The sequence below is a fragment of the Streptomyces sp. NPDC047081 genome (genome assembly GCF_040643775.1).
In the GTDB taxonomy this organism is placed as follows: domain Bacteria; phylum Actinomycetota; class Actinomycetes; order Streptomycetales; family Streptomycetaceae; genus Streptomyces.
Genome location: NZ_JBEYUY010000006.1, coordinates 339,478 through 445,945, shown reverse-complemented (window position 1 = coordinate 445,945; position 106,468 = coordinate 339,478). Strand labels below are relative to the sequence as shown.

At 71.0% G+C, this 106,468-nt stretch carries 109 protein-coding genes and 1 rRNA gene (1 of these 110 cut by a window edge); 62 read left to right on the top strand and 48 right to left on the bottom strand.

Annotation, left to right across the window (positions count from 1 at the left end):
- The 10 genes from rrf to ABZ848_RS14995 form a co-directional block, all read left to right on the top strand.
- Nucleotides 1-95 (top strand): 5S ribosomal RNA (gene rrf, locus ABZ848_RS15040); the annotation flags it as partial.
- Between the two features lie 62 nt (nucleotides 96-157).
- Nucleotides 158-814 (top strand): HAD family hydrolase, encoded by a 657-nt coding sequence (locus ABZ848_RS15035; RefSeq protein WP_360830926.1) that lies wholly within the window; start codon nucleotides 158-160, stop codon nucleotides 812-814.
- A 69-nt stretch (nucleotides 815-883) separates the two neighbouring features.
- Entirely contained in the window at nucleotides 884-1,675 is a 792-nt protein-coding gene (locus ABZ848_RS15030) for a VC0807 family protein (RefSeq protein ID WP_360830924.1), read from the top strand.
- Between the two features lie 38 nt (nucleotides 1,676-1,713).
- Nucleotides 1,714-2,931, top strand: a complete 1,218-nt coding sequence (locus tag ABZ848_RS15025; RefSeq protein WP_360830922.1) for an MFS transporter — start codon at nucleotides 1,714-1,716, stop codon at nucleotides 2,929-2,931.
- Entirely contained in the window at nucleotides 2,882-4,054 is a 1,173-nt protein-coding gene (locus ABZ848_RS15020; protein WP_360830919.1) for an acetoin utilization protein AcuC, read from the top strand. The genes ABZ848_RS15025 and ABZ848_RS15020 overlap by 50 nt, the downstream gene beginning before the upstream one ends.
- An 87-nt stretch (nucleotides 4,055-4,141) precedes the next feature.
- Nucleotides 4,142-4,957 (top strand): phosphatase, encoded by an 816-nt coding sequence (locus tag ABZ848_RS15015; protein WP_360830916.1) that lies wholly within the window; start codon nucleotides 4,142-4,144, stop codon nucleotides 4,955-4,957.
- A 140-nt stretch (nucleotides 4,958-5,097) separates the two neighbouring features.
- Nucleotides 5,098-5,307, top strand: coding sequence for a helix-turn-helix domain-containing protein (locus tag ABZ848_RS15010; RefSeq protein ID WP_016437488.1), 210 nt, complete (start codon nucleotides 5,098-5,100; stop codon nucleotides 5,305-5,307).
- Nucleotides 5,308-5,461: 154 nt separating this feature from the next.
- Nucleotides 5,462-5,560, top strand: coding sequence for an AURKAIP1/COX24 domain-containing protein (locus ABZ848_RS15005; RefSeq protein ID WP_003948845.1), 99 nt, complete (start codon nucleotides 5,462-5,464; stop codon nucleotides 5,558-5,560).
- Nucleotides 5,561-5,817: 257 nt separating this feature from the next.
- Nucleotides 5,818-6,879 carry an NAD-dependent epimerase/dehydratase family protein gene (locus ABZ848_RS15000; RefSeq protein ID WP_360830913.1) on the top strand — a complete coding sequence of 354 codons (1,062 nt, stop codon included), beginning with the start codon at nucleotides 5,818-5,820 and terminating at the stop codon, nucleotides 6,877-6,879.
- 14 nt (nucleotides 6,880-6,893) lie between these two features.
- Entirely contained in the window at nucleotides 6,894-7,946 is a 1,053-nt protein-coding gene (locus tag ABZ848_RS14995) for a lysophospholipid acyltransferase family protein (RefSeq protein WP_360830910.1), read from the top strand.
- A gap of 244 nt (nucleotides 7,947-8,190) precedes the next feature.
- Here the strand turns inward: ABZ848_RS14995 and ABZ848_RS14990 are convergent, their stop codons facing one another.
- The 3 genes from ABZ848_RS14990 to ABZ848_RS14980 all read right to left on the bottom strand — a co-directional run bounded on the left by ABZ848_RS14990 (nucleotide 8,191) and on the right by ABZ848_RS14980 (nucleotide 11,678).
- Entirely contained in the window at nucleotides 8,191-9,405 is a 1,215-nt protein-coding gene (locus ABZ848_RS14990; protein WP_360830907.1) for a DUF5667 domain-containing protein, read from the bottom strand.
- A 233-nt stretch (nucleotides 9,406-9,638) separates the two neighbouring features.
- Nucleotides 9,639-10,415: an ECF subfamily RNA polymerase sigma factor, BldN family gene (locus ABZ848_RS14985; protein WP_242778244.1), complete on the bottom strand. Its 777-nt coding sequence runs from the start codon at nucleotides 10,413-10,415 to the stop codon at nucleotides 9,639-9,641.
- 351 nt (nucleotides 10,416-10,766) lie between these two features.
- Nucleotides 10,767-11,678, bottom strand: a complete 912-nt coding sequence (locus ABZ848_RS14980; protein WP_360830902.1) for an HAD-IB family hydrolase — start codon at nucleotides 11,676-11,678, stop codon at nucleotides 10,767-10,769.
- A 95-nt stretch (nucleotides 11,679-11,773) separates the two neighbouring features.
- On the opposite strand from ABZ848_RS14980, the gene ABZ848_RS14975 reads away from it, so the two are divergent.
- The 5 genes from ABZ848_RS14975 to ABZ848_RS14955 all read left to right on the top strand — a co-directional run bounded on the left by ABZ848_RS14975 (nucleotide 11,774) and on the right by ABZ848_RS14955 (nucleotide 17,481).
- Nucleotides 11,774-12,055, top strand: coding sequence for a glutaredoxin family protein (locus ABZ848_RS14975; RefSeq protein WP_360830900.1), 282 nt, complete (start codon nucleotides 11,774-11,776; stop codon nucleotides 12,053-12,055).
- Between the two features lie 266 nt (nucleotides 12,056-12,321).
- Nucleotides 12,322-13,086, top strand: a complete 765-nt coding sequence (locus ABZ848_RS14970) for a redox-sensing transcriptional repressor Rex (RefSeq protein ID WP_360830897.1) — start codon at nucleotides 12,322-12,324, stop codon at nucleotides 13,084-13,086.
- A complete protein-coding gene (locus ABZ848_RS14965; RefSeq protein ID WP_360830894.1) occupies nucleotides 13,083-14,825 on the top strand; it encodes a glutamyl-tRNA reductase in 1,743 nt (580 codons plus the stop codon). The genes ABZ848_RS14970 and ABZ848_RS14965 overlap by 4 nt, the downstream gene beginning before the upstream one ends.
- On the top strand, nucleotides 14,822-15,781 hold the full coding sequence (gene hemC, locus ABZ848_RS14960; RefSeq protein WP_360830891.1) for a hydroxymethylbilane synthase: 960 nt from the start codon (nucleotides 14,822-14,824) through the stop codon (nucleotides 15,779-15,781). Before ABZ848_RS14965 ends, hemC begins: the two co-directional genes overlap by 4 nt.
- On the top strand, nucleotides 15,778-17,481 hold the full coding sequence (locus ABZ848_RS14955; protein ID WP_360830888.1) for a bifunctional uroporphyrinogen-III C-methyltransferase/uroporphyrinogen-III synthase: 1,704 nt from the start codon (nucleotides 15,778-15,780) through the stop codon (nucleotides 17,479-17,481). The genes hemC and ABZ848_RS14955 overlap by 4 nt, the downstream gene beginning before the upstream one ends.
- A 112-nt stretch (nucleotides 17,482-17,593) precedes the next feature.
- On the opposite strand, the gene ABZ848_RS14950 is transcribed toward ABZ848_RS14955, so the two are convergent.
- Nucleotides 17,594-19,000 carry an FAD-binding oxidoreductase gene (locus ABZ848_RS14950; protein WP_360830885.1) on the bottom strand — a complete coding sequence of 469 codons (1,407 nt, stop codon included), beginning with the start codon at nucleotides 18,998-19,000 and terminating at the stop codon, nucleotides 17,594-17,596.
- A 131-nt stretch (nucleotides 19,001-19,131) separates the two neighbouring features.
- Between ABZ848_RS14950 and hemB the strand changes: the two genes are divergently transcribed.
- The gene (hemB, locus tag ABZ848_RS14945) at nucleotides 19,132-20,124 is read left to right on the top strand and encodes a porphobilinogen synthase (protein ID WP_360830883.1); all 993 of its coding nucleotides are present in this window, start codon (nucleotides 19,132-19,134) and stop codon (nucleotides 20,122-20,124) included.
- Between the two features lie 289 nt (nucleotides 20,125-20,413).
- Nucleotides 20,414-20,785 (top strand): DUF805 domain-containing protein, encoded by a 372-nt coding sequence (locus ABZ848_RS14940; RefSeq protein WP_360830880.1) that lies wholly within the window; start codon nucleotides 20,414-20,416, stop codon nucleotides 20,783-20,785.
- 14 nt (nucleotides 20,786-20,799) lie between these two features.
- Here ABZ848_RS14940 and ABZ848_RS14935 read toward each other — a convergent pair whose 3' ends face one another.
- On the bottom strand, nucleotides 20,800-21,021 hold the full coding sequence (locus tag ABZ848_RS14935; RefSeq protein WP_360830877.1) for a hypothetical protein: 222 nt from the start codon (nucleotides 21,019-21,021) through the stop codon (nucleotides 20,800-20,802).
- A gap of 284 nt (nucleotides 21,022-21,305) precedes the next feature.
- Between ABZ848_RS14935 and ABZ848_RS14930 the strand changes: the two genes are divergently transcribed.
- From ABZ848_RS14930 to ABZ848_RS14920, 3 genes are all read left to right on the top strand, one after another.
- Nucleotides 21,306-22,208, top strand: a complete 903-nt coding sequence (locus ABZ848_RS14930; RefSeq protein ID WP_360830874.1) for an SAM-dependent methyltransferase — start codon at nucleotides 21,306-21,308, stop codon at nucleotides 22,206-22,208.
- 108 nt (nucleotides 22,209-22,316) lie between these two features.
- Nucleotides 22,317-23,525, top strand: coding sequence for a PLP-dependent aminotransferase family protein (locus tag ABZ848_RS14925; RefSeq protein ID WP_360830871.1), 1,209 nt, complete (start codon nucleotides 22,317-22,319; stop codon nucleotides 23,523-23,525).
- A gap of 48 nt (nucleotides 23,526-23,573) precedes the next feature.
- Nucleotides 23,574-25,394, top strand: coding sequence for a serine/threonine-protein kinase (locus ABZ848_RS14920; RefSeq protein WP_360830868.1), 1,821 nt, complete (start codon nucleotides 23,574-23,576; stop codon nucleotides 25,392-25,394).
- Between the two features lie 18 nt (nucleotides 25,395-25,412).
- Here the strand turns inward: ABZ848_RS14920 and ABZ848_RS14915 are convergent, their stop codons facing one another.
- A complete protein-coding gene (locus ABZ848_RS14915) occupies nucleotides 25,413-26,201 on the bottom strand; it encodes a DUF4253 domain-containing protein (protein WP_360830865.1) in 789 nt (262 codons plus the stop codon).
- A 320-nt stretch (nucleotides 26,202-26,521) separates the two neighbouring features.
- On the opposite strand from ABZ848_RS14915, the gene ABZ848_RS14910 reads away from it, so the two are divergent.
- Nucleotides 26,522-27,115, top strand: a complete 594-nt coding sequence (locus tag ABZ848_RS14910; RefSeq protein ID WP_360830862.1) for a sigma-70 family RNA polymerase sigma factor — start codon at nucleotides 26,522-26,524, stop codon at nucleotides 27,113-27,115.
- Entirely contained in the window at nucleotides 27,115-28,086 is a 972-nt protein-coding gene (locus tag ABZ848_RS14905) for a hypothetical protein (protein ID WP_360830859.1), read from the top strand. Before ABZ848_RS14910 ends, ABZ848_RS14905 begins: the two co-directional genes overlap by 1 nt.
- A gap of 4 nt (nucleotides 28,087-28,090) precedes the next feature.
- Here the strand turns inward: ABZ848_RS14905 and ABZ848_RS14900 are convergent, their stop codons facing one another.
- Nucleotides 28,091-28,672 (bottom strand): TetR/AcrR family transcriptional regulator, encoded by a 582-nt coding sequence (locus tag ABZ848_RS14900; protein WP_360830856.1) that lies wholly within the window; start codon nucleotides 28,670-28,672, stop codon nucleotides 28,091-28,093.
- A 56-nt stretch (nucleotides 28,673-28,728) separates the two neighbouring features.
- Between ABZ848_RS14900 and ABZ848_RS14895 the strand changes: the two genes are divergently transcribed.
- Nucleotides 28,729-29,580 (top strand): class I SAM-dependent methyltransferase, encoded by an 852-nt coding sequence (locus ABZ848_RS14895; RefSeq protein WP_360830853.1) that lies wholly within the window; start codon nucleotides 28,729-28,731, stop codon nucleotides 29,578-29,580.
- 8 nt (nucleotides 29,581-29,588) lie between these two features.
- On the opposite strand, the gene ABZ848_RS14890 is transcribed toward ABZ848_RS14895, so the two are convergent.
- Genes ABZ848_RS14890 through ABZ848_RS14880 form a run of 3 tightly spaced genes read right to left on the bottom strand, consistent with a single transcriptional unit; the run spans nucleotide 29,589 to nucleotide 32,043 of the window.
- Nucleotides 29,589-30,380 (bottom strand): ABC transporter permease, encoded by a 792-nt coding sequence (locus tag ABZ848_RS14890; protein WP_360830850.1) that lies wholly within the window; start codon nucleotides 30,378-30,380, stop codon nucleotides 29,589-29,591.
- Complete coding sequence (locus tag ABZ848_RS14885; protein ID WP_360830847.1) at nucleotides 30,377-31,339, bottom strand: ATP-binding cassette domain-containing protein; 963 nt, start codon at nucleotides 31,337-31,339, stop codon at nucleotides 30,377-30,379. Before ABZ848_RS14885 ends, ABZ848_RS14890 begins: the two co-directional genes overlap by 4 nt.
- A gap of 32 nt (nucleotides 31,340-31,371) precedes the next feature.
- Nucleotides 31,372-32,043 (bottom strand): DUF4097 family beta strand repeat-containing protein, encoded by a 672-nt coding sequence (locus ABZ848_RS14880; protein ID WP_360830844.1) that lies wholly within the window; start codon nucleotides 32,041-32,043, stop codon nucleotides 31,372-31,374.
- Nucleotides 32,044-32,275: 232 nt separating this feature from the next.
- On the opposite strand from ABZ848_RS14880, the gene ABZ848_RS14875 reads away from it, so the two are divergent.
- On the top strand, nucleotides 32,276-32,986 hold the full coding sequence (locus tag ABZ848_RS14875; RefSeq protein WP_360830841.1) for a helix-turn-helix domain-containing protein: 711 nt from the start codon (nucleotides 32,276-32,278) through the stop codon (nucleotides 32,984-32,986).
- Here ABZ848_RS14875 and ABZ848_RS14870 read toward each other — a convergent pair.
- Both ABZ848_RS14870 and ABZ848_RS14865 read right to left on the bottom strand, forming a co-directional pair.
- Entirely contained in the window at nucleotides 32,983-33,159 is a 177-nt protein-coding gene (locus ABZ848_RS14870; protein WP_360830839.1) for a DUF397 domain-containing protein, read from the bottom strand. The two genes, ABZ848_RS14875 and ABZ848_RS14870, sit on opposite strands and share 4 nt — an antisense overlap.
- Nucleotides 33,156-33,983, bottom strand: coding sequence for a helix-turn-helix transcriptional regulator (locus tag ABZ848_RS14865; protein ID WP_360830836.1), 828 nt, complete (start codon nucleotides 33,981-33,983; stop codon nucleotides 33,156-33,158). The genes ABZ848_RS14870 and ABZ848_RS14865 overlap by 4 nt, the downstream gene beginning before the upstream one ends.
- Before the next feature lie 113 nt (nucleotides 33,984-34,096).
- Here ABZ848_RS14865 and ABZ848_RS14860 point away from each other — a divergent pair, with 113 nt between their 5' ends.
- Nucleotides 34,097-34,606, top strand: coding sequence for an ATP-binding protein (locus ABZ848_RS14860; RefSeq protein ID WP_360830833.1), 510 nt, complete (start codon nucleotides 34,097-34,099; stop codon nucleotides 34,604-34,606).
- Here the strand turns inward: ABZ848_RS14860 and ABZ848_RS14855 are convergent.
- Complete coding sequence (locus ABZ848_RS14855; protein ID WP_360830830.1) at nucleotides 34,503-35,387, bottom strand: DUF2690 domain-containing protein; 885 nt, start codon at nucleotides 35,385-35,387, stop codon at nucleotides 34,503-34,505. The two genes, ABZ848_RS14860 and ABZ848_RS14855, sit on opposite strands and share 104 nt — an antisense overlap.
- Nucleotides 35,384-36,154 (bottom strand): peptidoglycan-binding protein, encoded by a 771-nt coding sequence (locus ABZ848_RS14850; protein WP_360830827.1) that lies wholly within the window; start codon nucleotides 36,152-36,154, stop codon nucleotides 35,384-35,386. The genes ABZ848_RS14855 and ABZ848_RS14850 overlap by 4 nt, the downstream gene beginning before the upstream one ends.
- Nucleotides 36,155-36,450: 296 nt before the next feature.
- Between ABZ848_RS14850 and ABZ848_RS14845 the strand changes: the two genes are divergently transcribed.
- Nucleotides 36,451-36,915: a peptidoglycan-binding protein gene (locus tag ABZ848_RS14845; RefSeq protein WP_360830824.1), complete on the top strand. Its 465-nt coding sequence runs from the start codon at nucleotides 36,451-36,453 to the stop codon at nucleotides 36,913-36,915.
- Nucleotides 36,916-36,935: 20 nt separating this feature from the next.
- On the opposite strand, the gene argS is transcribed toward ABZ848_RS14845, so the two are convergent.
- The gene (gene argS / locus ABZ848_RS14840; RefSeq protein WP_360830821.1) at nucleotides 36,936-38,702 is read right to left on the bottom strand and encodes an arginine--tRNA ligase; all 1,767 of its coding nucleotides are present in this window, start codon (nucleotides 38,700-38,702) and stop codon (nucleotides 36,936-36,938) included.
- A gap of 127 nt (nucleotides 38,703-38,829) precedes the next feature.
- On the opposite strand from argS, the gene lysS reads away from it, so the two are divergent.
- Nucleotides 38,830-40,575 carry a lysine--tRNA ligase gene (lysS, locus tag ABZ848_RS14835; protein ID WP_360830820.1) on the top strand — a complete coding sequence of 582 codons (1,746 nt, stop codon included), beginning with the start codon at nucleotides 38,830-38,832 and terminating at the stop codon, nucleotides 40,573-40,575.
- Nucleotides 40,576-40,626: 51 nt separating this feature from the next.
- Here the strand turns inward: lysS and ABZ848_RS14830 are convergent, their stop codons facing one another.
- The 3 genes from ABZ848_RS14830 to ABZ848_RS14820 all read right to left on the bottom strand — a co-directional run bounded on the left by ABZ848_RS14830 (nucleotide 40,627) and on the right by ABZ848_RS14820 (nucleotide 43,924).
- Entirely contained in the window at nucleotides 40,627-41,907 is a 1,281-nt protein-coding gene (locus ABZ848_RS14830) for a DUF2637 domain-containing protein (RefSeq protein ID WP_360830817.1), read from the bottom strand.
- A 156-nt stretch (nucleotides 41,908-42,063) separates the two neighbouring features.
- Complete coding sequence (locus ABZ848_RS14825; protein ID WP_360830814.1) at nucleotides 42,064-42,948, bottom strand: DUF3558 family protein; 885 nt, start codon at nucleotides 42,946-42,948, stop codon at nucleotides 42,064-42,066.
- Nucleotides 42,949-43,090: 142 nt separating this feature from the next.
- On the bottom strand, nucleotides 43,091-43,924 hold the full coding sequence (locus tag ABZ848_RS14820; protein WP_360830811.1) for a DUF3558 domain-containing protein: 834 nt from the start codon (nucleotides 43,922-43,924) through the stop codon (nucleotides 43,091-43,093).
- A gap of 206 nt (nucleotides 43,925-44,130) precedes the next feature.
- Here ABZ848_RS14820 and ABZ848_RS14815 point away from each other — a divergent pair, with 206 nt between their 5' ends.
- A complete protein-coding gene (locus ABZ848_RS14815) occupies nucleotides 44,131-45,324 on the top strand; it encodes an RtcB family protein (RefSeq protein WP_360830808.1) in 1,194 nt (397 codons plus the stop codon).
- A gap of 43 nt (nucleotides 45,325-45,367) precedes the next feature.
- On the opposite strand, the gene ABZ848_RS14810 is transcribed toward ABZ848_RS14815, so the two are convergent.
- The 6 genes from ABZ848_RS14810 to ABZ848_RS14785 form a co-directional block, all read right to left on the bottom strand.
- The gene (locus ABZ848_RS14810) at nucleotides 45,368-45,805 is read right to left on the bottom strand and encodes a hypothetical protein (RefSeq protein ID WP_360830805.1); all 438 of its coding nucleotides are present in this window, start codon (nucleotides 45,803-45,805) and stop codon (nucleotides 45,368-45,370) included.
- 42 nt (nucleotides 45,806-45,847) lie between these two features.
- Nucleotides 45,848-46,201, bottom strand: coding sequence for a hypothetical protein (locus tag ABZ848_RS14805; RefSeq protein WP_360830802.1), 354 nt, complete (start codon nucleotides 46,199-46,201; stop codon nucleotides 45,848-45,850).
- 144 nt (nucleotides 46,202-46,345) lie between these two features.
- Complete coding sequence (locus tag ABZ848_RS14800; protein ID WP_360830799.1) at nucleotides 46,346-47,611, bottom strand: tyrosine-protein phosphatase; 1,266 nt, start codon at nucleotides 47,609-47,611, stop codon at nucleotides 46,346-46,348.
- A gap of 27 nt (nucleotides 47,612-47,638) precedes the next feature.
- On the bottom strand, nucleotides 47,639-47,791 hold the full coding sequence (locus tag ABZ848_RS14795) for a hypothetical protein (RefSeq protein ID WP_360830796.1): 153 nt from the start codon (nucleotides 47,789-47,791) through the stop codon (nucleotides 47,639-47,641).
- On the bottom strand, nucleotides 47,791-48,549 hold the full coding sequence (locus ABZ848_RS14790) for an SDR family NAD(P)-dependent oxidoreductase (RefSeq protein WP_360830793.1): 759 nt from the start codon (nucleotides 48,547-48,549) through the stop codon (nucleotides 47,791-47,793). Before ABZ848_RS14790 ends, ABZ848_RS14795 begins: the two co-directional genes overlap by 1 nt.
- A 142-nt stretch (nucleotides 48,550-48,691) precedes the next feature.
- On the bottom strand, nucleotides 48,692-49,024 hold the full coding sequence (locus ABZ848_RS14785) for a YnfA family protein (protein ID WP_360830791.1): 333 nt from the start codon (nucleotides 49,022-49,024) through the stop codon (nucleotides 48,692-48,694).
- A gap of 99 nt (nucleotides 49,025-49,123) precedes the next feature.
- Between ABZ848_RS14785 and ABZ848_RS14780 the strand changes: the two genes are divergently transcribed.
- Entirely contained in the window at nucleotides 49,124-49,588 is a 465-nt protein-coding gene (locus ABZ848_RS14780) for a hypothetical protein (protein WP_360830788.1), read from the top strand.
- A gap of 84 nt (nucleotides 49,589-49,672) precedes the next feature.
- A complete protein-coding gene (locus ABZ848_RS14775) occupies nucleotides 49,673-50,152 on the top strand; it encodes a MarR family winged helix-turn-helix transcriptional regulator (protein WP_360830785.1) in 480 nt (159 codons plus the stop codon).
- Nucleotides 50,153-50,167: 15 nt separating this feature from the next.
- On the opposite strand, the gene ABZ848_RS14770 is transcribed toward ABZ848_RS14775, so the two are convergent.
- Nucleotides 50,168-50,581: a helix-turn-helix domain-containing protein gene (locus ABZ848_RS14770; protein WP_360830783.1), complete on the bottom strand. Its 414-nt coding sequence runs from the start codon at nucleotides 50,579-50,581 to the stop codon at nucleotides 50,168-50,170.
- A 129-nt stretch (nucleotides 50,582-50,710) separates the two neighbouring features.
- Between ABZ848_RS14770 and ABZ848_RS14765 the strand changes: the two genes are divergently transcribed.
- Nucleotides 50,711-51,601 (top strand): NADP-dependent oxidoreductase, encoded by an 891-nt coding sequence (locus ABZ848_RS14765; protein ID WP_360830780.1) that lies wholly within the window; start codon nucleotides 50,711-50,713, stop codon nucleotides 51,599-51,601.
- Nucleotides 51,602-51,671: 70 nt separating this feature from the next.
- Here ABZ848_RS14765 and ABZ848_RS14760 read toward each other — a convergent pair whose 3' ends face one another.
- Both ABZ848_RS14760 and ABZ848_RS14755 read right to left on the bottom strand, forming a co-directional pair.
- Nucleotides 51,672-53,087 (bottom strand): MFS transporter, encoded by a 1,416-nt coding sequence (locus tag ABZ848_RS14760; RefSeq protein WP_360830777.1) that lies wholly within the window; start codon nucleotides 53,085-53,087, stop codon nucleotides 51,672-51,674.
- A gap of 46 nt (nucleotides 53,088-53,133) precedes the next feature.
- Entirely contained in the window at nucleotides 53,134-53,949 is an 816-nt protein-coding gene (locus ABZ848_RS14755) for a helix-turn-helix domain-containing protein (protein WP_360830775.1), read from the bottom strand.
- A 104-nt stretch (nucleotides 53,950-54,053) separates the two neighbouring features.
- Here ABZ848_RS14755 and ABZ848_RS14750 point away from each other — a divergent pair, with 104 nt between their 5' ends.
- The 5 genes from ABZ848_RS14750 (at nucleotide 54,054) to ABZ848_RS14730 (ending at nucleotide 58,922) form a co-directional block, all read left to right on the top strand.
- Complete coding sequence (locus ABZ848_RS14750) at nucleotides 54,054-55,145, top strand: LLM class flavin-dependent oxidoreductase (protein WP_360830773.1); 1,092 nt, start codon at nucleotides 54,054-54,056, stop codon at nucleotides 55,143-55,145.
- Nucleotides 55,142-55,729: an FMN reductase gene (locus ABZ848_RS14745; protein WP_360830770.1), complete on the top strand. Its 588-nt coding sequence runs from the start codon at nucleotides 55,142-55,144 to the stop codon at nucleotides 55,727-55,729. The genes ABZ848_RS14750 and ABZ848_RS14745 overlap by 4 nt, the downstream gene beginning before the upstream one ends.
- Before the next feature lie 198 nt (nucleotides 55,730-55,927).
- A complete protein-coding gene (locus ABZ848_RS14740; protein ID WP_360830961.1) occupies nucleotides 55,928-56,635 on the top strand; it encodes a response regulator transcription factor in 708 nt (235 codons plus the stop codon).
- Nucleotides 56,636-58,075, top strand: coding sequence for a HAMP domain-containing sensor histidine kinase (locus ABZ848_RS14735; RefSeq protein ID WP_360830767.1), 1,440 nt, complete (start codon nucleotides 56,636-56,638; stop codon nucleotides 58,073-58,075).
- Complete coding sequence (locus ABZ848_RS14730) at nucleotides 58,062-58,922, top strand: GNAT family N-acetyltransferase (protein ID WP_360830764.1); 861 nt, start codon at nucleotides 58,062-58,064, stop codon at nucleotides 58,920-58,922. The genes ABZ848_RS14735 and ABZ848_RS14730 overlap by 14 nt, the downstream gene beginning before the upstream one ends.
- A 93-nt stretch (nucleotides 58,923-59,015) precedes the next feature.
- Here ABZ848_RS14730 and ABZ848_RS14725 read toward each other — a convergent pair whose 3' ends face one another.
- From ABZ848_RS14725 to ABZ848_RS14700, 6 genes are all read right to left on the bottom strand, one after another.
- Nucleotides 59,016-59,444, bottom strand: coding sequence for a hypothetical protein (locus ABZ848_RS14725; protein ID WP_360830762.1), 429 nt, complete (start codon nucleotides 59,442-59,444; stop codon nucleotides 59,016-59,018).
- A gap of 17 nt (nucleotides 59,445-59,461) precedes the next feature.
- Nucleotides 59,462-60,112 (bottom strand): hypothetical protein, encoded by a 651-nt coding sequence (locus ABZ848_RS14720; RefSeq protein ID WP_360830759.1) that lies wholly within the window; start codon nucleotides 60,110-60,112, stop codon nucleotides 59,462-59,464.
- Nucleotides 60,113-60,115: 3 nt separating this feature from the next.
- Nucleotides 60,116-60,412, bottom strand: a complete 297-nt coding sequence (locus tag ABZ848_RS14715) for a YdhR family protein (protein ID WP_360830756.1) — start codon at nucleotides 60,410-60,412, stop codon at nucleotides 60,116-60,118.
- Between the two features lie 114 nt (nucleotides 60,413-60,526).
- Nucleotides 60,527-63,655 carry an AAA family ATPase gene (locus ABZ848_RS14710; RefSeq protein WP_360830753.1) on the bottom strand — a complete coding sequence of 1,043 codons (3,129 nt, stop codon included), beginning with the start codon at nucleotides 63,653-63,655 and terminating at the stop codon, nucleotides 60,527-60,529.
- A gap of 96 nt (nucleotides 63,656-63,751) precedes the next feature.
- Complete coding sequence (locus tag ABZ848_RS14705) at nucleotides 63,752-64,615, bottom strand: PaaX family transcriptional regulator C-terminal domain-containing protein (protein ID WP_360830750.1); 864 nt, start codon at nucleotides 64,613-64,615, stop codon at nucleotides 63,752-63,754.
- A gap of 342 nt (nucleotides 64,616-64,957) precedes the next feature.
- Entirely contained in the window at nucleotides 64,958-66,322 is a 1,365-nt protein-coding gene (locus tag ABZ848_RS14700) for an alkaline phosphatase (protein WP_360830747.1), read from the bottom strand.
- A gap of 122 nt (nucleotides 66,323-66,444) precedes the next feature.
- On the opposite strand from ABZ848_RS14700, the gene ABZ848_RS14695 reads away from it, so the two are divergent.
- Nucleotides 66,445-67,326 (top strand): PhzF family phenazine biosynthesis protein, encoded by an 882-nt coding sequence (locus ABZ848_RS14695; RefSeq protein WP_360830744.1) that lies wholly within the window; start codon nucleotides 66,445-66,447, stop codon nucleotides 67,324-67,326.
- Between the two features lie 18 nt (nucleotides 67,327-67,344).
- On the opposite strand, the gene ABZ848_RS14690 is transcribed toward ABZ848_RS14695, so the two are convergent.
- On the bottom strand, nucleotides 67,345-67,983 hold the full coding sequence (locus tag ABZ848_RS14690) for a hypothetical protein (protein ID WP_360830741.1): 639 nt from the start codon (nucleotides 67,981-67,983) through the stop codon (nucleotides 67,345-67,347).
- Nucleotides 67,984-68,323: 340 nt separating this feature from the next.
- Between ABZ848_RS14690 and hemL the strand changes: the two genes are divergently transcribed.
- The 8 genes from hemL (at nucleotide 68,324) to ABZ848_RS14650 (ending at nucleotide 76,437) form a co-directional block, all read left to right on the top strand.
- Nucleotides 68,324-69,640, top strand: a complete 1,317-nt coding sequence (hemL, locus tag ABZ848_RS14685; protein WP_360830738.1) for a glutamate-1-semialdehyde 2,1-aminomutase — start codon at nucleotides 68,324-68,326, stop codon at nucleotides 69,638-69,640.
- A 38-nt stretch (nucleotides 69,641-69,678) separates the two neighbouring features.
- The gene (locus ABZ848_RS14680) at nucleotides 69,679-70,326 is read left to right on the top strand and encodes a histidine phosphatase family protein (protein WP_360830959.1); all 648 of its coding nucleotides are present in this window, start codon (nucleotides 69,679-69,681) and stop codon (nucleotides 70,324-70,326) included.
- Nucleotides 70,327-70,478: 152 nt separating this feature from the next.
- The gene (locus ABZ848_RS14675) at nucleotides 70,479-71,771 is read left to right on the top strand and encodes a hypothetical protein (RefSeq protein ID WP_360830735.1); all 1,293 of its coding nucleotides are present in this window, start codon (nucleotides 70,479-70,481) and stop codon (nucleotides 71,769-71,771) included.
- Between the two features lie 45 nt (nucleotides 71,772-71,816).
- The gene (locus ABZ848_RS14670; RefSeq protein WP_360830732.1) at nucleotides 71,817-72,434 is read left to right on the top strand and encodes a TlpA disulfide reductase family protein; all 618 of its coding nucleotides are present in this window, start codon (nucleotides 71,817-71,819) and stop codon (nucleotides 72,432-72,434) included.
- Nucleotide 72,435: 1 nt separating this feature from the next.
- Complete coding sequence (locus ABZ848_RS14665; protein ID WP_242778033.1) at nucleotides 72,436-73,206, top strand: cytochrome c biogenesis protein CcdA; 771 nt, start codon at nucleotides 72,436-72,438, stop codon at nucleotides 73,204-73,206.
- 3 nt (nucleotides 73,207-73,209) lie between these two features.
- Nucleotides 73,210-74,919, top strand: a complete 1,710-nt coding sequence (locus ABZ848_RS14660; RefSeq protein ID WP_360830729.1) for a cytochrome c biogenesis protein ResB — start codon at nucleotides 73,210-73,212, stop codon at nucleotides 74,917-74,919.
- The gene (gene ccsB / locus ABZ848_RS14655; RefSeq protein ID WP_360830726.1) at nucleotides 74,916-76,019 is read left to right on the top strand and encodes a c-type cytochrome biogenesis protein CcsB; all 1,104 of its coding nucleotides are present in this window, start codon (nucleotides 74,916-74,918) and stop codon (nucleotides 76,017-76,019) included. The genes ABZ848_RS14660 and ccsB overlap by 4 nt, the downstream gene beginning before the upstream one ends.
- Nucleotides 76,020-76,044: 25 nt before the next feature.
- The gene (locus ABZ848_RS14650) at nucleotides 76,045-76,437 is read left to right on the top strand and encodes an SRPBCC domain-containing protein (RefSeq protein ID WP_360830723.1); all 393 of its coding nucleotides are present in this window, start codon (nucleotides 76,045-76,047) and stop codon (nucleotides 76,435-76,437) included.
- Here the strand turns inward: ABZ848_RS14650 and ABZ848_RS14645 are convergent.
- A complete protein-coding gene (locus ABZ848_RS14645) occupies nucleotides 76,424-77,401 on the bottom strand; it encodes a 2-oxoglutarate and iron-dependent oxygenase domain-containing protein (protein ID WP_360830720.1) in 978 nt (325 codons plus the stop codon). The genes ABZ848_RS14650 and ABZ848_RS14645 overlap by 14 nt on opposite strands.
- On the bottom strand, nucleotides 77,382-77,831 hold the full coding sequence (locus tag ABZ848_RS14640) for a nucleoside deaminase (RefSeq protein ID WP_360830717.1): 450 nt from the start codon (nucleotides 77,829-77,831) through the stop codon (nucleotides 77,382-77,384). The genes ABZ848_RS14645 and ABZ848_RS14640 overlap by 20 nt, the downstream gene beginning before the upstream one ends.
- A 101-nt stretch (nucleotides 77,832-77,932) precedes the next feature.
- Here ABZ848_RS14640 and ABZ848_RS14635 point away from each other — a divergent pair, with 101 nt between their 5' ends.
- The gene (locus ABZ848_RS14635) at nucleotides 77,933-79,333 is read left to right on the top strand and encodes a PucR family transcriptional regulator (protein ID WP_360830714.1); all 1,401 of its coding nucleotides are present in this window, start codon (nucleotides 77,933-77,935) and stop codon (nucleotides 79,331-79,333) included.
- Here the strand turns inward: ABZ848_RS14635 and ABZ848_RS14630 are convergent.
- Nucleotides 79,320-80,219, bottom strand: a complete 900-nt coding sequence (locus ABZ848_RS14630; RefSeq protein WP_360830711.1) for a transglutaminase-like domain-containing protein — start codon at nucleotides 80,217-80,219, stop codon at nucleotides 79,320-79,322. The genes ABZ848_RS14635 and ABZ848_RS14630 overlap by 14 nt on opposite strands.
- A gap of 166 nt (nucleotides 80,220-80,385) precedes the next feature.
- Between ABZ848_RS14630 and ABZ848_RS14625 the strand changes: the two genes are divergently transcribed.
- Together ABZ848_RS14625 and ABZ848_RS14620 are read left to right on the top strand one after the other, a co-directional pair.
- Nucleotides 80,386-80,871: a sigma-70 family RNA polymerase sigma factor gene (locus ABZ848_RS14625; protein ID WP_360830709.1), complete on the top strand. Its 486-nt coding sequence runs from the start codon at nucleotides 80,386-80,388 to the stop codon at nucleotides 80,869-80,871.
- Entirely contained in the window at nucleotides 80,868-81,557 is a 690-nt protein-coding gene (locus ABZ848_RS14620; RefSeq protein WP_360830706.1) for a hypothetical protein, read from the top strand. Before ABZ848_RS14625 ends, ABZ848_RS14620 begins: the two co-directional genes overlap by 4 nt.
- 91 nt (nucleotides 81,558-81,648) lie before the next feature.
- Here the strand turns inward: ABZ848_RS14620 and ABZ848_RS14615 are convergent, their stop codons facing one another.
- Nucleotides 81,649-82,632, bottom strand: a complete 984-nt coding sequence (locus tag ABZ848_RS14615) for a zinc-binding dehydrogenase (RefSeq protein WP_360830703.1) — start codon at nucleotides 82,630-82,632, stop codon at nucleotides 81,649-81,651.
- Between the two features lie 118 nt (nucleotides 82,633-82,750).
- On the opposite strand from ABZ848_RS14615, the gene ABZ848_RS14610 reads away from it, so the two are divergent.
- Entirely contained in the window at nucleotides 82,751-83,095 is a 345-nt protein-coding gene (locus ABZ848_RS14610) for a transcriptional regulator (RefSeq protein ID WP_360830700.1), read from the top strand.
- Between the two features lie 52 nt (nucleotides 83,096-83,147).
- Nucleotides 83,148-83,777 carry a hypothetical protein gene (locus tag ABZ848_RS14605; RefSeq protein ID WP_360830697.1) on the top strand — a complete coding sequence of 210 codons (630 nt, stop codon included), beginning with the start codon at nucleotides 83,148-83,150 and terminating at the stop codon, nucleotides 83,775-83,777.
- 32 nt (nucleotides 83,778-83,809) lie between these two features.
- On the opposite strand, the gene ABZ848_RS14600 is transcribed toward ABZ848_RS14605, so the two are convergent.
- The 5 genes from ABZ848_RS14600 to ABZ848_RS14580 all read right to left on the bottom strand — a co-directional run bounded on the left by ABZ848_RS14600 (nucleotide 83,810) and on the right by ABZ848_RS14580 (nucleotide 87,755).
- Nucleotides 83,810-85,228, bottom strand: coding sequence for a cytosine permease (locus ABZ848_RS14600; protein WP_360830694.1), 1,419 nt, complete (start codon nucleotides 85,226-85,228; stop codon nucleotides 83,810-83,812).
- 339 nt (nucleotides 85,229-85,567) lie between these two features.
- Nucleotides 85,568-85,978, bottom strand: coding sequence for a PLD nuclease N-terminal domain-containing protein (locus ABZ848_RS14595; protein WP_360830691.1), 411 nt, complete (start codon nucleotides 85,976-85,978; stop codon nucleotides 85,568-85,570).
- Nucleotides 85,979-86,074: 96 nt separating this feature from the next.
- Nucleotides 86,075-86,203: a hypothetical protein gene (locus ABZ848_RS14590; protein WP_360830688.1), complete on the bottom strand. Its 129-nt coding sequence runs from the start codon at nucleotides 86,201-86,203 to the stop codon at nucleotides 86,075-86,077.
- Nucleotides 86,200-87,120: a pyridoxamine 5'-phosphate oxidase gene (locus ABZ848_RS14585; protein WP_360830685.1), complete on the bottom strand. Its 921-nt coding sequence runs from the start codon at nucleotides 87,118-87,120 to the stop codon at nucleotides 86,200-86,202. The genes ABZ848_RS14590 and ABZ848_RS14585 overlap by 4 nt, the downstream gene beginning before the upstream one ends.
- Nucleotides 87,117-87,755, bottom strand: coding sequence for a hemerythrin domain-containing protein (locus tag ABZ848_RS14580; protein WP_360830682.1), 639 nt, complete (start codon nucleotides 87,753-87,755; stop codon nucleotides 87,117-87,119). The genes ABZ848_RS14585 and ABZ848_RS14580 overlap by 4 nt, the downstream gene beginning before the upstream one ends.
- Nucleotides 87,756-87,967: 212 nt before the next feature.
- Here ABZ848_RS14580 and ABZ848_RS14575 point away from each other — a divergent pair, with 212 nt between their 5' ends.
- From ABZ848_RS14575 to ABZ848_RS14560, 4 genes are all read left to right on the top strand, one after another.
- A complete protein-coding gene (locus tag ABZ848_RS14575; RefSeq protein WP_360830679.1) occupies nucleotides 87,968-91,282 on the top strand; it encodes a BTAD domain-containing putative transcriptional regulator in 3,315 nt (1,104 codons plus the stop codon).
- 49 nt (nucleotides 91,283-91,331) lie between these two features.
- A complete protein-coding gene (locus ABZ848_RS14570) occupies nucleotides 91,332-92,786 on the top strand; it encodes a menaquinone biosynthesis decarboxylase (protein WP_360830676.1) in 1,455 nt (484 codons plus the stop codon).
- A complete protein-coding gene (gene mqnP, locus ABZ848_RS14565) occupies nucleotides 92,783-93,685 on the top strand; it encodes a menaquinone biosynthesis prenyltransferase MqnP (RefSeq protein ID WP_360830673.1) in 903 nt (300 codons plus the stop codon). The genes ABZ848_RS14570 and mqnP overlap by 4 nt, the downstream gene beginning before the upstream one ends.
- Nucleotides 93,686-93,799: 114 nt before the next feature.
- Nucleotides 93,800-96,166, top strand: a complete 2,367-nt coding sequence (locus tag ABZ848_RS14560; RefSeq protein ID WP_360830670.1) for an NACHT domain-containing protein — start codon at nucleotides 93,800-93,802, stop codon at nucleotides 96,164-96,166.
- A gap of 11 nt (nucleotides 96,167-96,177) precedes the next feature.
- On the opposite strand, the gene ABZ848_RS14555 is transcribed toward ABZ848_RS14560, so the two are convergent.
- Nucleotides 96,178-96,783: a rhomboid family intramembrane serine protease gene (locus ABZ848_RS14555; RefSeq protein WP_360830667.1), complete on the bottom strand. Its 606-nt coding sequence runs from the start codon at nucleotides 96,781-96,783 to the stop codon at nucleotides 96,178-96,180.
- Between the two features lie 92 nt (nucleotides 96,784-96,875).
- Here ABZ848_RS14555 and ABZ848_RS14550 point away from each other — a divergent pair, with 92 nt between their 5' ends.
- From ABZ848_RS14550 to ABZ848_RS14520, 7 genes are all read left to right on the top strand, one after another.
- Nucleotides 96,876-97,556, top strand: a complete 681-nt coding sequence (locus tag ABZ848_RS14550; RefSeq protein ID WP_360830665.1) for a UbiX family flavin prenyltransferase — start codon at nucleotides 96,876-96,878, stop codon at nucleotides 97,554-97,556.
- Nucleotides 97,557-97,618: 62 nt separating this feature from the next.
- Nucleotides 97,619-98,074: an Lrp/AsnC family transcriptional regulator gene (locus ABZ848_RS14545; RefSeq protein WP_242777970.1), complete on the top strand. Its 456-nt coding sequence runs from the start codon at nucleotides 97,619-97,621 to the stop codon at nucleotides 98,072-98,074.
- A 41-nt stretch (nucleotides 98,075-98,115) separates the two neighbouring features.
- Nucleotides 98,116-99,279 carry an aminofutalosine synthase MqnE gene (mqnE, locus tag ABZ848_RS14540; RefSeq protein WP_360830662.1) on the top strand — a complete coding sequence of 388 codons (1,164 nt, stop codon included), beginning with the start codon at nucleotides 98,116-98,118 and terminating at the stop codon, nucleotides 99,277-99,279.
- 21 nt (nucleotides 99,280-99,300) lie between these two features.
- Nucleotides 99,301-99,939 carry a UdgX family uracil-DNA binding protein gene (locus ABZ848_RS14535; protein ID WP_360830659.1) on the top strand — a complete coding sequence of 213 codons (639 nt, stop codon included), beginning with the start codon at nucleotides 99,301-99,303 and terminating at the stop codon, nucleotides 99,937-99,939.
- Between the two features lie 16 nt (nucleotides 99,940-99,955).
- The gene (locus ABZ848_RS14530) at nucleotides 99,956-100,480 is read left to right on the top strand and encodes a GNAT family N-acetyltransferase (protein ID WP_242777964.1); all 525 of its coding nucleotides are present in this window, start codon (nucleotides 99,956-99,958) and stop codon (nucleotides 100,478-100,480) included.
- Between the two features lie 89 nt (nucleotides 100,481-100,569).
- Nucleotides 100,570-100,878 (top strand): DUF4229 domain-containing protein, encoded by a 309-nt coding sequence (locus tag ABZ848_RS14525; RefSeq protein ID WP_360830656.1) that lies wholly within the window; start codon nucleotides 100,570-100,572, stop codon nucleotides 100,876-100,878.
- A 72-nt stretch (nucleotides 100,879-100,950) separates the two neighbouring features.
- A complete protein-coding gene (locus ABZ848_RS14520) occupies nucleotides 100,951-101,610 on the top strand; it encodes a TetR/AcrR family transcriptional regulator (RefSeq protein WP_360830653.1) in 660 nt (219 codons plus the stop codon).
- On the opposite strand, the gene ABZ848_RS14515 is transcribed toward ABZ848_RS14520, so the two are convergent.
- The 4 genes from ABZ848_RS14515 to ABZ848_RS14500 all read right to left on the bottom strand — a co-directional run bounded on the left by ABZ848_RS14515 (nucleotide 101,575) and on the right by ABZ848_RS14500 (nucleotide 105,947).
- Nucleotides 101,575-102,258, bottom strand: a complete 684-nt coding sequence (locus ABZ848_RS14515; RefSeq protein WP_360830650.1) for a hypothetical protein — start codon at nucleotides 102,256-102,258, stop codon at nucleotides 101,575-101,577. The genes ABZ848_RS14520 and ABZ848_RS14515 overlap by 36 nt on opposite strands.
- A gap of 50 nt (nucleotides 102,259-102,308) precedes the next feature.
- On the bottom strand, nucleotides 102,309-103,598 hold the full coding sequence (locus ABZ848_RS14510; RefSeq protein ID WP_360830647.1) for a DUF6716 putative glycosyltransferase: 1,290 nt from the start codon (nucleotides 103,596-103,598) through the stop codon (nucleotides 102,309-102,311).
- A 187-nt stretch (nucleotides 103,599-103,785) separates the two neighbouring features.
- Nucleotides 103,786-104,637, bottom strand: a complete 852-nt coding sequence (locus tag ABZ848_RS14505) for a MaoC/PaaZ C-terminal domain-containing protein (protein WP_360830956.1) — start codon at nucleotides 104,635-104,637, stop codon at nucleotides 103,786-103,788.
- Nucleotides 104,638-104,642: 5 nt separating this feature from the next.
- On the bottom strand, nucleotides 104,643-105,947 hold the full coding sequence (locus ABZ848_RS14500) for a 3-oxoacyl-ACP reductase (RefSeq protein ID WP_360830643.1): 1,305 nt from the start codon (nucleotides 105,945-105,947) through the stop codon (nucleotides 104,643-104,645).
- A gap of 269 nt (nucleotides 105,948-106,216) precedes the next feature.
- Between ABZ848_RS14500 and ABZ848_RS14495 the strand changes: the two genes are divergently transcribed.
- Nucleotides 106,217-106,468 carry the 5' portion of an AMP-binding protein gene (locus tag ABZ848_RS14495; RefSeq protein WP_360830641.1) on the top strand. Its footprint extends 1,683 nt past the window's final position, so 252 of the gene's 1,935 nt are visible here — the first part of the coding sequence; its start codon is at nucleotides 106,217-106,219; its stop codon lies off the right edge, out of view.

Sequence of the window (106,468 nt, the reverse complement as noted above, 5' to 3'; positions counted from 1 at the left end):
AAACGCCCGGTTACATTCCGAACCCGGAAGCTAAGCCTTACAGCGCCGATGGTACTGCAGGGGGGACCCTGTGGGAGAGTAGGACGCCGCCGAACAATCTTTGAGAAAACCCCCGTGCCAATCGGCACGGGGGTTTTCTGCGTTTAGGCTCGTGAGTATGCGCTATGACCTCGTCATCTTCGACAACGACGGTGTGCTCGTCGACAGCGAGCCCATTTCCAACAAACTCCTCGCCGCCTACCTCACCGAGCTGGGGCACCCCACCACCTACGAGGACTCCCTGCGCGACTACATGGGCTCCGCCATGCACCGCGTACACGACCTGGTGGAGGAGCGGACCGGGCAGCGGTTGCCGACCGACTTCGACGACGTCTTTCATGCGCGGGTGTTCGCCGCCTTCGAGCGGGAGTTGAAGCCCGTGGCCGGGGCCATCGACGTGCTGGAGAAGCTCGCGGCGGACGGGGTGTCGTACTGTGTCGCGTCCTCCGGGAGTCATGCGCGGATTCGGGTGGGGCATCGGACGACCGGGCTGGACCGGTGGTTCGGGGAGGAGCGGATCTTCAGTTCGGAGGATGTGGGGCGGGGGAAGCCGGCGCCCGATCTGTTCCTGTACGCCGCCGAGCGGATGGGGGTCGCGCCCGAGCGGTGTGTGGTCGTCGAGGACTCCCCGCTGGGCGTGCAGGCGGCTGTCGCGGCCGGGATGGATGTCTTCGGGTTCACGGCCATGACGCCTGCCGAGCGGCTCGTGGGGGCCACTCAACTGTTCTCCTCCATGGGGGAGTTGCCGGGGCTGTTGTCAGGGCTGCTGCACTGACATTTGTCATGCCGAGCTCCGGACGATCGTTTCTACTGGCGACCGGGTGCCGGACGCGAAGCTAAGGGCATGACGACGAACACGGTGTCCCAGAGCCAGAGCAACCACCAGACCCCCAGCGCGCTCGACAACTTCCGTCCGCTGATCGTGGACGTGGCGGTACCCCTCGGCGCGTACTACCTGTTCAAGGACGCCTTCGGGATGAGCACCTTCGCGGCGCTCGCCTGGAGCAGCGTCGTCCCGGCGGCGCGGACCGTCTGGAGCCTGGTCAAGGAGCGCCGGGCGAACGCGCTGGCGGGGCTGATCCTCGCGGTGAACGTGGTCTCGCTGCTGCTGAGCTTCCTCTCCGGCGACCCGCGGCTGATGCTCGCCAAGGACGGCGCGGTCAGCAGCACCGTCGGCATCGGCATCCTCGTCTCCGTGGCGCTCGGCCGGCCGATGATGACCGCCGGCATGAAGCCCTTCCTGGTGAAGGGCAACCCGGCGAAGGAGGCCGCGTGGCAGCGGCTGGCGTCGGGACAGGCGCCCGCCTCGGCGGACTTCCTGCGCAAGGAGCGGGTCTTCTCGGTGGTGTGGGGCGTGGCGCTGCTCGCCGAGTGCGTGGCCCGGGTCGTGGGGGCGTACACCATCCCCGTGGACACCATGGTCTGGCTCGGCGGGGTCATGATGATCGGCGTGATGGCGCTGACGTTCGTGGTGAGTGGCGGGCTGGCCGCAGGGCCCATGGAGGAGATGGTCCGCGCCGAGGCGGAGGCCCACGGGCGGCTGCCAAGGCCGGGGTCACCGTCGCCGCCTGAGCGCGGAGCCACCCCGGCAAGTGACCGCGAAAGTAAAGCTGAGGGAAATTCATCTTTGGCTTGATCTACCCACAGGTAGTCAGGGGCCCTACGCTCGCCGCCATGACAGATGTGCTGCGGCGCGGTAGGGCCTCTTTGGCGTTCAGCTTCTTCGCTCAGGGCGCCACCTTCGCCCTCCTGGTGACCCGGATTCCGGCCATCCAGGACCGTTACGGCGTCTCCGACGGGCTGCTGCCCGCCTTCCTGGCCGCCGTACCGATCCTGGCCGGCGTCGGCAGCGTGACGACCGAGCAGCTCGTGAAACGGATACGGCCCAGCACGCTGCTGCGATGCGCCCAGCCCGTCGTACTCCTGGCGCTGCTCGGCGTAGGGGCCGGGGACTCGATGGTCGAGCTGGGGATCGCGCTCGCGGCGTTCGGGCTGGCGGTGGGGGCGCTGGACGCCTCCATGAACATGCTCGGGGTGAGCCTGCAGCGGGCGTACGGGCGGAGCATCATGCTCAGCTTCCATGCCGTGTTCAGCCTGGGCGGGATCGTGGGGGCCTCGCTGGCCTGGGTCGGGGCGCACTGGCATCTCACGCTGTGGGTGTCGTATCTGCCGGTCGTCGCGGTGCTGCTGCCGGCCACGCTGATCGGGAGCCGGTGGTACGTCGACGGGGGTCTTCCGGCGGAAGCCGCGGCGGAGGGGACGGGCGAGGGCGGGACCGTCGTCTTCAAGCTGCTGCTGCCGCTCTGCCTCGTGATGACCTTCGCGTACATCGGGGACTCGACCGTCTCCAACTGGAGCGCCAAGTACCTCAAGGACACCCTGGGGAGCTCCGAGCAGCTGTCGACCGTGCCGTACAACGTGTACATGGTGACCACGCTGCTGGGGCGGTCGCTCGGGGACTCGGGGGTGCGGCGGCTCGGCGCCGTGACCGTGGTGCGGCTGGGGGCGCTGGTGGCGGCGCTCGGGTTCGCGGTGGTGGCGCTGGCGCCGGGTGCGTGGGTCGGGATGCTCGGGTTCACGCTGCTGGGGCTGGGGCTGTGTGTGCTGGTGCCGCAGACCTTCGCGGCGGCCGGGCGGCTGTTCCCGGGGGCATCCGACTCGGCGATCGCGCGGCTGAATGTTTTCAATTACGTCGGGTTCCTGATCGGTTCTCCGTTGGTGGGGGCGCTGGGGGACGCGTGGAGCTATCGCGGGGCGATGCTCGTGCCGATGGCTCTGGTGCTGGTGACGCTCTTCTACGCCAGGTCGTTCGCTCCTCAACCGGACCGATACGGTGGCGGGCATGAGCGGCCGCGCACAGCTGATGTGGGACGAGGCAGTAACGGGCTATGACTTCGGTCCGGACCACCCGATGGATCCGGTCCGGCTCGCCCTGACCCGGCGACTCGTCGACGCCTTCGGGCTCGACAAGGACGTCGACGTGGTCGCGGCGAAGCCGGCCGGGGAGTCGACGCTGCGGCTGGTCCACCGGGAGGACTACATCGAGGCCGTGAAGGCGGCCTCGGCGGATCCCGGGGCGGCTCGGGGGGCGTACGGGATCGGGACGATCGACGATCCCGCGTTCGCCGGCATGCATGACGTGTCCGCGATGATCGCGGGGCAGTCGGTGGGGGCCGCGGAGGCCGTGTGGCGCGGTGAGGCGCTGCACGCCGTGAACTTCGCCGGCGGGCTGCACCACGCGATGCCGGGCGGCGCGTCCGGGTTCTGCATCTACAACGACGCCTCGCTCGCCATCGCGCGGCTGCTGGAGCTGGGCGCCGAGCGGGTCGCGTACATCGACGTCGACGTCCATCACGGGGACGGCGTGCAGGCGGCCTTCTGGGAGGATCCGCGGGTCCTGACGGTCTCGCTGCACGAGCATCCGCGGACGCTGTTCCCGCAGACCGGGTGGCCGGAGGAGACGGGAGCCGACGCGGCGGAGGGGTCGGCCGTGAACCTCGCGCTGCCGGCCGGGACCGGGGACGCGGGGTGGCTGCGGGCCTTCCACGCCGTCGTACCGGAACTGATCGCCGATTTCCGGCCGCAGGTGCTGGTGACGCAGCACGGGGCCGACACCCACTTCGAGGACCCGCTCGCGCACCTGGCCGTGTCGCTGGATGCGCAGCGGGCCGTGCAGGTCGCCTGCCACGAGCTGGCGCACGAGTACGCCGACGGGAAGTGGATCGCGCTGGGCGGTGGCGGTTACGCCGTGGTGGAGGTCGTACCGCGGTCGTGGACGCACCTGGTGGCGATCGCGGCCGGGCGGGAGATCGCGCCGGAGGCGATGATCCCGGAGGGCTGGCGGCAGGAAGTCTTCGCGAGGACACGGCAGTTGGCACCGGCCCGGATGACGGACGGGCGCTGGCCGGTGGAGTACGCCGAGTGGGAGGCGGGTTACGACCCCGCCGACCGGCTCGACCAGGCGGTGCTGGCGACCCGGCGGGCGGTGTTCCCGCTGCGCGGCCTGCTGGCGTAGCCGCAGGGCAGCGGCCCGTTACGCCAACTGTGCGGTGTTTCCGCGTTCGGGTGGCCGCCCGCACCCGGGTCGGCCACCATCGCAGACGTGTTGAGCACCGGAGCGCTGCGCGCCCATCTGCTGGCCGCCCGTCTCGCCGGTCCGGTGGCCACCTCCCGTGAGGAGAGCCTCCGCAGCTACCGGCTCTTCGCGGCGCGCGATCCTCGCGTGCTGATCGGACTCGATCCCGAATGGACCTGGCGGCAGCGGGATTTGATCGGGTTGATGGCGGACAAGTGCGGGGTTTCGGCCGATCCGCAGCATGTCTCTGGCCATGATGTGATCGATCCTGAGCGGACGTTGACCGCCCTGGATGCGTTCGCGGAGCGTCTGGCCGCAGCCGCCCAGCGCAGCGCCCCTGTACTCCTCGGCACCGGCCACCCGCACCGGCTGCTCGGCTTCTACGCCGCGTTGGCGGACGCGCTGTCGGCGGCGGGATGTACCGTCCTCACACCGGCGCATGGTCGCTGTGTCGACATAACGACCCGGTTCGGCCTACGCACGTACAACCTTGACTACGTACAAGGAGTCGCGCTCGTGCGAGAACCGGGGGCGGCTCGCCCCGGTTGTGCGACCGGCGCGCACACGCACTCACCGCTCCCGGTTCGGCTCGCCCTGGCGGCGGCCGCCGAGGCCGGCGGACCGCTTCCGGAGCTGGTCGTCGGGGACCACGGCTGGGTCTGCGGAGCAGGTCAGCTGGGGTTCGAGGCCATTGGTCTTGCCGATACGGACGACCCCGCGCTCTTCGTGGGGGAGGCCGAGGGGTCCGTGTCCGTCGTCGTTCCACTTGATGACGCTGTGCGGTCTGATTACTACCGGCCGCTTACCCGCTACGTACTCAATCGAGCGTGTCTGTCACAGTAGGCCAGTGATGGGCATGCGATGGGTGCACCTCTTCCCCACTCGCATCACCCGCCCCTACATTGGGGAGTGAGCACGCAGCGACGAAGAGTCACCGGAAGGGGAAGCCGGTGGCCGTCGAGTGCGGAAGGTTCAGGTGTGTCATGGCTGCTGAGCAGAGGCCTCTGAGCGAGGTTCAGTTCCTTACCGTGGCGGAGGTCGCCTCGGTGATGCGAGTGTCGAAGATGACCGTGTACCGGCTGGTGCACAGCGGTCATCTGCCCGCGATCAGGGTGGGGCGGTCCTTCCGCGTCCCCGAGAACGCGGTTCACGAGTACCTCCGCGAGAGTTACGTGGGGGTGGAAACCGCCTGACGGCCGCCAAGGGGGGATCCTCAGGGCACTAGTGGATCTCCCCCGGCATCCTCGATTACGACCTCAGCGCTCGGGCGGGTAGGCTGGCCCCTCGTAGGTCGTATGGGCCCATGGCGCCCAAACACCGAGTGATGAGAAGTGAGCGAGGGTAGTCGTGGGCTCTGTTATCAAGAAGCGGCGCAAGCGGATGGCTAAGAAGAAGCACCGCAAGCTGCTCAAGCGCACGCGCGTTCAGCGTCGCAACAAGAAGTAAGCGACGCCGTAAGAGCGTGTTTGTGGCCCCCCACCGCAACCGGTGGGGGGCCACACGCGTTTGTGCCGTGCACTCTGTGCCTACGCACGTGTTTCACATGGCTTGGTCTGTTCATACGTCTGTGGATGTCGTCACTTCGTGCATTGGGTGGTCATCACAGCGCAACATCGACCCGCTAAGTTGGCCGCACACGGGGAACGCGGCACGCTACGAGGGCATACGACGGCCGCACGTCGGCTGGAAGGAAGGCGCTGATCTTGGGCAAGGTCGTGCTCGTGACCGGAGTGGCCCGCAGGCTGGGGGGCCGGTTCGTACGACGGATCCAGCGTGACCCGCAGGTGGACCGGGTCATCGCCGTGGACGCGGTCCCACCCGAGCACCACCTGGGCGGCGCCGACTTCATCCAGGCCGACATCCGGCAGCCCACCATCGCGCGGGTGCTCGCCGAGACCGGCGCCGACACGGTCGTACACCTCGATGTGACGGCGATGGCGATCGGCAGCGGCAGCCGGACCACGGTCAAGGAGACCAACGTCATCGGCACGATGCAGCTGCTCGGCGCCTGCCAGAAGTCGCCGACGGTGAAGCGGCTCGTCGTGAAGTCCAGTACGAACGTGTACGGGTCCGCGCCGCGGGACCCCGCCGTGTTCACCGAGACGACCCCGCCCAAGTCGCTGCCGAGCGGCGGCTTCGCGAAGGACACCGTCGAGGTCGAGGGCTATGTACGGGGCTTCGCGCGCCGTCGGCCGGATGTCGCCGTGTGCGTGCTCAGGTTCGCCAACATCCTTGGGCCCTCGGCGGACACCCCGCTCGCCTCCTACTTCGCGCTGCCGGTGCTGCCGACCGTGTTCGGCTACGACCCGCGGCTGCAGTTCGTGCACGAGGACGACGTGAACGAGGTGCTGCGGATCGCCTCGCACGAGCCGGAGCGGGGCACCCTCAACAGCGGCACCTTCAACATCGCCGGGGACGGGGTGCTGCTGCTGTCCCAGTGTTCCCGGCGGCTCGGCAAGCCGACCGTGCCGCTGCTGCTGCCGGCCGTCAACTGGGCCGGGTCGCTGGTGCGTACGCTGGGCGTGACGGACTTCTCCCCCGAGCAGATCCGGCTGCTGACCCATGGCAGGGTCGTGGCGACGGCCCAGATGCGCGAGACGCTCGGATTCCGGCCGAAGTACACGACGGCGGAGACCTTCGCGGACTTCGCGCGCAGCAAGGGTCCCGGACTCCTGCCCCCGGAGGCCCTCGCGGGGGCCGTCGACCGGATCGCCGCGCTGCCCGTCCTGGGCGGCGGCCACCCCCCGACGCAGAGCGCCAACTGAGGAGCGCATCAACGATGGCGGATGCCAAGGTCATTCCGTTCGACGACGACCGGTCCCGCGGGAGTGCCGTACAGCGGCCCGCGCGGCGCCGGGGCGCGGGGAGCCGACGCAAGACCACCGAACCCGCGCTGGTCGGCGAGGTCCAGCCCCTGCCCAGCAGGGCGCCGGCGCAGGATGATGTTCCCGTGACGCGTGAGGAACAGCAGCCCGAGAAGCCGCAGGAGGACGGCGGCCTGGAGCGGCGCCTCGCGAGCGGCCTCGACTTCCTGCGCCGCCGCCTGACGGGCGACTACGAGGTCGACGACTTCGGTTACGACGAGGAGCTGACCGACCAGGTCCTGATGTCCGTGCTGCGGCCGGTGTACGAGAAGTACTTCCGGGTCGAGGTGAAGGGCGTCGAGAACATCCCGACCGACGGTGGCGCGCTGATCGTGGCCAACCACTCCGGGACGCTCCCGCTGGACGGTCTGATGATGCAGGTCGCCGTCCACGACCACCACCCCACGGGGCGGCATCTCAGGTTGCTCGCCGCGGACCTGGTCTTCATGCTCCCGGTGGTCAACGAGCTGGCCCGCAAGCTCGGCCACACCCTGGCCTGCGCGGAGGACGCCGAACGCCTGCTCGGGCAGGGCGAGTTGGTCGGTGTGATGCCGGAGGGCTTCAAGGGCATCGGCAAGCCCTTCTCGGAGCGCTACAAGCTCCAGCGCTTCGGCCGTGGCGGCTTCGTCTCGACGGCCCTGCGCAAGGGCACGCCGATCATCCCGTGCTCGATCGTGGGCGCGGAGGAGATCTACCCGATGATCGGCAACGCGAAGACTCTCGCCCGCGTCCTGGGCTTCCCGTACTTCCCGCTGACCCCGACCTTCCCCTGGCTGGGCCCGCTGGGCGCGATCCCGCTCCCCACCAAGTGGACGATCCAGTTCGGCGAACCGATCCTCACGGACGGCTACCCACCGGAGGCGGCCGAGGACCCGATGCTGATGTTCAACCTGACCGACCAGGTCAGAGAACAGATCCAGCACACGCTGTACAAGCTGCTGGTCCAGCGCCGGTCGGTGTTCTTCTGACAGGTGCGGGCTGGCTCCCGACGAGGGGGCGGGCCCGGCCCGGCGGATGGCCGCCTGAAGCCGCCGGTCGGAGGCCGGCGCAGCTGTCCGAAGCCTGCGAAGCAGTGCGAGGGCAGCAGACAGGAGGGGCCAAGCTGCTGGTCCAGCGCCGGTCGGTGTTCTTCTGAGCCCGGCCGAAAAGGCTTTTCGGGTACGACGACGGGGGCGCCCTTCCTGAAAAGGGCGCCCCCGCTGTCGTACCGCTTTACGAGCTCGCGTCCTCGCCGTTGATTCCCAGGCCCGGGAGGAGGCCGGGGAGGAGGGGTGGGATCGTCACGTCCGGGTCGGTGCTCGGGGACTTGCTCGCGGACGGGGAGGCGGTGCCGCTGTCCTTCGGCGGGTCGAGGAGGCCTCCGGTGTTGCCGCCGAGCAGGCCGTCGCCGGTGGACGCCGACTTGCTGGGGCCCGCCGAGTGGCCGCCCTGCGAGGTGCCGTCGCCGGTGCTCGGCTGGGTCGAGCCCTTGCCGGTGCCCGACGTGTCCGTGGACGCCGTACCCGAACCGCTCCTGCCGCTGCCGCCGCCCTGGGCCGGGGGCTGGGGGAGCAGGGACTGCAGCGGGGCGACCTCTTCGTCTATGGCGTCGAAGACCGAGGACACCTGCTCGCTGACGTCCCCGAGCTGGACGGGGAGGCGGTCGCGCAGGGCGCCCCAGGCCTCGCGGTGCGAGCGGGAGAAGGCGGAGAGGGCCTGGATGGGGCCCAGCGAGTGCGGGTCGCGCTCGTACGCCTCGTGCAGCAGGCGGTGGCCCTCGGTGGCGTCGTGCTGCATGCCGAAGAGGGCGCGGCGGATCTCGCCGAGGGACTCGTGGTCGAGGTGGCCGCCGCGGTCGCGCTCCATCAGCCGGCGGGCCTCGCTGAAGCGGGTGGAGGCCTGGTCGAGGTAGGCCACACCGCGCTCGTCGTCCCCGTCGGACAGGTAGTTGAGCTTGAAGTCCTCGATGCCGCGCTTGAGGCCGTACAGCGAGTCACCGGGCAGCGCGTCCGAGCTGGCAGCGGCGACTCCGCCGAAGGCGCCCGCAGCGACGCCGACGCTGAGCCCGCCCGCGGCGAGGCCCTTGGTCAGCCGGGACCGCGGTCGCAGCTTGCCCAGCGGACCCGCGCGGTGTGCGCCGCGGGCGCGGTGGGAGCGCTGCTCCGGTACCGAAGGGTCCGCCGCCTCGCCACCGGTGCCCTCCTGGAGCATGGCCTCGAACGCGGCCACCAGCTGGGCCCGCTGGACGACCTTGACCTCGGGGTCCAGCTCCGGCTTGGGCAGCTCGCCGAGGTCCACCACCAGGTTCAGCAGCTCGGCCTGCTCGGTCCGGGCCGCCTGCGGTGGGGGTCCTTCGGACTGCTCGGCCGCCGTGTCCCGGTCGGGCTGCTCGTCCAGGGCCTGGGCGAAGGCGTTCGCCCGCCGGTGGGCCGATACGTTCGCGATCACAGGCGGCACCTCCTCTCGTCATGACGGTCGACTCCCCAGGGGGTCCTGAGGGTTGCACACCCTGACCACAACCACACGATCGTGTGGTCGGAGTCGGCCAGGGAGTGACCACAGGGAGCCTGCATCCCGCACAACGAGCGGCGCGGCACTTGGGTTACGGACGACGGATGATCGGATCGGGGAGTCAACGGACTTTCACTGAGGGCTAGTTGGGCGTCACGGAGGGTGCCGGTTCAGCGGGCGTCGTCCGGGAGGAGCCGGGCGAGGGTGCGCACGGCGCGGTACTGCAGGGTCTTGATGGCGCCCTCGTTCTTGCCCATCACGCGGGCGGTCTCCGCGACGGACAGGCCCTGCAGGAACCGGAGGGTGACGCACTCCTGCTGCTGGGGGTTGAGGCGGCGGACGGCCTCGAGGAGCGCGGCGTTGGAGAGGGACTCCAGGACGGAGTCCTCCGGGGAGCGCTCGACCTCGTTGGCGTCGAGCATCTCGCCGGTGGTGACCTCCAGCCGGAAGCGGCTCGACTTGAAGTGGTCGGCCACGAGGTTGCGGGCGATGGTCACGAGCCAGGCGCCGAAGTCGCGGCCCTGCCAGGTGAACGTGCCGATCCTTCTCAGCGCCCGCAGAAAGGTCTCGCTCGTGAGGTCCTCGGCGGTGGCCTTTCCGCCCACGCGGTAATAGATGTACCGGTAGACGGTGTCGCTGTACTGGTCGTAGAGCCGCCCGAACGCGTCGGCCTCGCCGGCCTGGGCCCGCTCGACGAGGTCCATCATCCGGGCGCTGTCGCTGTCCGCGGCCGGGCGGCGCGCGGTGGTGGCACCGGCCGCGGTACGGCCCCGTCTGCCGACGGCTGCGGTGCCGTCGGCAAGCGCGTAGCACGGGCCGGCCGGTGCGGTGGCTACCGCGAGTGCGGGGACGGCGTACGCGGTGGGGACGAAGTCGCGCAACAGTTGTTGGACCGTTGCGCGCAGCGTAGCCAGGCCCGAGGCGTCAACCCCGACGTGTGGGTACACGGGACTCCCAGAGGCAGAGCTTCCATCACGTGCAGTGCGGGACCGTTCACCCGTCGTAGCGACGGAGGGGTACCGGTTTGCGTCTGAGGAGAATAACGCTTCGTGCAGGCGCTGCTACACCCAGTTGCTCAAATCATCGATTACGTCGCTTCTGTAACCGAATGACGTGCGATCAAGTACCGGAGAGTGACCGGTTGTTGATCGGAAAGGTTCGGGTTGGGTGTGGGAACAGGGCGTGTTGTGGCTGTCCGCCGACAAGAGGACTGGCGGAGAGGGTTGGGGGGTACGCCTTGAGTTTTGGGTGCGCGTCCGTTGTGGCTGATCGCGCAGTTCCCCGCGCCCCTAAAAGCCTTATCGGCGGCGTCGGCTGATTGCGATCGCCGCTGCTGTGCCGCCTGCCACCGCGCCTACGCCTGCTGCCGCCGGGATCCCCACCTTCGCGGCCTTCCTGCCCGTCCTGTAGTCCCGCAGGCGCCAGTCCAGGTTGCGGGCGTGTTTGCGGAGCTTGGTGTCCGGGTTGATCGCGTAGGGGTGGCCCACCAGCGAGAGCATCGGGATGTCGTTGTGGCTGTCGCTGTAGGCGGCGCAGCGAGAGAGGTCGAGGCCTTCTGCCGCGGCCAGGGCCCGGACCGCCTCGGCCTTCGCGGGGCCGTGGAGGGGTTCGCCGACCAGCTTGCCCGTGTAGACGCCGTCGACCGACTCCGCGACCGTGCCCAGGGCGCCGGTCAGGCCGAGGCGGCGGGCGATCACCGTGGCGATCTCGACCGGGGCCGCTGTGACCAACCACACCTTCTGGCCCGCGTCCAGGTGGGCCTGGGCGAGGGCCCGGGTGCCGGGCCAGATGCGCTCGGCCATGTACTCGTCGTAGATCTCCTCGCCGATCGACTGGAGTTCGGCGACGCGATGGCCCTTGACGATGGACAGCGCCGAGTCCCGGGCCTCCTGCATGTGCTCCGGGTCCTCGGAGCCGGCCAGCCGGAAGTACGCCTGCTGCCAGGCGAACCGGGCCAGGTCGCGGGTCTCGAAGAACTTCCGCTTGTACAGACCACGGCCGAAGTGGAACAGGGACGCGCCCTGCATCACCGTGTTGTCCAGGTCGAAGAAGGCAGCGGCCTTGTCGTCACCGAGCACCGGGAACTCCGGTTCCTCCGGGGGGACGTCCTGCGAGGACTTGCGCGCGGCCTCCGCCGAAGCCTCGCCTGCCAACACGCTCCGCGCCGTGGCGGAGCGCCTACGGGGAGTGAGCCATCCGAGAGCGGCCATGTCCGTGAGCATAGCCAGTTTGTTCGGTGCCTCCAGACGCGCGAGGTTTGAAGGCTGTGAACTCTCCGCGACCGGCCCGTTAAACAAGCGCGACAATGGCCGGCATGAGCCCCCTCTTCCGACGCAAGCCGGCTCCGCAGGACCGGCTGGTCACCCTCATCGGCAAGCCCGACTGCCATCTGTGCGAGGACGCGCAGGCCGTGGTCGAGAAGGTGTGTGACGAACTCGGCGTCCCCTGGGAGAAGAAGGACATCACCCAGGACCCGGAACTGCACGAGCGGTACTGGGAACAGATTCCGGTCGTTCTCGTCGACGGCCGTCAGCACACCTTCTGGAAGGTGGACGAGGTTCGCCTCCGCAAGGCGCTGGCCGAGTAGCAGGGAACTGACCGAGCAGTACAGAGGCGCCTGGGAAGTCGCTTAGGATCGATGGTGGTCTGGTCTCGGGGGCGGGATTCACAAGGAGTGTGGCGGTTTTGCCCCCTGGGATGCGCCTGGGACAGGAGTGCGTGACCCCGGTCACGTTGGCCGGGCAAATCGGACACCATCTTTGTGCACGCGTTCACAAAGACATAGCCTGCTGTCGACGGGGCGGTCTGGGTACGTGTGACCGCCTACAGCCCCGCTCTACCCGCAGGAGCACCGTGGCAACTGGCCGAACTCACCGACCGGCGACCCGTAGCCGAGGGATTCCCGAGGCCACCGTCGCCAGGCTTCCGCTGTACCTCCGCGCGCTGACCGCACTCTCGGAGCGCTCGGTACCCACGGTCTCCTCCGAGGAGCTGGCCGCCGCCGCGGGGGTCAACTCCGCGAAGCTGCGCAAGGACTTCTCCTACCTGGGTTCTTACGGAACGCGCGGTGTCGGCTACGACGTCGAGTATCTCGTCTACCAGATCTCGCGTGAGCTCGGGCTCACCCAGGACTGGCCGGTCGTGATCGTCGGTATCGGTAACCTCGGCGCCGCCCTGGCCAATTACGGCGGGTTCGCCTCCCGTGGCTTCCGCGTCGCGGCCCTCATCGACGCCGATCCGGCGATGGCAGGAAAGCCCGTCGCCGGGATCCCCGTGCAGCACAGCGACGACCTGGAAAAGATCATCGAGGACAACGGCGTGAGCATCGGCGTCATCGCCACGCCCGCCGGTGCCGCCCAGCCCGTCTGCGACCGGCTCGTGGCCGCCGGCGTCACCTCCATCCTGAACTTCGCGCCGACCGTCCTGTCCGTCCCGGACGGCGTCGACGTACGCAAGGTGGATCTGTCGATCGAGCTGCAGATCCTCGCCTTCCACGAGCAGCGCAAGGCCGGTGAGGAGCACGCGGCCGCCGACGGCAGCGGGCCGGCCACCGCCGCGCGCCCGGACTCCGCCGAGCAGGGACCCGACGGGGACGTACCCGCCGTGATGCCGGCATGAGTCTCCTCGTCGTCGGGCTGAGCCACCGCAGCGCCCCGGTCAGCGTTCTGGAACGGGCCGCGCTGCACGCGGACGCCCAGGTCAAGCTGCTCCAGGACACGGTCGCCGCGGAGCCCGCCACCGAGGCCGCGGTGCTCGCCACCTGCAACCGCATCGAGCTGTACGCCGACGTGGACAAGTTCCACGCGGGTGTCGCCGAGCTGTCCACGCTGCTCGCCCAGCACAGCGGGGTGGGGCTGGACGAGCTGACCCCGTACCTGTACGTGCACTACGAGGACCGGGCCGTCCACCATCTCTTCTCCGTGGCCTGCGGGCTCGACTCGATGGTCGTCGGCGAGGGGCAGATCCTCGGGCAGATCAAGGACTCCCTCGCCAAGGCGCAGGACCTGCACACCGCCGGGCGACTGCTGAACGACCTCTTCCAGCAGGCGCTGCGGGTCGGCAAGCGCGCTCACTCCGAGACCGGGATCGACCGGGCCGGGCAGTCGCTGGTCACCTTCGGTCTGGAGCAGCTGGCTGTCGGCGGGTCCGTGGAGGACTGGGCTCGCGGGAAGACCGCGGTTGTCATCGGGGCCGGGTCGATGTCCTCGCTGGCCGCGGCGACCCTTGCGCGGGCGGGGGTCGGCGAAGTCGTCGTCGCCAACCGGACCGCTGATCGGGCCGAGCGGCTTGCGGAGATCTTGAACGACGCCGGGGACTTGGACGTGGTGGCCCGCGCGGTACCGATGGATGCGGTGCCGGGCGAGCTGACACGTGCCGATGTTGTTGTGTCCTGTACGGGTGCGACTGGACTTGTGCTGAGCGCGGAGGCCGTGGGCGCGGCTGTTGCTGGGCGGGTGCCGGACGCCGGTGCTGGGCCTGGGTGGGAATCGCCCGCCCGCGCCGGCGGGGTGCCGTCTCGCTTTGGGTCGGGAGCCGCCCAAGCGGCACGACTGCCCGCAGACCAGGAAGGGGAAGAAAATTGTCCCCTCGACCTGCCTTCGCTCTCCGCCACCGCCGGTTTCTCCGTGCTCGGCGAAGCTGCCGTGGCCGGCATGGGTGCCGCTGAGCTTGAGCAGCATGCCGCCTGGGTCGACAACGCTCCCCGGCCGCAGACGTCCAGTCCCGTCGCGGACGACGCCGACGCCATCGTCGCGCTCGCCGCGCTGGCCTCCCTGGGCGTGCGGATCCCCGAGCGTCGTAAGCCTGAGGCCGTCGTCGAAGCGCCTCGGCCCGCGCCCGTGCTTTTCCTGCTCGACCTCGCCATGCCCCGGGACATCGACGCCGCCGTGCATCGGCAGGCCGGGGTTCGGCTCGTCGACATCGAGTCGTTGGCGGACGCTTCTGCGGACGCGCCCATGGCGGCCGATGTGGACCAGGTGCGACGGATCGTCGCCGATGAGGTTGCCGCCTTCGGGGCGGCGCTGAGGGCGGCGCACATCACGCCGACCGTCGTGGCGCTGCGGACCATGGCCGCCGATGTGGTGGCCAGTGAGATCGCGCGGCTCGAAGGGCGGCTTCCCGGGCTCGACGACAAGCACCGGGCCGAGATCACGCAGACCGTGAAGCGTGTGGTCGACAAGTTGCTGCACGCGCCGACCGTGCGGGTCAAGCAGCTCGCGGCCGAACCGGGCGGAGCGGGGTACGCGGATGCCCTGCGGACCCTGTTCGACCTCGACCAGGAGGCGGTGGCCGCCGTGTCCCGGGCCGAGCGCGCCGACGATGAATCTGAGAACAGCAAGAACCGAGGGCCAGCATGACTGACAAGGCACTGAGGCTCGGGACCAGGCGGAGCAGACTCGCCATGGCCCAGTCCGGGCAAGTGGCGGACGCCGTGAGCCAGGTGACCGGACGGCCCGTGGAGCTCGTCGAGATCACGACGTACGGCGACACCTCGCGCGAGCACCTCGCGCAGATCGGCGGCACGGGTGTGTTCGTGACCGCCCTGCGGGACGCGCTGCTGCGGGGTGAGGTGGACTTCGCGGTTCATTCGCTCAAGGACCTGCCCACCCAGCAGCCCGAGGAGCTGGCGCTGGCCGCCGTACCGGAGCGCGAGGACCCGAGGGACGTCATCGTCGCCCGGGACGCGCTGAAGTTCACCGACCTGCCCCGCGGGGCGCGGATCGGGACCGGTTCGCCGCGGCGGACGGCCCAGCTGAACGCGTATGCGCGCGGCCATGGGCTGGACATCGAGACCGTGCCGATCCGGGGGAACGTCGACACCCGGATCGGGTACGTGCGGGAGGGCGAGCTGGACGCCGTTGTCCTCGCCGCCGCCGGGCTCAGCCGCCTCGGGCGGATCGACGACGTGACCGACTTCCTGTCGGTCGACACCGTTTTGCCCGCCCCCGGCCAGGGGGCACTGGCGATCGAGTGTGCCGCGGACAACGCGGACCTGATCGCGGCGCTCGGCGAGCTCGACGACCCGTTCACGCGGGCCGCCGTGACCGCCGAGCGGTCACTGCTCGCCGCCCTGGAGGCCGGTTGCAGCGCCCCTGTGGGCGCGCTGGCCGACCTGTTGGCCGACGGGCAGATCGTCAAGGAAATGCGCCTGCGCGGGATAGTCGGCACGACCGACGGTTCGCGCACGGTGCAGCTGTCCACCACCGGTCCCGTGCCCGAGACGTACGACCAAGCAATGGCGCTCGGCCGTGAACTCGCTGCCGAGATGCTTGCCCAGGGCGCGGCCGGTCTGATGGGGGAGCAAGCCAAGTGAGCCCCACCTCTCTTCCCGCCGGCCTCGATCACGGGCACGTCACCTTCCTGGGTGCCGGACCCGGAGATCCGGGACTGCTGACTCTGCGCGCCGTGGAGGCGCTGGCGAACGCGGACGTACTGGTCGCCGAGCACGACGTGCTCGACGTGGTGCGCCGGCACGCCAGACAAGGCGTCGCCGAGGTGCACACGGACGGGGGTCCTTCTTCGGACCCGCTGCCGGGCCCGGGCACACCTCAGCTCGCGGTTGTTGACAGCTCGTCAACAACCGCTGGGGTCCCCGCGGTACGGGATGCCGCACATCTTGTCATGGAGGCCGCGCGGGGCGGCAGGCGGGTCGTCCGTGCGGTGTCGGGGGACCCTGGCCTGGACGCTTACGCCGCCGAGGAGATGCTCGCCTGCGTTCGCGGGGGCGTGCCCTTCGAGGTCGTGCCCGGTGTGGCCGCGGCCGTCGGCGTGCCCGCGTACGCGGGTGTCCCGCTGAGGGACGCCGAGGGCGCGGACGTCCGGTTCGTGGACGCCCGTACCGCCTCGGACCGGTGCTGGACCGAGGTCGGCGCGTCGGACGGGACGGTCGTGGTCTCGACGACGCTCGACTCCGTCGGTTCGGCCGCCGGTGAGCTGGTGTCGGCCGGGCGCAAGCCGGACACTCCGATGACCGTGACGGTGGCTGGTACGACCACTCGTCAGCGGACCTGGACGGCGACCCTCGGCACGATCGCGCAGACGCTGAAGCAGGCGAAGGTGCTGCCCTCGCCCGATGGCGGCCGGCCGGTGATAGCCGTGGTCGGTGAGCGTTCCGCCGCCGCCCAGCGCGACCAGTTGTCGTGGTTCGAGTCCAAGCCGCTGTTCGGCTGGAAGGTGCTCGTGCCGCGGACGAAGGAGCAGGCGGCGTCGCTCTCCGACCAGCTGCGGTCCTACGGGGCCGTGCCGCACGAGGTGCCGACCATCGCCGTCGAGCCGCCGCGCACGCCCCAGCAGATGGAGCGGGCCGTGAAGGGGCTCGTGACCGGGCGGTACGAGTGGATCGCCTTCACCTCGGTGAACGCGGTGAAGGCCGTACGGGAGAAGTTCGAGGAGTACGGGCTCGACGCGCGGGCGTTCGCCGGCATCAAGGTCGCGGCGGTGGGCGAGCAGACCGCCAAGGCGCTGGTCGCGTTCGGTGTGAAGCCGGATCTGGTGCCCAGTGGGGAGCAGTCGGCTGCGGGGCTGCTGGAGGACTGGCCGCCGTACGACCCCGTCTTCGATCCGATCGACCGGGTGTTCCTGCCGCGGGCCGACATCGCCACGGAGACGCTGGTCGCCGGGCTGATCGAGCTCGGGTGGGAGGTGGACGACGTCACGGCCTACCGCACCGTGCGGGCGTCGCCGCCGCCGGCCGAGACGCGGGAGGCGATCAAGGGGGGTGGCTTCGACGCCGTTCTCTTCACGTCCTCGTCGACCGTGCGGAACCTGGTGGGTATCGCCGGGAAGCCGCACAACGTGACGGTGATCGCGTGTATCGGTCCTGCCACGGCCAAGACGGCCGAGGAGCACGGGCTGCGGGTGGACGTCATGGCTCCGGAGCCGTCGGTGCACAAGCTGGCGGAGGCGTTGGCCGACTTCGGGTTGCGGAGGCGGGCTGCGGCGCTGGAGGCGGGGGATCCGGTTACGCGGCCGAGTGAGAGGCGGCCGGGGGCTCGGCGGCGCCGCACGACTTGAGCTGCGGGTGGGTGGGGGTGCGCGTCCCTGGGGGCTGCGCCCCCAGACCCCCATCGGCCTTCGGCCTCGTCCTCAAACGCCGGACGGGCTGGTTGTGGCTGAGGCGGCCTCGTCAGGCTGCGCCGGACCGGCTGGAAATATCTACCGTGTGCCCGTACCGCAGCAGGTTCTCCGGGTCATACGTCGCCTTCGTCCGGCTCAGTCGCGTGTACACCTCCTCCGTCCAGGCCCTCGCCCTGTCCTTCTCGTCGCCCGGGGTGCCGTGCAGGTTGACCATCGTGTGGCCCGTGCCGTACGGGGTCAGCGTCGAGTGGAGGGCTGTTGTGGCCGCTTCCACTGCCGTTGCCGCTTCCGGGCCTGCCAGGAGTCCCACCGTTTCCAGGACGTAGCTGGCGTCCCTCGCGCAGATCGCGTCCTCCACCAGGGCCGGGCGGGAGAGTTCGCCGCCCATGTGGCGGAGTTCCACGAGGAGGAGCGGGTAGTCCGGGGGCGCTGACGGGCCGGCCTGGGAGAGGAAGGCCGACAGGGCCTCCTGGGGAAGCGCGCTCAGCAGGGTGCAGGCTTCTCGGGCGGGGAGCGGGTCCTGCGGGTCCATGTAGATGCGGTCCACCGCCGCGTACGGCATCTCCTCCACCATGTCGATCGTGACCGGTGCCGCCGCGCGGATCGGGGTCAGCAGGGCCTCGCCCTGTTCGCGGTCGCCGGTCCAGGCCACGGCCACCCTTGCCCAGAAGCCGCCGCGGAGGGGTTCCGGAATCTGGGGGATCGGGGGGAGGCGGAGCAGGGTGTACGCGCTGCACATCTCCGTGGGGAGAGTCGTCGTCCAGTCCGCCCAGGTGCGCAGGACCGCTTCCGCGTGTTCGCCGGGGTAGTAGATGCCGCCGCCCAGGAGCGTGGACAGGGGGAGCAGGTCGAAGGTCATCTCGGTGACTATGCCGACGTTGCCCTTGCCGCCCCGCAGGGCCCAGAAAAGGGTGGGTTCGGTGTCCGCGTCCACCGTGAGGAGCTTGCCGTTCGGGGTGACCAGCTGGAAGGCGCGGACCCGGTCCGCCGCGTAGCCGTAGGTGCGGCCCAGGACCGGGAGGCCGCCGCCCAGCGTGTAGCCGACGACTCCGGCGTCCGTGGAGGAGCCGTTGAGGGCGGCCAGGCCGTGCGGGGCGGCCGCGTCCAGGACGTGGTGCCACTTCGCGCCGGCCGCGACCGTGGCGGTGCGTTCCGTGGGATCTATGCGTACGTCCGTCATGCGGGCCGTGGTGATCAACAGGCCGTTGTCGATGGGGAAGTTGGCGCCGTGGCCCGTCGCCTGGACCGCCACGGGGGTGTGCGTGGCCGACGCCCAGCGCATCGCCGTGACGATGTCGTCCACGCCGGTCGCGCCCACCACGACGTCAGGTGTGTGGCGGGCGGCGAGGTTGAAGCCGGTGACCTCGGCCTCGTAGTCCGGGTCGCCGGGGCGCAGGACTGGCCCGTGGATCTCGGACAGGGCGAACTGGTCGGGGGTGTGGTGGGTGGCGGTCATCGCGTCCTCCCGGGGCGCCCGGGGCTGGTCCTTTCAGGATGAACCCGGGGCGTACGGGGCGCATGGCGGAGCCGGGGCCTCCGACGGGACGTCGGCAAAGGTGCCCCTGAGCCGGGCGTAGCGTAGGTGGCATGACGAAGTACGGATCCTTCCCCGGCACGCGGCCCCGGCGGCTGCGAACCACCCCCGTCATGCGGCGCATGGTCGCCGAGACCCGGCTGCACCCCGCGGACTTCATCCTCCCGGCGTTCGTGCGCGAGAGTGTCAGCGAGCCGGTGCCGATCTCGGCGATGCCCGGGGTCGTGCAGCACTCCCGCGACAGTCTGAAGAAGGCCGCCGCCGAGGCGGTCGAGGCCGGGATCTCCGGAATCATGCTCTTCGGGGTGCCGGAGGAGGAGAAGAAGGACGCCCTCGGGACCCCTGGGACCGATCCGGACGGGATTCTGCAGGTCGCGATCCGGGACGTGCGGGCCGAGGTGGGCGACGAGCTGCTCGTCATGTCCGACCTGTGCCTGGACGAGACCACCGATCACGGGCACTGCGGGGTGCTGGACGCCGAGGGCCGGGTCGACAACGACGCGACCCTGGAGCGGTACGCCGAGATGGCCCAGGTGCAGGCCGACGCGGGCGCCCATGTGGTGGGGCCCAGCGGCATGATGGACGGGCAGATCGGGGTCGTCCGGGACGCGCTCGACCAGATCGGGCGGGAGGACGTCGCGATCCTCGCGTACACCGTCAAGTACGCCTCCGCCTTCTTCGGGCCCTTCCGGGAGGCCGTCGCCTCCTCGCTCAAGGGCGACCGGAAGACGTACCAGCAGGATCCGGCCAACGCGCGGGAGGCGCTGCGCGAGCTGGCCCTCGACCTGGCGGAGGGGGCCGACATGGTGATGGTGAAGCCGGCCGGGCCCTACCTCGACATCCTCGCGCGGGTCGCGGACGAGGTGGACGTGCCGGTCGCCGCCTACCAGATCTCCGGCGAGTACTCGATGATCGAGGCCGCCGCCGAGAAGGGCTGGATCGACCGGGACAAGGCGATCCTGGAGGCCCTCACCGGCATCAAGCGGGCCGGCGCGCAGAACATCCTCACCTATTGGGCCACCGAGGTGGCGCAGAAGCTGCGCTGACTGCCGTTGTGGGTGGGGCGGTTGGGCAACGGAATGAGATAGAACCGGCGTCGAATCGGACACCGACCGGCCTCGGAACGTGTTCGGTTCGGCAACGGAAGCAACTCGGTGCCGTGAACGCGCGTTGTCCGACCTGCGATTACCTCCGGACAGGTGGGCATCTGTCCGGAAATCGCTCAACCCGTGGGCTGTACACACCGAATTGACGAGTTCTCGTCATGGTCCCTACCTTCTGCGCCTGGCCTGATCCGTTCCGGAACGGCCCGAACGTCGATCCCAGGGGGACGCAATGAGCTGGTTCATCGAGGCGCTGAAGAAGTACGCGGTGTTCAGCGGGCGCTCGCGCCGCAAGGAGTACTGGAACTTCGCGCTGTTCGTCGGAATCATCTACGTGGTGCTGCTGGTCCTCGCCCTCGCCACGAAGACCGCGGCGCTCTTCGCTCTCGTGGGCATCTTCTACCTGGCCATCCTGATCCCCAGCCTGGCCGTCGGCGTCCGCCGCCTGCACGACACGGGCCGCTCCGGCTGGTGGCTGCTGTTCGGCATCGTCCCGATCGCCGGCCCGATCACCCTGCTGGTCTTCGCGGTCTCCGACAGCCAGCCGGGCCCGAACCAGTACGGCCCGAACCCGAAGGAAGCGGCTCCGGCGTACGCCGGTTGATCGCCGCGGGCTGATCACCGCGTTTCGAGGCCGTCCGGTTGCAGACCGGACGGCCTCTTCGCGTCTCGGTCGCCGTGCACGAGGGTTACGGCGGGGGCGTGCACGGCGTGGCTCGTCGCCGGGCCCTCGTCACGTATGCCGGTGCCGTCCTGGCAGCCCGCGAGGGTCAGGGCGGTGAGCGCCGCGAGGATGGCGGCGACGAGGTGACGACGGGCGCGGTCGGCTCGGGCGGGCATGGTGGTGGGCCTTCCGTGGTCGGCTGGACTGGGGCGACGGGCTCAGCCTGGGCGGTGATCGGTGCCGGGCGCCACACTTCGCGCGGGATTCGGGACGGCCAGGTGGCGGGATGGGGTCTGACCTGCGGGGATGTGTCGTCTCCGGGACGGGTCGTGGGACGCCGTACGGGCCCGGGAGCTGTGAGATCGCCGCTCGGGCACCATCAACTCCCGTCGGGAGTTACGTTGTTGTCGCTTGAATGACCGGCCTGTTTGACCGCCTCGACTCTCCCAGGGAGACGCCCGTGCCCGGTGACGCTCTGAGCCAAGACCCCGCGCTGCTGAGAGGGAGGATCGACACCACCAAGGCACATCCGGCCCGCGTCTACGACGTCTTCCTCGGCGGCAAGGACAACTACCCCGTGGACCGCGCCGCGGCCGCCGCCGCGCTCGCCGCCAACCCGCGCGGCTACCTCGACGTACGGCACAACCGCGACTTCATGCGCCGCGCGGTGACCCGGCTGGCCGAGGAGCAGGGCATCCGGCAGTTCCTCGACATCGGCACCGGGCTGCCCACCGGGGAGAACGTCCACCAGATCGCCCAGGCCGTCGCCCCCGAGTCACGGATCGTGTACGTCGACAACGACCCCGTGGTCCTGGCGCACGCCCGTGCCCTGCTCACCAGCAGCGACGAGGGCCGTACCGACTACATCGACGCGGACCTGCGCCGCCCGGCCGAGATCCTCGAAGAGGCGGCGAAGACCCTCGACTTCGACCAGCCGGTCGCCCTTCTCCTCGTCGCGATCCTGCACTTCGTCGAGGACGAGGAGGCGTACCCGCTGGTGCGCGAGCTGGTGGCGGCGCTGCCCTCCGGGAGTCAGGTGGTGCTCAGCCACCTCACCGACGAGATGCACCCCGAGCCGACCCGCGCGGTCCAGCGGACGTACACCGAGCGCGGTTTCACCTTCGTGTTCCGCTCCCGGGCCGAGGTCGAGCGGTTCTACAGCGAGACGCCGGGCCTGACGCTGGACGAGCCCGGGGTGGTCCCCGCGCATCTGTGGCACCCGGGCCCGGCGCCGGCCCCGCCCGCGGTGGACGAGGCGTACTTCGAGAGCCTCGACGACATCGAGAAGATCCGCTACCGGGACATCAACGACGTGACGGACGACGACATCAACGTGTACGGGGCGATCGGCACGAAGGCCTGAGCGGGCCGGCCGTGCCGTGCGTCCGTATCGCGGAAAGGTGCTTGTAGGCGGCACGTACATCTTTAGGCTGCGGGCACCAGTCGCTGTCCCGCAGCCGAAGGAGCCGTCATGACCGTCGCGCCGTCCGCCCTCGCGCCCGCCCCGCCGCTCGCCGCGCGCGCCCGGTCCGTCGGGGGTTCGCCGGTACGGGACATCCTCGCCGTCACCGCCCGCCCCGAGGTGATCAACTTCGCGGGCGGGCTGCCGGCGCCGGAACTGTTCGACGCGGAGGGGATCGCGGAGGCGTTCCGGGCGGTGCTGGCGGAGACACCGGCGCGGGCGTTGCAGTACGCGACGACGGAGGGCGAGCCGGCGCTGCGGGCCGCGCTGGCGGCGCGGACGACGGCACGCGGGCTGCCCACGGAGGCCGACGACATCCTCGTCACCACCGGCTCCCAGCAGGCGCTTTCGCTGCTCGCGACCGCGCTGCTGGAGCCCGGCGACACGGTTCTGGTCGAGAGTCCCTGTTATCTGGCGGCACTTCAGGCCTTCGCCTTCGCGGGCGCGCGGGTCGTGGCGGTGCCGGGCGACGCGGACGGGGTGGACCCGGAGGCGCTGGCGGAACTGGTGGCGCGGGAGCGGCCGAAGCTGCTCTACACGGTCCCCACCTTCCAGAACCCGACCGGCCGGACGATGTCCGCCGGGCGCAGGGCCGCGGTCGCGGAGGTGGCGGGGCGGTGCGGGCTGTGGATCGTCGAGGACGACCCGTACGGCGAACTGCGCTTCGAGGGGGAGCGGGTGCCGTGGATCGCCTCGTACGAGGGGGCACGGGACCGGACCGTCCTGCTCGGTTCCTTCTCCAAGGTGATGGCGCCGGGGCTGCGGCTCGGCTGGCTGCGGGCGCCGGCGCAGCTGCGGCGGGCCTGCGCGGTGGCCAAGCAGGCGGCGGATCTGCACACGCCGACGGTCAACCAGCTCGCCGCGGCACGGTACTTGGCCGACCGGGACCTCGACGCGCATGTCGCGCGGGTCGCGGGGGCGTACCGGGAGCGGCGGGACGCGATGCTGGCGGGACTGGCCGACGCGCTGCCGGCGGGCTCGGTGTGGGAGCGGCCGGAGGGCGGGATGTTCCTCTGGGCCCGGCTTCCGGAGTCGTACGACACGACGGCCCTGCTGGGGGATGTGGTGCGGCACGACGTCGCCTACGTCCCGGGGGCGCCCTTCTACGCCGGTGAGCCGGACCGCTCGACGATGCGGCTGTGCTTCGTGACGCAGACGCCGGAGGAGATCGGGGAGGGGCTGCGGAGGCTGGGGGTGGGGTTGGGGCTGGGGGCCTAGCATTTGAGCGAGGTTGGGGGGACTTCGGGGCATGGGGGGCGGGGAGCGATGAACGACGCCGACACTGGCGCTGACGCGGCCGAGGTGTTCGAGGAGTTGCAGGCGGACGATCCGGCCGTGGTGGCCGGGTACCGGCTTGCCGCGCGGCTCGGCGCTGGCGGGATGGGGCGGGTCTATCTGTCGCACACGGCGGGTGGGCGGCCGGTCGCGATCAAAGTCGTACGGCCGGAGCTGGCCGACGATCCCGACTTCCGGCGGCGGTTCCGGCGGGAGATCAAGGCGGCGCAGCGGGTGCGGGGTGCCTACACCGCCGAGTTGATCGACGCGGACGCGGACGGCGTACCGCCGTGGCTGGCCACGCTGTATGTGCCCGGGCCGTCGCTGTCGGAGGCGGTGGCCCGGCGGGGGCCGTTGCCGGTGCCGGCGGTGTTGTGGCTGGTGGCGGGGGTGGCGGAGGCGTTGCAGGCCATCCATGGGGCCGGGATCGTGCATCGGGATCTGAAGCCGTCCAACGTGCTGCTGGCCGCGGACGGGCCGCGGGTGATCGACTTCGGGATCTCGCTGGCGGCGGACTCGACGTCGTACACGGCGACGGGGAGCACGATCGGCACGCCGTCGTTCATGGCGCCGGAGCAGGCGTCCGGGGGTGAGGTGACGGCGGCGACGGATGTGTTCGCGCTGGGGCAGACGGCGGCGTTCGCGGCGCTGGGGGAGCCGTTGTACGGGGAGGGGGCGGCGGTCAACGTCCTCTACCGGATCGTGCATTCGGAGCCGGATCTGTCCCGGTTGCCTGAGGATCTGCGTCCGCTGATCGCGCGCTGTCTGGCTGCGGAGCCGGGGGAGCGGGCGACGCCGGGGGAGGTTGTGGAGTGGTGCCGGGAGCGGCTGGGGCGGGCGGCCGTGGTGGGGGCGGGGGCCGCGGTTTGGCGGGAGGTGGCGGGGCCGGAGGTGGTGGTTCCGGAGCCGGTGTCTGCGCCGGTGACTGAGCCGGGTGCGGTTGCGACTCGGGTGATGGGGGCGGGGGTTCGGTCGGAGGCGCCGGGGTCTGGGGCATCGGAGTCGGGGGGTGCGGAAGCCTCGCGTGTGGAAGCTCCGCAGTCGCCGTGGTCGCCCCCGGAGGGCGTGCTTCCGGTGGCGGCGGTTCCAGCAGGAACGTACCCGGCAGGCCCCTATCCGGCCGGCTCCCATGCGCCAGGCATCTATCCGCACGGCCCCTATCCCGCCGGGCCCTTCACGGTCAGGCCGGAGGAGGGACGGGCTCGGCGGAGGCGGGCCGTCCTGATCACCGTCGGGATCGTCACGGCGGGGTTGGTGCTGATCGCGGGGTTGGCGTGGTTGCTCAAGGGGGCCGTTGACGGGATCCGGGATCGGGATGCGACCGCTTCTTCAGCTTCTTCATCCGGCTCCTCGACGGCCAGTACTGCTGGTGGCGGTGGGGCGCCGAAGTCCTCGTCGTCCTCCCCGGCCCCGGAGGTCTCCGAGTCTCCCCAGGCCGTCCCGTACCCCTTCCGTTGGATCGACGAGAAGAACTCGCTGAACATCGAGGAACCCGTCGAGCCCAAGAACAACAAGGGCGACATCCGCCTCGACTGCAAGGAAGCGGGCTGTGCGCTGGTGAGCAAGACCAGTGTGATCACCCAGCTGACCGGCAAGCCGGGCGGTACTTATGACAGGTGCCGGGCCGCCCTCACCGGCGAGAAGAGCCACACCCTCGGGCTGTCGTGGGCGGCGCAGGGCAGCGAGATCTGCGTCAGGCACCGCTCCGGGGACATCGCCCTGCTCGTGATCCAGGTGAAGTCGACGGCGTTGTGGAAGACCCCCGGGATGAGCTTCCTGACCGCGGACATGACGGTCTGGCGGGCCGCGTAGGCACCTCACCCGGGCCTGTCAGTCCCACCAGAAGTGCCAGGCCGGTTGGTTGAGGAGCTGGTGTTCGGCGTAGGCCGCGAGCGTGCTGTCCGCGCCCTGCCAGATGTTGTCCGGGCAGAACGCGAAGTGTTCCGCGGCCAGGGCCTCCGCCTCGGCGAGGGTGGTCGGCGGGTGGGCGACGGACACCAGCAGGTGGTCGAAGCCGAGCGCCACGACCCGTATGCCGAACCGGTCCTCCCAGGAACGGAGCACGGCGGACAGCCGGGCCGTGTCGCTCTCGTGGTTCGCCGGGCCCATCCAGCCGATCGCGGTGGGGATGTCGGCGCTGCGGCGGGCGGGGACGAGCGCGAGGCGGGGTTCCTTGAGCGGCCCGGCACCGTCGAGGAGGGACTCCACGATGCCGGAGGCGACGGAATCGGGGTCAGCATCGGAGTCGGCGTTGGCGTCGGCGTGCGGGCCGTCGGCCAGTCCCGGCCAGTCGATGTCCTCCTCGGCGTACTCGTCCCAGGCGTCCTCCAGGACCTCCTCGGCGTCGTGGTCACCCGGGTAGGACATCTCCCCGGGCATCAACTCCCACTCCTCCGGCCCGCCATGACCTCCACCCACGTCGAGCAGAACGGGCAGCAGACCGACCGCCGGGGCCGCCTCCGCCGGCGCCGACCAGGCACCCGGAGCCGCCGCTCCGTCCGCCAGCCACAGCAGCGGCTCATGCCACGGCCCGTCATCCGTCGCGTCGATGAGCCTCCCGGCCGGGAGGTCCAGACCGAGGGACGCGAGCCTCGGCAGCGGATTGGGAAGTGTCGCCATGGAAACGACTGTAGGGCCAGCCACTGACAGTCCCCGACAGCGCTGGGCACGGCCGTCGCTGCCCGGCACCGGAATTTACCCAACGGCGGTTCACGCGAGGCACGTTGAGCGGCTCTCGGGAACGAAGGGGCCGGCCGTGGAGCGAGACCCCGGAGAACTCGGAGAGAGGAGGGCCGGATGGACCCGGTTCTTGGGTCGGTACTGACCGCCTTCGCGGGCCTTGGGGTTCAGCTGATCGCCCTGGCGCACCTGGCGTTACGGCTGCGGTGGCGGGGGGACCGGCGGCCGCACCCCGGCTGCGAATGCGAGAGGCGGTCGGTGTGAGGTATCCCGAACCTCCAGAGGAGGAGGACGACCCGTTGGTGGCGGTGCCGGTGGGCGGAGGCGTGGCCCCGGAGGAGACGCCCGCGCGGGTCGACCATCGGCCTCCCGCGCCGGACGACGAGTTCAGCGGCTTCTACCGCACCTACTTCACGAGACTGACGACGTATCTGCTCTATCAGGGCGCCCCGGTCCACCTCGCGGCCGAACTCGCACAGGAGACGATGATCAAGGCGTACCGCAGGTGGGCCGAGATCAGGTTCCACCGCAGCTGGGCCTACAAGGTCGCGTACCAGGCCTACATCCGGCACGCCGTGCGCGTGGAGGAGGAACCGGTGGGGGAGGTGCCCGAGCCGACAGCCGTGCTGAGCCGGCTGGGGGAGGCGGAGGCGTGGGTGCAGGAGCGGGAGATCGTACGGGTGCTGAGCGCTCTGCCGGCCCGGCAGCGGCAGGTGCTGGGCCTGACGCTGGACGGCTGGACACCGGCGGACATCGGTGAGCTGCTCGGCGTCGACGGGGCGACGGTGCGGGCGAATCTGCTCAAGGCCCGGCGGGCCGCGGCGCGGTATCTCGACGCGCGGGGGGAGGGGTGATGACCGAGGAGTCCGCCGACGAGTGGCTGAACGGCGAGCACAGGCAGGTGAGTTCGGGGCTGTCCGGGTTCCTCGATGTGGAGGCCGGGCTGCGGGAGGCACAGTTGCACGACCGGCACACTGATCTCCTGCGGGGGCTGGGGGACGTGCTGGATGTCGAGGCCGGGCTGAGCGCCGTGACGGGGGTGTGGCGGCCGAGCGCGGCGACGGACGTGTGGAGCATCGCGGCGGACCGCCGACTGGCCTACCGCAGGGCGCCGGGTGTGGTCTCCTGCGTCCTCGGCGATCTCCTCGTACGCGCGCTGGCGCTGGTGCGCGTACGCCGGAGGGGGCTTTCCGGGGGTGACCCCGACTGGAAGTTCGAGCAGGACGTGGATCGGGCTGTCGCGATGGGCTTCATCAGCAGGCGTTCCGGGGGCGTTTTCGACGCCGTCGCGGAGGCCTACCAAGAGAACATCGACCTCAGCCGCCGGGACGTGCTCGTCATCGCCAAACGCCTCGCTTTCCAGCTCGGCCGTTCCGGGCAGGTGCTTCCGAACGCCGATCGTGATCTTTCGGAGAGCCTCGCGCGCAACATCAACAGGGCCATCCCCCTTCGCACCGGACATCCCTATCACGAGCTCACCGACCAGGACCTCGACCTCGCCATCGGAGTCGCCGACCTCCTCGCCCGCACCCATGCCGACTCGGTCGGTCGCCTGCTCGGGCTGCCCAACCCCGACGGCCTGGCCGCCGCCATCCTGGCCGGCGCGCTGGACGACTTCACCGAAGCGAACCTGTACGACGCCGACCTGACGGACGTTGACCTGACCGGCATCCAGTGGTCCGAGACCGGCACCCGCTGGCCCCCGGGCACGGACATGGTCGCCCTCCGCGCCAAGTCCCGTGAGATCGAGCCCGGTTCGGGCATCTACGTCATCAGGGCAGCCCCGCCCACCGGCAAGGACCACCGGGTCACCTCGCCCCGCTGACGGACTACCGAACCGCGCCGGACACGACCGTCGTCACCACGCGGTGTACGGCCGCCGTGTCCGGGGCCGGGCTCTCGCGGTCCGCGAACAGGAGGTGGGCCGCGCCCAGCAGGGTCGGGGCCAGGACGTCCGCGTCCCCCGTAACCCTCCCCAAGTCCTGCTCCGCCGCCAGGTAAGCCCTCAGTACCCCCGCCGCCTCCGCCATCAGCGGAATCCCCGGCGAGCCCAACGCCCGCAGTCGTGCCCGGAGTTCGTCGCGGGCGATCACCAGGCTGACCACCGCGACCCCTACCGCGTCGAACACGTCGATCAGGGCGGCGGTCAGGTTGTCCGCCACCGACCCCGTGCCCGCCCCGGCGATCAGGCCCTCCCCCCGGGCCTCCAAGCGTGCGATACGCGATCGCACCAGCTCCGTCAGGAAGCCGTCGAAGTCCGTGAAGTGGCGGTGGAGTACGCCCTTCGCCACCCCCGCCTCCTCCGTTACCGCCCTGCTGGTCAGGGCTGTTGGGCCGGCTCGTAGGAGGAGGCGTTCGGCGGCCTCGAAGAGCTGTCGGCGGGGGTCGCGGATGGCCACACCTGTTGGCATGCCGAAAGTATCTCCTGGCGTTGACGAGTGGGCGAGCGCCCATTCATAGTGGGCGCATGCCCACTTTACCGTCCCAGCCTCAGCCTCAGCCCCAGTCCCAGCCCCCGTCACAGTCCCAGCCCCACCGTCACCGGGACGTCGCCGAGTCCTTCGGGGCCGATCCCGAGCGTTACGACCGTGCCCGGCCCCGTTATCCCGACGCCCTCGTCCGGCGGATCGTGGAGGCCAGTCCCGGCGCTCGCGTGCTCGACGTCGGGTGCGGTACCGGGATCGTCGCCCGGCAGTTCCAGGCCGCCGGCTGCACTGTCGTCGGCGTCGAACCCGACCCCCGTATGGCCGAGTTGGCCCGCCGCCTCGGCACGGACGACATCGACGTCGCGACCTTCGAGGAGTGGGAGCCGGGACATGGGCGGCGGTTTGACGTCGTTGTCGCCGGGACCGCCTGGCACTGGGTCGATCTCGCCGCGGGGGCCGAGAAGGCGGCCCAGGTGCTCGAACCCGGCGGGCTCCTCGTCCCCTTCTGGAACGTCGCCGACCTTCCCGCCGATCTCGCCGAGGCCGTCGCCGATGCCGGTGAGCGGGTCATGCCGGACTCGCCCTTCGACTTCCGGGCGGCGGTCACCAGGTCCCTCGTCGACGGTTACCTGGGCTTCCTCGCGAAAGCCGCCGACGGTATGCGTTCCGTCGACGGCGCCTTCGGCGAGCCCGAACAGTGGCGGTACGACTGGGAGTTCACGTACAGCCGGGACGCCTGGCTGGACGTCCTGCCCACCCAAGGCGCCTTCACCCGGCTCCCGCCCGCCGCCCTCGCCGAGATCCTCAAAGCCGTCGGAGCCGCCATCGATGCCCGAGGCGGCTCCGTGACCATGCCCTACGCGACCCTCGCCGTAGCGGCGCGCCGCACGTGACCCACGCACTACTTCTGGTCCGCGTTGAACTTCGACGTCGACCAGAAGTAGCCGAGCACCGCCAGTCCCACGCACCAGGCCACCGCCAGCCAGCCGTTGTGGCCGATCTCCGTGCCGAGGAGGAGGCCGCGCAGGGTCTCGATCGCCGGGGTGAAGGGCTGGTACTCGGCGATCGGCCGGAACCAGCCCGGCATCGAGTGGAGCGGTACGAAGGCGCTGGACAGGAGGGGGAGGAGGATCAGCGGCATCGCGCTGTTGCTGGCCGCCTCCGGGTTCGGGCTGCCCAGGCCCATGCCGACCGCGATCCAGGTGAGCGCCATGGAGAAGAGGACCAGGAGGCCGAAGGCCGCCAGCCACTCCAGGACCGTGGCGTCCGTGGAGCGGAAGCCGATCGCCACGGCCACCGCCCCGACCAGCACCACGCTCAGCACGCACTGCAGCACACTGCCGACGACGTGCCCGATGAGCACGGACGGGCGGTGGATCGCCATCGTGCGGAAGCGGGCGATGATGCCCTCGGTCATATCCATGGCGACGGAGACCGCCGTGCCGATCGTCGTCGAGCCGACCGTCATCAGCAGCAAGCCCGGGACGATGTACGCGATGTACTTCGCGCGGTCCGGGCCGCCGCCCCCGATCCCCGCGCTCATCGTGTCGCCGAAGATGTAGACGAACAGCAGCAACAGCATGATCGGGGTCAGGAGCAGGTTCAGGGTCATGGACGGGTAGCGGCGCGCGTGCAGGAGGTTGCGGCGCAGCATCGTCGAAGAGTCGCGCACGGCAAGGGAGATGGTGCTCATCGGACTGCCTCCTCGGGGTTCCTGTGGTCGTCGGTGCCGGCCGTCAGGGCGAAGAACACGTCGTCCAGGTCCGGGGTGTGCACGGTCAGTTCGTCGGCCTCGATGCCGGCCGAGTCGAGCCAGTCGAGGATGGAGCGCAGCTCGCGCTGGCTGCCGTCGCTGGGGAGTTGCAGGGCGAGGGCCTCGTCGTCGCGGGCCGCCTCACGCAGGGCGGAGGCGGCCGACTGGTACGCGGCCGGGTCGGTGAAGCGGAGCCGGACGTGTCCGCCGGGGATCAGCCGCTTGAGTTCCTCCGCGGTGCCCTCGGCGACGATCCGGCCGTCGTGCAACACCGCGATGCGGTCGGCGAGTTCGTCGGCCTCCTCCAGGTACTGGGTGGTGAGGAAGACGGTGACCCCGCCCGTGACCAGCTCGCGGATGATCTGCCACATGTTGTGCCGGGCCCGCGGGTCCAGGCCCGTGGTCGGCTCGTCGAGGAAGATGATCCGTGGGTTGCCGACCAGGGTCATGGCGATGTCGAGGCGGCGCTTCATGCCGCCGGAGTAGGTGGAGGCGGGCTTCTTCGCCGCGTCGGTGAGGTCGAAGCGCTCCAGCAACTCGGCCGCGGCCTGGCGTCCCTCCGCCTTGGAGAGGTGGTGCAGGTCGGCCATGAGGAGCATGTTCTCCTCACCCGTGATCAGCCCGTCCACGGCGGAGAACTGCCCGGTCACACCGATCGCCGCGCGGACCGCCTGCGGGTCGGTGGCGAGGCTGTGCCCGCCGACCCGGATCTCACCGGATCCGGCGTCGGCGCTGATGAGCGTGGAGAGGATCTTCACGGCGGTGGTCTTGCCGGCGCCGTTCGGGCCGAGCAGGGAGAAGATCGTTCCTTGCGGTACGGCGATGTCGATGCCGTCGAGAACGGTCTTGTCGCCGTAGGACTTGCGCAGCCCGTTCGCCGCGATGGCCAGGTCGGTCATGACTGGTGCCCCCTAGGGATGGATACGGCGGACTACAGGCTGCGGGCGGTGATGTCGCCATAGCTGGTGGTCGCGTGGATGCTGAGCCCGGCGTCGGCGCCGGCGCTGTTGTTCAGGGAGTTGCTGATACGGCCGTGGCTGGTCCCGGCGTCGAGGACGGCCGAGACGCCGGCCGCGGCGCCGATCTCGATGTCGCCCTTCTGGGTGCTGAGGGTGACCTTGCCGCCCACGGCCTCGGCGATCCGGATGTCGCCGCGCTGGGTGCTGATCTCGGCCGAGTCGCCGAGCCGCCCAACCACGACGTCACCGTCGTGCACGCTCAGCCGGACGCTCGCGGCCTCGTCGAGCTTGACCTGGCGGTAGCCGCCCTCGAAGACGACCTCGCCGAGCCGCCCGACGCCGCGCAGTTCGGCGGCGCCGGACGTGCCCTCGACGCGGGAGCCGGCCGGCAGCTGCACGGTCACTTCGACGGAGCCGGAGTTGCCGACAAGGCGGTTCTTGGCCGACGCGGCCTCGATGCGCAGCACGCCGTCGGCGTAGGCGACCTCGATCTCTTCTACGGCCTTCACATCGCGGTTCTTGGAGGCGTCCGCGGGCCGGACCTCGACGACGGTGTCGGCGCGGTCGGCGGCGATGAACTGGATACGTCCGGCCGGGATGTCGAGGACGGCGGAGATGGCGGCCGGGGTGTCGAACTTCTGCATGGTGAGCTCCTGGGATCCGTTGTTCGTGCTGTTTCCGATGAAGGAAAAGCTACGTTGCGTTCACGGATCGGGCAACAAGTTCGTTGCGTATGAGCATCATAAATGCAGGTCAGAGCTAAGAAATTGTTGCAACGGGCTGTACGGTAACGCAACATGGCCCATCCGGATCTTTGCAATGGGCTGAGAGTGAACGCTATATTGGGCGGCAGCACGAGACACGAAGGAGGCCGTGATGCCGGGAGGCAGGCTCACCCAGCAGGAACGCCAGCAGATCGCGCTGGGACTGGCCGACGACCTCGCCTACGCGGAGATCGCCAGGCGCCTCGACCGTCCCACCTCGACCATCACCCGCGAGGTCATGCGCAACGGCGGGCCCACGGCCTACCGTTCGGACCTCGCCCACCGCGCGACGGAGCGGCGGGCGCAGCGCCGTAAGCAGGGTGCGCCCCGGGACGCGGCGGGGGTTCCGCAGGCTTACGGGCGGGACGCGGAGGCCGTTCGGGAGTACGAGGAGACGCTCACGACCGTCTTCATGCAGTCCGGCATGACCAAGATGACGGCCCGCGTGATGGCCTCCCTGACCATCAGCGACTCCGGCAGCCTCACGGCGGCGGAGCTTGTCCAACGGCTTCAGGTCAGCCCGGCGTCGGTCTCCAAGGCGATCGCGTTCCTGGAGGAGCAGGAGATGGTCCGGCGGGAACGGGACGAACGCCGGCGCGAGCGTTATGTGTTGGACGACGAGATCATGTACGACTCGATGATGGCCAGCGTGCGGTCAACGGCCCAGGTCGCGGAGACGGCACGGCAGGGCGTGGCCGTCCTGGGCGCGGGCACGCCGGCCGCGGTCCGCCTGGAAAACACGGCCCGCTTCATGGACTTCATCTCCGAGACGATGGCTCGCGCGGCGGAACAGGCGCGGGCCATCTTGCACTCGAAGCCTTAGCGCGCGGCGGTGAAGGCGGACCAGGCGGCGGGGGTTACGTGGAGGGTGGGGCCGTCTTCCGGGTTCTTGGAGTCGCGGATGTGGATCGCTGTGTCCTCGTAGGCGACTTCGAGGCACTGGCCGCCCTCGCTGCCGCTGTAGCTCGACTTGAACCACTCAAGTGCGGTGCTCATTGCTCTCCTAGCAGACGGTCCAGCAGGCTTTTCGACTCTTGCGGAGTCATGGCCTCTGACCGCAGCATCGCATACTTGCGCGCCAGTACGGACACCTCGTCGGGGTCCGCGACCCACTGGCTGCCACGCTGCCCCTCGGTGTAGGCCAGTAGCTGATGATCCGGCGTCTCCAGCAGAGTGAACGTGCCGTCGAGCCCCGCGTGCGACGCTGTCCGCATCGGCAGGAACTGCAAGGACAGGCCGGGCAGTTCGGCGCACTCCCGCAGCCGCCGCAGCTGATCGCGCCGCACTTCCTCGCCGCCGATGCCCAGGTACAGGACCGGCTCCCACACCACGAAGCTCATCGTCGGCGGGGTCTTGCGCTGGAGGATCTCCTGACGGGCGACCCGGGCCTCCGTCTTCGTCGCCAACTCGTCCTCGTCGTACGCCGGGACGCGCTCGCTCAGAACCGCGCGGGCGTACTCCCGGGTCTGAAGCAGTCCGGGTACGACCAGCGCGTCGTACCACGACAACGAGATCGCCTCCCGCTCATGCGCCATGTACTGCTCCGCGTACAACGGAAACTGGTCGATGTCCGGCAGGTTCGCCACCCCCACCGCCAACAACCCCTTCGTGCCCAGCAGTCGGTCCATCTGCTCGGCGAGATCCGGCTTCAACGGCCGTCGGCCCTGTTCGATCGACGCGATGGTCTCCTCGTCGACCATCAGCCGATCCGCCAACTCCCGTTGTGTCAGGCCCGCCGCGCGCCGGGCGCAAGCCACCTGCATGCCCAGCATCTTCATGGCCGAGAGGTTCTTCTTCCGCGGAAGCTTCCTGGAGTTCATGCTCGTCCAACTCCCCACGCCTGCCCGAAGGCGACCCCGTACGAACCCGTACAAAAAATCTGTACGGGCTCACCCACTGATCAACAGTAGTGACCCTGCGCGACATTCCTCCCGTGATCCCCCGAACCGAACTCCCCTACCAGCGCGACCAGTTCTACGCCCGCGACCGCCGATCCGCCCCCGCCGCCAGGCACTTCACCCGCTGGACGCTCCACTACTGGGGCCTCGCCGAATGGACCCGTGCCGACGATCTGTTGCTCTGCGTGAGTGAGCTCGTCACCAACGCCCTGCTGCACGGCGTACCACCCGGCCGGCGCCTGCTGTTCCGGCTGAAGTACGACGGTGAGGTCGTCCGGATCGAGGTGCACGACAGCGGTACCGGCGTTCCCAGAGTCGCCGACGACGCCGACGAGGGTGGCCGGGGTCTGCTGCTCGTCTCCGCGCTCGCCGACAAGTGGGGCGTCGGCCGGCGCGACCCCGGCAAGGTCGTGTGGGCCGAGTTCGTCCGCTCGGAAGACGTCAGCCGACCCGGCTCTCGAAGCACTGCTGTTTGCCCACCGTCGGCCGGAAACACGCCCGAACCACCGCGCCGGGCCGCGTCACCACCATCCGCGTATAGATGAACGCGTCGGCGTCCGCGCCGTTCCTGATCCTCGCCCCCCGCACCGCACCGCCCGCACTCACCTCGATCCGGTCCCCCACCCGCGTACCCCACGTCCGCGCCCAACTCGCCCCGCACACCTCGCTGTACCGCACCTCCATCCACGCCCCGGTCGCCATACGGCGCCGTGCGAGGGTGTCCGGGGCGGCCCCGCAGTACATCTCCACCGGACTTCGGCCCTCGCAGGCCGCGCCCCGGCAACGCGGCCCGATGGAGGACGGGGAGGAGGAGCGGGACGGGTTCGCCGACGAGCGGGCGTCCTCGGCGTGGTGGTGGCGCGGAAGCAGCAGCAGGGCCACGGCCACCCCGCCGAAGGCGACCGCACACACGGACGCGAGCACCGCCACGAGGGTGTGGGTACGACGAACGGCGGGTTCGGGTTCCGGAGGCGGCGCCTGTACGGCCGTATCCGCGCTGTCGGCCTTCTCCGAACCGCCGGTCGTACCGGCCGCCGCACCCGCTCTCCCCGCCGCATCCGACCTCCCCGCCACCCCCCGCCCGCTCCACTCCGACTCCGCGATCTCCCACAGCGCCAGACAACGCCCCTCCGGCTCCCCCGCCAGACGGCACAGCTCCTCCACCGCCACCCGTGGCGGCAGCGTCTTGCCGTTGAGATACCGCTCCCAGGACGACTTGCTGAACGCCGTCTTCGCCGCCAGCCCCGCCAGGCTCAGGCCTGTTCGGTCCCTCAACTCCCGCAGCGCGCCGGCGAGTCGGGCGCTCTCCGCGGACGGCGCCGTCATCCTCGTAACGCCTTCCACGTGTGCGGGCCCACGATGCCGTCCGCGTCCAGCCGCGCCTGCTTCTGGAAGCGCACCACCGCACCGCGCGTCAGCGGCCCGAACATGCCGTCGATGCCGCCCGGCGAGACCCCTGCCCGCCGCAGCAGACACTGCACCTCGGCCACCTCCGGCCCGGAACTCCCGTATCCCACCGTGGCGTTGAGCGTCCGGCTGTTCCCGGCATACCAGCGCCCGTCGCTCCGCCGGTCACGGCAGTGGTACGTGGGTGTGGCCGGCGTGGGGGAGGCGGGTGCCGTCGCAGCCAGTGGGCCCGTCGCCGGGGTGGCTGGGCCGTCGTCGTCCATGAAACGGGCGGCCACCAGCACCGCCGACGAGACCGCGAGCACCAGGGCCACCGCACCGGCGACTATCGCGACCCTCAACGCCCGGTTGGGCGGCGGGAGTTCGTCCGGGTCGGCGGACAGCAGCTCCGGCGCCGTCTCCGGTTGTTCCGCGCGCTCCTTTCCCCACGCCTCCGCGGCCACCTCGTGCAGCGCCAGCAACCGGGTCGGATCCTCGCCCCCGATCCGCGCCAGCGCCTCCACGGCCTCCCGCGGCGGCAGCGAACCGCCGCTCAGATACCGCTCCCAGGACTTCGGGCTGTACCCGGTCCGCGCCGCCAGCTGCCGCAGGCTCAGCCCGCTGTGGTCCTTCAGGCGGCGCAGGCGTACGACCAACTGTCGTACACGCGGGTCCAGTTGTGCGGGCAGCACTTTCCAACGCGGCATCGTCCCCCCACGCGTCCGTGAAAACGGCGGCCGTGGTCAGCGGCCCCCGAACCTCGCGCCGCATTCTGCACCAGCATTCACAAGACCGCACCGGAACGTGCACCGCACATCCATGGAAATCGGCCAACAGCCCGGCGTATCCGTCCCGCCGCGCCGCCGTCCCGGACGGGGTCCGCGCAGGTCAGCGGCCGGGACGTCCCAGCGGGACGCCACTTTCGCGGCAACCGTGGCGACCCCTGCCGCCCGCCCCGCAGTCTCGTCCCGCCACCTCAAGCAACGACCCGAAAGGCAAACGCATGCGATCGAACGCCTTGGCCAGGACCCTGGTGAGCGTCACCGCCGTGGCCGCGCTCGCCGCCGGCGGTCTGGCGACCGCGGGCACCAGCTTCGCGGCGTCCGCGCCGGCCGCGAGCGGCCAGTCCGTCTCCATCCTCGCCACGAACAACCTGGGCCTGAGCACGCTGCAGGCCAAGTACGTCCAGTGCTTCCTGCGCGGGGCCCCGGCGAGCTACACCGGCAACATCGACGGCCAGCTGGGCACCAACAGCTGGAAGGCGATGCAGCGTCACCTGCGGGAGTACTGGGACTACAACGACAGCATCGACGGCGACCCGGGCCCCAACACCATCAAGGCGCTGCAGCGCATGCTGGCGTTCGGCTGGAACTACACCGACAAGATCGACGGTGACCCGGGTCCGAACACCCGGGCCGCCTTCAAGCGGTTCGCCAACGGCTTCGCGGGCCTGTACCCGTGCAGCTGACCTGAGCCGAACGGCCCGTATCAGAGCTTCTCGGGTGTCCGGATGCCGAGCAGGGCCATGCCCTGGTGCAGGGTACGGGCCGTGAGGTCCACCAGGAACAGGCGGTTCTCCGTCTGTTCCCGGGTGTCGGCCTTCAGGACCGGGCACTGGTCGTAGAACGTCGTCAGGTGCGAGGCCAGCTGGTACAGGTACGCGGCCAGCCTGTGCGGGGCGTACTCCGCCGCCGCCTCGAAGACCGTGTTCCCGAACGCGTCCAGATGCAGACCCAGCGTCCGCTCCGCCGGGGCGAGTTCGAGCTCGGGGTGCGCGGCCGGGGCCGCCCCCTCGGCCTTGCGGAGGATCGACCTGATACGGGCGTACGCGTACTGGAGGTAGACCGACGTGTCGCCGTTCAGCGACACCATCTGGTCCAGGTCGAACTTGTAGTCGCGGTTCGGCGACGTCGACAGGTCCGCGTACTTCACGGCGCCGATCCCGACGTACCGGCCGTTCTCGACGATCTCCTCCTCGGTCAGGCCCACCTTCTCGGCCTTCTCGCGCACGACCGCCGTCGCCCGCTCGACCGCCTCGTCCAGCAGGTCCTCCAGCCGTACCGTCTCGCCCTCACGCGTCTTGAACGGCTTGCCGTCCGCGCCCAGCACCGTGCCGTAGCCCATGTTGTGCGCGGTGACCCCGTCGGTCAGCCAGCCCGCCCGGCGCGCCGCCTCGAAGACCATCTTGAAGTGCAGCGACTGGCGTACGTCGACCACGTACAGGAGCGACGTCGCGTGCAGGTCGTTGACCCTGTTGCGGATCGCCGTCAGGTCCGAGGCCGCGTAGCCGAAGCCGCCGTCCGCCTTCTGCACGATCAGCGGGACCGGCTGGTCGTCCTTGCCCCGGATGTCGTCGAAGAACACGACCAGCGCGCCCTCCGAGCGCACCGCCACGCCCATCTCCTCCAGGAGGCGGGCCGTCTCCGGCATGCCCTCGTTGTACGCCGACTCCCCGACGATCTCGTCGTCGCGAATCTCCATGTCCAGCTTCTCGAAGACCGAGTAGAAGTACACCTTCGACTCGTCCACGAACTGCTGCCACAGCTCCAGGGTCTCCTTGTCGCCGGACTGGAGGGCGACCACCCGCTTCCGGGCGCGCTCCTTGAACTCCTCGTCCGCGTCGAAGACCGCGCGCGACGCCTTGTACACCCGGTTCAGGTTCGACATCGCCTGCTCGCCGTCGACGTCCTCGGCCGGGGCCAGCTCGCCGGGGTGCTCGAACAGGTACTGGATGAGCATGCCGAACTGGGTGCCCCAGTCGCCGATGTGGTGCCGGCCGATCGTCTGCTCGCCGGTGAAGTCGAGCATGCCGCGCAGCGCGTCGCCGATCACCGCGGAGCGCAGGTGGCCGACGTGCATCTCCTTCGCCACGTTCGGCTGGGCGTAGTCGACGACCGTGATGCCGGGCTCCGCCTTCAGCGGTACACCGAGGCGGTCGCCGTCCGCGTACCGGGCGGCGAGGTTCTCGGTGATCGCCCGGTCCGCGATGGTGAGGTTCAGGAAGCCCGGCCCGGAGACCTCGACGTCCTTGATCAGCTCGTCGCCGGTGACGATGTGCGAGACGACCTGCGTCGCCAGCTCCCGAGGGTTGGCCTTGGCCTTCTTGGCGAGGGCGAGGATCCCGTTCGCCTGGAAGTCCGCCCGGTCACTTCGGCGCAGCAGCGGGTCCGCACCGGCGGCCTCCGGCAGGGTTGCCGAAAGGGCGGACGCGAGCTGCTGCTGGACGGAGTCGCCGAGAGACGTGACCGAAGCCATAGGAGTAGGTGCCGTTCTCCTCGTGGGGATGGATAGACCCAACCAGTATCCCATGGTGGGTAAAGCCGTTTTCTCGGCCGCACGACGGTCTGTGACAATGGAGTGTCACCCGTTCAGAAAGAAGGACGTGCCGATCGTGGCTCAGAGCACCGAGACCGCCGACTGGGTCTCCCGTTTCGCGGATGACGTCATCGAGGAGTCGGAGCGCCGCGCCCCCGGCAAACCCGTCGTCGTCGCGTCCGGCCTGTCGCCCTCCGGGCCCATCCACCTCGGCAACCTCCGCGAGGTCATGACCCCGCACCTCGTCGCCGACGAGATCCGCCGCCGCGGCCACCAGGTGCGCCACCTCATCTCCTGGGACGACTACGACCGCTACCGCAAGGTGCCGGAAGGGATCCCCGGGGTCGACAAGGAGGCCTGGGCCGAGCACATCGGCAAGCCGCTGACCTCGGTCCCGGCGCCGAAGGGCTCGTCGTACCCGAACTGGGCGGAGCACTTCAAGGCCGCGATGGTCGCCTCGCTCGCGGAACTCGGCGTGGAGTTCGACGGGATCAGCCAGACCGCGCAGTACACCGCGGGCGTCTACCGCGAGCAGATCCTGCACGCCATGAAGCACCGCGGCGACATCGACGCGATCCTCGACCAGTACCGCACCAAGAAGGCCCCGCCGAAGAAGCAGCAGCAGAAGCCGGTCGACGAGGCAGAGCTGGAGGCCGCGGAGGGCTCCGGCGCCGCCGAGGAGGACGACGGCTCGTCCGGCTCCGCCGGGTACTTCCCGTACAAGCCGTACTGCGGCAACTGCGAGAAGGACCTGACGACCGTCACCTCGTACGACGACGACACCACCGAGCTGACGTACTCCTGCACGGCGTGCGGCTTCTCCGAGACCGTCCGGCTCAACGAGTTCAACCGCGGCAAGCTGGTCTGGAAGGTCGACTGGCCGATGCGCTGGGCGTACGAGGGGGTCGTGTTCGAGCCCTCCGGCGTCGACCACTCCTCCCCGGGGTCGTCGTTCCAGGTCGGCGGGCAGATCGTCGGCATCTTCGGCGGCAAGCAGCCCATCGGCCCGATGTACGCCTTCGTCGGCATCAGCGGCATGGCGAAGATGTCCTCGTCCAGGGGCGGGGTCCCGACCCCCGGCGACGCGCTGAAGATCATGGAGCCGCAGCTCCTGCGCTGGCTGTACGCCCGCCGCCGGCCCAACCAGTCCTTCAAGATCGCCTTCGACCAGGAGATCCAGCGGCTCTACGACGAGTGGGACAAGCTCGACGCCAAGGTCGCCGACGGCTCCGCCCTCCCGGCCGACGTCGCCGCGCACTCCCGCGCGGTCGGCACGGCGGCGGGCGAACTGCCCAAGACCCCGCGCCCGCTGCCGTACCGGACCCTCGCGTCCGTCGCGGACATCACCGCGGGCCACGCCGACCAGGCGCTGCGGATCCTCTCCGAGCTGGACCCGACCGACCCGATCGGCTCCCTCGACGAGGCCCGCCCGCGCTACGACAAGGCCGAGGCCTGGATCAACACGCACGTCCCCGCCGACCAGCGGACCATCGTGCGCGACGAACCCGACGCCGAACTGCTGAAGTCCCTCGACGAGGCCTCCCAGCAGTCGGTACGGCTGCTGCTCGACGGACTCGCCGAGAACTGGTCCCTGGACGGGCTGACCCACCTCGTCTACGGCGTCCCGAAGGTGCAGGCCGGCTTCCCCGCCGACGCGACGCCGAAGGAACTGCCGGCCGAGATCAAGACGGCCCAGCGGACCTTCTTCGCCCTGCTGTACCACCTGCTGGTGGGCCGGGACACGGGTCCGCGACTGCCCACGCTGCTGCTGGCGGTGGGTCAGGAGCGGGTGCGGCGCCTGCTCGGCGAGTAAGCGGTACGAGAAAGGGGCCCTCGGTGGAGGGCCCCTTTTTCATGTCCGGGATCAGGCGATGTGCTCGTCCGCCATCTCCGCGTTCAGCCGGTTGGTGAAGCGGGTCACCATGCGCTTGGCGTCGGCCTCGTCGAGCGTGACGTTGTACGTCACCTCCACGTCGTCGATGAAACCGCGCGGGGTGGGCGCCCCGTTCCCGCCCTTTATCGACTCACGGAAGACCAGGTAGAAGTCCTCCTCGGTCGGCTGCGGAGGCTCCGGCGGGCCGCCGCCCTCGCCCAGCTCGCGGGTACGGCCCGGGCTCACCGGGATCGGGAAACTGCCGGTCTCCTCCGGGGAGGGCTCCTGGAGCGGCGGCTCCTCCTGGTAGCCGTACTGCTCGGCGAACCACTGCGCCTGCTGCTCGGGGTCGTACTCGTACTCGAAGCTCGGGTCGTAGCCGCCCTGGTACTCCACCTGCTGGGGATCCCTGGCGTGCAGCCAGGGGTTCACCTCGGGATCGGGAGCCGGCTGCTCGTACTGCTCGTACCCCTCGACCGGCGCCGCCTCGACCGCGCGGTTGGCCACCGGCGGCGCGACCTGCTGCACCGGAGGCTGAGGAGCCAGGGCCGCCGGCTCCGGGGCCGGCGGCAGCAGTACCGGCTCGATGCCCGCCGCGGCCAGGCCCGCCGGGGCCGTCTCCGCGAGCGGCACGCCGTAGCGGGCCAGCCTGAGCGGCATCAGGGACTCCACCGGAGCCTTCCGGCGCCACGCCCGGCCGAAGCGCGAATGCAGCCGGGCCCGGTAGACGAGTCGTTCCTGCTCCAGCTTGATGACCTGCTCGTAGGAGCGCAGCTCCCACAGCTTCATCCGGCGCCAGAGAAGGAAGGTCGGCACCGGAGAGAGCAGCCAGCGCGTCAGCCGCACGCCCTCCATGTGCTTGTCGGCCGTGATGTCCGCGATCCGGCCGATGGCGTGCCGGGCGGCCTCGACGGCGACGATGAACAGCACCGGGATGACACCGTGCATGCCCACGCCCAGCGGGTCCGGCCAGGCGGCCGCGCCGTTGAAGGCGATCGTGGCCGCCGTCAGCAGCCAGGCCGTCTGGCGCAGCAGCGGGAAGGGGATGCGGATCCAGGTCAGCAGGAGGTCCAGGGCCAGCAGTACACAGATGCCTGCGTCGATGCCGATCGGGAAGACGTACGCGAAGTTCCCGAAGCCCTTCTTGATGGCCAACTCGCGGACCGCCGCGTACGAACCGGCGAAGCCGATGCCGGCGATGATCACCGCTCCGGTCACGACTACGCCGATGAGAACGCGGTGCATCCGAGTCAGCTGCAGTGGCGCGGCCACCCGTACTCCCCTCCCATTGCGTGCTGTTGCGCGCAACAGAGTGGCACATGTGTGCGCCTTACGAGGTAACGGTACGGGTGGAGCCCGGTCCCCTCAGGGGGCCGGGCTCCGTCAAACAGCGGGGCTGAGCTGCGAGTTGGCGTCCAGATGTGACAGTCAGCTCTTCTTCGACGCTGAGGAGGAAGGAGAGGCCGAGGAGGACTTCGAGGGCGTGGGGGAGGCGGACTTCGAGGCCGACTTCGAGGGAGACGCGGACGGCGAGGACTGGGCCGTACCGTCGCCGTTCGCCGCCGACACCGTGGCCACGGCCTCCTTCGCCGCCTGCTCGGCGAGCTTGGCGAGGGTCTCCGCGTTCGGCGTCTTCTCGCCGGCCAGGCCCGCGCCGTTGTAGTCGACGGTGACGACGACGTTCTCGACGCGGGTCACGACCGTCTGCTGCTTGAAGGCGCCTTCCTTCTTCTTCAGGTCGTAGCGCACCAGCGTCGCCTCGTCGCCCGTCCCGGCCACGGTCGTCGTCTTCGCGTTCTTCGCGCCCTCCACCGCCTGGGCGTCCTTGATCTGCTTCGCGTAGTACGCGTGCGCCAGCTGGTCGCCCTCGCCGCGCGTCGCGTCCGACTCGAAGCGCAGCAGCGACACGTTCAGCCAGCGGAACTGCGAGCCCTTGACGCCGTTGTTGTCGAGACTGCTCCAGGAGCAGCTGGCTCGCGTCGCGGTGTCGCTCGACGTGCCCTCCTTGCCGGACTTGGCCTCCGGCACCAGCGATTTCAGCGTCTTCTTCGACAGCACGCCACACGAGTCCGGCAGCTTCTTGTACGCCGCCGCCTGCACGGTCGCAGTAGCGCCGGCGCCTGCCGAGGACGACGTACCACCGCTGCCCGAGGCCTTGCTCCCGCTGTCGCCGGAGCCGGAATCGGAGCCGGAGGAGCAGCCGGCCACGAGGAGCACCGCCGGTACGGCGGCCGCGCAGACAAGGATGCGGCCACGCCCCTTGGCTCGCCGCTCACGCCGGCCCTGCTGGTCTCGCTCTGCTGCTCGCTGCATGGTTCCTTCACTCATCACGCTGTGGTTCCTGCGGGTTCCTGCGGTCGGATCGGGTCCGAGGGGCCACGGTACGCGGTGAGATGGCTGTGCGGATTTGCTTTGAAAGCTTCGCGGAGGGATGTGAGGGAGTGACGAACAGCCCCTAACCCGCCAGTACGTCGGCCAGCTGCGCGGCCAGTTTCCGGGCCTTGTCCTGCATTTCCTTGCTGTCCGGCACGGTGCCGACGGCGGCCGGCTGCTCCTCGTACTGGATGGTCACGATGACGTTCGACGTGCGGAACGCCACAGTCACCGTGCGCTGCTCGGTGGTCGAACCGGAGCCGCTGAGCGCGTCGTCGAGGAAGGCCTCGTCGCCGAGGCCGGTCAGGACGCGGGGCTGGAGGTCGGACGGGGTGGTGAGGGAGGAGGGGGAGGAGGAGCCGGACGCGGAGGAGGACGCGGCGGAGGAGGGCGAGCCGGAGGCCGAGGCGGAAGCCGAAGCCGATGCACTCGGGTCGCTCGAACTCGAACTCGAACTCGTCTCCGGTTCAGGGAGGTCGGCGGCCTCCTGCTTGGCGGCGAAGAGCTCCTTGGCCTGGGTCTCGTCGCTGACGGCGTTGTCGTACGACACGACACGCTCCAGGTCGACGAGGAGGTGATCCGTGGCGTCCGTGGAGTCGACCTTCCAACGGCAGCCGACCTTGCGGTCCGTGTCGTAGGTGAGGGTGGCCTCGCCGTCGTAGGCCTTCTCGCGCTGGTCCTGGTCGGTCATCTGCTTGATGCCGGGGAGCAGGGAGTCGAGGGTGTTGTGGCTGATCGCGCCGCAGGGTTCCGGGAGCGAGTCGTACTTGCCGGGCTGGGCGGCGGCGGTCGCGGTGCCGGCGTCCCCCGGGTTGGCGTCGTCGGTCGTGCCGCCGTCGCCGGAGCCGCCGGTGCAGCCGGCCAGCAGCGCCGCGAGGAGGGCGGCGACGCCGGATACGTACGCCTTCCGCTGCACGGTCAGGCTCCTCTCGACGATGGGGTGCGGTGATCGTTCCACCAGTGTCCCCGCTGCTTATTCGCTTGCCGCACAGGGGCGCCCCCTGCAGACAATGTGTATCGCACGCAACACCGCGAACGCCGGTCCGTTGTCCCTTTCGTTGACCCTCGCGCGGTTTTTGTTGTCTGAGACTTCTGTTGTGATTCCGGGGGAAAGAGGACGATATGTCGTACGTGGAGATACCGGGCGCGAAGGTCCCGATCCGCATGTGGACCGACCCGGCGTCGGTCGAGGACGGGGCACTGCAGCAGCTCCGCAACGTCGCGACCCTGCCGTGGATCAAGGGTCTGGCGGTCATGCCGGACGTCCACTACGGGAAGGGTGCGACGGTCGGGTCGGTCATCGCGATGCGGGGTGCGGTGTGCCCGGCGGCGGTGGGGGTGGACATCGGCTGCGGGATGTCGGCGGTGAAGACGTCGCTCACGGCGAACGACCTGCCGGGGGATCTCTCGCGGCTTCGGTCGAAGATCGAGCAGGCTATTCCGGTGGGGCGGGGGATGCATGACAGTCCTGTGGAGCCGGGGCGGTTCCATGGGCTGGCTACCGGCGGGTGGGATGACTTCTGGGGGCGGTTCGACGGGGTCGCCGAGTCGGTCAAGTTCCGTCATGAACGTGCCGGTAAGCAGATGGGAACGCTCGGAAGTGGCAACCACTTCATCGAGGTGTGCACGGACACGACCGGTTCGGTCTGGCTGATGCTCCACTCCGGTTCCCGGAACATCGGCAAGGAACTCGCCGAGCACCACATCGGCGTGGCCCAGAAGCTCCCGCACAACCAGGGCCTGGTCGACCGCGACCTCGCGGTGTTCGTCTCGGACACTCCGCAGATGGCGGCGTACCGGAACGACCTGTTCTGGGCGCAGGAGTACGCGAAGTACAACCGCACGCTGATGATGGCGCTCCTGAAGGACGTGGTCCGCAAGGAGTTCAAGAAGGCGAAGCCGACGTTCGAGCCGGAGATCTCCTGCCACCACAACTACGTGGCGGAGGAGCGCTACGAGGGCGTGGATCTGCTCGTCACCCGCAAGGGCGCGATCCGGGCGGGCTCGGGCGAGTACGGGATCATCCCGGGCTCGATGGGCACGGGCTCGTACATCGTGAAGGGCCTCGGCAACGAGAGGGCGTTCAACTCGGCGTCTCACGGCGCGGGCCGGCGCATGAGCCGCAACGCGGCCAAGCGGCGCTTCTCGACGAGGGACCTGGAGGAGCAGACGCGGGGCGTGGAGTGCCGCAAGGACTCCGGCGTCGTGGACGAGATCCCGGGCGCCTACAAGTCCATCGACCAGGTCATCGACCAGCAGCGGGACCTCGTGGAGGTCGTGGCGAAGCTCAAGCAGGTCGTCTGCGTGAAGGGTTGATGTGTGAGGCCCCCGGGTGATGCCGGGGGCCTCGTGCGCCTAGTTACTGATCACTGGGCAAGGGCACTTGGCCGGTGCGGAGCCGCCAGAGGCGGAGGCTGCAGCTCTGGGCGGTCCTGCCGAGTTGCTGGGTGGCTGCCTTTGGGCTGTTGAGTTCGAGCAGGATGCGGTCTTCTTGCTCGGTCCACCGGCGTTGGGTGTACTCGGCTCGCATGCCGGGCGGACGTGCCCAAGAAGCAAGGGAGTCCGCTGATGTGCGCTTGCGTTCCAGGGAAAGGCAGCCAGGGTAGTACAAGTCGGCTGCCAGGCGTTGGGCGCTCTCCATCGCGTAGAGGACGTTGTAGATGTCGTCCCGGGCGTTGCGCTTGAGGGTGCGCTCTGCGCCGGCCACCTCCCTGGCGTAGTCGCACAGGTGGGCGCCGATGGCTGTGCTGGCGGTGGTCAGGGAGATGAAAGGGAAGCCCCTGCTGGTGTAGCCCACGGAGCCGTCGGCGTCGATGACGCCCCGGAGGTAATCGCGGCGCTAGAGCTCGGTGCTGGGCGGGGCGATGGTCTTCGACTTGCGGCCGTACGGCAAGCCGAGGTCGTTGAGCTTGGTCCTGGCCTTGAGGGAGCAAAGGCTCCAGACCGCCGTGTGGGCGGTCTCGGCGAAGTTCGTGGACCTCGTACGCTCACTGATGCTGCTGTTGTACGGCGTCAGCTTCTGGAACTGGCGCAGCAGGTCGATGTCTCGTGCGCTGATCCCTACGGTCAACCGCCCTCGCTGCCGGGATTGCTGGGACAGATGCCCGTCCGCCTGCAAGAAGCCGAACATGTACGCGTACTCCGGGACCCTCAGGTCCATGAACTGGTGGACGCTAGGCTCGCAGTCAGCCATGAGGAAGCTCTACCTTCCTTGCTGGTCAGGCCCTCGGTTCGGGATGCCGCCCGGCCGGGGGCCGTCGTTTTTGATGTTGTGCTGCGAGCCTAGGTCGCCTGTTCGGCCTCCGTTTGGGTGATCGATGATGTTCACCCCTGTGAGTTACACGAGTCGTTTCTCCAGCAACGTCACCGCATAGGGGCTGCCCGCCCCGTCGTTCTTCGCGCGCTGTTCGCCCACCGCCTTGTAGCCCGCCGACTCGTAGTACGTGCGGAGGCGGGGGTTGGAGGCGAGGCAGTCCAGGCGGGCGAATGGGCGGCCCGTGGCGGCGATTCGGGACTCTGCCTCCGTCAGCATCCGGCGGCCCGTTCCCGGTGGGGCCGTGTGCGGGGTTGTCATCAGGCGGTGGATGTAGCCCGCGTCCGCGGGGCGGGGGCCCCAGGCCGCCGGGTCCTCCCACCAGATTTCCCAGGCGCCCGTGAGGTGGGGGCCGGTGTGGGTCAGCCAGACCTCGCCGTGTTCCATGCGGGTGCGGAAGTGGGTCTCGTCCTTTTCTCCCGGCTTCCACTGGGTGATGCCCCTCGCCAGTTGCCACAGCGCAGCCGTGTCGCGCAGGCGGACCAGGGCCGTGGCGTCGGCGGGGGTCGCCCTGCGGTACGTCAGGGTCGGCCAGGTGGTGGGGAGGGGTTCCAGGAGGTGGGTGCGGAGGGTTGTGGCGAGGTGGGTCGGGTCCAGGCCGAGGGCGTCGGAGACGTACTGCTCGGTGGAGCCGTAGCGGGATGTGAGGGCCGTCTGGAACAGGCGCATCGCCGACTCGGGGGCGCGGCCGAAGCCCAGCCAGGTCGGGCGGCTTCCGTTGTTGCGGGACCGCCAGTCGGCGAGGAGGGCGGGGGCGGCCAGTTCCGTGAGGGTGTAGTCCTCGGTGATCGTCGCGGCCGGGACGCCGAGCAAGTGCAGGATCAGCGCCGCCAGTTGGCCCGTGCGGTCCTTGCCCGAGGCGCAGTGGAAGGCCAGCGGAGTGCCTGACTCCGCCGACTTCGCCGTCAGTTCCAGCGCCTCGCGGATCTCCTCCGTACCGTCCTCCGCCACCTCCATGTAGCGCTCGGCCAGGTACGGGCCCGGGTCGACGTCCGGGGCCAGCGCCGCCTGGTTGTACGGGCGGTGCTCGATGCTGAGGTTGTGGTACGTGAACGACGGGTCGCTCGGGACACGGCCCCGCGACTCCACCTCCCAGGGATGGCGCAGGTCGATCACCGTGCGGACGCCGAGGGACAGGAAGCGGGACCAGTCCGCGGTGCCGGACCGCAGCTTGCCGAGGGAGTCCGCGCGGTACAGGCGGCCGGGGCGGACGCGGCGGCCGTCCGCTGTCCGGTAGCCGCCCAGGTCACGGAAGTTGCACAGCCCGTCGAACGCTATGTGTCTGTCCACGGTCCGTGACCCTACGTCTGCTTGCGTCTACTTCGCGTGCAGCACCGCGTAGATCATCACGAAGGCCACGATGTGGATGCCGAAGAGGAAGTACGCGAGGTAGTACCAGACGTAGCGCTCGCGTTTCTTCTCCAGGCGGAGGCGTTGCTGTTCGGCCTGGTGTTCTGCGTCTTCCGGCATCACGGTTCCCGGTGGACCTTGGTGTTCGACGCCTGGGCGCGGGGGCGCAGGACCAGGAGGTCGACGTTGACGTGGTGGGGGCGGGTGACCGTCCAGGCGATCGTGTCGGCCACGTCGTCCGCGGTCAGGGGTTCGGCCACGCCCTGGTAGACCTTCGCCGCCTTCTCCTCGTCGCCGCCGAAGCGGGTCAGCGCGAACTCGTCCGTCTTCACCATGCCGGGCGCGATCTCGATCACGCGGACCGGCCGGCCGACGATCTCCAGCCGCAGCGTCTCGGCGAGTACGTGCTCGCCGTGCTTGGCGGCGACGTAACCCGCGCCGCCCTCGTACGTGCCGAGGCCCGCGGTGGAGGACACGACGACGACCGTGCCGTCGCCGCTCGCGACGAGCTTGGGGAGCAGGGCCTGGGTGACGTTCAGGGTGCCGATGACGTTCGTCTCGTACATCGTGCGCCAGTCGGCGGGGTCGCCGGTGGCCACGGGGTCGGCGCCGAGGGCTCCGCCGGCGTTGTTCACGAGTACGGCGACGGTCTTGAAGGCCGTCGCGAACTCGTCGACGGCCGCCCTGTCCGTGACGTCCAGGGTGTAGGCCGTGGCCTGGTGACCGGCGTCGTTGAGTTCCTTGGCGAGAGCTTCGATGCGGTCCTCTCGGCGGGCTGTGAGGACCACTCGGTAGCCGGCCTCGGCGAGCTTGCGGGCGGTTGCGGCGCCGATTCCGCTGCTTGCGCCGGTGACGATCGCGATGCGGGACGGGGCCATGGGGTTTGCTCCTCGGCGGGGTTTCGTGTGCGGGTTGCCCTGAGAGTCTAGGCGCCGTGGGGGTTGCGGGTTTTGGGCGGCTGCGGGTGCGTGGGGGCTTGTCGCGCAGTTCCCCGCGCCCCTTAGGTTGGTCAGATCGTCCTCAGTTTCTTGGTGCCCACATGATTACTGCCATTCCCGCCAGGCAGATCAGCGCGCCCGTCACGTCCCAGCGGTCCGGGCGGTAGCCGTCCGCCGCCATTCCCCACGCGATCGAACCCGCCACGAAGATGCCGCCGTATGCCGCCAGGATGCGGCCGAAGTGGGCGTCCGGCTGGAACGTGGCCACGAAGCCGTACGCGCCCAGGGCCAGGACGCCGCCCGCCATCCACAGCCAGCCCCGGTGTTCGCGTACTCCCTGCCAGATCAGCCAGGCGCCGCCGATCTCGAAGACGGCGGCGACGACGAACAGGGCGGCGGAGCGGGCGATCAGCATGGCAGCAGACTCGCACGGGTGGTGTCACCTGATGGACGGCGCCTGTCCCGTGCCGCGCGTGGGATACATCCGTACGTCCACGCGGAGTGAGGAGTGGGTATGCGGAAGGTTCTTGCGGGGCTCGCGGCGATGGTGGCGGTCTGCGGGGCGGCCGGGCCCGCCGGTGCCGTCGGCGGCGGGCCGGAGGCCGACCTCGCCTATCACGGGGCCGCCTCGATGTCGGCCGGCCAGGCGTACGTGCGGTTCACCCCGCGCAACCACGGGCCGTCCGCCGTGCCCGACGCGACCGTACGGCTGCGCTGGTCGGAGCCGCTCGCCGACCGGCAGGAGCTACCGGTGGGGTGTGCGCGGTCCGGGCCGAGCGGGGTGCTGTGCCGGGTGGGGGCGCTGGCGGCGGACGACCTGGGCGAGCAGATCAGTCTGCGGGTACGGCTGCGGGGCGCGCCCACGGAGGTCCTGCTGGAGCTGGACACCGTGTGGAGCGGCGGTGCGGTGGACCGGAACCGGGCCAACGACCGGCAGCGGGTGCTCGTGCTCGACACCGGGGACGAGTACTACTTCTAGGCGTGCCGACCGGGTTGCTGCGTCGTACGATTTCTGCACGGCGCAGGGAAACCGGGAACGGTGCAGGGAACGAGGAGTGGGGCCATGGCCGGCGGTACGACGGCACGTGAGCGGCTGCTGGACGAGCTGTCCTCGGTCTCGCGTCGCTACATGGCCTCGTACGCCCTGTTCAACCAGGCCGTCGCCGACCACCTCGGGCTGCACCCCACCGATCTGCAGTGCCTGAACCTGCTCACGCTGGAGGGCGCGCCCGTCACGACCGGCCGGATCGCCGAACTGACGGGGCTGACCACCGGGTCGGCGACCCGGCTGGTGGACCGGCTGGAGAAGGCCGGGTACGTGGTCCGGGAGCGGGACGCCGCCGACCGGCGCAAGGTGCTCGTGGCGACCGTGCCCGAGAAGATCGCCGAGTTCGGGCGGATGTGGGAGCGGCTGGGCGGCAGCTGGTCCACCCTCTTCGACGGCCTCGACGACGGCCAACTCGCCGTGATCGTCGGGCACATGAGGCGGACGGTGGAGTTCAGCGGGGCGCAGGTGGCCCGGTTGCGCGCCGGTGAGGTCTAGAGCCCGCCCGGCGGATCAGCCCTGGACGGCACCGGCCTCCGCGTCGTACCTCTCCCGCGCCTCGTGGACCTCCTCGATGTGCGTCTCCGCCCAGGTCTTCACCGCGGTGAGCAGGCAGGCCAGGCTGGCGCCCAGTTCCGTGAGCTCGTAGTCGACGCGGACCGGGACCGACGGCGTGACCGTGCGGCTGAGGATGCCGTCCCGCTCCAGGGCGCGCAGCGTCTGCGTCAGCATCTTGGGGCTCACGCCGGCGATCTTGCGGCTCAGGTCGCTGTAGCGCATGGGGCCGCCGGAGAGCGCGGCGACGACCAGGCTGACCCACTTGTCGCTGAGCCGGTCGAGGAGCTGGTTGGTGGGGCAGGCCCGGATGAAGGCGTCGTATTCGACCCGTGCCTTCTCGCGCCGCTGGCCCGCGGTCATGGTCGCCATGGCTTCCCTCCGGGGTATGTACGCACTCTCAGGTAACTACTTCCCGGAGGATAGTGCCTCTCCCTAGGGTTTCACTGCGGAAAGGAAAGCGGCACAAATACCCTTGATTGGTGGGAAGTTGCTATGCGTATGCGTGCGGCAGTGGTGAGGACCTTCGGCGGGCCCGAGGCCGTCGAGGTCGTGGAGCGTGCGGTGCCCGAGCCGGGGCCGCGACAGGTGCGGATCAAGGTCGCGGCGGCCGCGCTGAACCCGGTGGACGCGGGCGTGCGGGGCGGTTTCTTCGGCGGCGCGGGCAAGGAGATCGGGCTCGGCTGGGACGTCGCCGGGACGGTGGACGCGACCGGCGTGGCCACGGCGTGGAGCGCCGGCGACCAGGTGGTGGCGATGGACCCCGGCATGGTGCGGCCGCTGGGCACGCACGCCGAGTACGTCGTGGTGGAGACGGACGCGGTGGCGAAGGCACCGGCCACGGTGGACGCCGTGCACGCCTCGACCCTCCCGCTGAACGGGCTGACCGCCGTACAGGCCCTGGACCTGCTGGAGTTGGCGGAGGGGCAGTCGCTGCTGGTGACGGGGGCGGCGGGTGCGGTGGGCGGCTTCGCCGTCCAACTCGCCGCACACCGGGGCCTGTTGGTGACCGCGCTGGCCCGTGAGGCGGACGATGGGCTCGTACGGTCCCTGGGGGCCGCCCACTTCACCTCCGGCGCCGTGGAGGCCGCGAGCTTCGACGGCGTGCTGGACGCGGCCGTCCTCGGCGAGCCGGCCCTGGCATGGGTGCGGGGCGGGGGCGCGTACGTCGGCGTCCGCCCCGGAGCCGAGCCGGCCTCGGTGCGCGGAGTGCGCTCGACCCACGTCGCGGTGAGCGCCGAGGGCCGCCAACTCGCCGAGCTGGCAGGGCTGGTGGACGAGGGCGTGCTCACGTTGCGGGTGGCGGAGACGTACACCCTGGACGACGCGGCCAAGGCGCACGCGCGCCTGGAGGGGGGCGGGGTGCGGGGCCGGTTGGTCCTGATCCCCTGAGCGGCAGCGCGGGGCAGGGGCGCGGGGAACTGCGCGACCAGCCACGACGAACCCGCAGCCGCCAGACGGCCTATCCCGCCCCCGCGGACCGCTCAAGCGCCCGACGCGGCAGCAGACGCACAAGTGGCAGGCACAAGACCACGCTCCCGGCGACGACGGCGAGACTCACCAGCACGGCATGGGTCTCACCGCCGTCGAGCGCCCCGAAGTACACAGCCGTCAAACCGGCGGAGCCACCCGCATTGGCCAGTTGCTGCACCGCGTTGAGCGACCCACTCGCGCTGCCCGCCTCCTCGGGCGCGATGTCACCGATGGTGACGTCGTAGACGGTGCCGAAGCACGTGCCCATGCCGAGGCCGACGAGGAGCAGCGGCGGGACCAGGGCCCAGCCGTCGTGGTCGGCCAGCAGGGCGAGGCAGCCGCAGCCCGCGAGGATCAACAGCAGCCCGGCGACGACCAGTTGGCGTCCGTACGTGTGAATCAGCCGGTAGCAGGCGATGGACGCGACCACGATTCCCGCGGACAGCGGGATCAGGGCGAGCGCCGTGCCCGCCGGGGAGCGCCCGAGGCCCCGCTGGAGGTGGAGCGAGACGACGTACAACAGGCCCGCGACCGCCGCGAAGGCGAGGACGCCGAGGAGCAGGCCCGAGGTGAAGCCGCGGTTGTGGAGGAGGCTCGGGCGGATCAGGGGCTCGGCGGCCGTGCGCTGGCGGTGGCAGAAGGCGGCGAAGAGGGCGAGGCCGAGCAGGAGGAGGGCGATGGGGCGGGTCGTCCAGCCTCCCCCCGAGCCGTCGATGAGGCCGCCGAGCAGGCCGAGCATGGCGCCCGCGAGGAGGGCCGAGCCCGGGCCGTCGACCGCGACGGACGGGTCGCCGGTGTCGCGGGGGAGCAGGCGGGCGGCGGCGAGCAGGGCCGCGCCGCCCAGCAGGAGGTTGATGAGGAACATGGGGCGCCAGCCGAGGCCGGCGAGATCGGCGTCGACCAGGAACCCGGCGAGGATCGGCCCGCCGACCGCGGACAGGCCCATCACCGGCCCGAACAGGCTGAACGCCTTGCCGATCTGGTCGCGCGGCCAGGTCGCGCCGAGGATGCCGAAGCCCTGCGGGACGAGCAGGGCCCCGAAGGCGCCCTGGACGAGACGGGCGGCGACCAGGAAGGCGGGCGTCGTGGCGAGCCCGCACGCGAGCGAGGCCGCGACGAACCCGGCGAGCCCGGTCAGGAACAGCCGCCGCCGCCCGTACTTGTCCCCGAGCCGCCCGCCGGGCACCAGCAGGACGCCGAGCGCGAGCGCGTAGGAGGCGCCGAGCCACTGCACGAGACTCGCGCCGCCGCCGAGGTCCCTGGTGATCGTCGGGGCGGCGATGTTGGTGATGGTGGCGTCGAGGAGGTCGAGGACGTCGGCGGCGAGCACGACGGCGAGGACGGCCCAGCGGGCGCGGGCGGAGAGGATCGGTTCATCTCTTGCGTTACGAAGAATCTGCGTCACGCAGATAAATATCCGGAGCGGGCCACTGGCCGTCAAGGGGATTTCGTCAGCCGGAGGTCCTGGCCGCGTAGGCGGTGGGCGGCACTCCGACCGTCGCCGTGAAGTCCCGTACCAGGTGGGCCTGGTCGGCATAGCCGAGGTCGGCCGCCAGGGCCGCCCAGTCCACCTCGCGGTCCGTCTCCGCGTGCTCCAGGGCCTCGTGGATGCGGTAGCGGAGGATGACCCACTTGGGGCCGACCCCGACGTACCCGGAGAAGAGGCGCTGCAGCAGGCGTACGGACATTCCTTCGGCGCGGGCGAAGTCGGTGACGCGGCGGATCGTGCGGTCGGTGCGGATGCGGTCGACGAGGGTGGCGGCGAGGTCGGCCTGGGGGTCGGGGCGGGGGGTGAGGGAGAGGAGGTAGGCGTCGAGGGCGGCGACACGGGCCGGCTCGTCGTCCGGGGCGAGGACGGCGCGGACGACGTCCGGGGTGGCCGTCGGGAACGCGGCGGGGAAGTCGATGCGCCGGCCCGTCCACTCGCTCACCGGGTGGTCCGGCGCGAAGGGGCGGAAGGCGCCGGGGCGGAACTTGACGCCGCAGACCCGCCCCCGCCCCTCCAGTTTCTGGGCGAAGAGGCCGGACGGGATGCCCGCGAGCTCGACGAAGGGCTCCTGGTCCGCGAACCGCTGGAAGACGAGGTGGACCGCGGGGTGCGGGACCACGTGCGAGACGTACGGCTCGGGCAGGTCCCAGTCGATCAGCCAGTAGTGCTCGACGTACCGGCGCAGCGGCTCGGCGGGCTCGGGGCGGCGGAAGTCCACGTGGGCGAGGAAGTCCGCGGCGCCGACGATGCCTCGGTGGTCACGGCGTGGGGCGGCCATGTCGGGATCGTAGGACGGGGCACTGACAAACCGCGGAATAAGGCGAGGGCGGCTCCCGTTGGGCGGTATAGTTGAACAGTCAACAAACTGGAGGGTGAGCGACCATGCAGTTCGGGATCTTCAGCGTCGGCGATGTCACGCCGGACCCGACGACCGGGCGGACGCCGACCGAGCGCGAGCGCATCAAGGCCATGGTCGCGATCGCGCTGAAGGCCGAGGAGGTCGGCCTGGACGTCTTCGCGACCGGCGAGCACCACAACCCGCCGTTCGTGCCGTCGTCGCCGACCACCATGCTCGGTTACGTCGCCGCGCAGACGGAGAAGCTGATCCTCTCCACCTCCACGACGCTGATCACCACCAACGACCCGGTGAAGATCGCCGAGGACTTCGCGATGCTCCAGCACCTGGCCGACGGCCGGGTGGACCTGATGATGGGCCGCGGCAACACCGGCCCGGTCTACCCCTGGTTCGGCCAGGACATCCGCCAGGGCATCAACCTCGCCATCGAGAACTACGCCCTCCTGCGCCGCCTGTGGCGCGAGGACGTGGTCGACTGGGAGGGCAAGTTCCGCACCCCGCTCCAGGGCTTCACCTCCACACCGCGCCCCCTGGACGGCGTACCGCCCTTCGTCTGGCACGGCTCGATCCGCTCCCCGGAGATCGCCGAGCAGGCGGCGTACTACGGCGACGGCTTCTTCCACAACAACATCTTCTGGCCGGCCGACCACACCAAGCGGATGGTCGAGCTGTACCGGACGCGGTACGCGCACTACGGGCACGGGACGCCGGAGCAGGCCATCGTGGGCCTCGGCGGCCAGGTCTTCATGCGGAAGAACTCGCAGGACGCGGTGCGCGAGTTCCGCCCGTACTTCGACGTGGCGCCGGTGTACGGCCACGGGCCCTCGCTGGAGGAGTTCACCGACCAGACCCCGCTGACCGTCGGCTCGCCGGAGCAGGTCATCGAGAAGACCCTCGCCTTCCGCGACTACGCCGGTGACTACCAGCGCCAGCTGTTCCTGGTGGACCACGCCGGGCTGCCGCTGAAGACGGTCCTGGAGCAGATCGACCTGCTGGGCGAGGAGGTCGTACCGGTGCTGCGCAAGGAGTTCGCGGCGGGCCGCCCGGCGGACGTGCCGGAGGCGCCGACCCACGCGTCCCTGCTGGCCGCCGCGCAGAAGAAGGAGACCGTGGCATGAGGCTCGTAGTGGTCTCGGCCGGGCTGAGCGTCCCGTCGTCGACACGGCTGCTGGGCGACCGGCTGGCGGCGGCGGTGGGACGGGCCACGCCGGTCGAGGTGGAGGTGGTCGAGCTGCGGGACCTCGCGGTGGAGATCGCGCACAACTTCACGAACGGGTTCGCGGGGAGGGGGCTGTCCGCCGCGCAGGAAGCGGTGACCGCGGCGGACGGGCTGATCGTGGTCACGCCGGTGTTCTCGGCGTCGTACAGCGGACTGTTCAAGTCCTTCTTCGACGTACTGGACAAGGACGCGCTGGTGGGGAAGCCGGTGCTGATCGCGGCGACGGGGGGTACGGCGAGGCACTCGCTGGTCCTGGAGCACGCGCTGCGTCCGCTGTTCGCGTACCTGCGGGCGGTGGTCGCACCGACGGGGGTGTACGCGGCTTCGGAGGACTGGGGCGCGGAGGGACTGGACGGCCGGATCGAGCGGGCGGCGGGGGAGCTGGCGGGGCTGATGAGGGGCCTGTCGGTGCCCAAGCGGCGGGAAGTGGAGCTCGTGCCCTTCGAGGAGCAGCTGGCGAAACTCAGCCCGTCCGGCGTTTGAGGACGAGGCCGTTCAGGCCGAAGGGGGGTCTGGGGGCGCAGCCCCCAGAGGCGGGTCCCCGACGGTGAGAAGACGGTAGGCGTCGGCTTCCGGTTGCCCATGTGACGGTGAGAGGCCGGTAAAAAGGGTGATCGTCGGTTCGCTCACCACGGCTGAACCGCCGGAGGCCTTGGCAGTATGGATCCCGTGCCCCAAACTGTGCTGCTCGCCGAAGACGACCGTGCCATCCGCCACGCACTGGAACGCGCCCTGACCCTGGAGGGCTACCAGGTCACCGCGGTCGCCGACGGCGTCGAGGCGCTGGCGCAGGCCCACAAGACCCCGCCCGACGTGCTCCTCCTCGACGTGATGATGCCCGGCATCGACGGCCTCCAGGTCTGCCGGGTGCTGCGCGCCGAGGGCGACCGCACCCCGATCCTCATGCTCACCGCCCTCGTGGAGACCGCCGACCGCATCGCGGGCCTCGACGCCGGCGCCGACGACTACGTGGTCAAGCCGTTCGACGTCGAGGAGGTCTTCGCCCGGCTGCGCGCGCTGCTGCGCCGTACCAACCCGGACAACGGCGCCGTGATCGACGTACCGAAGGAAGTGCCGCCGTCCTCCGACCGGCAGATCGAGGCGGCCGGGCTGCGCATGGACGTACAGGCGCGGCGGGCGTGGCGCGGGGGGCGGGAGCTGGAGCTGACCCGCACCGAGTTCGAGCTGCTGGAACTGCTCGTGCGCAACGCCGGCATCGTGCTCGACCACTCCACCATCTACGACCGCATCTGGGGCTACGACTTCGGCCCCGGCTCCAAGAACCTCGCGGTGTACGTCGGCTACCTCCGCCGCAAGCTCGAGGAGCCCGGCGCCCCCGCCCTGATCCACACGGTCCGCGGCGTGGGTTACGTGCTCCGGGAGGACTGAGTGGGCAGGCTCCGGCGGCTGCTGGCGCGACGGCGGCCCGGGCTGGTGTCCCTGCGCACCACCTTCGCGGTGTCGTTCGCGGCGGTGACGGCCGCCGTGACCGTGCTGGTCGGCGTGCTGTCGTACAGCGCCGCCGCGCGGCTTGTGCGGGTGGACCAGGAGTCGGTGTTCGACCAGGTCGTGCAGGATCTGCGGGACGAGGTGCGGCAGCACGACATGCCGCCGGAGGACTTCTACTCGTCCGCGCCGGGGCACGACATCGTGCGCCCTGCCCGGACCGACGTGCAGGTGCTGGGCCCGGACGGCAACGTCGTCGACAGCGGCAGCCCCGCGCTGCCCGTCACCGCCGCGGACCGGGGCGTCGCGGCCGACCGGACCGCCGGGACGATGGTCGAGCACAAGGAGGTGGACGTCGCCGCGGACGTCTACCGCGTCGCGACCGTCTCACTCGGGGACGGGCGGGGCGCGGTCCAGGTCGCGCAGGAATTCAGCGACACCGAGGACCTCCTCCGGGCCCTCCAGCAGCGCACGCTGATCCTGATGGCCGCGGTCGTCACGGCCGCGGGCCTGGTCGGCTGGTGGCTCGCCCGCCGCATCACCCGTCGCCTCATCATCCTCACCTCGGCCGCGGAGGACGTCGCCCGCACCCGGCGGCTCGGCATCGAGGTGCCGGTCACCGGTTACGACGAGGTGGGGCGGCTCGGCCGCGCCTTCGACCGCATGCTGGGCCGGCTCGCGCAGTCGGAGGAGGACCAGCGGCGCCTGGTCCAGGACGCGGGCCACGAGCTCCGTACCCCGCTCACCTCCCTCCGTACCAACATCTCCCTGCTCCGCCGTATCGACGAACTCCCGCCCGCCACCCGTGACGACCTGGTCGCCGACCTCTCCCAGGAGGCCCGCGAACTGACCGACCTGGTGAACGAGTTGGTGGACCTCGCGGCCGGGCAGTCCGACACGGAGCCGCCGCAGCGGGTCGACCTGGCCGACATCGCGGAGGACGTGGCGGGGCTGGCCCGGCGCCGCACCGGCCGGGAGGTCACGGTCCGCGCGAGTGGCGACACGTCAACGGACGGGCGGCCCGGCATGCTTCAGCGCGCGATCTCCAACCTCGTCGAGAACGCGGCGAAGTTCGACCGCGACGGCACGGGCCCGATCGAGATCGCGGTCTCCGGCCCCGCCCGCCCCGGCACGGTCCGCGTCGAGGTCCTCGACCGAGGCCCGGGCATCGCCGACTGTGACCTCATCCGCATCTTCGACCGCTTCTACCGCGCCGCCGACGCCCGCTCCCTCCCCGGGTCCGGCCTGGGCCTGTCGATCGTGCGGGAGGTGGCGATGGCCCATGGGGGCGCGCCGTTCGCGATGCAGAGGGACGGGGGCGGGGCGGTCATCGGGTTCACGGTGGGGGGCGTGGCGGGGAGCGGGGCGCGTGACGGGCGGTGAGGGCGGGCTCGGCGGGCGGCGGCCGGGCGGGGCGGGTTGGACGGCGGGTGGGTGTGGGCCTGGCGGCCAGTGGCCGCGCGGGGCGGTGGACGGGCGTGGGCGTGAGCCGGGTTGGACGGCGGGTGAGCGGGGGTGTGAGCTGGACGCCGGTCATCTCGTCTGGGCCGAGCAGCGGAGGGCGGACGGCCGTGTGGGGCCCGGTGTTCGGGTGTTCCGGCGCGGAGCCGCTGTTGCCGTTGCCAGTCCCGGGCTCTCCGGGCGGGACCGGGTCGCCGTCGCCGGTGAGGAAGAGGACGCCCTGGGTCTCGTGGCGGATGTGCTTCGGGAAGTCGGACCGACCTACCGGCCTTTCGGGGACGCGGAGTTGATCGGTGCGCTGGTGCGCGGGATTCCCGGGCTGGAGGTCGGTGGCGGGCCGTTCCTGTGGATGGAGACGGCCGAGATACCGGCGACGGACACGGCCGGCGCGCGCTGGCTGGACGGGCGGGGTGAGGCCGAGGCGGCCGGGCTGTTCGACGGCCACTTCGCCGGGTCGTACGCCCAGCCGGGACGGCCCGGGGTGCGCCGCTGGGCCGGGGTGTACGGGGAGGACGCGCTGCTCGCCGTGGCGGCGGACGCCTGGTCCGGGGCCGGATGCGGGTTCATGGCCGGGGTGGTCGCGCATCCGCGGGCCCGGGGGCGGGGATTGGGAGCGGCCGTCTCGGGGTTCGTCGTCGACGCGCTCGTACGGGAACACGGGCGGGCCGCGCTCATGGTGGACGCGGACAACGCGCCTGCGATCGCCGCGTATGAGCGGACCGGGATGAAGGGGAGACGGTTCGCGGCGGCTGGGGTTGCGCGGCGGTGAAGGGGCGGACCGTGCGGCGTACCCGGGGTCGGTGAGTAGGCCCGCCGGCCCCGCCCCGGTGCGGGTGTCCGGGGTGGGGCCGGTCGGGTGCCGTCAGGGGCGGGTCCCCCGGGCCGGGCCCTGAGCGGCGGTGGCCAGCAGTCCGAAGGCTGCCAGCGTGAGGCTGACGAAGACCGCCATGGCGATCTCGGCCCAGCGGGGGGCGCTGTCGTCGAAGTAGACGCCGAAGGCGAGGGCCGCCGACACGAAGCGTGAGCCCAGGACGGTCAGCAGGCCCGCGCCGCGGCCGCGCACGGCCGGGACGGTCGCGGCCAGCGTGATGATCCCCAGCGCCGTGCCGAGGAGGACCACGAAGACCGGCGGCGCGTCATCCGCACCGAGCCCCGCCGTACCCGCGACGTCGGCCAGACCGAGCAGCGCGCAGATGCCGAGCGCGACGGTCCGGGCGAGCGGGCCGCTGGTCAGGGCGTCGGCGAGGGTGGGGGTGGTGGACGTGGGAGTCGAGGTCGTGGTCGTGGACATGGGGTGCCTCCTGGTGGTCAGACGTGTGTGGTGATCCGGGTGCGGGCCGGACGTGGTGCGGGCTCGTTCCGCGGTACGAGGGTTACGGCGCCCACCACCGCCAGCGCCACGAACTGCGGGGCCGGCGCCTCCGAACCGAACGCCGCGAACTGGGCCAGCAGGCCCGCCCCGCCCCCGACCAGCACCCAGCCGGTCCAACGGCGCAGCACCCGCGTGCGGACGACCTCACCGCCGTATACGAGAAGCGCGGTCGACGTGAGCAGGCCGTACGAACCGGCGAACAGGCTCGCGCTCCAGCTGTTCAGCGGCCAGTACCAGCCGGGCACGTGCGCTCCGGCGTCGCGGGCCGCCCAGGTGGAGACGGACAGGTCGAAGGAGTAGCTGACCAGCAGCAGGGCCGAGCCCGTGGTGAAGAGGGCGAGGGCGCAGCGGGCCGGGGTGGTGTCGAGCAGCCGGGTCAGCGCGGCCGTCGCGGCGATGCTCACCGCCGTACCGGCCATGAGCAGCCACATCCCGGTCTGCCAGGCACCGAGCCGGTCGGGCAGCAGCGCGAGCGCGTGCCGGGGCGAGGCGGTGAAGAGGTCCCACAGGCGCGGGTTGACGACACCTGCGATCGGGAGGAGGCCGGCGAGGAGCAGAAGGGCGCCGGTGCCGCGTACCGTGCGCATCGCTCACACCCCCCGCGCGTCCGCGACGACCTCGACCAGGGCGAAGAAGTCCGCCGTGACGCCGGCCATCGCGGCCTCCCGCGACCTGCTCTCGACGAACCGCTTGAACGCCCCCGCGGACTGCTCGTCGTCGAAGACCATCGCGGTGTGCGACTTGCCCGTCTCCGCGTCCCGCATCCAGTACCCGGTCACGAACCCGGGCTGTTTCCGGGTCAGCGGCACGATCTGCTCGTGCAGGGTGCGCTGCTGCTCCTCGTGCCGGCTCTCGTCCATGCTCCAGACGCCAACGACCGCGTACATGACGCTCGCCTCCTGCCGGGGCCGGGTCGGTCTCGTGTCCCCGACCACGACGTTAGGAGGCGCCCGGCGGCCCGCCATCCGGGAAACCACTCACGGCACCACTCATGGCATCACTCAGGTCCGGCGTGCGTACCAGGCGGCGATCTGCGCCCGGGAGTCGAAGCCGAGCTTGGTGAGGATGTGGGTGACGTGGTTCTCGGCGGTGCGCTCGGACAGCACCAGCCGGTCGGCGATCTGCCGGTTGCTGAGCCCTTCCATGACCAGCGCGGCGACCTCCTCCTCGCGAGGGGTCAGTACGCCCTTGGGACGCGCGGCCGTGTCCTGGAGCTCGGCGACCCACCGGCCCAGGGGACCCAGCCCCAGACGGCGCGCGACGGCCGAGGCGGCGGTGAGGTGTTCGGCCGCGGCTTCGGCGTCGGCCGGCCCGCCGCGGCGGGCGAGGAGCATCCGCGCCGTCTCCAACCGGACGTACGTCTCGTACGGCGGTGAGCCCGTCGCCCGGCAGGAGGCGAGCGCGGCGCGCAGATGCCGCTCGGCGGCCGGCCAGTCCTCCAGGAGGGTCGCGAGCATGCCGAGGTAGAGGGTGACCGGGCCGTTGGACGGGTTGTGCGCGCCGGCGGTGACATGCCGGTCGGCGTACGGGAGGAGGTCGTCGTAGAGGAGTACGGCGGACTCGCGGTCCCCGAACACCGAGGCCAGGTGGGCGTTGGTGGTGCCCGCGACGATCCACTCCGGGAGGCCGCTGGGCACGTCCCGCAGATACGGGGTGATCGCGCCCCACACCTCGGCGGCCTCGTCCGTCCGCCCGGCGCCGACGAGCAGCTCGGCGAGCCACCCCATCGCGATGAACGGTCCCCCGGCGATGAACTCCCGCACCCCGGCCTCGACTTCCTCGAACCCCTCCCCGGTCTGCAGCGCCAGATGGGACCGGAAGACGAGGTCCAGGAACTCCGCGCCCTCGTGCCCGCCGCGCCGGCCGATCTCCAGTGCGCGGTCGGCGAGTTCGCGGGCGGCCTCGTGGCGGCCCTCGTACAGCGCGAGGCAGGCCCTGATCCGCAACAGCCGCCACTGCCACAGGGGTTCTTTCATGCGGGTCACGAGGTCCGTGAACTGGGCCAGCTCGGCGTCGAGTTGGAGGCGGCGGCCCAGTTCCCAGAACGCGTCCAGGCGCCAGGCGTGGCCCCAGGCGGCGGGTTCCGGGCGGCCGGTCTCGCGGGCCAGGCGCAGGGCGCGTTCGCCGAGGGAGAGGCGTTGCAGGACGTGACGGCCGTCCACGAGTGTCGTGGTGCGGGCCTGCAGGGCGAGGAACAGGGCGTCCGCGTCACCGCAGGCCTCGGCGGCGGCCAGCGCGCGGCGGCCGGCCTCCTGGGTCTCCTCGTCGCCGGCGAACGGGTCGGTGGTGACGGCGAGTTGGGCCAGGACGCGCGCTTCCCGTACGGGGTCTTCGGCCGGGGCGTTGTGGAGGAGTTCCAGGGCCGTCTCGCTGAGGGCGTGGAGTTCGGTGGTGACGGGGGAGTTGGTGATGCCGCGTACGACGGTGACGGCGTCGGCGACGGTCTCGGCGTCGCCGGCCGCGGTGCCGAGCGCGGCGGCCTCGCGGCAGGCGCGCCAGGCCTCTTCGACGGCGCCGGAACGGAAGGCGGAGCCGGCGAGGTCGAGGAGGAGGCGGGGGCGGTGGCGGTCTCCGTCCGGTACGAGGGGGAGGAGTTTCAGGGCCTCCCTGTACTGGAACGCGGCGTGCTCGTAGGCGAGTTGGTCGTGGGCGCGGCGGGCTGCGGCGCGGGTGGTGGTGAGGGCCTCGGTGGCTGCGGTGCGGGGGGCTGCCTGGCGGAGGTGGTGGGCGAGGGCGTCGATGGGGCCGGCGGTTCGGGTGAGTGCGGTTGCTGCGCGGGCATGGAGCCGTTGGCGGTCTGTGGAGGGGAGTTCGGCGTAGAGGGCCTCTTGGGTGAGGGCGTGGGAGAAGCGGAGGGTGTGGGGGGTGGGGGTGCTGACGAGCCCTGCGGAGAGGGCCTCGTCGATATGCCGCAACGCCTCGGCTTCGCCATCGCCGAATGTCTTCCCACCCGCACCACCCGTGACAGTTTCGTGGTCGGGTGCGGGTGGCCCTTGTGGGGCGAAATCGCCGTCGGCGGCTGCGGGTTCGTGTGCCGGTGTCACCGCGGGTTCGCGCGCCTGCGTCGCCTCGGACACGTGCGCCTGCGCGGCCGCGGGTACGGCAGCCTGCGCGGGCGCGGGCCCCTCCGCCTGCGCGGCCGCGGGTACGTCAGCCTGCGCGGGCGCGGGCCCCTCCGCCTGTGCCGCCGCGGACCCGTCCGTCCACGCCGCCGCGGGCCCCTCCACCCGCGCGGTCATGGACTCGTCGTAAACCGTCGCCGTCAGCAGTTGGATCGTGAACTCGCGGCCCAGTACCGATGCCTGGCGCAGTGTCTGTCTGCAGGCCGGGGTCAGGCGGTCGAGGCGGCTGCCTACTGCTTCTCGTACCGTGCGGGGGAGGGGGACGTGGCCGTCCTGGGAGGCGGGGCCGTGGGCGTGGGCCTCCAGTAGGCGGACCATTTCCTTGACGAACAGGGGGTTTCCCTCGCAGCGTTCCTGGACGACCTTCAGGAGGCGGGGGCCGGGGGTGTGGCCCAGGGTGTGTGCGGCGAGTTCGGTGACCTCGGACGGGGTGAGGGCGCCGAGGGTGAGGGAGCTCGCCGTGCGTTCGCGGGCGGCGGCGCGCAGGACCGTGCCGGCCTCGCCGTACGCGAAGGCCTCCTGGCCGCGGTAGAGCCCCGCCAGCAGTACCGGGTCGTCGGCCACGGCGGACGCGGTCCACTGCAGCAGCCGTAGGGACGGCTCGTCGGCCCAGTGCAGGTCGTCGACCACGACCAGGAGGCCCTGGCCGGCGGCCGCGGCGCGGAGTTCCTCTACGGCGTGGTCGAAGACCTGGAAGCGGTTCTCGGGGGCGGTGGCGGGATCCGCGAGCGTGCCCGCGGGGCGGCCGATGGCGCGCAGGATCTGGACCCAGGGCCAGTACGGCGCCGTACCACCGCCCTCCAGGCAGGCACCCCAGGCCACCCGCATCCCGGCGGTTCTGGCGCGCCGCCCGAGGGCGTGTGCCAGCGCGGTCTTCCCGGCCCCGGCGTCCCCCTCGACGAGCACCAGCCCGCCTCCGCCGGCCCGCGCCGCCGCCAGCCGCCGTTCCAGCACGGCGAGCTCCCGCCCACGCCCGACGAACTCGCCGCCGAGGATGTCGTCCGTCACTTTTCCAGCGTAGGGGCGACCAGGCTGAGCAGGAGGTCTTCGGCGGAGCGCAGGGGGCGCACGGGGGTGTGAGGGCGAGGCGCCGAGAGACCGGCGCTAGCCCAGTCGCGCCGTGTCCAGCAGCTCCCGGGCCATCCGTGCCGCCGGTTCCGCCGTCTGGTCGGCCACCTTGCGGAAGGTTTCCTGGGCCGCTCGGGCCGGCCAGGCCGGGGGGAGGTGGCGGGCCGGGAGGCGGGGGTCCGTGCGGATCGTGCCGAGCCATTCGCTGACCAGGAGCAGCCGGGTGCCGATCGGGTCCTCGCCGGAGTCCGCGCCGAGGTGGGCCGTCCAGCGCTTGTCGAAGGTGACGTAACGCGCGGCGATGCTCTCCAGGTCCCAGGTGTCGCTGATCATCAGCTCGATGTCCGTGGCCTGGTCGGCCTGCGCGTGGAAGATCTTCACGTGGGCGGCGAGACCCAGCTCCGCGACGATCGACGTGACATCGACATGGCCGGGGGCGATCCACAGGCCGCTGTAGAGCGCGCCGAACCCGGACCAGGTCAACTGGGAGCGCAGGTCGTGGCGCTGACGTTTCCAGGAGTCGGGGAGGGAGAAGCCGAGGAGGGTCCAGGAGCCGTCCCAGTCGTCGTTGACCGCGCCCTGCCGCCAGACCCGGTTGCGGCCGTCGTGCAGTACGGCCGTGGCCTGCGGGGTGAGGCCGAAGTACATCCGGCGCCCCTCGCGCTTGCGCTGCAGCAGGCCCCGGTTGACCATCCGGGTCAGCGTGGAGCGCACGGCCTGCTCACCGACGCCGACCCGGCCCAGCACCTCGATGATGCTGCCCGAGTACACGCACAGGTCGCCCTGCTCCAGCACATGGTTGCCGAAGAAGGCGAGCATGAGCGACTGCGGCCGAGGCTGCGAACCACCGTCCGCCGTGCCGTCGCCGCCCGAGGTCTCCAGGATGCCGTCGTCCACCACGGTGGCAAGCGTACGTGGGCTCACTGCCTCCCGGAGGGCTCCAGAATGGGAGACCGCCGTGACCTTCACGACGCGAGGCGGGAGGAGCAGATGAGGGTTCGCTATCTGGGCGCCCCAGACACGCCCCCCGACCCGCTCGACGGCAGACACCACTTCACCCCGGGACAGGAATACGTCGTACTCGAACTCCATGTCCGCAGCGACGGATCCTCCTCCCTGCGCATCGAGCACTCGCCACGCGATCTCGCCGGGCTGTACGGCGGGAAGTACTTCGAGCAGGCGTCCGATGTAGGGGGGAAGCGGTGGCGGCCGCTCCCCGTCGCGCGCTCGCGCGACTCGTCGTCAGTCCAGGCCCAGCGCCTCGCGGAGTGTCGTGAACAGGTCTGTCTGGTTGGTGACGCCCAGGACGTGGTAGGCCTGCGGGCCCTGCGCCGCGATGCGGACCTGCGTGCCGGTGTGCTCCTGGGACAGGCCCGGTGTGTTGGTGGAGTAGTTGACCTTCAGCTGCCGGCCCTCGTCGGTGACCAGGGTGGAGGAGAGGCCGGGCGGGGTGGCCTCCAGCGGGACGATCTGGCTGGTGTGGCCGTGGTCGGCGGTGGTGACGACCAGGGTGTCGGGGTGCTCGGCCGCGTACGCGCGGGCCACCCTCACCGCCTTGTCGAACGCCGCTGTCTCACCGATCTGCCCGCACGGGTCGGCCGCGTGGTCCTGCTTGTCGATCGAGGCGCCCTCGATCTGCAGGAAGAAGCCCTTCCCGGAGTGGATCGCCTTCTGCCTGGCCTCCAGGAGCTGGATCGCCTTCGTGGCGGAGTCGGCCAGGCTCGGGGTGGACGCGGGGCGGTTCGCGTTGGAGGTCACGCAGCGCTGCGGATCCGTGCCGCCGACGGCCGCCGCCTTGCCGGTCCACTCGACCGGAACGTTGCCGCCGGCGAACAGACCGAGCACCGGCCGGCCGGCCTTCGCGGCCTTCATCGACGCGTCGTCCGTGACGACCTGGTAACCCAGCTTCCGCGCCTGCTCGGTGACGGTCAGGCCCTTGTACCTGCCGTCGGTGACCTTCTGGTCGAAGCGCTGCTTGCCCCCGCCGAAGAGCACGTCCACCTTGTGGTTGACCGACTGCTCGGCGATCGAGCCGGGACCGCCGGCCGCGATGGTGTCCGCGGCGCACTTGGCCATGTCGGCCGGGCCCTGGCAGGAACGGTCCGTGACATGCGAGGCGAGCACGGCCGGAGTGGCATCGGTCAGCTCGGCCGTGGTCACGCTTCCGGTGGCGTAACCGCCCTCCTGCGCCAGCTCCAGGATGGTCTTCACGGCCTTGTCGGTGCCGGGCGTCTTGGAGATACGGCCGTTGACCGTCTTCACGCCGGTCGCCCAGCCGGTGCCGCTCGCGGCGGAGTCGGTGACGTAGTCCGGGGTGCCGTCCGCGTGCACGGCGTACGTCGTGTAGGCGCCGGTCATCGGGAACCTGTCCATGTTCAGGCGGCCGTCGGCGCCGACCGTGTAGTCCCGGGCCAGCGTGATCTCCGAGTCGCCCATGCCGTCGCCGATCAGCAGGATGACGTTCTTCGCCTTCCCGCCCCGGACGGCTGCCTTCGCCTGCCGCGCGCTGTCGAAGGCACCGGCGGCGCCGGTGACGGCGAGCGCCGCAGCGGTGGCGGTGAGCAGCGCGGTGGCGACGGCGAGCTGACGACGGGAGGGTCTGCGCATGGCGTGCGGCTCCTTGGATACGGATGTCAACGCAGCGCAGCACACCAGCCGTTGGTGATCAATGAGAAAGTCATGGGTCGCCGTTCGTTTCAGTCGCATGCCACACACAGGAGGGGGCGCCGGTGAACGCGCTGTCCGTCACGCTGGTCCACGCCTGTCTGCGCGACGGCACGGGCGGCAGCCCGACCGCGGTGGTACTGGACGAACCGGCCCTGAGCGACGAGGAGCGCCGGCGCGTGCCGCTGGAGTGGGGCACGTCGCACGCCGTCTACGTCGACCGCCGCGCACCCACGGTGAGCCTCCGCTTCTTCACCGCGGAGGGCGAACTGCCGGCCTGCGGCCACGGCACGGTGGCCGCACTGGCCCTCCTCGCCTCCCGGTCCGAGGGCACGTCCGAGCCCGGGCCGGGCGCCGGGCCGGGCTATCGAGCCACCCTCCGCGCGGCAGGCCGCGTCTTCGACGGCTGGGCGGAACGGGACGGCGACCACCTCACCGCCGCCTTCGACCCCGGCCCGGTGGATCTGCGTGCGCCGACCGAGGCCGAACGCACACTCGTGCTGCCCGCGCTGGGCCTGACGCCGGAGGAGACGGGGCCGTCGCAGACACAGGTGGCAGGGGTCGGCAGGGAACGGCTCCTGGTGAGCGTCCCCACCCGCGAACACCTCGCCGCGCTCACCCCGGACCTCGACCGCCTCCGCGCCGCCTGCGACCGCTTCGGCCTGCTGGGCGCCTACGTCTACTGCGAGCCCTCTCCCGAAGCCCGCCTGGCGGCCCGCATGTTCGCGCCGTCCATCGGCGTCCCGGAGGACATCGCCAACGCGAACAGCACCGCCTGCCTCGCCGCGCACCTGGCGCTCCGCGGCTTCACGGGGATCACCGTCGACATGGGCGACACGCTCGGCAGCCCGGCCACGATCACCGCCACGGCCCACCCCGGCCCGACGGGCCTCCGTGTCCACGTGGGAGGCAGCGCCGACGTCACCGCCGCCCGGCGCCTACCCTGACCAGCCGCCCGGCTCGACTCAGGGCCACACCAGGCAGTACGGCTGATGCCCCGCCTCATGCAGACGGTGGCTGAAGTCCTGCCACTCGTGCAGCAGTTGGTACACGTTGAACGCGTCCCGCGGGCCACCCCGGTCCGGGACCGTCGACCAGATGAAGGCCGCCGCGCCGACCGCTTCCTCGCCTATGCCGCGCAGGGGGTCCACCACCGTCATGGGGAGCTTGACGACCGCGTAGTCGGGGTGGAGGACGACCAGTTCCAGCGGGGGCACCTTGTGCAGGGGCACGCCTTCTATGCCCGTGAGGACCATCGCCGCCATCGTCTCCGGCTTGATCTTCGTGAACATGCCGTTCATGCCGAGCTCGTCGCCGCCGAGTTCCTCGGGGCGCATCGAGATCGGGACGCGGGCCGCGGTCGCGCCGTCCGGCGCGCCGAAGTACTTGTACGTCACCCCCACCCGACCACCATTCCTGCTCCCCGCCCGGAGCTGGTCGATCCGGCGGTCGCCCCGCCGCTCGCCCTGCTCGGACTCACTCGGTACACCCTGTCCCTGACGTGTCTCGGCAGCTTCCTCCGCCTCGCGTCGGTGCCTTCCCCGCCGGGCACGTCGAGGACCCAGGTCGTCAGTCCCCTCGCCCAGTCCGCCACCGCGATGCATATCTCCACCCGACTGCTTTTCTAGGACGCGTGGCCCCCGCCGCGCAACCCGATCATCGTGTCAGTGACCTCCCCCACGGCCGCCCGCCGAAACGTGCGTTGAAACACCTGTCCGCAGGATCTTCGCAGCCCCTGAACAAGCCTCCGTACACCTGTCCGTACATCTGTCCGTACACCTATACGTACGCGAGGCCGTTCCAGCTGTGTGTATCAGGTCCCAGTTTCGCAGATCACCTCGGGCGGTGGCTGTCCCTCGGGTCGGCGGCGGCGCTGGCCTACCCTGAGGAGGTCACAGGCAACCGGAGCCCGAGAAGTCGAGAAGGTCGGAGAAGTCGCTGGTCATGAGCGAACTGCCATTTCCTTACGAAGCACCCGTGTCGCAGGCGCTGTTCGACCGCGCGGCCGCCGTCACGCCCGGCGGCGTGAACTCCCCGGTGCGCGCCTTCCGTGCCGTGGGCGGCACCCCCCGGTTCATGGTGTCGGGCAAGGGGCCGTATCTGACGGACGCCGACGGGCGCGAGTACGTCGACCTCGTCTGCTCCTGGGGGCCCATGATCCTCGGGCACTCCCACCCCGAGGTCATCGCCGCCGTCCAGGACGCCGTCTCGCGCGGCACCTCCTTCGGCACCCCCGGCGAGGGCGAGGTCGCGCTCGCCGAGGAGATCGTCGCCCGGGTCGAGCCCGTCGAGCAGGTGCGGCTCGTCAGCAGCGGCACCGAGGCCACCATGTCCGCCATCCGGCTCGCCCGCGGGTTCACCCGCCGCAGCAAGGTGATCAAGTTCGCCGGGTGTTACCACGGTCACGTCGACTCGCTGCTCGCCGCCGCGGGGAGCGGGGTCGCCACCTTCGCGCTGCCCGACACCCCCGGCGTCACCGGCGCCCAGGCCGGCGACACGATCGTGCTGCCGTACAACGATCTCGAAGCCGTGCAGGAGGCCTTCCACCGGCACCCCGGCGAGATCGCCTGTGTGATCACCGAGGCCTCGCCCGGGAACATGGGCGTGGTGCCGCCGCGGCCCGGGTTCAACCAGGGGCTGAAGGACGCCTGCTCGAAGAACGGCGCGCTCTTCATCTCCGACGAGGTCATGACCGGGTTCAGGACCAGTCGGGCCGGGTGGTACGGGATCGACGGCGTCCGGCCCGACCTGATGACCTTCGGGAAGGTCATGGGGGGCGGGTTCCCCGCCGCCGCCTTCGGAGGGCGGGAGGACATCATGGGCCATCTCGCGCCCGCCGGGCCCGTCTACCAGGCCGGCACCCTTTCCGGGAACCCCGTCGCGACGGCCGCCGGTCTCGCTCAGCTGCGGCTCCTCGACGAGGCCGCGTACGACAAGGTCAACGCCGTGTCGGAGCAGATCCAGGCGCTCGTCACCGAGGCCTTCTCCAAGGAGGGCGTTGCGCACCGGGTGCAGCGCGCCTCCAACATGTTCTCCGTCTTCTTCACGGACCGGGACGTCCGTGACTACGAGGACGCCAAGAAGCAGGAGTCCTTCCGCTTCACCGCGTTCTTCCACTCGATGCTGGCGCAGGGCGTCTACCTTCCGCCCTCCTCCTTCGAGTCCTGGTTCGTGTCCACGGCCCACGACGAACAGGCCGTGCAGCGCATCGCCGACGCCCTCCCGGCGGCGGCCCGAGCAGCGGCGGAGGCGACCGCGTGAGCGAGCAGACCAACGGCGAGATCACCGTCGTACACGTGATGCGGCACGGTGAGGTGGACAACCCGGACGGCGTTCTGTACGGGCGGCTGGCCGGGTACCACCTGTCGGAGCTCGGGCGGCAGATGGCCGACCGGGTCGCCGAGCACCTCGCCTCCCGCGACATCACCTACGTCTGCGCCTCGCCGCTGGAGCGGGCCCAGGAGACCGCGACGCCGATCGCCAAGGCGCACGGGCTGGACCTCGCGAGCGACGAGCGGCTCATCGAGGCCGACAACGTCTTCCAGGGGAAGACGTTCGGGGTCGGGGACGGCGCGCTGAAGAAGCCGGCGAACTGGAAGTACCTCGTCAACCCGTTCCGGCCGTCCTGGGGCGAGGCCTACGTCGACATCGTCGTACGGATGATGCAGGCACTGGACGCGGCGAAGGAGCGGGCGCGGGGGCACGAGGCCGTGCTCGTCAGCCACCAGCTGCCGATCTGGACCGTGCGGTCGTACGTCGAGAAGCGGCGGCTGTGGCACGACCCGCGCAAGCGGCAGTGCACGCTCGCCTCGCTCACGTCCTTCACGTACCAGGGCGACAGGATCGTGTCCGTTGGCTACAGCGAACCGGCCATCGACCTCGTCCCGGCCCACCTCCGCGCCGGCGCCAAGCCGACCCCGGGCAAGAGCAAGGCCTTCGGGGCCTAGGTCCGCACAACGGGCGCACAGGAAGCCCGTATTGAGGCCCGCGGGGTATTCGTTACATTTGTTACTAGATCGCCGTGATCGAGAGGAACCTCCCCCTTCGTCATGTCCTCTGAGTGGGTGACCACCAGAGCACATGACGAATCGGGGTTGGAATGCGCACTCGGAGCGCTCTTTCGCGCAGGGGAATGCTCGGTCTCGGCGCGGGTGCCGCGGCGGCCGCCGGACTCGCCGGCTGCGGCACCCTCAAGCCGTCAGACGGGTCGACCCGTACATCGGGTTCCCACGGCGGAGGCAAAGGGAGCGGCGGTACGTCCCACCCCGCCAAGCCCATCGGCGACGGCTCGACCTCCTTCACCGGCAAGCAGCCCCACCAGCCGGCCAAGCCCCAGCCGCTGGAGCCCGGCCAGACCCCGCCCCAGTTCGTGATCTTCTCCTGGGACGGCGCCGGCGAGGTCGGCAACGGCCTCTTCCCGCGCTTCCTCGACCTCGCCAAGCAGCACGGCGCGTCCATGACCTTCTTCCTCTCCGGGCTCTATCTGCTGCCCGAGTCGAAGAAGCGGCTCTACAACCCGCCGAACAACCCCCGCGGCGCCTCCGACATCGGCTACCTCACCGACGAGCACGTCAAGGCCACGCTCACCAACGTCCGCCGCGCCTGGCTCGAAGGGCACGAGATAGGCACCCACTTCAACGGCCACTTCTGCGGCGGCTACGGCAGCGTCGGCAACTGGACGCCCGCCCAGTGGAAGAGCGAGATCCAGCAGGCCAAGGCCTTCGTCAAGGAGTGGCGCACCAACACCGGCTGGACCGACCTGCCCGCCCTCCCCTTCGACTACGAGAAGGAACTCGTCGGCGGCCGTACGCCCTGTCTGCTCGGCCAGGACAACCTGCTGCCCACCGCCAAGGAGCTCGGCTGGCGCTACGACGCCTCCTCGCCCGGCGGCCGCCAGGTCTGGCCGGAGAAGAAGCTCGGCATCTGGGACCTGCCCCTCCAGCAGATCCCGTTCCCGGGGCGGTCCTTCGAGGTGCTGTCCATGGACTACAACATGCTCGCCAACCAGTCGATCAACTCGACCCAGGCGCCCGCCTACAACTACCCGGCCTGGCGCACCCAGTCCGCACAGGCCTACATATCCGGCTTCAGGCGGGCATACGAGACCAACCGGGCACCCTTCTTCGTCGGCAACCACTTCGAGCACTGGAACGGCGGCATCTACATGGACGCCGTCGAGGAGGCCTTCAAGCACATCGCCGCGGAGAAGGAGAAGGGCGCGGACGTCCGGCTCGTCTCCTTCCGGCAGTACGTCGACTGGATGGACGTACAGAAGCCGGAAGTCCTCGCCGAGCTGCGCACTCTCGACGTCGGACAGGCGCCCGCGGGTGGCTGGAAGAGCTTCCTCAAGGAGGCCGCCACGACGCCTTCGTCGACCGCCTCCGCGACCTGAGGGGGGTGCGCAAGATCCTCAGAACGGGCATGCGAAACTTTTCACATGAGTGCCGCCAACCGCGCCCCCCTGCGCTCGAAACACAGCCGTGCCGTTCTGCTCACCGCAGTGGCCGCGGCCTCGGCGCTGACCCTGTCCGCGTGCAGCAGCGGGGGCACCTCCGGCGGAGGCGGTGACACCAACTTCGTCATGGGCAAGGACGGCATCTCCACCGTCAAGGAGGGGAAGCGGGCCGCCGCGCCCGACCTGTCCGGCAAGACCGTCGACGGGGCACAGCTCGATGTCGCCTCCTTCAAGGGCAAGGTCGTCGTCCTGAACGTGTGGGGCTCCTGGTGCGCCCCCTGCCGCGCCGAGGCGCCCAACCTGGAGAAGGTCTACCAGGACCTCAAGTCCAAGGGCGTCCAGTTCGTCGGCATCAACACCCGTGACACCAGCACCGCGAACGCCGCCGCCTTCGAGAAGCAGCAGGGCGTCACCTTCCCCAGCCTGTACGACCCGACGGGCAAGCTGATGCTCCGCTTCAAGAAGGGCACGCTCAACCCGCAGGCCATCCCCTCCACGCTCGTCCTCGACCGGGACGGGAAGATCGCCGCCCGCTCGCTGGCCGCGCTCAGCGAGGACAAGCTGCGCAAGATGATCGACCCGGTCCTCGCGGAGAAGTGACGTGAGCGCACTCACCACGCTCGCCGCCGACGGCTACAACGGCACCGTGCTCAACGGCGCCCTGCTGGTCGCCCTGCCCATCGCCCTGCTCGGCGGCCTCGTCTCCTTCTTCTCCCCGTGCGTCCTGCCGCTCGTGCCCGGCTATCTCTCGTACGTCACCGGAGTCGCCGGCACCGACCTGGCCGAGGCCCGGCGCGGGCGGATGGTGACCGGGGCCTCCCTGTTCGTGCTCGGCTTCACCGCCGTGTTCGTCTCCAGCGGGGCCCTGTTCGGCTACTTCGGCGACACCCTCCAGGACAACAAGGGCGTCCTGTCGAAGGTGCTGGGCGCGCTCATGATCCTCATGGGCGTCTTCTTCATGGGCCTGATGCCCTGGATGACCCAGCGCGAGTTCCGTATCCACAAGCGGCCCGTCGCCGGACTCGCCGGCGCGCCCCTGCTCGGCGCGCTGTTCGGCATCGGCTGGACGCCGTGCATCGGACCGACCCTCGCCTCCGTGCTGACCCTCTCCTCGCAGCAGGGCAGCGCCGGCCGGGGCGCCATACTGACCATCGCCTACTGCCTCGGCCTCGGTGTGCCCTTCGTGCTCGCCGCGGTCGCCTTCCGCAAGGCGCTCGGCGCCTTCGGCTGGGTCAAGCGCCACTACGTCTGGGTGATGCGGATCGGCGGCACGATGATGATCGTGACCGGTCTGCTGCTGCTCACCGGCGCCTGGGACCGAATCGTGCAGGACATGCAGTCCTGGTCCGCCGGCTTCACCGTGGGGATCTGATCGATGAGCAAGACCACAACGGACGCGACCCCCGAGCGGGCCGACGGCACGCCCCCCGAGCGGGCCGACGACGCGGACCTCGGAGCCGCCGGCTCCCAGCTGTCCACGGCCCCCAAGGAGGAGCTGCCGGGCCTGCCCTCCCTGGGCGTCATCGGCTGGGCCCGCTGGTTCTGGCGCCAGCTCACCTCCATGCGGGTCGCGCTGCTGCTGCTCCTGCTGGTCTCCCTCGGCGCGATCCCCGGCTCGCTGATCCCGCAGTCCGGCACCGACGCCACGAAGGTCGCCGACTTCCGCAAGGCGCACACCTTCCTGTCGCCGATCTACGACAAGCTCGGCCTCTTCCACGTCTACAGCTCGGTGTGGTTCGCCGCGATCTACATCCTGCTGTTCGTCTCCCTCATCGGCTGCATCGTCCCGCGCACCTGGCAGTTCGTCGGCCAGCTGCGCGGCCGCCCGCCGCGCGCACCCAAGCGCCTGACCCGGCTGCCCGCCTACACGACCTGGCGGACCGAGACGGAGCCCGAGCAGGTGCGCGAGGCCGCCCTCGCCCTGCTCAAGAAGCGCCGCTTCCGCGCCCACCTCGCCGGTGACGCCGTCGCCGCCGAGAAGGGCTACCTCCGCGAGATCGGCAACCTCGCCTTCCACATCGCGCTGATCGTGATGCTGATCGCCTTCGCCTGGGGCCAGCTCTTCAAGTCCGAGGGCAACAAGCTGATCGTCGAGGGCGACGGCTTCTCCAACACCACCACGCAGTACGACGACTTCAAGTCCGGCAACCTCTTCACCACCGACGACCTGGTGCCGTTCAGCTTCACCCTGGACAAGTTCACCGGCACCTACGAGACCGACGGCCCCAACCGCGGCACCCCGCGCACCTACCAGGCCGCCCTCACCTACAGCCAGGGCGCCTACGGCAAGGACCAGAAGCGGACCGTCAAGGTCAACGAGCCGCTGTCGATCGGCGACGCCAAGGTCTACCTCACCGCCCACGGCTACGCGCCCGTCATCACGGTCCGCGACGGCAAGGGCAAGGTCGTCTACAGCGATGCCGTGCCCCTCCTTCCGCTCGACTCCAACGTCACCTCCACCGGTGTGGTCAAGGTCCTCGACGGCTACAAGAACGCCAAGGGCGTCAGCGAACAGCTCGGCATCTCCGCCTTCTTCCTGCCGACCTACACCAAGGGCAGCGAGACCGCGTCCACCTTCCCGGCGCTGGACAACCCGGTGCTGAACCTGACGCCGTACCACGGCGACCTCGGTGTCGACTCCGGTATCCCGCAGAGCGTGTACCAGCTCGACAAGTCGCATGTGAAGGAGTTCAAGGACGCCAAGGGCGCCCAGCTCCGCGACAACCTGAAGCCCGGCCAGACCATGAAGCTCCCGGGCGGCGCCGGCTCCATCACCTACGAGGGCACCAAGGAGTGGGCGAACTTCCAGGTCGTCCAGCAGCCCGGCACCGACTGGGCACTCGCCGGCGCCCTCACCGCCATCTTCGGCCTCGCCGCCTCCCTGTTCATCCAGCGCCGCCGTGTCTGGGTGCGGGCGGTGGCCGGCCCCGACGGCGTCACCGTCGTCGAGATGGCCGGCCTCGGCCGCAGCGAGTCCGCGAAGGTCCCCGAGGAGCTCGGCGACCTCGCCGGGATCCTGTACGACCAAGACGAAAAAACCACCCCCGAACCCGAAGTCGCACCTGCCGAAGGGGCTGAGAAGTGACTCTCGCCGCCGGAACCGAGTTGGCCACCGCGACCAACGAACACCTCGCGAACATCAGCAACACGCTGATCTACTCCGCGATGGCCGTCTACACCCTGGCCTTCTTCACCTACATCGCCGAGTGGATCTTCGGCAGCCGCAGCAAGGTCGCCCGCACCGCCGCCGCCCTCACCCCGGGCGCGGCCGGCGCCAAGGGCAAGGCGCCGGCCGTCACCGTGAACAAGGCCGGCGGCACCGCCGTACTGGAGCGGCCGAAGGTCGTCGTGCGGTCCGCGGCCGGGGCGCGGGACGTGCCCGACGGGCCCGGGGCGCACGGCGGGGACGAGCAGGGCGACCTCTACGGGCGTATCGCCATCTCGCTCACCGTGCTCGCGTATCTCATCCATCTCGGTGGTGTGATCGCTCGCGCGGCCTCGGTGGAGCGGGCGCCGTGGGGCAACATGTACGAGTTCAACATCACCTTCTCCGCGGTCGCCGTCACCGTGTACCTCGCGCTGCTCGCGCTGCGGAAGAACGTGCGCTGGCTCGGGCTGTTCCTGGTCACGACGGTCCTCCTCGATCTCGGCATCGCCGTCACTGTCTTGTACACCGCCAGTGACCAGTTGGTTCCCGCCCTCCACTCGTACTGGCTCTACATCCACGTCTCGACCGCCATCCTGTGCGGCGCGGTCTTCTACGTGGGCGCGGCCGGCACGCTGCTCTACCTCTTCAAGGACTCCTACGAGACCAAGCTGGAGAACGGCGGCACGCCCGGCCGCTTCGCGACGTCCTTCCTGGAGCGGCTGCCCGCGTCCTCGTCCCTGGACAAGTTCGCCTACCGCCTGAACGCCGCGGTCTTCCCGCTGTGGACGTTCACGATCATCGCGGGCGCGATCTGGGCCGAGTCGGCCTGGGGCCGCTACTGGGGCTGGGACCCCAAGGAGACCTGGGCGTTCATCACCTGGGTCGCCTACGCCTGCTACCTGCACGCCCGCGCCACCGCCGGCTGGAAGGGCCGCAAGGCCGCCTACCTGGCCCTGATCGCCTTCGGCTGCTGGCTGTTCAACTACTACGGCGTCAACATCTTCGTCTCCGGCAAGCACTCGTACGCGGGCGTCTGAGCCGCGACTGACCGACACTGGTGTCATGAGCGGTTCCATCGCGCAGGGCACCAGCCAGACCCACGGGAGCACGCACATACTCCACTTCCTGGTGCGGCTCCCACGGCCGATGGAGGACGTCTGGCAGGCGGTGGCCACCCCCGCGGGAATCGCGCGGTGGTTCACCGCCGCCGAGGTCCTCGAACCCCGGCTCGGCGGCGCGGTCACCCTGCGTGGCCTGGGCGGCGGCCGGGTCACCGCCTGGGACGTGGACCGGGTCGCCGAGTACACGCTGGACGCCGGCGACCGGCTCCGCTTCCACCTGGAGCGGGACGGCGAGGACGGCACGGCCCTCCGCTTCACCCACGAGTACCCGCACGACGGGCGGCCGGAGCCCGGCTGGCGGGCCCGCTTCGAGACGCTGCTCAGCCGACCGTGATCGAGTCCAGCTTCGCCCGCAGGTACACGTGCGAGTCCACGGCCTCGTACGCCACCCGCCCCACCGGAGCCGGCACGGACTCCACCAGCGTCCCCGGCGTGCACTCGCCGAAGTAGACCAGGGACATCAGCTCCTCGGCGGGCGCGTCCGCGGGCGGCGGCAGCACCCGGTGCCGGCCCGACCGCCACCGGTCACCCGTCCAACGGGCCATCAGATCCCCGATGTTGATCGTGAAGGCCTCCGGGTCGAAGGGCGCGTCCTCCCAGCCGCCCTCGTCCGTGAAGACCTGGAGCCCGCCCTTGCCCGCCTGCCGGTCCAGGATCGTCACCGTGCCGAAGTCGGTGTGCGGGCCGATCCGGAACTGGCCCGGCTGCGGCTCGCCGATCACCTCGGTCCCCGGATACCAGTTGATGTTGAAGCCGTAGGTCGGGTGGTCCATGTGCCGGGAGAAGAAGTCGGCTTCCAGCCCGAGCGCCGTGCCCAGCAGCGACAGCAGCTGCTTCTCCAGCTCCGCCATCCGGTCCAGGTACTCCTCGCACAGCGCCCGCAGCTCGGGCACCTCGGCCGGCCACACGTTGGGCGCGTACCACTCGGCGTTGACGACCGGGTCCTCGAAGGGCTCGTGGGTCGCGAAGGTCAGGGACTCCTTCAGGTCCGGCGGGGTCTCGGTGCCCTCCGAGTAGCCGTTGGCCTCGGCGCCCGGCCCGAGCCAGCCGCGCCCGCCCACCTTCACCTCGTACTCCTTCTTCGTCTCCACCGGCATCCGGAAGAAGGCGCGCGCCGCCTCCCGGATCCCGGTGCGCAGGGCCGGGTCCACCCCGTGCCCCGTGACCAGCAGGAACCCGGCCGTCTGCAGGGCCTCGTCGACGGTCCGGGCGATGTCCTTGCGGGCCTGTTCGTCGCCGTCCAGCCAGGGACGCAGGTCGATGGTCGGAACGCGCGGATTACTCACCGATGTCCTCATTCCACAGTGCCGGGTTGTTCTTGATGAAGTCGGTCATCATCGCGACGCACTCGGCGTCGTCGAGCAGCACGATCTCCACGCCGTGCTCGGCCAGCCAGTCGTGCCCGCCGTGGAAGGTCGCCGACTCGCCGACGACCACCCGGGAGATGCCGAACTGGCGGACCAGCCCGGAGCAGTACCAGCAGGGCGAGAGGGTGGTGACCATGGTCGTCCCGCGATACGACCGCTGCCGTCCCGCATTGCGGAACGCGGCCGTCTCCGCGTGCATCGAGGGGTCGTCGTCCTGGACGCGCCGGTTGTGGCCGCGGCCGAGAAGCGTGCCGTCGGCGCCGTAGAGCGCGGCGCCGATCGGGATACCGCCCTCCGCGAGGCCGGCGCGGGCCTCGGCGACGGCGGTGGCGAGCCAGGTGCGTGCCAGTGCCTGATCCATACGTCCCACTCTCCTGTGGCCGAAACACGAGGGCAACGTGCGGAAAGTACTCTCCCGGCATCCCGCCGCCGGACGAACTGTCCGACCCTTGGAGGTAGCCCATGGCCGCACTCACCCTCCGCGAAGTCCTGGACCTCGACCACGTACGCGCCGCCGAGCCCGCACTGCTGGCCGGCGAGAACGCCCTGGACCGCCCGGTGCGCTGGGTCCACTCGAGTGAGGTCTACGAGGGCGCGAACTTCCTCGACGGCGGCGAACTCCTCCTCACCAACGGCTTCGGACTGACCGACGCGGAGGAGGAGGTCCGGCGGCGGTACGTCCGTGAGCTCGCGGCCCGCGGCGCGGCCGGCCTCGCGGTGGAGGTGGGCCGCGCCCTGCCCCACATGCCCGCGGAGGTCGTCGACGAGGCCCGCCGGCTGGGCCTGCCGCTGCTCGCCATGCACCGGGTGGTCCCCTTCGTGCGCATCACGGAGGCGGCGAACCGGGCGATCGTCGCGCGCGGCCTCTCGGGCCGCTCGGCGGTACGCCCCTGGGGCGACGACCACACGACGGCCCTCCTCGCCGACCTGGCCGACCGAGCCCCCCTGAACCAGCCGGAGGTCGAGGCCCGAGCGGCCCTCGCCGACTTCCACCCGGGCCCGGGCGCCCGCCTGATCGGGGTGTCGGTGTCCGGCACGCGTGAGGTGGGCGCGGTGGACCGGGCGGTACGGCTGCTCGGCGGCGGGGCGGGGGTACTGCGGGCGGCGTTTCCGGGGGATGTGCTGGCGCTGGTGGCGTTGCCCGGGGGCGGGAGCGTGGGCCGGGGTGGCAAGGGTGTCGGCGTCGGTGGGGCCGGTCGTGGCGGAGGTGCGGTCGGCCGGTTCGGTTCCGGGGATCCCGTGCGCGCCGTCCAGGAAGCCTTTCGGTCCGCCGCCGACCCGGGTCTCACCGTCGCCGTGGGGCATGCCGTCGACGCCGCGAGCGGCTGGCTGCGCTGGAGTGACACCCTGCGTGCGGCCCGTACGACGCTGGAGCTGGCGCTGACCGTGCCGGCCGCGGAACCCGCCGTCCCCGACGGCCCGTTGGTGACCTCCGCGAGGGCCCTCGCCCTGGAACGCGAGCTGACCCGAGGCGGCATCGACACCAACCGCGACCGGCTCGCGCGGCTGGTGCAGCACACGTTGGGGCCACTGCTGGCGTGGGAGGCGGCCCATCCGAGCGACCTGGTGCGGACGTTGGAGGTGCATCTGCGCCACGGCTGCTCACCGACCCGGACGGCGGCGCTGCTGCACATCGGGCGGCAGTCGCTGTATCAGCGGCTGGAGCGGATCGAGTCCTTGCTGGGGCTGGAGATCGACGATCCGGATCTGCTGGGGGAGTTGCTGCAGGCTGCTTGTGCGCAACGGGTGGTGAGGGGGCACGCTGCGGGTGCGGCGCCGTGGGGGCTGGTGGCGCCCCGCGGCGGAGCCGTAATTGGATACAGCCCCGCGCCCCTCAGGGGCGTTGCGCCTAGCGCAGGGTGACCAGGCTCGGGCCGTTGAAAGGGGCGTAACAGGTCACCGTGGCCGGGGTGCGCAGGGTGTCGTCCTCGGTGAAGAGCTTGCGTGCCGCGTCGAAGGACACCTCGCCGCTGACGACCGGGGCGACGCGGTCGTAGAACTCCCGCGACGGCTCCGGCAGCGGGCTGCCCGGCTCGCCCTCGTCCTCGCCCCACACGTCCCACAGCAGGGTCTCCACCTTGTTGAGCATGGCCAGGTCGAGGCGGATGTTCCCGGCCACGAAGCGTTCGCCCCAGAACGGGCCCTCCTCCGGTGGGTGGAGGCCGAAGGTTCGCTGGTCCGCCCGGTCCTCGCGGATGGCCTGCCATGCCTCGCCCGCTACCAGGAAGCGGTCCCGAGGGACGTCCATCGGGTCGAAGTCCGCTTGCCAGTTGGCGGTGACGGTGGGGTCGGCGAGCTGGGGGTCCGCCAGGAGCCAACCCCGTTTCTCGTCCCAGTACTCGGTGACCACGTGGTCGTAGTGGAAGCCGGTCGGGGCGAAGTAGTCGGCGAAGCCCGAGCGGATGCGGGCCGGGGTGCCCGTGTGGCGCAGGAACGAGCAGTGCAGGAGCGCGAAGTCCCGGCAGATGCCGACGAACCGGTCGCCCACCTCGCGTCGGCGGCCCAGCGGAGCGGCGTCGCGGGCGATCAGGATCCGCAGGATGTCGTCGACGTAGCGGGTCTCGGCGTCGTTGTGGAGGCGGTCGGCCGGGTGGGTGTGGCCGAAGAGCGGGCCCTCCAGGCGGTGGATCAGCAAGTCGCGGGAGATGCGGGCGAGTTCGGCCCGGTCACGCGGTAAGTCGGCGTAGCGGGCGGTCAGTTCGCCGGGGTCGGAGAACGTGCTGTGCGAGGCGTAGAAGTCGAGCGACATGCAGGCCTCCAGGCGGGTGTCATCGACCGCGTGTTCGAATGCGGGTCGGTGGACCACACCGTGTCAAAATTCGCCGCCGATTGTCCAGGGGCTTCTGCCGTTTCGGCGCCCGTGGGAGAACGGGCCGACGGGTAAGCGAATCCCCGGCCCCCGGCGTATACGGGATGTGAAGGAGTTGGAGTTCGCGGAGTTCTATCGCAGCAGTCGGGACGTGTGCCTGCGGGCCGTTCTCGCCGGTGTGGGGGAGCGGCAGCTGGCCGAGGACCTGGTCGCCGAGGCGTTCACGCGGGCGTGGGCTGCGTGGCCCAAGGTCGCCCGGCATCCGGCGCCGCGCGCCTGGGTCGTGCGTACGGCGCTCAACACCCGGGTCTCCTGGTGGCGCCGGCGTCGGCGCGAGGTCGCCCTGGGGGAGGCCCACGACGTCGTGGAGCCGCCGGGCGGGGACTCCGGCGTCGATCCGTCCCTGCTCGCGCTGCTGCGTCGACTGCCGCGCCGCCAGCGGGAAGTGATCGCCTTCCGGGTGTTCCTCGACCTCGACACCGAGGCCACCGCGAAGGCCTTGGGCATCGCGCCCGGCACCGTCACCGCCCACCTCTCCCGGGCCGTCGCGACCCTGCGCGGCCACCTCGTCACCCCGGAGGCCCGAAAATGACCGAGCGGAAAACGCCCGAACAGGAAATCACCGCGTACGACACCGCCGTACTGGACGCCCTGAAGGAGTCGCTGGCCGAGGTCGGCCTGGACACGTCCGTCGAGCAGATCGTCGCCGGTGGACGCGCCCGGCGTCGGCGTCGTCGTATCGGCCTCACCGCCTGTGCCACCGCCGTCGCGGCCGGACTCGCGCTCGGCGTGCCGTCGTACGGGCACCCGTCCACGGCGCCACCCTCCACCGAACTCGCGACCGGTGCGGGCACCGTGCACATCCGTACCGCCGCCTACACCGTCGACAGCCTCAAGGACGGGTCGGTGCGCGTGAGTTGGGACAAGCAGGCCTACTTCGACGACCACGCGGGGCTCGAACGGGCCCTGCACGACGCCGGGTTCCCCGTGATCATCAAGGTCGGCGAGTTCTGCAAGGGGCCGGGCGACGACCAGAAGCTGGACGACTCCGGTGTCGGCGAGGGCGTCGACCAGGTCATGAAGGGGCGGCGCGCGGCCGACGACCGGGTCACCTTCGACTTCCTGCCGGACGCGATGCCCGCCGACACCGAGCTGTTCATCGGGTATCTGACCCCGGAACAGCTGAGGACCACCGACGGCCGCCCGGGGTCTGTGGAGCGCCTCGTCCCCACGGACACGGCGCTGACCTGCTCGACCCAGTTGCCGGACTTCGGCTGACCGGAGGGGGCTGGTGAAGGGTGGGCGGCTGACGGTCGGTTGACCGGCGAGGGTCAGTGAAAGGGGGGCGGCTGACCGTCGGTCGCGTCGCTCAGCCGCCCACCCGCAGCAGCAGCTTCCCCGTGCTCGTCCGTGTGCCCATCAGGCGATGCGCCTCCGCCGCCTCCTCCAGCCCGAACTCCGCCGTGACCGGCAGGGACACCGTCCCGTCCACCGCCTTCGCGAACGCCCGCCCGGCCAGGGCCCGCAGCTCGCCCGGTGCCGTCTGCGCCAGCGTCAGGATCGAGAAGCCGCCCACCGACACCCCGGTCGGATACAGCTCCGGCTGGCCCACGCTCCACGCCGGCGCCGAGCTCGCGTTGCCGAAGGAGACCAGCCGTCCGAAGACCGCGAGGGAGGCGAGGCTCGCGCGGAAGGTCTCGCCGCCGACCGGGTCGAGCGCGAGGTCGACCCCGCGGCCGTCGGTCGCGGCCCGCACCGCCTCCGTGAACTCGGCGACCCCTCCGACGAACACCTCGTCGTACCCGTACTCCCGCGCGTACGCCGCCTTCGCCTCCCCGGACACCACCCCGTACACGGCCCCCGCGCCCGCCGCCTTCGCCAGCTGCCCCACCACCGTGCCGATACCGCCCGCCGCGCCCTGCACCAGCACCGTCTCGCCGGGCTGGAGCCGGCCCAGGGAGTGGACCAGGGCGTACGCCGTCGGCAGTACCGTCGGCAGGGTCGCCGCCGTGCGCAGGTCCACGCCGGACGGGACCGGGAACACGGTGGAGGTGTTCGCGAGGGTCACGTCCGCGTACGCGCCGCCCTCGGTCAGCGCCGTCACCTCCTGGCCGACCGCGAGCCCCTCGACGCCCTCGCCGAGGGCACGGATCCGCCCGGACGCCTCCAGGCCGGGGACGAAGGGGAGGTGCGGCACGCGGTAGCCCTCGGCGCGCGCCTTGAGGTCCGCGAAGTTCACGCCGGTGTACGCGACGTCGATGCTCACCTGGCCGGGGCCCGGTTCGGGGACCTCCGTCTCCACCACCTTCAGGACCTCGGGACCGCCGTACTCCTGGAACTCGACCGCGCGCATGACACAGCACCTTTCGAAGCGACTCGGTGTTCGATGGGAAGCGAACAGTCGGGAGTGTATGGTTCTCATCGAACACTCGGCAAGTGGCCCCACTCGGCACCGTGCGGAAGGAGTCAGCGTGACGCAGCGTACGACCACCTCTCATCGGGCCGCCCCCGAGCACACGCACCCCGAGGACGTCTCCGTGCAGACGGCCCTGGCCGCGCTCGCCGACCCCGTGCGGATCAGCCTCGTCAGGGAACTGGCCGGCTCGGCCGAGTGGTCCCGCAGCTGCGGCAGCTTCGACGTGCCGGTCGGCAAGGCGGCGCTGAGTCATCACTTCGCCGTGCTGCGGGGCGCGGGGCTGGTGGAGCAGCGGGACGAGGGGCCCCGGCGGGTCAACCGGCTGCGCCGGGCCGAGTTCGAGAGCCGTTTCCCGGGTCTGCTGGACCTGGTCCTGAGGGACGACGAGCCCACGGCCTGAACGCTTCCGCCCCCTCCGGCGTCACAGTAGGACCCGGCGTGGAGGAGGGGGCATGAGGAAGCGTTGGCACACGTACATGTGGGCCGGTGTGGTGGTCGCGATCGTCGCCGTGGCCGTCCTGGTGGCCCTGGTCGTGCAGGGGCTGCGCAACATCGGCGCCGACGACGGCGTTCAGTCGAAAGTGAGGGCCGACGCGCCCAAGAAATGCGTCGGCACCCGCCCCGTCGCGAGCCTCCCCGACACCACCGACGGCTCGCCGCTGGAGCGCGTCCTCGCCCACATCGACAAGCTGGCCCGGCAGCAGCCCTACGCGGCCGTCTTCACCGGCCTCTCCGTCGACGAGGACCGGCAGACCGCCGACGTCTGGCGCATCCCCTCCGGCGCCTTCGACGACGAGGTCTGCGGCTCGGCGGTGAAGGGCGTGACCGTCCGCCTGCACGACACCGACGTCGACCGCCGGACCCTGGACCGCCTCTCCGACCGCATCGCCGACGACATCAAGCGCTGGGACGGCACCTTCGACATGCGCGAAGTCGGCGTGGACGAACGGGGATTCGTCCACGTCGGCGTCGACGACCCCGGCACGGCCGCCCCGATCATCGAGAAGGCCTACGGGGAGAGCAACAGCAAGTACATCAAGATCGAGTACGCCGACCAGGCCGAACCGGCCGGCGCCGCCTGAGCCTTCGTCCGGCTTCCGGATGTTCGGTCCGCTCAGGCCTCCACCGTCGCCGGCTGCGCCTTGGGCGCCGTCGCCAGCTTCCATCCCGCGTACAGCACCGCACTCAGCAGGAACCCGACCAGCGGGGTGCTGTCGCCGAAGGACGGCCAGTGCTTCGGGACGTATCCGACGTAGTCCTCCTGGTTGGAGAAGAGCGGGACGGAGACGGCAACGCCGATCAACAGGGCGGCGATTCCGGGCCAGTTGGTGAAGGAACGGTCGGTCAGGCGGGCCGCCAGCTCCTCGTCGGTGGCGGTACGGCCCTGCAGCCACCGCTCCACCAGCACGACCCCGAGCCACGGCGCCACCCAGTACGCGATGACCAGCAGGAACGCCTCATACGCGGCGCCCGCGTCGTCCAGCGACGCCCACGCGGCCGCCGTGCCGGCGATCCCGGAGACCACAACCAGCACGCTGCGGCTGAGCCAGGCCGGGAGGTTCAGGCCGAAGGAGGCGATGGAGATGGCGCCGGAGTAGACGTTGAGGGCGTTCGCGGAGACCGCGCCGAGGATGATTGCGATGAGGACCAGGTCGCCGAGCCAGCCCGGGAGATGACCGGTGAACGCGGCAGTCGGGGTAGCGTCCTTCGGCGAGACGATCGTCGCGGAGGCCGCGCCGATCACCGCGACGACGGCGACGGAGACGAAGAGGCCGACCGCCGGGTACACGATCGTCTTCAACTTGTCCGCCGTACGCGGGAGGTAGCGGGAGTAGTCCGTGGCGTACGGGTTCCAGCCGGCCGCGTAACCCCAGGCCGCGCTGAACGCGAGCAGGAAGCCGCCGACGCCGCCGCCCGTGCCGCCCCCGCCGAGGTCGGCGTCCTTGAAGGTCCACACACCCGCCAGCAGGAAGATCACCGCGAGCGCCGGGAAGGCGTACTTCTCGAAGCTGTGCACGAAGTTGTGGCCGATGAAGCCGATCAGGATCTCGGCGACGACCACGAGGAGGAGGGAGGGCAGCGGCCGCAGTCCGGTGAGGGTGTTGAGGGCGAAGGCAGCGCTCACGCTGTTCACCGCGAACCAGCCGACGCCCGCGACCAGGCCGTTGGCCGCGGACGGCAGGATGTTGCCGCGGTGGCCGAAGGAGAAGCGGCCGATCACCATCTGCGGGACGCCGAAGCGCGGGCCGTCGAGGGACAGCACGCCCTGTGTGACGGCGCCGACCGCGGTGCCGAGCACGATGGCGGCCGTGGCCTGCCAGAAGCTCAGGCCGAAGAAGAGGACCGAGATCACGCCGATGAAGACGGTCGCGAACTCGATGTTGGGGGATGCCCAGGTCCACAGGAGCTGGAGCGGGGAGCCATGGCGTTCGGCGTCGGGGATGGGCTCGGAGCCCGCCGTCTCGACGGCGATGACCTTGTCACCGTATGCGGGGGCGAGGGTGCCGGTGGAGTCGGCGGGAGCAGTCGTCATGCGAGCCAAGTGTCCGGTTCCGACCGGTCCGGGCCCAGAGGCGCTTTGTCCGCACCGGAAGCCCCGGCGGCGTACAACCTGCACGCATCGGCAGCGCCGATGGGGTCATCGGCAGGACGCCCCACTGGCGCGTGGACCAGGACGTATGCCCGCTTCCAGCTTCATGGGCATGACCTCAGAGAACAAGGGCACGGCCCAGCTGACGACCGCGATGGTGCTCTCCGGCACCGTGGGGGCTGCCTGACAATTCCCGTCTGCCGAGCCGGTCGAACAGCTCCACGCCCAGGGACGACTCCAGCGCCCGTACCTGGCCGGTCACGCTGGACAGCCGCAGCTCCATCAGTCGGCCCTGGGCTCCTCGCCGCGCTCCTTGCGGCGCAGCTCCTCCTCGCGGCGGCGCAGGTCGGCCTCCCAGTCCTTGAGGAGGGCCTCGTCCTTCACGTCTTTGGAAGATGCAGCTTCCGCCTTGAGGGACTGGAGGAACTCGGGGTTGTCGTCGGGCGCGACGAACTCCGTGCGGTGGTTGCGGTGCCACTCGGAGGGCGTGGAGCCCCCGGCCGGCGCGTGCTTCACCTTGCCGGCCACCAGCCAGGCGATCGGCCCGACCAGCACCTCGCCGAACAGCAGGATGATGATGACCCAGACGACCTTGGGCAGCCCGCGCACCTGCTCCTCGGGGGTGTTCAGGCAGTCGATGAAGGCGTAGATCCACAACGCCAGGACCAGCAGGAACGGCAGATACCGGAACATGGTGCGCGATCCCCCAAAGACGGTGACGGGGCGCTGTCGGGCCCCGGTGACGGGGTCAGGGTAGCGGGTGGCCGCGACTCCGCCCCCGTCCGCCGGTCAGTGGTGGGGCGAGCGCATCACCTGCCGGATCCGGTCGCTGTCGGTGTGCTGGTGGGGCCGGCGGCCGAGGGCCCGGAGGCCGGCCGCGACGGCCACCGTGGCGACGAGGACGACGATGACCGTCATCGTGGGTCGGCCAGCGCCCGGAACGCCTCCCACCGCACCCGTGGCCGGGGCAGGCCGCGCCGTTCCAGATAGCGCGCGGTGGCCCGCTTGGTCTGGCGCAGCACCCGTACCGCGTCGGTGGGGCGTCCGGAACCCATCGGCTCCACCACCCTGCCGGGGACCAGCAGCCAGCCGTCGCCGGCCTGCCGCAGCTCGCCGCGGACGAGGCTGTTCCGCATGTTGTTGAGCCGCTCGTCGTGCCGGTGCACCAGCAGGGAGGCGGGGCCGGCCGTCATGGCGCAGTCGGCGGGCACCGTCAGCGCGAAGCCCGCGTCCGTCGCCACCGGCCGGGTCCGGGCGAGCACGGGCGCTCCCGTCTTGTCGCAGGCCGCGAGCACCGCGCTCGGGTAGCGGGCGAGCTGCGCGGCCCCGAGTGGAGGCGCGGCGGGCTCCGCCCCGGCGGCCGGCTCCTCCGCGAGCAGGGATGCCAGCGGAGGGCGTACGACGACCTGTTCCGGGGTGACGGTGATGAGCAGGCGCAGGTAGTACCACTCCATCAGGCGCCTGAAGCCGGGGGCGAGATAGGACCGGCTGTGCGGCTGCCGTTCGAAGAGCATCCGCCAGTAGTGCTCGGCGCCCTCCGGTCCCGTCATGATGTCGTCCGGGCACACGGCGAGCCCGCCGACGAAGATCTGCGGAGCGTCCGCGAGGCCGCTGCCGGTGGGGTCGGACCAGAGCAGGGCCACGCGCCCGTCCCGGCGCACGTTCAGGGCCTTCTGCGCGAACGCCAGGGACGTGGTCAGCAGCAGCTTCCCGTCGCCCGTGCGCCGGACCGCGGCGGGCCAGACCAGGGGTGCGCCGTCCCGGCCGAGCGTGACGAACTCGCAGGTCCGGTAGGCGTCCAGGGTGTCGAGGGGCGCGGAGTCGAGCACGGTCACCGGCCCGTCTCCCCGTCCAGCGGGCCGCGCAGGGCACGGCAGGACGCGGCGTACTTCCGCCGGCCGACGAGCCGCCACATCAGGCGGCCGAGGAGCGGGGCCCGGCCGAGGAAGTAGGCGCGTTCCTCGGGTGTCGCGTCCTCCAGGATCGCGCCGACGGCCAGCAGCACCTTGTCCTTGGGCAGCCCCTCAAGACCGCGCCGGCCCACCAGCTCCCATTCGTCGACGGTCAGATGCTCGGCGACCAGCGGCAGCACCAGCCGCTCCTCGTCGTCGAGGTGTTCGAGAAGCACCGTGTGGTGCTCGGCCAGCGCCAGGGCCAGTTCCTCCCGGGCGATGGGGCTCGCCTCCCGCAGCCATGCGGGCAGCCACTCGGCCACCACCGCCAGGGTCCGGTCGATGCGCTGGTGCTGTTCCTCCATCCGCTCGCCCAGCCCGCCGTCCGCGCCCCGCGCGTGCAGCAGGGGCCAGATCAACTCGTCCTCGAGGGAGTGGTGATGGTGCAGGCCCATGACGTAGTCGTCCAGGTGGGCCGCGACCTGGGCCGCGCGGGCCGTGCCGCCGTCCGGCACGGCCCGTACCAGACGGGGAGCCAGCGCCGACTCGCGCCGGAAGACCCGGTGGACGACCACCATCTCGTGTGTGTAGGGCCGTGGGCCCGAGGGTGCGGGGAATGCGGTACTGCGGGACACGCCTGCCTGCTCCAACGATGAGGTTCCGACGAGGAACGCCCACCGTCGCCCGGCGGTCTTGGCGCCCACTTGGCACGGCACTTGGTGCCTCGCCGACCAGGGCGTTTAGTGACCGTTCACGCTCCGCCACCACCGCTCGGGTAGATTCGCGCGGCGTGCTGCGCATACGAGTCCTGGGCTCCCTCGGCGCCGAGGCCGGCGGGCAGCCCGTCGAACTGGGCGCTCCCCGGCAGCGGGCCGTACTCGCGCTGCTGGTCGCGGCCGGCGGGCGGGTGGTGCCCGTCGACCGCATGATCGACGAGCTGTGGCGCGGGGTGCCCCCGGCCAGGGCCACCGTGTCCCTGCACACCTACGTGTCCAACCTGCGCCGCCTGCTGGAGCCGGAGCGGCTCCCGCGCACCCCCGCGTCCGTGCTGGTCACCTCCCCGCCGGGCTATGCCCTGCGGCTGCCCGCCGAGGCGGTGGACGCCTGGTGGTTCGAGGCCCTGGTGTCCCGGGCCCGCAGCGCTCCGCCCGACCGGGCGAGGGAGCTGCTGTCCGAGGCGCTCGGCTGGTGGCGGGGTCCCGCGTTCCTGGAGCACGCGGGCGAACCGTGGGCGGAGTCGGAGGTGGCCCGGCTGACCGAACTGTGCGCCCAGGCCCGCGAACTCGCCGTCGCGGCCGACCTGCGCACCGGACACCCGGCCGAAGCGGTGCCGGCGGCCGAAGTCCTCGTACGGCAGAGCCCGTTGCGGGAGGAGGGCTGGCGGCTGCTCGCCCTCGCCCAGTGGGCCTGCGGACGCCAGGGAGACGCCCTGGCGTCCCTGCGCCGGGCCGCCGCCGTGCTGCGGGAGGAACTCGGCTGCGATCCCGGGCCGGCCCTGGCCGGGCTGGAACACGCCGTCCTCAACCGGCGGCTGGACGTGCTGCGCGCGGCCGTACCGCTCGCCCCGCTGGAGACCGCCCCCGGTGTGCCCGAGGACGAGGGCGGTCTCTTCGTCGGCCGGGAGGCGGAGCTGGGCGCCGCGGCCGCCGCGGCGCGGGCCGCCCGGCGTGCGGGCGGTGTCCTCCTTATCACCGGCGAGGCCGGGGCGGGGAAGTCGGCGCTGCTGGAACGGTTCGCGGGACGGCTGGAGGCGGCGGGGTGGACGGTGGTGGTCGGCCGCTGCCCCGAGTACGAGGGCGCGCCGCCCGCCTGGGCCTGGGTGGAGGCGCTCGGCGCCCTGGCCGGTGTCGTGCCGCCGGCCCGCCCCGAGGAGCTGACCGCCCTGCTCCACGAGCCGGAGACCGTGGCCGCCACGACACGCGACGAGGCCGCCGCGGGCCGCTTCCGTACCCACCGCGCCCTCGCCGCCTGGCTGCGGGACGCGGCCGCCGGACAGCCCCTCGCCGTCGTCCTGGAGGACCTGCACCGCGGCGACGGCGAGACCCTGGCCCTCCTGGAGACGGCCGCCCAGATCACCGGCGTCCCCCTGCTGATCGTGGCCGGCTACCGGCCCGCGGAGGTCGGGGAAGACCTGGTCAAGACCCTCGGCCGGCTCGCGCTGCGGGCCCCGCGGCGCATCGCGCTCGGCGGGCTCTCGGCCCAGGACGTCGCGACCGTCGTCACCGCCGTCTGCGGCGAACCCGTCGACGACGCCACCGTGACCGCCCTCGCCGAACGCACCGGCGGCAACCCCTTCTACGTCCTGGAGAGCGCCCGCCTGCTCGTCGGCGAGGGCGCTCTGGTGGCCGTGTCGGAGGTACCCCAGGGGGTACGGGACGTGCTGCGCAGGCGGCTGGCCCTGCTGCCGGCCGAGGCCCGCTCGGCGCTGCAGCTGGCGGCCGTCGCCGGGACGGAGGCCGAGGTCGCCCTCCTCGTCGACGTGGCCGACGCCGACGAGGACACGGTCCTGGCGGGACTCGACGCCGCGGTGAGAGCGGATCTGCTGACCGAGCCCGCGCTGGGCCGGGTCCGATTCGTGCACGCACTGGTCCGCGACACCCTCTACACCGACCTGTCCGGGGTGCGGCGGGCCCGGCTGCACGACCGCATCGCGCAGGGCCTGCGGCGCCACCGCCCGCACGACCTCGCGGCCCTCGCCTTCCACTTCGCCCGCACGGGCCGTACCGCGAACGCGCCCCTGGCCGTCGACTACGCGCTGCGGGCGGCCGAACTGGCCGAGCGGCGGTACGCGCACGACGTGGCCGTCGAGCTGATCGAGCACGCCCTGCAGGCGCACCGGGCGGCCGATCCCGGGAACGTCTCCCCGGACGACACGGTGGCCCTCTACGTACGGCTGCTGGCGGCGCAGCTGCGGGCCGGGTCCACCGACGCCGCGCGGCACACCCGGCAGCGGGCGGTCGACCTCGCGGTGCGGGCCGGCCGGGACGACCTGGTGGCCGCGGTCTACGGCGCCTGGACCGAGCCCTCGCCCTGGCGCTCCCGGCTGGAGGGGCTCTTCGACCGAACCGCCCTGGCCCGCCTTGAACGGCTCGCCGACGACCCCGCGCTCGACGTCGCGACCCGCGCCCGGGTCCTCCAGGTCCTCGTCGACGCCGTGGCCGCCGAGGAGGCGCCGCGGGCCGTGCGGGCGGCGCACGCGCAACTGGCGCTGGCCCGGGCCGAGGGTGAACCGCGCCTGCTGGCCTCGGCGTTGATGACGTCCGCCAAGCTGTTGCCGCACGAGGCACAGGGCGCGCTGCGCACGCCGCTCGTCGCGGAGCTGCGGCAGCTGGCCGAGGCGCACGACCTGCCGGCCTACCGCTGGGTCTGCGAGCACCTCGACGGCATGACCGCCGCGACCCGCAACGACCCCGACGGGCTGCGCCGGCACAACGCCGAGGCCCTGGAACTGGCCCGCCGCTACCGCATGCTGTGGGCGCAGGGCATCGCCGCCGCGACCTCGGCCATGCTCGCCACGGTCAACGGCCGCTTCGACGAGGCGGAGGCCCGCTACGCCGAGGCCGACGGCCTGCTGCGGCGCGTGGGCGCCCACCACGCCACCGGCCCCCGCACGCTCGGCCTGATCACCATCCGTCTCGCCCAGGGCCGGGCGGCCGACATCGAGGACGTCGTCGACGACCTGTACGCGGAGATCGGCGCCCCGGTCGCGGTGGCCCAGGCGCTTGTCCTGGCCCGCCGGGGACGGCTGGACGAGGCGGCGGCGGTGCCCATCGCGCCCCGGCCGGTGACGGACCACCTCTACGGCGTGGAGCTGGACTACCGCTGCGAACTCGCGGTCCTGCTCGGCGACACGGAGACGGCGGCCATGCTGGTCGGGCATCTGCTGCCGATCCGCGACCAGTTCGCCGGGACGGCCGGCGCCGCCTACGCGACCCGGCCCCTCGCCCACGCCCTCGCCGATCTGTACCGGCTCCTCGGCGAGGACCGGGCCGCGGCCGAGAACTACGCGCTGGCCGAACGCGTCGCCTCCGCCTGGGACTCACCGCACCGCCTCGCCGAGGCACGCCGGGCGGCCGCCGGACGGGAGTGCCGGCGAACCGCCTGAGGGCGGGGCGGGCGTCGGGGGGCCGAGGGGCTCGGCGATACTGGGACGCATGGCTTACGACGATCTTCGCTCCCTGCTCAGGGCACTGGAACGCGAGGGCGACCTCAAGCGTGTCAAGGCCGAGGTCGACCCGTATCTGGAGGTCGGGGAGATCGTCGACCGGGTGCAGAAGTCCGGTGGCCCCGCGCTGCTCTTCGAGAACGTGAAGGGCTCTGCCATGCCCCTCGCGATGAACGTCTTCGGGACCGACCGGCGGCTGCTCAAGGCCCTCGGGCTCAAGTCGTACGAGGAGATCTCCGAGAAGATCGGCGGGCTGCTGCGGCCCGAGCTGCCGCACGGGTTCGTCGGGGTGCGCGAGGCGTTCGGGAAGCTCGGCGCGATGACGCACGTACCGCCGAAGAAGGTGAAGGACGCCCCGGTGCAGGAGGTCGTCCTCACCGGGGACGACGTCGACCTGGACGCGCTGCCCGCCCTGTTCACCTGGCCGCAGGACGGCGGCTCCTTCTTCAACCTCGGGCTCACCCACACCAAGGACCCGGAGACCGGCATCCGGAACCTCGGGCTCTACCGGCTCCAGCGCCACGACCGGCGCACCATCGGCATGCACTGGCAGATCCACAAGGACAGCCGCAACCACTACCAGGTCGCGGCGCGGCGGGGCGAGCGGCTGCCGGTGGCCATCGCCTTCGGCTGTCCCCCGGCCGTCACCTACGCCTCCACGGCTCCCCTCCCCGGCGACATCGACGAGTACCTCTTCGCCGGGTTCATCGCGGGCAAGCGGATCGAGATGGTCGACTGCAAGACCGTGCCGCTCCAGGTCCCGGCGCAGGCGGAGGTCGTGATCGAGGGGTGGCTGGAGCCGGGGGAGATGCTGCCCGAGGGCCCGTTCGGGGACCACACCGGCTTCTACACCCCGCAGGAGCCCTTCCCCGCGCTGAAGATCGACTGCGTGACGATGCGGAAGCGGCCGCTGCTTCAGTCGATCGTCGTAGGCCGCCCCCCGACGGAGGACGGACCCCTCGGCCGTGCGACGGAGCGCTTCTTCCTCCCCCTCCTGAAGATCATCGTGCCGGACATCGTGGACTACCACCTGCCCGAAGCGGGCGGTTTCCACAACTGCGCGATTGTCTCGATCGACAAGAAATACCCCAAGCACGCCCAAAAGGTGATGCACGCTGTCTGGGGGGCACACATGATGTCCCTGACGAAGCTGATCGTGGTCGTGGACTCCGACTGCGACGTCCACGACCTCCACGAGGTCGCGTGGCGGGCCCTCGGCAACACGGACTACGCCCGTGACCTCAGCGTCGTCGAGGGACCGGTGGACCATCTCGACCACGCCTCCTACCAGCAGTTCTGGGGCGGCAAGGCGGGGATCGACGCGACGAAGAAGTGGCCCGAGGAGGGCTACACGCGCGACGGCGGCTGGCCCGACATGGTCCTGTCCGACCCCGATACGGCGGCGAAGGTCGACCGCCGCTGGAAGGAGTACGGCCTTTCATGAGCAGCGCCTCCGCCGCGATCCCGCAGCCAGGACGCACCAAGGCGTTCCTCCGGCTCGTGATGATCGAGCACTCGGTCTTCGCCCTGCCCTTCGCGTACATCGCCGCGCTCACCGCGATGTTCGAGTGGGATCGGAACATCCACTGGGGACGCCTGCTCCTCGTCACCATCTGCATGGTGGGCCTGCGCACCTTCGCGATGGCGGTGAACCGGATCATCGACCGTGAGATCGACGCCCGGAACCCGCGCACCGCGCACCGCGAGCTGGTCACCGGCGCGATGTCGGTCAAGCATGCGTGGACCGGCGCGCTGATCGCGGTCGTCGTCTTCCTCGGCTCGGCGGCCCTGCTCAACCCGCTCTGCCTCGCGCTCGCGCCCGTCGCCGTGATCCCGATGGTGATCTACCCCTACGGCAAGCGGTTCACGAACTTCCCGCAGGCCATCCTCGGACTCGCCCAGGCCATGGGCCCGGTCGGCGGCTGGCTCGCGATCACCGGCGAGTGGTCCTGGGACGCGGTGCTGCTGGGCCTCGCCGTCGGCATCTGGATCGGCGGCTTCGACCTGATCTACGCCTGCCAGGACGTCGAGACCGACCGCGAGATCGGCGTCATGTCGGTCCCGGCCCGCTTCGGCATCCCGGCGGCGATCTGGGGCGCCCGCGTCTGCCACACCCTGACCATGGCCCTCCTCGTCTGGTACGCCGTCGCCACGGACGCGGGCGGCTTCTTCTGGGTGGGCCTGATGATCGTCGCGGCCGCGTTCGTGTACGAGCACAACATCGTCCGCCCGCACGACCTGTCCCGCCTCAACCGCGCCTTCTTCAGCGTCAACGGCTTCATCGGGATCGCCCTGTTCGTGTGCGCGCTGCTGGATCTGCTGGTGCGCGGCCTCACGGTGTGAAGCCGGAGCGACCACCTCGCGCCGCCTCCTATCATCGGGACCGACTCGGGCTCGGGAACGGCAATGAGGCAGGCGAGGTGGACTACGCGAGGCGGGGCGTGGCGGGGGTCCGCAATGTCCGATGAGCCGTCACCGTCTGCTGCGGGGGACCACGTCGACGGCCGGGCGAGCACGTTCCACGGCCCTGTCCTCGGCAAAGGCACCCAGAACAACGACTACCGGACCATCGTCAACGGTGCTGCCTCCACAGACGCGGAACACGAACTGGCCGCTCGGGTTCATCGCTGGATCAGGAGAGAGGTCCAGGCGCGCGCACTGGAGAACCCCAGCCCGATTCGCGTCACCCTGTCGACGACCCGGCGTCGCGTCCAGGCGAGGGCCGACGTGCTGCTGCCCTCGGTCTCCGGGCAGAGCGAGGGCAGCGAAGCGCGGCTGGAGCTGAAGGGCGATGTCACCCGGATTGCGGAGCTGGTGCGCGGACTGCGTCGCCGTCAGCTGGTGGTGCTGGGCGAGCCCGGCACCGGGAAGAGCGTGGCGGCGCTGCTGCTCACCTGGCAGTGGCTGGAATCGCGGCGGCCGGACGAGCCGGTGCCCGTGCTGCTGCCGCTGTCGTCCTGGCGCCCCGGTGTGGACCTGCGGGCATGGATCGTCCGGCAGGTCATCCAGCTGGTCGAGCACCGCTCGCCTCGTGCCCGGAGGAGTCGATTACGGCCGGGGGCCGTGGAACGACTGCTCGACGACCACCGGGTGATGCTGGTCCTGGACGGACTGGACGAGCTGCCCGCGCCGGTGCGCGCCCAGGCGGTGAAGGCCATCGACCAGGAGGCCATCGGTGACGCCCACCTCGTCGTGACCTGCAGGGGCGACGAGTACCAGGCCCTCGTCGAAGACAGTAACCGCTTCTTCACCAAGGCCGCCGTCGTGGAACTCGAACCGGTACGGCTCGACGCGGCGCACGACTTCCTCCTCGGCTCGTACCCGGAGAGCGGCAGCCACTGGGCGGAAGTGTTCGAGGAACTCCGGGCCCGGCCCCGAGCACCGTTGGCAGAGGTGCTGGCCAACCCGCTGATGCTGTATCTGGCCCGTACCGCCTATGACTCACCCGAAAGGGACCCGCGGGAACTTCTCGACCCGAAGAGGTTCGGGAAGCCCGCGGCTCTGGAGGGGCACCTGCTGAAGCGGTACGTCCCGACCGTCTACTCCCAGGAACCCGACAACGGCAGAACATACCGGCCGAAGCAGGCTGGGCGGTGGCTCGCATATCTGGCCCGTCAGATGCGAAGAGCCGGCACCCTCGACTTCGCGTGGTGGCAGATCGACCCCCGCATCCCAGGACTGCTCTACGGCGTCGTCAGCGGCTGCACCTGGGGCTGGCCGCTTTTCAAGCTGTACGACGCGATAGGCGTGTTCGTGGGCGTTCTCATGGGCTTTTTCGGTGCCGCCGCCTATGTGCTGCCTCGTCGCCAGGCGACCCGGGTCTACATCGAAGAGGGGCGAAGACCGAGACACACGCTGCGCCAGTACAAATACATGGCCTGGACCTCGGCCGTGGTCGTCGCAGTGGGAACCGCTACGGCCGTACACGCCCTGCTGACCGCCGAGTTCGGAACGGGGGCGGGCAGCTCGCTGCCGTACGGAGTGGGTGGCGCTTTCGGATTTGCCACGCTTCTCGGATCCACCTGGGGCACCTACCGGCTGTCGCACGCGCTCCTCGCCGTGACGGGAAGGCTTCCCTGGCGGCTCATGAAGTTCCTCGACGACGCCCACGCGCGCGGAGTGCTGCGGGAGACCGGCGCGGCGCATCAGTTCAGGCACGTGCGTCTGCAACGGCGGTTGAGCGGCGCTTCGTCGTCCGGTCCGGCCGCTGCCGCCTTCCCGGCCGGACAGGAGCCCGTGGCGTCCGAACCGGGAGTGCGCCGTCTGAAACACCTCGCGTTGCCGTTCGCCTCGGCCTTGAGCAGGGCGTTTCGCACGCTTGCCGTAGCCGGGGGAATCGCGGCGATGCTTGCCGTGACGGCCCCGACGGGAGGAGGACTGGCCTATCACTCCGGTGACAGGGCCGAAGAGGTGCGCAGTGCGATGTGCTGGGGGGGAGAGTCCTGCTTTTGGAGGACGGACTCCCTCACCTGGCGTCTTCCCCCGGGTTCGGTCCGCCGCACGGAACTCTACAACGAGCAGCAATGGACGCTGACCGTCGTCTCGCTCCACGGAGAGCTTGCAACGAGAGGGTGTGCCGGCGCGACCGTCGAAGTCGTCCTGACCATTGACGGCGTCCGGCTCGATCCGTTTGCCGTGGCCGACGGGAAACGCGAGGCGAGTTCGGCCGCTCGAATCCCTCGTGCCATCGAGTTCGACCGGGGGCAGGTCACCGTCGTACTCCGCAGGGTCGACAAGAAGCCCTGCACGGTCACGTTCTCCTGGCGCGATCCCGGTGTCGAGCAGGACGTCGTCAAGGACGGCAGAAGACGTCTGGGCGAGTGAGGAACGCGGCCTCAGCCCTGAATCGCGCGGGCCGGCGTGCGGCGGCGGCCCGACCAGAACGCCACCGCCACGCCCGAGACCAGGCCGATCAGATGCGCCTGCCAGCTGACGCCCGACTGCGTGGGAGCGAGGCCCGCCAGTATCGCGCCGCCCCAGACCGCGCCGACCAGCAGGCCGGCCACGATGCCCAGCGGGCGGCGTTCCACGAAGCCGGTGATCAGGAGGTATCCGAAGAGGCCGAAGATCAGGCCGGAGGCGCCCGCGGTGTTGGTGTGCGCCGGGGCTATGAGCCACACACCGATACCGTCCGCCACGATGATCACCGCGCAGACCGCGGCGAACCGGCGCAGCCCGCCGAGCGCCGCCAGGAAGCCCATGACCAGCAGCGGAATGCTGTTCGCGGCCACATGGGCGAAGCCGAAGTGGATGAACGCGGCCGGGACGACGTCCACCAGCTCGGAGGGTTCGCGCGGGGTGATTCCCAGGCCGTCCAGCGCGTGGCCGCTGATCACGTCCACCACTTCCAGCAGCCACAGCAGCGCGACCCAGCCCACCATCAGCTTGGCCGCGGCCTTCGCGCGCTCGCCGCGCGAGAACTCAAGTCCGGTACCTGTCATGGCAACCCCCCGACGACACACTCGCCTGTTGGTGAAACGGCCAGACCCCCTCGACCGGTTCCCACCCTCCGTCGCCGGATAGGCTCGGTGTCGTGAACCCAGTCAAGCCAGGAGAGACGCGGCGTACGCCTTGGATCGTAGGGGTGTCCGGCGCTTCCGGCACCCCGTATGCCGCATCGGTCCTGCGCGCTCTCCTCGACGCCGGCGAGAGCGTGGACCTGGTCGTCAGCCGGGCCTCGCGGCTCACCCTCCTGGACGAGACCGCGATCTCCTTCCGGGACGCCCACTGGCAGGACGACCTGCGGGAATGGCTCTCCCGGGGCGCCGACGGGAAGCCTGGCGTGTACGAGGCGGAGCTCGACCGGGTCCGGTACTGGAGCGCCGGCGACCTGGCGGCGGGCCCGTCCTCGGGGTCGTACCCCACGAAGGGCATGCTGATCGTGCCGGCCTCGACCGCGTGCGTGGCGGGTGTCGCGCTCGGCCTGTCGAAGGACCTGCTGCAACGCGCGGCGAGCGTCACGCTCAAGGAGCGCCGCCCGCTCGTGGTGGCCGTACGGGAGACCCCGCTGAACGGCCAGACCCTGCGTCATCTGGTGACCCTGGACGACCTGGGCGCCGCCGTGGTCCCCACCTCGCCCGCCTTCTACGCGGGCGCCACCCACATCCAGGACCTGGTGGACTTCGTCGCCGGACGCGTCCTCGACGCGGCGGGCGTCGAGCACACGCTGTACCGGCGCTGGAAGGGCGAACTGGGCGGCGGGGACGCCGAGTAGCCCGGCATGTCGCAGTACCTCTCATCACTTCGGGAACTTTTCAGCGGAAGGCAACGAATCGCATGGACGCGGTGGACAGGCAGCTCATTCAGGCCCTGAGGGAGAACGGCCGGGCCTCCTACGCGGAGCTGGGGCGCCTGGTCGGCCTGTCGGGACCCAGTGTCACCGACCGCATCAACCGGCTGGAGGCGGCCGGTGTCATCACCGGTTACCGCGCCACCGTCGACGCCGCCTCGCTCGGCCTCGGCGTCACCGCGCTGATCGGCATCTCGCTCTCCGACGCGGCCGACCACGAGGACGTGGCCCGGCGGCTGAAGGACCTCACCGAGATCGAGGACTGCTGGTTCATCGCGGGCGACGACTCGTACATGCTCAAGGTGCGGGCGAACGACGTGGACGGCCTGGAGAAGACCATCCGCCGCCTGTCCGGCACCAAGGGCGTCTCCCGCACCCGCACCACCATCGTCCTCTCCACGAAGTGGGAGAACCGGGTCGGAGCACTGCCCGAAGAGGCGTAGCCGTACGGTGGGACAGGCTGTCGTAGGAGAAAGGTGACCCCATGGACGTCGGGCTCAAGCGCGAGCTGGAGCAGAAGGTCAGGGCCGGTGAGCGGCTGAGCCGTGAGGACGGCGTCGCGCTGTACGAGTCGGACGACCTGGCCTGGCTGGGCGGGCTGGCGCACGAGGTGCGGACCCGTAAGAACGGTGACGTGGTGCACTTCAACGTCAACCGGCACCTCAACATGACCAACGTGTGCACCGCCTCCTGCGCCTACTGCTCCTTCCAGCGCAAGCCGGGGGAGAAGGACGCGTACACGATGCGCATCGAGGAGGCGGTGAAGCTCGCCAAGGCGATGGAGAGCGAGAACCTCACCGAGCTGCACATCGTCAACGGGCTGCACCCCAATCTGCCGTGGCGCTACTACCCGCGCTCCCTGCGGGAGTTGAAGGCCGCCCTGCCGGACGTCTCTCTGAAGGCTTTCACGGCCACCGAGATCCACCACTTCGAGACGATCAGCGGGCTCAGCGCGTCCGAGATCCTCGACGAGCTCATCGACGCCGGACTGGAGTCGCTGACCGGCGGCGGCGCCGAGATCTTCGACTGGGAGGTCCGGCAGCACATCGTGGACCACCGGACGCACTGGGAGGACTGGTCCCGCATCCACCGGCTGGCGCACGAGAAGGGTCTGAAGACCCCGTGCACCATGCTGTACGGCCACATCGAGGAGCCGCGCCACCGCGTCGACCACGTGCTGCGGCTGCGCGAGCTCCAGGACGAGACCGGCGGCTTCCAGGTCTTCATCCCGCTGCGCTACCAGCACGACTTCGTGGACATGAAGGACGGCAAGGTCCGCAACCGCCTCCAGGCCCAAACCCAGATGGCCACCGGCGCCGAGGCCCTGAAGACCTTCGCCGTCTCCCGGCTCCTCTTCGACAACGTCCCGCACGTCAAGGTCTTCTGGGTCATGCACGGCGTCCAGACGGCCCAGCTCGCCCTGCTGCACGGCGCCGACGACATGGACGGCTCGGTCGTCGAGTACAAGATCACCCACGACGCGGACAACTTCGGCACGCCGAACAAGCTGACCCGCGAGGACCTGCTGGACCTGATCCGGGACGCTGGCTTCCGGCCGGTGGAGCGCAACACGCGGTACGAGATCATCCGGGAGTACGACGGTCCGGACCCCGCCCGCAGGGAGTCGCCGCAGCCGATGCGGGTCTGACACCGGGGGTACTCGTCCGGCATGAGTGCCGAGGACGAGTACACCGCCGAACCCTTCGTTCCGCAGCGCGGCGGCCTTCCGGCGCTCCGCAGGGCCGCCGCGGACTGCCACGGCTGCCCCCTCCACCGGGACGCCACCCAGACCGTCTTCGGCGAAGGCAACGCCCACGCGCGCGTGATGCTCGTCGGCGAGCAGCCCGGCGACCAGGAGGACCGCCAGGGCAAGCCCTTCGTGGGCCCCGCCGGAAAGCTCCTCGACCGCGCGCTGGCGGAAGCCGGCATCGACCCCGTCGACGCGTACGTCACCAACGCCGTCAAGCACTTCAAGTTCACGCGGGCAGAGCCCCGCAAGCGCCGTATCCACAAGGCGCCGAGCCTGCGGGAGATGACGGCCTGCGGGCCCTGGCTGGCCGCCGAGCTGGCCGTCGTGGAGCCGGAGCTGATCGTGGTGCTCGGGGCGACCGCCGGGAAGGCGCTGCTGGGGTCGTCGTTCCGGGTCACGCAGGTGCGGGGGAGCGTGCTGGAGGAGGAGATCCACGGGCGGCGGGAGCGGCTCGTGCCCACCGTGCACCCCTCGTCCGTGCTGCGCGCGGACGACCGGGAGGCCGCGTACCGGGGGCTGGTCTCGGATCTCGAAACGGCCGCGCGCGTTCTGTCGTAATGGTTACTATGACCACGTGTCCCTTACCTTCACTCTCGACCCGGCCGTCACTCCCGAGCTCCGCGACGGCGTCCTCGACCTGTGGACGGACGTCTCCAACGCGGGCGGTGCCGTCGGCTTCGTACCGCCGGTCACGCGCGAGACGGTCCGGCCGGAGCTGCTCAAGCACCTGGTCGGGATGAGCGAGGGCCGCACCAGACTGGTGGTCGGGCACGACGAGGACGGGCGGGTGGCCGCGACCGCGTTCATCGCCTTCAACACGCACCGGCTGATGACCCACTGGGTGTGGCTCTACACGGTGATGGTGCACCCCTCGCACCACGGCAAGGGTTACGGCCGTGACCTGCTGGCCGCCGCCGCGGACGCCGCGCGCGGGCTCGACGGCGTCGAGGCGATCCGGCTCACCTGCCGCGGCGGGCTCGGCCTGGAGCGGTTCTACGGCTCCTGCGGCTACAAGGAGGTCGGCCGGATACCCGGCGCGATCCGTGTCGCGCCCGGCGACGACCGCGACGACGTGATCATGCTGCTGCCGCTCGGCTGAGCCCCGCCTTCAAGATCGGGTGCCGGGCGTGCTTCACTGGACGATGCCCTTTGGGAATGTTCGTACCGTTGACGGAAGAGTGGATTGAGATGCTCCGCTACACGCTGATGCGCCTCGGGATCTTCGCGGGCTGCTTCGTGGTCGTCTGGGGCCTTGTCTACTCCGGCATCGTCCCGCGCGGCTACGGCGCCTCCAACGGCATGTGGCTCGTCCTGCTGGCGCTGGTGATCTCCGCCCCGATCAGCTTCGTCGTGCTGCGCAAGGAGCGCGACCGCGCTTCGGTGAAGGTCGTCCAGCGGGTCGACCGGATCAAGGCCGGCTTCGAGGCGAGCGCGGCCCAGGAGGACGGCGCGGACGACGCGGCCCGCTCGCAGGGACAGGCTCCGCAGGCCTCGTAAACGGGCATCGCGGGCCCCTTGAGGGGGCCTTGAGGGGGTTGCACACGCCCCGGCGCAATTACGCTGTGCCGCATGGGTGCCGTGAAGACCAAGCGGATGCCGCGGGCGGTCCGTGAGCAGCAGATGCTGGATGCCGCCGTGCGGACGTTCGGTCAGCGTGGGTACATGGCCGCGTCGATGGACGAGATCGCCGAACTGGCGGGCGTGTCCAAGCCGTTGGTGTACCTGTACCTGAACTCCAAGGAAGACCTGTTCACGGCCTGCATCCGGCGCGAGGCCAAGGCGCTGGTCGCGGCGGTGCGGGCCGGGGTGCACGCGGAGCTGCCCGCCGACCGCCAACTCTGGGAAGGGCTGCGGGCGTTCTTCACGCACACCGGCCGGAACCCGGACGGCTGGGCGGTGCTGCACCTCCAGGCCCGAACCCGGGAGCCCTTCGCGGCCGAGGTGACGGCGATGCGCGAGGAGATCGTCGCGTTCGTGACGGAGCTGATCGCGGTCGCCGCGCGGGAGGCCCACCGCGACCCCGACCTCCCCGAGCGCGAGGTCGCGGGCCTCGCCGAGGCGCTGGTGGGCGCCGCCGAGTCGCTGGCCGCGTGGGCCAACGCGACGCCCGGCGTCACCGCGCGGCAGGCCGCGGCCACCCTGATGAACTTCGCCTGGGCCGGGCTCGGCAACCTGATGGAGGGGCGGCCCTGGTCACCCCCGCAGGAGGCGGAGCAGTCCGTCCGGTGACGCGGCCGCGTCGACGACGTCCACGCCGCATCCCGCGAGCAGCGACGCGAGAGCGGGGGCGGGGCGCAGGGTGACGAGGCGGGACGCCACCGGGCCGCGCAACAGCTCTGTCTCCAGGGCCGCTTCGGGCCGTACGACGTCCAGCCCGCCCCGTGCGGCCAGTCGGCGCAGGCGCTGGTCGCTCTCGCGGGGGTGGGCGAAGTAGCGCTCGGCGTTGAGCCGGTGGGCGAGCGTGGCGACCTCGTCCACGGGGACGCCCGGTGCGCCCACGAGATCGGTGCCGGACAGCACGTCGGGGAGCCCGAACCGCCGCCGCAGCCAGCCGTGTCCCGGCCCGCGCGCCTCGACGACGTCCCGCGCCCCCGCCGCCACCAGCAGCCGCAACGCTCGCGAACAGGACGCCCCTAGGACGACCCGCCCGGCCCGGGCCAGCCGAGGAGCGAGCGCGAGCGTCGACCCGTACAACCCGACCGGTACCCCCTCGCTCCGGGCCAGCCGTGCCGTGCACCACAGCTGCTCCCGAGTCCGGGCGTGACGCGGCAGCACCACCGCGACCTCGCACCCCGACCCGTCCCGCTCACCCCACTCCAACACCTCCAGCAGCCCACGGACGGAGTCGGCCACCGCGAACCCGGTCCCACCCGTCACGACCCCGGCGGCCACCTGCGTGACGGCACCCGCCGAAGCGCCACGCCCCGTCACACCGACCCCCAGCGGCGCAGTGCCGGTGCCACTCTCCGGTGGCCCACTCGGTACAGCCTCTTCGCGCCGCGGCGGGCCGCCGTGCGGACCGCGCCGCGTACGCCGCCGGTGGCGGCCGGAGTGGCTGCCGGCATGGGGTTTCCCTTTTCGTCGAGGCCGTGGCGGGTGAGGATCGGCAGGAGGTAGGGGCCGGCCGAGCTCGTGGTGTAGTACGGGCGCAGGGGCGGCAGGTGAGGCAGGGCGCGCAGCTCGGCGAGGCGGGCGCGGGCCGCCGCGTAGGGGTCGGTCCTGCCGATGCCCTGTGCCGCCGCCCATTCGGGACGCGGCATCGGCAGCGCGCCCGCGTCGAGGTCGTCCCAGGAGGCGAGACAGCCGGAGTGGAGGAAGTAGTGGTTGCCGTGCGCCTCGCGGACGCCGCAGTCGGTCAGGATCGCCGTGGGGATGCCGCGGTGCATGGACTCCAGGGCGGCCGTGGAGCTGACGGTGACCAGCAGGTCGGTGCGGTCGAGGACCTCGGCCATGTTGCCGTAGACCAGCCGGAGGTTGTCCGGGGCGGGCTCGGACAGCCGCTCGACCAGGAGTTGGTACGGGTCCGCCTCGACGTGCGTGGTCTGCTCGCCCGGCAGACTGCGCAGCTTGACCAGCACCTCGCGGTCGGGATGACGGCGGGCGTGCCTGGCGGCCCGCTCCAGGAGGTGCAGCCGGGCGCTCCGATCCTTCGGCACCGAGGGCTGCACGGCGAAGGTGACGGTGAAGGGCCGGTCGGGAGAGGGCCGGTGGGGCTCGCCGGTCAGGAACGGCAGGGCGCACTCCACCACCGACTCCGGGTCCACGCCGACCGAGTCGAAGGCGCGGGCGAAACGGGCCGCGTCGTACGCCGAGTTGGCGAGGACGATGTCCGTGCCCGCGCGGGTCAGCAGTCCGTCGACCATCTTCTCGTAGACGACCCCGACGTATCCGCTCACCGTGATCGGTCGTCGCTCGCGTCCCTCCCAGGCCGCCCCGAGGGCGTGGGTGAGGGCGAGGACCGTGCCGCCGGCGACGGCCAGGACGACCAGGTCGGCGGCGGCCAGTTCCTTGTCGCCGGTGAGCTCGGCGACCGTCGCCTCGCGGCGCGTGTCGGGCTCGATGCCGACCTCGGCGAGCTGCCGCTCGGTGGGCGTGGAGCGGCCCCGCAGGAACACGGCGTCCAGCGCGTGCTCCGGGGCGAGCTGCCGCGCCACCGAGGCGCCCCATTTCCAGCGGGTGTCGGAGTCCGCGACTACGGCGATGCGTCTGTGAGACATGCCCGGAGGCTAGGAACGGCCCCTGAACGCCGGCTGGGTCTTCCCTGTGGGAATCGCTGCGCAGATGAGTGCCGACTGTGAGAAATCGGCCAACTCGCCTGACCGAAAACGGCTGTCCGAAACCGCCTGAAGTGAATGGACGGCAGGTGTTCGTCTGTTGTTCATCAAGGCCGGCGGCAGGAAGACGCTACGGCAGCGGATCCACCCGCCCGCTCACGTGCACGCGCTCACCGCTCCCGCGCAGCTCGAACCGGCCGCCCTCCGCCCCGTACGTCACCGTCCCCGGCAGCAGCACCGGCGCCCGGAACTCCGCCCGCACCCGCACCGCGTCCGGCGCCCCGTGCGCGGCGAGGCAGCGGGCGACCGTCCACATGCCGTGCGCGATGGCCCGGGGGAAGCCGAAGAGGCGGGCGGTGAGCGGATGCAGGTGGATGGGATTCCGGTCCCCGGACGCGGCACCGTAACGCCGCCCGACATCGCCACCGAGCCGCCACTCGGCGACGGTGGGCAGCGGGCACGCCTCGGGATCCGGCCGCCTCTCACCCCCGGACACCTCACCATCCGTCGTCCGATGCCGCGCCAGATACGTGCTCCGCGACTCCCACACGACCTCCCCGCCGGCCCGCATCTCCGTGATCACCGAGGCTTCCGTGCCGCGCCTGTGCGCGCCCAACCCTCCGATGTGCACGGAGAGTTCGTACTCCCCGGTGGCCGCGGGAGCCCGCCGTTGCGTGATGTCGATCGACGTGTGGACCAGGCCGAGCAGCGGCAGCGGGAAGCCCCGGCAGCTCATCAGCCGCATGGCCAGCGGAAAGCCCAGGACATGCGGGTACGTCAGCGGCAGCGCGTCCGCGCCGGTCGCGAAGCCGCAGACCCGTTCGTACGCGGCCAGCCGGGCCAGATCGATGCGCAGAACCGGCAGGACGAGCCGGTCGTGGGGGAAGTCGGCGTCCGGGCGCGGGCGCTTGAAGGGGGAGAGCAGCGCGCCCCGGGCGAGCAGCGGCCCGAGTGCGGGGGCGCCGGGCAGGACCACGGACATCGACATCACGCCCCCAGCAGGCTCTGGCCGCAGACCCGTACCACCTGCCCGTTGACCGCCCCCGAGGCCGGGTGCGCGAGCCAGGCGGTGGTCTCGGCGACGTCGGCCGGAAGACCGCCCTGGGCAAGGGAGTTCATACGGCGGCCGGCCTCGCGGATGAGGAGCGGGACCGCCGCCGTCATCTTCGTCTCGATGAAGCCGGGAGCGACCGCGTTCACCGTCACCCCGTGCTCGGCGAGCGCCCGCGGCGCGAGGGAGCGGACCAGCCCGACGACCCCCGCCTTGCTCGCGCCGTAGTTCGTCTGGCCCGCGTTGCCCGCGAGCCCGGCGATCGACGCGGTGGCCACGATCCGCCCGCCCCGCTTCAGCGTCCCCGCCTTCAGCAGGGCGTCCGTCGTACGCAGCACACTCGCGAGATTCACGTCGAGCACCGAACTCCAGCGCTCGGTGGGCATGTTGACCAGCCGCCGGTCCCGGGTGATCCCCGCGTTGTGGATCAACACGTCGAGCCCGTCGGGAAGTTCGGCGGCGATCCGCTCACCCGCGTCCTCGGTGGTGATGTCGAGCGCGAGCACGCTCCCGCCGAGATGCTCGGCGACCCGCCGCGCGTCGTCCACGGCCTGCGGAGTGTCGAGTACGACGACCCGGGCCCCGTCCCTGGCCAGCGCCTCGGCGACGGCCTCACCGATGCCGCGGGCGCCGCCGGTGACGAGCGCGGTGCGCCCGGCGAGGGGCCGCTCCCAGTCCACGCCGGAGCCCTGACCCGCCGCCCCGACCTCGATCACCTGCCCGCTGACGTAGGCCGACCTGGGGGAGAGCAGAAACCGCAGCGTCGACTCCGCGGCCCCGGCATCCGCCGCGAGCCGCACGAGATTCACGGTCCGCCCCCGCCCGATCTCCTTGCCGAGCGAGCGCACGAACCCCTCCAGCGCCTGCTGGACGGCGGCCTGGTGATGGTCGGCAGGGTCGAGCGGCGAGCCGAGGACGACGATCCGCCCGCTGTTCGCGACCGACCGCACGACCGGGTGGAGCGCCGCGTGCACCCCGGCCAGCCCGTCGACGTCCCGCACACCGGTCGCGTCCAGGACGACCGCGGCGGGCCGCTCGCCGCCGGTACCGAGCCCCGTACGGGAAAGCACGGGAGCGAGGTCGAGGTCGGATCGGCCGGCCGTGAGGTGGAGCAAGTCGCCGTCGAGGGACGGGCGTTGGGGTGACCAGCGGTGCAGCGGGGCCGGTTGCGGCAGGCCGAGTCTGCGGGTCAGGAAGCGGCCGGGCGCGGTGCCCGTGAAGCGCAGATAGCGGTCGGCCATGTCCTTCTCCCCACACGGATCCTCTTCTTACTCCGGAGTCAGGTTACCCGAGGTAAGTCGCGGTCGGGAGTTGAAAAACGTTCACCATACCGGCCGGTAGGGCGCTTTCGGCCAGAAAAGCCCCCACACTGCACATCCCCGACGCATCCCCGCCGCCGGACGACCTCGGAACCCTCACCGGGTCATCACGCGAGAGCCGTACGATCGCCATCCCCTGACCTGCGGCAACTCCCCCGCAGGGCAACTCCGTTGAACCTCTGGAGTCGCCCGTGTCCATCTCGCACCACTCCGCCGTTCCCGCGGTCCACGCCACGACGTACGACGGCACCCCGGTCCTCGTGGAGCCCGAGATCCGGCGGCTGGACGGCGAGGTGCGCGAGGTCTCCGTGCCGCCCTTCGTCCCGCCGCTGACGCACGGCTCGCTCGCGGACCTGCCCTTCGACAACGTTCGCATCGCACCGGAGAGCAAGGTCCTCAGCAGGCGCGACGAGTCGGGTCGGTGGACGGACGTGACGGCGGCC

Bases quoted from the DNA above. Each gene is read 5' to 3' on its own strand.
- hemB (WP_360830883.1), top strand. From the start codon at position 19,132: ATGACGAAGTACGGATCCTTCCCCGGCACGCGGCCCCGGCGGCTGCGA.
- ABZ848_RS14950 (WP_360830885.1), bottom strand. From the start codon at position 19,000: ATGACCGCCACCCACCACACCCCCGACCAGTTCGCCCTGTCCGAGATC.
- ABZ848_RS14750 (WP_360830773.1), top strand. From the start codon at position 54,054: ATGCAGTTCGGGATCTTCAGCGTCGGCGATGTCACGCCGGACCCGACG.
- ABZ848_RS14690 (WP_360830741.1), bottom strand. From the start codon at position 67,983: ATGCATCGCGGTGGCGGACTGGGCGAGGGGACTGACGACCTGGGTCCT.
- ABZ848_RS14630 (WP_360830711.1), bottom strand. From the start codon at position 80,219: ATGTCGCTCGACTTCTACGCCTCGCACAGCACGTTCTCCGACCCCGGC.
- ABZ848_RS14700 (WP_360830747.1), bottom strand. From the start codon at position 66,322: ATGCGCAGACCCTCCCGTCGTCAGCTCGCCGTCGCCACCGCGCTGCTC.
- ABZ848_RS14640 (WP_360830717.1), bottom strand. From the start codon at position 77,831: ATGGATCAGGCACTGGCACGCACCTGGCTCGCCACCGCCGTCGCCGAG.
- ABZ848_RS14720 (WP_360830759.1), bottom strand. From the start codon at position 60,112: ATGCGCACGGTACGCGGCACCGGCGCCCTTCTGCTCCTCGCCGGCCTC.
- ABZ848_RS14965 (WP_360830894.1), top strand. From the start codon at position 13,083: ATGAGTCTCCTCGTCGTCGGGCTGAGCCACCGCAGCGCCCCGGTCAGC.
- ABZ848_RS14545 (WP_242777970.1), top strand. From the start codon at position 97,619: ATGGACGCGGTGGACAGGCAGCTCATTCAGGCCCTGAGGGAGAACGGC.
- ABZ848_RS14870 (WP_360830839.1), bottom strand. From the start codon at position 33,159: ATGAGCACCGCACTTGAGTGGTTCAAGTCGAGCTACAGCGGCAGCGAG.
- ABZ848_RS14615 (WP_360830703.1), bottom strand. From the start codon at position 82,632: ATGCGCGCGGTCGAGTTCCAGGAGTACGGCGGTCCCGAGGTCCTGAAG.
- ABZ848_RS14815 (WP_360830808.1), top strand. From the start codon at position 44,131: ATGTCGTACGTGGAGATACCGGGCGCGAAGGTCCCGATCCGCATGTGG.
- ABZ848_RS14510 (WP_360830647.1), bottom strand. From the start codon at position 103,598: ATGTCTCACAGACGCATCGCCGTAGTCGCGGACTCCGACACCCGCTGG.
- hemC (WP_360830891.1), top strand. From the start codon at position 14,822: ATGACTGACAAGGCACTGAGGCTCGGGACCAGGCGGAGCAGACTCGCC.
- ABZ848_RS14535 (WP_360830659.1), top strand. From the start codon at position 99,301: ATGAGTGCCGAGGACGAGTACACCGCCGAACCCTTCGTTCCGCAGCGC.
- ABZ848_RS14600 (WP_360830694.1), bottom strand. From the start codon at position 85,228: ATGACGACTGCTCCCGCCGACTCCACCGGCACCCTCGCCCCCGCATAC.
- ABZ848_RS15010 (WP_016437488.1), top strand. From the start codon at position 5,098: ATGGCTGCTGAGCAGAGGCCTCTGAGCGAGGTTCAGTTCCTTACCGTG.
- ABZ848_RS14875 (WP_360830841.1), top strand. From the start codon at position 32,276: ATGCCGGGAGGCAGGCTCACCCAGCAGGAACGCCAGCAGATCGCGCTG.
- ABZ848_RS14785 (WP_360830791.1), bottom strand. From the start codon at position 49,024: ATGCTGATCGCCCGCTCCGCCGCCCTGTTCGTCGTCGCCGCCGTCTTC.
- ABZ848_RS14620 (WP_360830706.1), top strand. From the start codon at position 80,868: ATGACCGAGCGGAAAACGCCCGAACAGGAAATCACCGCGTACGACACC.
- ABZ848_RS14715 (WP_360830756.1), bottom strand. From the start codon at position 60,412: ATGTACGCGGTCGTTGGCGTCTGGAGCATGGACGAGAGCCGGCACGAG.
- ABZ848_RS14560 (WP_360830670.1), top strand. From the start codon at position 93,800: ATGTCCGATGAGCCGTCACCGTCTGCTGCGGGGGACCACGTCGACGGC.
- ABZ848_RS14845 (WP_360830824.1), top strand. From the start codon at position 36,451: ATGCGATCGAACGCCTTGGCCAGGACCCTGGTGAGCGTCACCGCCGTG.
- ABZ848_RS14680 (WP_360830959.1), top strand. From the start codon at position 69,679: ATGCGGCACGGTGAGGTGGACAACCCGGACGGCGTTCTGTACGGGCGG.
- ABZ848_RS14605 (WP_360830697.1), top strand. From the start codon at position 83,148: ATGAGGAAGCGTTGGCACACGTACATGTGGGCCGGTGTGGTGGTCGCG.
- ABZ848_RS14850 (WP_360830827.1), bottom strand. From the start codon at position 36,154: ATGCCGCGTTGGAAAGTGCTGCCCGCACAACTGGACCCGCGTGTACGA.
- ABZ848_RS14725 (WP_360830762.1), bottom strand. From the start codon at position 59,444: ATGTCCACGACCACGACCTCGACTCCCACGTCCACCACCCCCACCCTC.
- ABZ848_RS14595 (WP_360830691.1), bottom strand. From the start codon at position 85,978: ATGTTCCGGTATCTGCCGTTCCTGCTGGTCCTGGCGTTGTGGATCTAC.
- ABZ848_RS14940 (WP_360830880.1), top strand. From the start codon at position 20,414: ATGAGCTGGTTCATCGAGGCGCTGAAGAAGTACGCGGTGTTCAGCGGG.
- ABZ848_RS14885 (WP_360830847.1), bottom strand. From the start codon at position 31,339: ATGACCGACCTGGCCATCGCGGCGAACGGGCTGCGCAAGTCCTACGGC.
- ABZ848_RS14805 (WP_360830802.1), bottom strand. From the start codon at position 46,201: ATGGCTGACTGCGAGCCTAGCGTCCACCAGTTCATGGACCTGAGGGTC.
- ABZ848_RS14975 (WP_360830900.1), top strand. From the start codon at position 11,774: ATGGCCGGCATGAGCCCCCTCTTCCGACGCAAGCCGGCTCCGCAGGAC.
- mqnE (WP_360830662.1), top strand. From the start codon at position 98,116: ATGGACGTCGGGCTCAAGCGCGAGCTGGAGCAGAAGGTCAGGGCCGGT.
- ABZ848_RS14635 (WP_360830714.1), top strand. From the start codon at position 77,933: ATGGCCGCACTCACCCTCCGCGAAGTCCTGGACCTCGACCACGTACGC.
- ABZ848_RS14555 (WP_360830667.1), bottom strand. From the start codon at position 96,783: ATGACAGGTACCGGACTTGAGTTCTCGCGCGGCGAGCGCGCGAAGGCC.
- ABZ848_RS14890 (WP_360830850.1), bottom strand. From the start codon at position 30,380: ATGAGCACCATCTCCCTTGCCGTGCGCGACTCTTCGACGATGCTGCGC.
- argS (WP_360830821.1), bottom strand. From the start codon at position 38,702: ATGGCTTCGGTCACGTCTCTCGGCGACTCCGTCCAGCAGCAGCTCGCG.
- ABZ848_RS14925 (WP_360830871.1), top strand. From the start codon at position 22,317: ATGACCGTCGCGCCGTCCGCCCTCGCGCCCGCCCCGCCGCTCGCCGCG.
- ABZ848_RS14775 (WP_360830785.1), top strand. From the start codon at position 49,673: ATGGCCGGCGGTACGACGGCACGTGAGCGGCTGCTGGACGAGCTGTCC.
- ABZ848_RS14915 (WP_360830865.1), bottom strand. From the start codon at position 26,201: ATGGCGACACTTCCCAATCCGCTGCCGAGGCTCGCGTCCCTCGGTCTG.
- ABZ848_RS15020 (WP_360830919.1), top strand. From the start codon at position 2,882: ATGAGCGGCCGCGCACAGCTGATGTGGGACGAGGCAGTAACGGGCTAT.
- ABZ848_RS14570 (WP_360830676.1), top strand. From the start codon at position 91,332: ATGGCTTACGACGATCTTCGCTCCCTGCTCAGGGCACTGGAACGCGAG.
- ABZ848_RS15035 (WP_360830926.1), top strand. From the start codon at position 158: ATGCGCTATGACCTCGTCATCTTCGACAACGACGGTGTGCTCGTCGAC.
- ABZ848_RS14765 (WP_360830780.1), top strand. From the start codon at position 50,711: ATGCGTGCGGCAGTGGTGAGGACCTTCGGCGGGCCCGAGGCCGTCGAG.
- ABZ848_RS14520 (WP_360830653.1), top strand. From the start codon at position 100,951: ATGGGTGCCGTGAAGACCAAGCGGATGCCGCGGGCGGTCCGTGAGCAG.
- ABZ848_RS14670 (WP_360830732.1), top strand. From the start codon at position 71,817: ATGAGTGCCGCCAACCGCGCCCCCCTGCGCTCGAAACACAGCCGTGCC.
- ABZ848_RS14675 (WP_360830735.1), top strand. From the start codon at position 70,479: ATGCGCACTCGGAGCGCTCTTTCGCGCAGGGGAATGCTCGGTCTCGGC.
- ABZ848_RS14895 (WP_360830853.1), top strand. From the start codon at position 28,729: ATGCCCACTTTACCGTCCCAGCCTCAGCCTCAGCCCCAGTCCCAGCCC.
- ABZ848_RS14505 (WP_360830956.1), bottom strand. From the start codon at position 104,637: ATGTCCGTGGTCCTGCCCGGCGCCCCCGCACTCGGGCCGCTGCTCGCC.
- ABZ848_RS14590 (WP_360830688.1), bottom strand. From the start codon at position 86,203: ATGACGGTCATCGTCGTCCTCGTCGCCACGGTGGCCGTCGCGGCCGGC.
- ABZ848_RS14825 (WP_360830814.1), bottom strand. From the start codon at position 42,948: ATGCAGCGAGCAGCAGAGCGAGACCAGCAGGGCCGGCGTGAGCGGCGA.
- ABZ848_RS14660 (WP_360830729.1), top strand. From the start codon at position 73,210: ATGAGCAAGACCACAACGGACGCGACCCCCGAGCGGGCCGACGGCACG.
- ABZ848_RS14865 (WP_360830836.1), bottom strand. From the start codon at position 33,983: ATGAACTCCAGGAAGCTTCCGCGGAAGAAGAACCTCTCGGCCATGAAG.
- ABZ848_RS14650 (WP_360830723.1), top strand. From the start codon at position 76,045: ATGAGCGGTTCCATCGCGCAGGGCACCAGCCAGACCCACGGGAGCACG.
- ABZ848_RS14905 (WP_360830859.1), top strand. From the start codon at position 27,115: ATGACCGAGGAGTCCGCCGACGAGTGGCTGAACGGCGAGCACAGGCAG.
- ABZ848_RS15030 (WP_360830924.1), top strand. From the start codon at position 884: ATGACGACGAACACGGTGTCCCAGAGCCAGAGCAACCACCAGACCCCC.
- ABZ848_RS14645 (WP_360830720.1), bottom strand. From the start codon at position 77,401: ATGAGGACATCGGTGAGTAATCCGCGCGTTCCGACCATCGACCTGCGT.
- ABZ848_RS14525 (WP_360830656.1), top strand. From the start codon at position 100,570: ATGCTCCGCTACACGCTGATGCGCCTCGGGATCTTCGCGGGCTGCTTC.
- ABZ848_RS14795 (WP_360830796.1), bottom strand. From the start codon at position 47,791: ATGCCGGAAGACGCAGAACACCAGGCCGAACAGCAACGCCTCCGCCTG.
- ABZ848_RS14900 (WP_360830856.1), bottom strand. From the start codon at position 28,672: ATGCCAACAGGTGTGGCCATCCGCGACCCCCGCCGACAGCTCTTCGAG.
- ABZ848_RS14880 (WP_360830844.1), bottom strand. From the start codon at position 32,043: ATGCAGAAGTTCGACACCCCGGCCGCCATCTCCGCCGTCCTCGACATC.
- ABZ848_RS14755 (WP_360830775.1), bottom strand. From the start codon at position 53,949: ATGGCCGCCCCACGCCGTGACCACCGAGGCATCGTCGGCGCCGCGGAC.
- ABZ848_RS14980 (WP_360830902.1), bottom strand. From the start codon at position 11,678: ATGGCCGCTCTCGGATGGCTCACTCCCCGTAGGCGCTCCGCCACGGCG.
- ABZ848_RS14920 (WP_360830868.1), top strand. From the start codon at position 23,574: ATGAACGACGCCGACACTGGCGCTGACGCGGCCGAGGTGTTCGAGGAG.
- ABZ848_RS14500 (WP_360830643.1), bottom strand. From the start codon at position 105,947: ATGGCCGACCGCTATCTGCGCTTCACGGGCACCGCGCCCGGCCGCTTC.
- ABZ848_RS14780 (WP_360830788.1), top strand. From the start codon at position 49,124: ATGCGGAAGGTTCTTGCGGGGCTCGCGGCGATGGTGGCGGTCTGCGGG.
- mqnP (WP_360830673.1), top strand. From the start codon at position 92,783: ATGAGCAGCGCCTCCGCCGCGATCCCGCAGCCAGGACGCACCAAGGCG.
- ABZ848_RS14790 (WP_360830793.1), bottom strand. From the start codon at position 48,549: ATGGCCCCGTCCCGCATCGCGATCGTCACCGGCGCAAGCAGCGGAATC.
- ABZ848_RS14745 (WP_360830770.1), top strand. From the start codon at position 55,142: ATGAGGCTCGTAGTGGTCTCGGCCGGGCTGAGCGTCCCGTCGTCGACA.
- ABZ848_RS14935 (WP_360830877.1), bottom strand. From the start codon at position 21,021: ATGCCCGCCCGAGCCGACCGCGCCCGTCGTCACCTCGTCGCCGCCATC.
- ABZ848_RS14995 (WP_360830910.1), top strand. From the start codon at position 6,894: ATGGCGGATGCCAAGGTCATTCCGTTCGACGACGACCGGTCCCGCGGG.
- ABZ848_RS14580 (WP_360830682.1), bottom strand. From the start codon at position 87,755: ATGGTGGTCGTCCACCGGGTCTTCCGGCGCGAGTCGGCGCTGGCTCCC.
- hemL (WP_360830738.1), top strand. From the start codon at position 68,324: ATGAGCGAACTGCCATTTCCTTACGAAGCACCCGTGTCGCAGGCGCTG.
- ABZ848_RS14770 (WP_360830783.1), bottom strand. From the start codon at position 50,581: ATGGCGACCATGACCGCGGGCCAGCGGCGCGAGAAGGCACGGGTCGAA.
- ABZ848_RS15025 (WP_360830922.1), top strand. From the start codon at position 1,714: ATGACAGATGTGCTGCGGCGCGGTAGGGCCTCTTTGGCGTTCAGCTTC.
- ABZ848_RS14855 (WP_360830830.1), bottom strand. From the start codon at position 35,387: ATGACGGCGCCGTCCGCGGAGAGCGCCCGACTCGCCGGCGCGCTGCGG.